The sequence below is a fragment of the Neisseria macacae ATCC 33926 genome (assembly GCF_022749495.1).
Classification (GTDB): domain Bacteria; phylum Pseudomonadota; class Gammaproteobacteria; order Burkholderiales; family Neisseriaceae; genus Neisseria; species Neisseria macacae.
Genome location: NZ_CP094241.1, coordinates 864,019 through 976,458 on the forward strand (window position 1 = coordinate 864,019; position 112,440 = coordinate 976,458).

A 112,440-nucleotide genomic window follows, 5' to 3' on the forward strand; every position below is an offset into this window, starting at 1 on the left:
TTGCATAAATACGCAGAGCGGTTCGTAGCTGATTTGTACCGGTCTGCCCCAAATGTTGAAGCTTTTGGGTTGAGGACAAACGCCGTTTGGCGGTAGGAAGTTGTCGGTATTCCACGTAGTATCATCAGTTATATGGGGTATTGTAATGCTGTCAAACATACCTTCTTCGGGCTTGCCCATTTTGTCGCATGCCAAGATGTTCGGAAATACTTCGCACAACAGCCCGCCATCTTGCTTTGGTTTGTCATCCTCTTTCGGCTTGTCGTCGGGTTTTGGATCGTCTTTGCCGTCTGGGGTATTACTTGGATCAGGTTTGTCTTTACCGCTTGGACTGCCGTCGGGGTCTGGTTTTGTTTTATCGGACGGACTGCCGTCAGGCGTTGGGTCGGGTTGCGAACCTGGCTTTCCGTCGGGATTTGGGTCGGGTTGTGAACCTGGCTTGCCATTTTCGCCCGGTGTCGGGGTTGGGTTGTTTTTTGGCGCGGCAGGACTGCCCGGTGTGAGGTCGGGGCGCGGGGTTGTGGTGACGGTTGCGGTTGTGTTGCCGTCCGCGCCTGTTGTGAAGCTGATGGTTATTTGGAAGGGTCTGCCGTCTTGTCCTGTCGCCGGGCCAAGGGTTACTGATGTTCCGGGGGCAACTTGGACACCTTCGCTATAATCAGGACGCCCGGCGCCTTCCACAAACGGCGTCGGATTGCGGTCGATTGCGGGTGTGGCGATTTCGAGGAATTTTTCAGGGGTGAGGACTTCGGATTGTCGGTTTTGCAAACGTTCGAAAATTATCGGGGTTCTTTCATCGACTTTTTTTTCAACACTGCAACGGGCATTGATTGATCCAATTTTGCATTCTTTGAAAATATAGCCGTCGTACCAATGATCGCGGGATTTGAGTTGCTCGAAATATTTACGCGCTTCGCGTTCTGTTCTGCTTTTCAACAAAAATTCGGCTTCTTTTTGGCTTTGTCCGCCTTTTTCAAAAGCTCGTACTAAGGACGAATCCAGTGGCAGACAGTTTGAGTAAACCTTTTTGTCCCCTTGCCAAGTCACAATACATAGGGCGTCATCATAGGTTTTTAGGAATGTTCCGCTTTCGTCTGCTATGTAGCCTTCTGACTCTAGATCGCCTTTGACGGCTTTATAGGCTTCGTAGGCGAGCAGTGCGCCGCCTATGTAGAGATTGCCTCGACTGGAGGCTGCTATTCTTGCGCCTTGAGTGACTAGACCGTAGGCTCTGGATAGGACTGTTGGGCGGGAGACGGTTGCTACAACGGTTGCGCCGATTCGGGCAGCCGATGAAGCTCCGGTAGAAGAATGAAATATTTCAGCAGATACTGATTGTTTTGATACATATTTTTCAAAGTGTGGAGTATAGCTTCTATTGATTAAATTCCTAAAACCATCATCAACTTTAGCATTTACACCATTTCCCATTTGAAAATTTGTCTGTGCAGCAAAAACACTACTCGAACAAAGAATTAAAGCACTCAATATCAGCGCTGAATACTTTTGATGAAAGAATGTCATTTCCTGAACCAATCTTATATACAGCTATGCTGTAATCAGGAAACCTAATTTCCAAATAAGCCCCTAAAAACCTATGCGAAAAATTCCTGGATAAAGCATAGAAATCAGAACCGGCAACACGCGAATTTTGTGCAATCAAATCACAATAAATATAAGCCATAGACATCCCGTAATATTCGTCTAATTGGTTATATTTACGTTTTGCCAAATACTCTTCATTAATATTCAAATTCAACATAAAAATCCTAACTTTCGTAACGGTTGCAGAAAGTTGGGATTTTGCCATTATCCTAATCAGGTATCAATCCTTGAATAAAATCGCTCCTATTAAAACAGGTACAGCCAGTCCCAAATAGAAATAAAAGTCCATCATCTCAAGACCCTTTTTAGGACGGATACGAAATACACAGCCGCCATCACGCCGAATAAAAGCCAGCCTGTTTCCAAACCGCTTTTGAGGTTTTCGCCTGGATCGCATTTGGGCAAATCTGCTTTAATCGGCTCTCCGTTCAGTTTCCATAATGTGCCGTTGTACTCTGGTTTGATGATTTTGCCATCTTGGGTTATTTGAGGTACTACCAAGCTGAAATAGACGTTTTCAGCTTGGCTTTGCTCAAGACATTTATTCCCGACTTGGTAGTACATCTTAATTACCTGTTATCGCAACAAGCGTTTCACGATGGCAATGACGAACAGGGCGGCAAATACGCCGACTACCAACCAGCCTGCTTCAAGGCCGTCGGCTTTCGCTGAATCAATACCTGTTTTTGCGGCTTCGGGCAAAGCGGCATAGGCAGATGTGGCCAGAGCCAAGGGAGCGGCAGCAACTACTGCCAGTTTTGCGCCGTATTTACGGCAAGTGTTCATCAATTTCATGATGTTTTCCTTTAGTGAGTTAAACAAAATTAAATAGGTGCTTTTGCTATTATTCAGACCGCACCTGTAGCCTGAATTAAAATTCTGATAAAAAGCTGAAGACAATAAAGTTATCCCCGATTTCTTCTAAAGCAGTTTCTACCGCTTCGTTTCGGTCGTAGAAATAACCGGCTTCATTGACAAACGGTGTATGCCCGACATCACCCGTATCAGACGGATAAAGGAAGTCGCCCGTTTCCCGTGACTGAACAATGTAAACGCGGGTAATTGTCATGTTTTAGCCTTTGTTTGGGGTTTTAGGCTGAAAACCTAAAATTTTGAGTTTTTGGCTTTTGCCGTTGGTAACCAATTCAACCGTCAAAGAGGCTTCAAAAGGGAATGACAGACTTTTGAACTGTTCGAAATTCACGGAGCCGCCGTAGTCGTATTCGGTAGCCGAGCTGCCTAATGCGTTGCCTTGGCTGCTGTCCAGCGGTGTAGACACGATGACGCGGCAATAATCAAAAGTTTTGCCGTCAATTTGGCCGTTAAAGCGTTTAACGCCCATGATTTGGCCTTGAATTTGCATTTGCATGATGTGTTTCCTTATCCAATACACTGCACTTGTAGGCGGCAGCGTTTTGCCTTTTAAAATCTATATGCGTATCGGTCGTACATAAGATTCAGATAATCTTCTTCGTGCTTGGCTTCGATGAGCTTCGTCATTTTGTTTTTTTGTTCGATGGCCATTTCAAGTAAAACTTGGGCAGATTCGTTAAGCCATAAACTGCCTTCGGGTTTGTCATGTATGGCCGTTGCATGGTTTTCAGTACATGAATACACTTCGAGGCTTAAGCGTTTTGGCAATAAGTCATGGTCGGCTTCGAACATGGCCAGTATTTCCGAACGGTCTTTATGTGGAAACATGGATTTGGCGGCATTGATGGCGCGCCCGACTTGGTTTTTGGCTACTTCGATGCAGCGTTCAAAAGTCAATTCAAGATTCTTTTTCACTGCTTCGATGCGTTTGGCTTTCTCTTGAAATTGGGCGCATACAGGGTATGCCCCGCCGAAATACTCACCCGGAACTGTCAATACTTCGAACGGAATCACAATATCCTTGGCTTTGAATTCAATTTCAAAACGCACCCACTGGCTTTCTTTGTCGCCAAGTTGCTTGCCTTTTTCGTAAACGCGAACGTATTTGGACGATTCACGGGAGCCTACATAGTAGGTTTTGCCCTTGCCGTTGTTTGATTCCCAATCCGTGCCGACTGATTCGCCATCGGGCATCATGTGATGGTTTGTGAACTTACCGGCGAGACGGTCGGCTTTGGCCTGCTCGGGCGTGTATTCGCCTTGAAAAAAGTCTTTGGCAATGTCGATACGGGTAATTTTGGGACGGACTGCCTGTAGGATGAAGTTATAAAGTCGTGATTCCCAACCGTCAGATGCTGCATTGCAACCTGTGGCCGTGACTTCAATCAGCATGGTATTGTTTTGCCCACCAAAATGGACGCGGCCATATTGGGCATTGTCTGTACCCATCAACCAGCATGAATCATAAAAACGACCACCCGAATGCTTGGCTTTTTCGGTAATACCGAAACCAAAAATATCGGCCAGAACCATAGATGCGCGGACGATGTATTCATCATCGGCAACCAATGGATAACCGGCGAGCAGTGAAAATGTATCTTCGTGGATTGAAAAACTGATTTGGTCGATGAATGCGGAATTGGCTTTACCACGACGCAAAGGAACTTCAATCAAACGGCCTTTTGAATCAGTCAAGAAGGTAGTGTATTTTTCAAAAGTTTCTTGTTCGGTACTCAAAGCCGCCTCGGTTTCTGCTCCCCCCCTGTTAGATAAGGGGGGCGCCATATCGGCGCATGAAGCCGCCTTTGGCGCGTCGCTTACGCTGCCGCCGCTAAACGCGGCTTCATGCGCTTTTTTGGTGCTGATGTTTTTCATTGGGACACCTCTTTGCTGATGATTTCGCGGACAGACAAACGACCGTATTCATTGGCGGCATTTCTAATCTTTGAAATACGGTCAGGTGAAGAGATAGGAAAATTAACGGTTTTAAGGCAACGAGTAACGTCAGAATCGTCTTTGAAAATACGAACGATGAAAGATTTTGGAAATTTAGGCGGTTCGGGATTGACGGTGTAGAAGACGATGCACATAAGAAAAGCCCCTTTTGTTAAAGAGGCTTTACGATTGTTAAAAATGCCCCTGTGATGGGGCGCAATATATAAGGCCGTTTGATTGAAGTTCCTTTGCGTCGTGGTAAAGCCAATTCCGCATTCATCGACCAAATCAGTTTTTCAATCCACGAAGATACATTTTCACTGCTCGCCGGTTATCCATTGGTTGCCGATGATGAATACATCGTCCGCGCATCTATGGTTCTGGCCGATATTTTTGGTTTCGGTATTACCGAAAAAGCCAAGCATTCGGGTGGTCGTTTTTATGATTCATGCTGGTTGATGGGTACAGACAATGCCCAATATGGCCGCGTCCATTTTGGTGGGCAAAACAATACCATGCTGATTGAAGTCACGGCCACAGGTTGCAATGCAGCATCTGACGGTTGGGAATCACGACTTTATAACTTCATCCTACAGGCAGTCCGTCCCAAAATTACCCGTATCGACATTGCCAAAGACTTTTTTCAAGGCGAATACACGCCCGAGCAGGCCAAAGCCGACCGTCTCGCCGGTAAGTTCACAAACCATCACATGATGCCCGATGGCGAATCAGTCGGCACGGATTGGGAATCAAACAACGGCAAGGGCAAAACCTACTATGTAGGCTCCCGTGAATCGTCCAAATACGTTCGCGTTTACGAAAAAGGCAAGCAACTTGGCGACAAAGAAAGCCAGTGGGTGCGTTTTGAAATTGAATTCAAAGCCAAGGATATTGTGATTCCGTTCGAAGTATTGACAGTTCCGGGTGAGTATTTCGGCGGGGCATACCCTGTATGCGCCCAATTTCAAGAGAAAGCCAAACGCATCGAAGCAGTGAAAAAGAATCTTGAATTGACTTTTGAACGCTGCATCGAAGTAGCCAAAAACCAAGTCGGGCGCGCCATCAATGCCGCCAAATCCATGTTTCCACATAAAGACCGTTCGGAAATACTGGCCATGTTCGAAGCCGACCATGACTTATTGCCAAAACGCTTAAGCCTCGAAGTGTATTCATGTACTGAAAACCATGCAACGGCCATACATGACAAACCCGAAGGCAGTTTATGGCTTAACGAATCTGCCCAAGTTTTACTTGAAATGGCCATCGAACAAAAAAACAAAATGACGAAGCTCATCGAAGCCAAGCACGAAGAAGATTATCTGAATCTTATGTACGACCGATACGCATATAGATTTTAAAAGGCAAAACGCTGCCGCCTACAAGTGCAGTGTATTGGATAAGGAAACACATCATGCAAATGCAAATTCAAGGCCAAATCATGGGCGTTAAACGCTTTAACGGCCAAATTGACGGCAAAACTTTTGATTATTGCCGCGTCATCGTGTCTACACCGCTGGACAGCAGCCAAGGCAACGCATTAGGCAGCTCGGCTACCGAATACGACTACGGCGGCTCCGTGAATTTCGAACAGTTCAAAAGTCTGTCATTCCCTTTTGAAGCCTCTTTGACGGTTGAATTGGTTACCAACGGCAAAAGCCAAAAACTCAAAATTTTAGGTTTTCAGCCTAAAACCCCAAACAAAGGCTAAAACATGACAATTACCCGCGTTTACATTGTTCAGTCACGGGAAACGGGCGACTTCCTTTATCCGTCTGATACGGGTGATGTCGGGCATACACCGTTTGTCAATGAAGCCGGTTATTTCTACGACCGAAACGAAGCGGTAGAAACTGCTTTAGAAGAAATCGGGGATAACTTTATTGTCTTCAGCTTTTTATCAGAATTTTAATTCAGGCTACAGGTGCGGTCTGAATAATAGCAAAAGCACCTATTTAATTTTGTTTAACTCACTAAAGGAAAACATCATGAAATTGATGAACACTTGCCGTAAATACGGCGCAAAACTGGCAGTAGTTGCTGCCGCTCCCTTGGCTCTGGCCACATCTGCCTATGCCGCTTTGCCCGAAGCCGCAAAAACAGGTATTGATTCAGCGAAAGCCGACGGCCTTGAAGCAGGCTGGTTGGTAGTCGGCGTATTTGCCGCCCTGTTCGTCATTGCCATCGTGAAACGCTTGTTGCGATAACAGGTAATTAAGATGTACTACCAAGTCGGGAATAAATGTCTTGAGCAAAGCCAAGCTGAAAACGTCTATTTCAGCTTGGTAGTACCTCAAATAACCCAAGATGGCAAAATCATCAAACCAGAGTACAACGGCACATTATGGAAACTGAACGGAGAGCCGATTAAAGCAGATTTGCCCAAATGCGATCCAGGCGAAAACCTCAAAAGCGGTTTGGAAACAGGCTGGCTTTTATTCGGCGTGATGGCGGCTGTGTATTTCGTATCCGTCCTAAAAAGGGTCTTGAGATGATGGACTTTTATTTCTATTTGGGACTGGCTGTACCTGTTTTAATAGGAGCGATTTTATTCAAGGATTGATACCTGATTAGGATAATGGCAAAATCCCAACTTTCTGCAACCGTTACGAAAGTTAGGATTTTTATGTTGAATTTGAATATTAATGAAGAGTATTTGGCAAAACGTAAATATAACCAATTAGACGAATATTACGGGATGTCTATGGCTTATATTTATTGTGATTTGATTGCACAAAATTCGCGTGTTGCCGGTTCTGATTTCTATGCTTTATCCAGGAATTTTTCGCATAGGTTTTTAGGGGCTTATTTGGAAATTAGGTTTCCTGATTACAGCATAGCTGTATATAAGATTGGTTCAGGAAATGACATTCTTTCATCAAAAGTATTCAGCGCTGATATTGAGTGCTTTAATTCTTTGTTCGAGTAGTGTTTTTGCTGCACAGACAAATTTTCAAATGGGAAATGGTGTAAATGCTAAAGTTGATGATGGTTTTAGGAATTTAATCAATAGAAGCTATACTCCACACTTTGAAAAATATGTATCAAAACAATCAGTATCTGCTGAAATATTTCATTCTTCTACCGGAGCTTCATCGGCTGCCCGAATCGGCGCAACCGTTGTAGCAACCGTCTCCCGCCCAACAGTCCTATCCAGAGCCTACGGTCTAGTCACTCAAGGCGCAAGAATAGCAGCCTCCAGTCGAGGCAATCTCTACATAGGCGGCGCACTGCTCGCCTACGAAGCCTATAAAGCCGTCAAAGGCGATCTAGAGTCAGAAGGCTACATAGCAGACGAAAGCGGAACATTCCTAAAAACCTATGATGACGCCCTATGTATTGTGACTTGGCAAGGGGACAAAAAGGTTTACTCAAACTGTCTGCCACTGGATTCGTCCTTAGTACGAGCTTTTGAAAAAGGCGGACAAAGCCAAAAAGAAGCCGAATTTTTGTTGAAAAGCAGAACAGAACGCGAAGCGCGTAAATATTTCGAGCAACTCAAATCCCGCGATCATTGGTACGACGGCTATATTTTCAAAGAATGCAAAATTGGATCAATCAATGCCCGTTGCAGTGTTGAAAAAAAAGTCGATGAAAGAACCCCGATAATTTTCGAACGTTTGCAAAACCGACAATCCGAAGTCCTCACCCCTGAAAAATTCCTCGAAATCGCCACACCCGCAATCGACCGCAATCCGACGCCGTTTGTGGAAGGCGCCGGGCGTCCTGATTATAGCGAAGGTGTCCAAGTTGCCCCCGGAACATCAGTAACCCTTGGCCCGGCGACAGGACAAGACGGCAGACCCTTCCAAATAACCATCAGCTTCACAACAGGCGCGGACGGCAACACAACCGCAACCGTCACCACAACCCCGCGCCCCGACCTCACACCGGGCAGTCCTGCCGCGCCAAAAAACAACCCAACCCCGACACCGGGCGAAAATGGCAAGCCAGGTTCACAACCCGACCCAAATCCCGACGGAAAGCCAGGTTCGCAACCCGACCCAACGCCTGACGGCAGTCCGTCCGATAAAACAAAACCAGACCCCGACGGCAGTCCAAGCGGTAAAGACAAACCTGATCCAAGTAATACCCCAGACGGCAAAGACGATCCAAAACCCGACGACAAGCCGAAAGAGGATGACAAACCAAAGCAAGATGGCGGGCTGTTGTGCGAAGTATTTCCGAACATCTTGGCATGCGACAAAATGGGCAAGCCCGAAGAAGGTATGTTTGACAGCATTACAATACCCCATATAACTGATGATACTACGTGGAATACCGACAACTTCCTACCGCCAAACGGCGTTTGTCCTCAACCCAAAAGCTTCAACATTTGGGGCAGACCGGTACAAATCAGCTACGAACCGCTCTGCGTATTTATGCAAAATATCCGTTTTGCTGTTTTACTCGGATTCATTATCATGTCCGCCTTTATCGTTTTCGGCTCTTTAAGAAAGGGATAATATGCCGCTGCTCGCCGGATTGATTCCTCTTTTGGGAATCCTGTTAAAAATGCTGATTGTCCGCATGATTATTGCCACCGGCTTAACTTTTGTTACCTACGCCGGTTATGTAATCGCATTGGGTAAATTCAAGGAATACACCTTAAATGCTTTTAACTCCATGCCTTCTGATATTCTCAATTTGCTGTTAATTGGCGGTTTTGGTGAAGGTTTGGGTTATTTGTTTGGCGCATTCTCTTTTTATATCGGCATGGCTGCCTTGAATAAACTGACTTTCGTTTCTCCCGCGGGGTAATTTATGATTTATCTTTTCACCGGCAACATGGGTACGGGCAAGACTTCGCGCGTCGTGTCCATGATTCTGAACAACGAAGACGGTTTGTTTAAGATGAAGCTTGAAGATGGCACTGAAGTAGACCGCCCGCTCTATTTCTGCCATATAGACGGCTTGGATAAACGTAAATTTAACGCGCATGAACTTACTGAAGAAGAAATCATGTCTGCACCGTTGCGCGATATTATTCCGCAAGGCGCCGTATTGATTGTTGATGAAGCACACTATACCTATCCTGTGCGCGCATCAGGTCGCCCCGTTCCGCCCTATATCCAAGAATTAACCGAACTCCGTCATCACGGCCATACGGTTATCTTGATGACCCAGCACCCTAGCCAGCTTGACGTATTTGTACGCAATCTCGTGTCAAAACATACCCATCTTGAACGCAAAGCCGTGGGTATGAAGCAGTATTCTTGGTATAAGTGTGTAACGACCCTTGATAATCCCGCCGGTGTAACAGGTGTTGAATCTGCGAGCTGGAAACCGCCTAAAGATGCCTTCAAGTATTACAAATCCTCAAGCCAACATCAGAAGTTTAAAAAGAATATTCCGCTTGCTGTTTGGGCTTTGATAGGTATATTTGCTTTCATGGCTTGGAAAGGCTACAACGTTTATCAAATTTATAAGCAAGGCACTGGCCAACAAGAACAGGTCGAACCACAGGAAGCAGCAGCCAGTCAGCCGCAAATGGAATTACCAACGGAATCAACCGAGCCAACGGCCAAAATTGATAACAGCCTAAACCCGACAGACTTTATCCCCAAGTTGGCAGAAAAACCCGAATCCAAACCGCTTTACGACAGCGTGCGCCAAGTTAAAACCTTTGAACGCTTGGCCGCCTGTATAGATGGCGGTAAAAGTGGTTGTACCTGTTATAGCGACCAAGGCACGGCTCTGAAAGAAGTGACTAAGGCAATGTGTAAAGACTACGTCAAAAACGGAATGCCATTTAATCCTTACAAAGACCCAAGCACGACAGCACAGGCAGCGCTTGCACCGCAAATCCCGCCGACGACGACAGAATCAAACCAAATACTGACAATGGGCGGCAAATCGCCACAGAATTTGATGTATGACGGCTATGTCGAAGCAGGATCGCAATTCCAACAGCGCGGCGGTATTGTTGGCACTAATTAATTGAGCTGCTTTTTACCGTGTTGATGAAGCACAAAAGGCGTAATCAACACGGTAAAAAGCAGCCACGGGGTGCGGGAACTCCCGCTTTTTTGAGTTTAAGCAATTTTATGTCTTCCGGAGACACCTAAAAATTCAAAAACAGACAAAAATCAGCTCAACCGGACGCAATAAAATGCCAAAGCCAAAACCCGCAAACCGTTTTAAAAAAGACGGTTTGCGGGTTTTTGTTTAGCGCAAAACAAAAGCCTGGGCGGTTTAGGCAGTAAAACGGCCAAAGTAAAAAGCTGGACAAAAGAAATGCCGAATCGCCCACTTATCCTAAAGATTGAATACCATCATAGCCGTGCAAACAGGCTGAATCATAAGGAAAATGCAATGAATGTAATAGGATTCGATATTTCCAAAGATACCATAGACGTAACTTTGCTTAGAACTAGCGGCCAATCAGACTATATTAAAATAGCTAACGCTTGCGAAGGCTTCGAAAAACTAAATGACTGGATACGATCAAAACGTATCCGCAAAATAAGTATTAGCATGGAAGCAACTGGCATTTATTACGAAGAAGCTGCTGACTATTTCAGTGCAATTTATCAAGTCTTCGTTATAAATCCTCTGAAAATTAAAGACTACTCAAAAAGCCAGTTTAGCCACACAAAAACCGATAGAGCCGATTCAAGGCTCATAGCAGAATACACAAAACGCCATTTAGATAAACTTACACCGTTCAAGCCGTCTGAAAACCCAACCCTGTATAAACTGATAAGCCTGCTCCAGCAACTCAAACAACAGCAAAACGAAAGTCAAAACAGACTGCACGCCGCAAAAGATACCTTTATTCGTGCCACACACGAAGAAATCATATTGCTCTTGGCCAAACAGATAGACCAAACGGCCAAGCGAATAGACCTGATGATTCAGCAACAAGATAGCCTGAATACGCATTACAAAAATCTGCAAACAATTCCCGGTATAGGCAAAGATACCGCCGCAATCTTGCTCCGTCATCTCACAGACAAACAATTTAAGACGGCTAACCAATTCGTATCATTCGCCGGATTAAGTCCGCTAATTGAACAATCAGGAACCAGCGTCAATAAAAAAGGCAGATTAAGCCGCTATGGTCACCGCCGGCTTAAACGCGCCTTGTTTATGCCCGCGCTTGTCGCCTATCGCATTAAAGCCTTTCCTAAGTTAGTTCAAAACTTATCTCATAAGCCTAAAATGGTTGTCATAGTTGCTTTGATGCGTAAACTTGCCAAAATCGCCTACTACATCCATAAAACACAAAAGCCGTTCGAAAAAATGCGCTATCAAACAGCTTAACGAAAACAAACAAAAGAAAACGGCTGCCGTAAAAGCAGCCGTGGCTTGTTGCATTCGATGGAAAGGCAATAAATAAATATTAAATGAAAACAATCAAATATAAAATAAATCGAAATTTATATTTGACAATGCGATATACCATCTTTTGTATTCCTTAATCTCACATCCCTCAGAATTCGCAAGTAAAGCGGTAGAATTTTTCGGCAGTCGAACCGATTTTTATTTTATGCCATTTTAACTCTTCGACCGGCAAGATTTCGTATGCACTGAGTTTACCCTTGCTGTCAAAAAATGCGCTCTCTTCATATGAGATTTCTTTGTTTTTGCAGTCGATTTGGAATTTAAAACGGGTTTTGACGTAATCCTTGCCAATGATTCGACTCCTGCCGTTTATCGTTTCGTTCGGAATAATCGGCTTAGGTTTTTCGTAACGTATTTCTATTATCGAATTCCCCGGAGAAAGTGAACGGACGAGTGTGTTGCCGTATATGGATTTTCCTTGGGCGGGGTCGGAGTGGATTAGTCGCCAGTATTCAGGTTTGTTGTAGCTTGTTTTTTCCGCATAAACGGGCAGCGTGAACAAGATGAGTGGGATGCAAAGGGCGATTTTGTTCATAATCGAATTTTTTATAAACAGGCTGTCTGAAAATCCGTATCGGTGGTTTTTCAGACAGCCTTTATGTCTTTCGGCCATACTTCATCATTATTGTCCGCGTAAAAACAGTGCGTCCAGTTCTTTTAGCGTCAGTTTCACCCAGGTCGGGCGGCCGTGGTTGCATTGGTTGCTGCGCGGGGTGTTTTCCATGTCGCGCAGGAGGGCGTTCATTTCGGGCAGGGTGAGCTGGCGGCCGGCGCGGACGGAACCGTGGCAGGACATGGTGGCGAGGATGTGGTTTTCGTGTTCTTCGATGGTTTGGCTGCTGCCGACTTGGGCGAGTTCGCCCAATACGTCTTTGGCAAGCGAGACGACATCGGCTTTGCCGAGCATGGCGGGGACGGCGCGGACGGCGAGGGTGTTGCCGCCCATGTCGGACAGTTCCAGACCAAAGCCTGCCAGTGCGTCGGCGTGGTCGGCGAGGGCGGCGCATTCTTCGTGGGACGCGGCGAAGGTAACGGGGATGAGCAGGCGTTGGCTTTGCAGGTTGCCGTTTTCTTGCCGCTGGCGTTTCATTTTTTCGTAGTTGACACGCTCGGCGGCAGCGTGCATGTCGATGAGCAGCAGGCTGTCTTCGGCTTGGGCGAGGATGTAGATGCCTAATAATTGGGCGATGGCGAAGCCGAGCGGCGGCAGTTCGGGTTTGGGGTCGTCTGAAAAGCTGCGTGCGGGGTTTTCAGACGACGTGGCGGATGTGCTGCCGAAGCGGGCTTGTTCGAATTGTGCCAGCTCTATGTCCGCTTCATCGGCTGCGGTGTTTTTGAAGAGTTCGGCGTAGGTGTTGAGGGCGGCGCGGCTTTCGCGCAGGGATAGGCTGCGCTGTTGCGGCGCGCGTGCTGCCTGATAGGGCATGGGGGCGGTTTTGCCGGAGCTGAAGGCGTTGCGCGGTTCGGAAGCGTGTGCGCTGGGTGCGGCGGCGAAGATGTTTTCAGACGACGCGGTCGGGTTTTGGAGAAACTGATGATGCTCGTTTTCAGACGACGTTGCCGTGGGACGGATGCCGGTGATTTCGTGCAACACTTCGCCTGCGTTGCCGACGCTTTCGGTCAAGTCGGCGCGGGTGTCGGCGAGGGCTTTGTTGAGGGTGTGGAACACGAGTTGGTGTACCTGCTGGCTGTCGCGGAAGCGGATTTCGGTTTTGGTGGGGTGGACGTTGACGTCGACGGCTTCGGGCGGCAGGTCGAGGAAGAGGACGAAGGCGGGGGTGAGGGCGTTGTGCAATACGTCGCGGTATGCCTGTTTGACGGCGTGAAGCATGACTTTGTCGCGCACGAAGCGGTGGTTGACGAAGCAATATTGTTTGTCGGTTTTGCCTTTGGCGAAGGTGGGTTTGGCGATGGCGCCGTAGAGCCGCAGCGCGCCGTTGCCGCTGTCGATTTCTAAAGATGCCGCCTGAAAGTCTTCGCCGACGATGGCGGCTATGCGTTCGTGCAGGCTTTGGGCGGGGAGTTTGAACACTTGTTTGCCGTCGCGTTTGAGCGAGAAGGCAATGTGCGGATGTGCCAGCGCGAGGCGTTCGAGCATGGTGGCGCAGTGGGCGTATTCGGTGTTTTCGGATTTGAGGAACTTGCGCCGCGCGGGGGTGTTGAAGAAGAGTTCGGCAGCTTCGATGGTGGTGCCGACAGGATGGGCGGCGGCGGTGGGGTTGCTGAGTTTGCCGTCTTCGGCTTTGACTTGGGTCGCGTGCGCGCTGCCGTCTTGGCGGCTGGTCAGGATCAGGCGGCTGACGGAGGCGATGCTTGCCAAGCCTTCGCCGCGAAAGCCCATGCTGGCGACATGCTCCAAATCGTTTAAGGTTTTGATTTTACTGGTGGCGTGGCGGTGGAGTGCGAGTTCGATGTCGTCGGGGTGGATGCCGCCGCCGTTGTCGCTGACGCGGATGAGGCGGATGCCACCGCCTGCCAGCTCGACTTCAATCGCCGTCGCGCCTGCGTCTATGCTGTTTTCGACGATTTCTTTGAGGGCGTTGGCGGGGCGTTCGACCACTTCGCCGGCGGCGATTTGGTTGACGAGGTGGTCGGGCAGGGCGGCGATTCGGGACATGGGTTTCTTCCGTTTTCAAACTGGCGGGTATTATAGCAAAAGGTCGTCTGAAAACCGGAATCGGGATTTCAGACGACCTTTTGAAATTTAACTGCCGTTTTACAGGATACTTGTAGCCTTGCTTTGTCTTATTTGAGATTCTCCAACAATTTTTCCCCATCAGTAATCTGAGATAATGTTTGAGCAAAAGGAAAAGAACGTCCCAAAATGGATTTAACCTGTCTTGCTTTGATTGGATTTTGACTTAAATCGACAAAATGTTCCAGTTTTTGAAAAAATGTTTTATTATCAACACCATAATGATGGGTTTTCTCTACAATTCCTGTTGCTTGACCATATGCAACAATTCCTTGTCCGGAGGCGTATAGGAATACATAGTCTCCTTTTTTAATCCGACAGATTTTTTCTTTGTAGCCATCTTCAAATGCAGCAGCTACTTGGTTTGTCATCATGAAATTATGGTCTTCCAAGTCGTTGGCACTATTAGTATTTAATAAGAAATATCGTGTTGTAGTTGAATTATCAAATTCTTCGTCTTTTTGTTTGTCAATCATTCGTTTGTTCTCCCAGTCTTGAATAATGAATTCTTGAATTAAATCATTAATGATGTCTTGGCGGGTTGTTTCCCAAGCATCGGCAAGCTCTTGCAAAATCAAATCATCTTTAATGGATAAACGTAAACTCAACGTAATCTTATTTTGATTTCGTTGGTTATATATTTCTGTGCGGCGGTCGATATAGCTGTTGGACATAATTATATCCTTTTGTTTTTAGAGTTAAATAAAATATCAGGAGGAGAATATCCTTTTTGATGATGAGTATTATGCTATATTCGTATTTTGAATGCAATAAAAATTATTCTTAAATTATTTCATAATTATTATATTATTATTTTTATTTGAAATAAATTATAGTAATATAGTGGATTAAATTTAAATCAGGACAAGGCGACGAAGCCGCAGACAGTACAGATAGTACGGAACCGATTCACTTGGTGCTTCAGCACCTTAGAGAATCGTTCTCTTTGAGCTAAGGCGAGGTAACGCCGTCCTGGTTTAAAGTTAATCCACTATAATTTTCATGGGAGGTTGGCTGAATCAGGTAATTTATAGCAAAAGGTCGTCTGAAAACCGGAATCGGGACTGAACTGCACCCCAAAAGTTGGACACATCCCCTCCAACTCACAAGGTGCAGTTTTTTTATGAGCAAATATACATTACACTTCAAATACCAAGCCGTACTCCACTACCTGCATATACGCAGCCAACAACGTACCGCAGACCACTACGGCATTTCCCGAACCCACCTGAGACGATGGATACGCGCCTATCAAGAAGGCGGTATCGGCGCACTCGAACATCCCCAATCCAAAACCATGCCCCAACACCGCAAAAACCCCTTCATCGCAGATAAACCCGACCAAGAAAAAACACAGGCAGAGCTTATTGAAGAACTGTGCTATATGCGCGCAGAGGTCGCCTACCTAAAGGAGTTAAAAGCCCTCAGCCAAAAGCAGACCGCAAAGGACAAAGCCAAACCGTCCAAACACTGAGGGCGCAACACCCGCTCAAATACCTGCTGCACATCGCAAACCTGCCCAAAAGCAGCTTTTACTACCATCACCAAGACCGACCCGATCCCGAAGCAGCCGACAAAGCCCTCCTTGTCGAAACCTACCGGCGGCATAAAGGACGCTACGGACAAAGGCGCATTGCCGCAGCATTGGGTTGGAACCGCAAAAAAGTGGCGCGGTTGATGAAGCAGATGGAACTGAAAGCCCTCATACGGGCGAAAAAAGCCTACCGCCATCCCGCCATGGGCGAAATATCGGAACACCTCCTCAAACGCCGGTTCAAAGCCCGAAAGCCCAACGAAAAATGGCTGACCGACGTTACCGAACTCAAAGGGAAGGACGGCAAACTGTACCTCTCGCCAATCTTGGACTTGTTCAACCGCGAGATCGTCGCCTACGCCATGAGCCGCAGAGCCGACAGCGAAATGGTGAAGGAAATGCTCGAAAAAGCCGCCCCCCGTCTGACTGCTAAAGGAACGATGCTGCATTCGGACCAAGGCGTGCTGTACCGTACGTCGGGATATAGGGAATTGCTTGCGGAGTATTCCATGGTTCAAAGCATGTCGCGAAAGGCGAACTGTTGGGACAATGCGCCGATGGAAAGCTTCTTTGCGGTGTTAAAGACGGAGTGTTTCTATAACGCAGGTGAATTGACGGTAGATGAATTGATGAAGCAGATAGATGACTATATGGATTACTACAACCGGGAGCGTTGCAGTTTGAAATTGAAAAAGCTGAGTCCTGTCGCATACAGAACCCAGCTTGCACAGAGCGCCTGAATAGGCTTTTATGAGTGTCCAAGATTTGGGGGCCAGTTCAAACTTCAGACGACCTTTTGATAAGACGGGCGGTTTATTTGTTTTCTGCTTCTTCAAAGCCGACGACTTCCAAGCCGAAGCCGGTCAGTCCGGTGAAGGCGGAGGGCTGTCCTAACACGCGCAGTTTGCCGACGTTGAGGCCGGCGAGGATTTGTGCGCCGATGCCGTAGCTTTTGCTGTCCCATTTGTAGGCTTGGTTGGCGCCTTTGGGCAGGGTGCGGTCGAGCAGGGTGGCGCCGTCTTCGGTGCGGTGCAGGAGGATGACGACGCCGCTTTCGGCTTGCTGGATGCGTTCAAGGGCTTTGGGCAGCGACCAGGAATGGCGCGGGTTGGCTTGGATGAAGTCCATGACGCTGAAGGGTTCGTGTACGCGGACGAGGGTTTCGGTGTCGGCGGTGGGCTTGCCTTTGACGAGGGCGAGGTGGGTTTCGCCGGAGAGTTTGTCGACGTAAACGTGTTGCTGGAATTCGCCCCACGGGGTTTGTACGGGGGCGTTGCCCATGTCTTCGAGCAGGCTTTCGGTGCGGCTGCGGTATTCGATAAGGTCGGTAATCGTGCCGATTTTGAGGTTGTGTTCTTCGGCGAACTTCATCAGCTCGGGCATACGCGCCATGGTGCCGTCGTCGTTGATGATTTCGCAGATGACGGCGGCGGGGATTAGCCCGTTCATTTGTGCCAAATCGACGCCGGCTTCGGTGTGTCCGGCGCGTACTAGGACGCCGCCTTTTTGCGCACGCAGCGGGAAGATGTGGCCGGGTTGGACGATGTCTTCGGGTTTGGCGGTCGGAGAGACGGCGGTTTGGATGGTCAGGGCGCGGTCGGCGGCGGAAATGCCGGTGGTGATGCCTTGCGCCGCTTCGATGGAAACGGTGAAGTTGGTGCCGTATTGCGCGCCGTTTTTCTGGGTCATCATGGGCAGGCCGAGCCGCTCGACCATGCTGCCTTCCATCGGCAGGCAAACCAGTCCGCGCGCGTGTTTGATCATGAAGTTGATGGCTTCGGGGGTGACGAACTGCGCCGCCATCAGCAAATCGCCTTCGTTTTCGCGGTCTTCCGCGTCGGTGATGATGACCATTTTGCCGGCTTTGATGTCGGCGAGGATTTCGGGGATGGAGGAAATGTGGGGCATGGTGCGTCTTTCTTGATGGTCGGGTTGGGCTGTGGCGTGTTCTTGATCCAGCCACATGGCGGGCATTTGCGCCGCCTGTTCGATTTTGCGGGCTTTTTTCTCGCCAAAGGATTTGTTTTTCAGAAGGGCGGACAATTCGCCTTGGTTGATGGCGATGGCTTCGGCAAAACGGGTTTGCTGGCCGCCGTATTTGTCCGCTATCCATTGCCGCAGGTTGCGGCGGCGCAGGTCGGTGGTGTTCATGATATGTGGTGTGGCTGAAAGGATGTAGGCGATTGTAGTCTTGTCTTTACCAAAAGGCAAACTGTGTTTGACGGCAGATTTTTATTACTTTTTGGTAATGTTTCGATAGAAGGTCGTCTGAAAAACAAAAATGGCGTTTTCAGACGACCTTTGCTTGAAATCTGAACATTTGAAAGAATATGGGCGTTATAGTGGATTAAAATAAAAATGAGACAAGGCGGCAACGCCCGCCGTGTACGGGTAGTACATAAGGGCGTTGGCAACGCCGTATCATTGCAATTTTAATCCACTATAAGTTTAACGCAACCGAAAAGGGTCTAACCTGATGAAAATGGTTTACCGATTGATTTTAATATCTATTTTTTGTGCGCTCGCAGCGGCGGGCGGCTGGTTTTATGCCCAGCACCGCAACGACAACGCCCATGAAGCGATTTCGCGCGAAGGCGTTTTGATGCAGATTAAGCAGATGAACCGCTTGGAAAGCACGGCTTTTTACATCGATACCATCATCCGCACCGAGAAAAAAGGCGACTGGCGCAGATTGTGGCAGGACTCGCAAAGCGGTCTGTTTATCGTGCGCGGCAAAGTGTTGGCGGGCTTGGATTTGGACAAACTTCACGCCGACAACGTCAATATCGTGGACGGAAAAGTCCTCATCAGCCTGCCGCCCGTAGAAATCCTCAGCGTCGATTTGGAAAATATCGAGGTGTACGACATCCAAACCGGCTCGTTCAACCTTTTGCCCGTGGATAAGGCAGTGTTCAAAACCGTGCAGGACGAAGCCAAAAAACAAGTCCTCGCCAGCGCGTGTAAAGCCCAGATTTTGGATCACGCCAACCGCCAGGCGCAAACGCAGCTTGAAAACCTGTTTGCCCTGACGCAGACGCAGGTATCGGTTTATCCGGCGGCAGTGGGGCAGTGTAAATAGCGGCAGTGCAAAACAAGGCTTAGGCGCCGAATACAAACAAGGTCGTCTGAAAACGAAAGCAGCGGGTTCGCCAAATCGTTTTCAGACGACCTTTTGTTCAGCGTCGATACGCTTTACATCAAGCGCGCGGTTACATCATCCAAGCGTTAAAGATAATCATCGATATTCGGGCTTCTGCCGAACACGGCTTCATGCGCCTGACTGATGGTCAGCCGGTTGAATATCAGCCGCTGGGTTTGGTCGCCGTCGATAATCCTTACCCTGCCTTCCAATTTCGGCGCGTCGTGGTGAAAAGTATTTTTAAACGCAAGCCAGCGGTCGGTTTGCAGGTGGACGACGGCAAACATATCGTGCGAAATATTCACGCCGACGCTGATGAGTTTCGGCGAAGCCTGAAGGCAGAAACTGCTGTCGCCGAACAGGCACAGCCCCTCGTTTTCGGCATAGCGGAACAGCTCGATTTTCACCGCATCGGGTTCGGCGAATATGGTGCAAAACAGCCGCTCAAACAGCGACGGCTGCGCCACGCCTTCGCTCAACATGCCGTAAAGCCCCGCCAGCCAATCGACATAGCCGAGAAACGAAAAACGGTAGTTTTGCATGATGGCTTCGATGCGGCTCGGATCGCGCTTGCTGATCAGGCGCACAAACTCAAACCCGACCTCCGGCAGCCGCGCCCGAACGGCCTCATGCAGACGGTGGGCGAACAGGTTTTTATGGTTGTGCGGATTGCGCAGGATGCCGAGGAATTTCAGCCGCAATATCCGCCACAATGCTTCGGGAACTTTGACCGTATCGGGTTCGCCCGTTTTCAGACGGTATTCGGGCAACGTGCGCAAGTGGTTGCAGGCTTCTTCGTAGCCGCTTTCGTGGCGGTTGAACCAGCTTTCCAAATTGTACTGGTTGGCGGTGTTTTCGACGAAAGTCAGCGTGTAGAGGTTTTTCGCCGCCAGATTGCCGATGATGTTGACACTCGCCGCCGCACCGCGATTTTCGTTCCCGCCGCGAACCTTGTCGCCGGAACGGAAGCGTCGGGCGGCAGCCGGTTCGCGGAACATGGACAAAGGCAGCTTGTAAACATTCTGATTCTGCGGACTAACCTGCGGATTATGCGCGTGCTGCCGCTGCTCGGTCTGGGCGATATAGTGGTGTTCCTTGGTCGGATTCGCCGTCAACAGCGCATAAGGCTTTTCGCCGCATTCGGAAAATTCGCAATCACTGAGGATAAAGGCTTGTCGGGTCATGGTGTCGGAGGAGGTCGTCTGAATGTGCCGATTATAGTGGATAGGGAGCTAAGGGGGATTATACGGAATGATGGCGGCGAGTTTGGTCTTTATACGCAAAAGGACGCAAAGAGGTCGTCTGAAAACAAATGAGATTTTTGCAAAAAAGACTTTCCCCCAGTAGCCGAAATCCACACACAGATTTTCGGCTGTTTCCACCCCTAATCGCTCCTGATTCTACCTAAATATCCCCTTAACTCTCCCCGGATACCCGATAATCAGGCATCCTAGTCATCTTTGTAGACAGCAACAGACACACTTAGCCTGTTGGCGGCTTTCAACAAGTTCAGACACATCGCCTTCAGATGGCTTTTAAATATAATGGGTATTGTCTCAATTATTCTTTATTAATTTTAGATATTGTTATAGTTTATCTAGCTTATGTTTTTTAATAAATTTTATATAGGTCAACAAAATTAATATGACTAGAATATCAAAAATAATGAAAATAGATAATATTTGAGTTATATCATAGGTTATGGTTAGTATGTCTTCGATAGCATTCATCATTTCTATCTTGTATTTAATTGTTAAATAAACATTTAAAATATAAGCTATTTGATAAATAAGAACTAATGAAACAGAAAATTTTATTAATATCTTGCCTAAGGTACTCATTTTAATTTCCTATTTATAGTAGATTAACTTTAAATCAGGACAAGGCGACGAAGCCGCAGACAGTACAGATAGTACGGCAAGGCGAGGCAACGCCGTCCTGGTTTGAAGTTAATCCACTATATTTTTATTCATAAATGAAATGTTGTGTGGTAGTCAATGCAGAAAAGAATAGTAAGAAGACATAAAGGTCGTCTGAAAACGAATATAGCAGAATCCGCTAAATCGTTTTCAGACGACCTTTTCTTTAAAGCCGAATCAAATCAGCCTGCCGGTTAACCCAAAGCCTTCCTTGCTCCGGCAAAGAGGCGGTACCAGCCGGACAGTTCCGTCCAGTCTTCCGGTTTCCAGCTCATTTGTGCGGCGCGGTACACGCGTTCGGGGTGGGGCATCATGATGGTAACGCGGCCGTCGGCGTTGGTAACGCCGGCGATGCCTTGCGGCGAGCCGTTGGGGTTGAGCGGGTAGGTTTGGGTGACTTGGTTTTGTCCGTCGACGTATTGCAGCGCGATGCCGAGGCCGTCTGAAATTTTGCCGCCGTGAAGCGCGAAGTCGGCGCGGCCTTCGCCGTGGCTGACGACGACGGGCAGGCTGGAGCCTTGCATTTCGTTCAGGATCAGGGAGGCTGATTTGGGGACGTGAACCATGCTCAGGCGCGCTTCGAACTGTTCGCTCAGGTTGCGTTTGAACTTCGGCCAGCCTGCCGTGCCGGGGATGATTTCGGCGAGGTTGCTGACCATCTGGCAGCCGTTGCACACGCCCAATGTCAGCGTGTTCGGGTCGGCGAAGAAGGCGGCGAACTGGTCGCGCAAGGCGGGGTGGAACAGGATGGATTTCGCCCAGCCTTCGCCCGCGCCGAGTACGTCACCGTAGCTGAAGCCGCCGCACGCCGCCAGCATTTTGAAGTCGGCAAGGTGGACGCGGCCTGCCATCAGGTCGGACATATGCACGTCGTAGGCATCGAATCCTGCGCGTGTGAACGCGGCGGCCATTTCGATTTGCCCGTTCACGCCCTGTTCGCGCAGGATGGCGATTTTGGGTTTCGCGCCGCTGTTGACGAACGGCGCGGCGATGTCTTCGTTTACATCAAACTTCGCGTCGGCAAACAATGCGCTGCGTTCGTTGTCGCCAATCAGGGCGAACTCGCTGTCGGCGCAGGCGGGGTTGTCGCGCAGGCGTTGGATGGCGTGGCTGGTTTCCTGCCATGCGCGTTGCAGGTCGGCGCGGGTTTGGTCGAACAGAGTTTCATCAGCAGCAGTGATTACAAGACGGTCGGATGTCGGATTGATTGTGCCAATATAATGGCTGGCAAATTTTCCTATCTTGCGCGGAGAGAAGCCACCCTTGTTTACAAAAAATTCTTTCTTGTCAAACTGCTTGAGTACATAGTCAGTATCTTCTGCACGAACCTGCAAAACTGCACCAAGCTCTTCGTTAAACAGCGAACGGATTATGTTTTCTTTGGTAGAGATGATAGAACCAGCATTAACAAGGCTTAGGTCGTGGTCAATCTGGGCAGGTGTATAGGTTGCTATCATGGTTGCAAAAAGTATGCTTCCTAATGTGATATCCAACCCGCAACGCCCCGCAAACGCCATTTCCGCCAGCGTTGCAAACAAGCCGCCGTCGCTGCGGTCGTGATACGCCAAGAGTTTGTCTTCGGCGACAAGCTGTTGAATCACGCTGTAAAAGGCTTTCAGACGACCTGTATCGTCCAAATCGGGCGCGTCGCCACTCATATTGTTGTACACCTGACCGAACGCCGAGCCGCCCATGCGTGCTTTGCCGAAGCCCAAATCGATAAACAGCAATACGCTGTCTTCGACGTTTTTCAACTCGGGCGTAACGGTTTTGCGCACGTCTTTGACAGGTGCGAACGCGGAGATAATCAGGCTCAACGGCGAGACGACGGATTTTTTCTCTTCGCCGTCTTGCCAAACGGTTTTCATCGACAGGCTGTCTTTGCCCACGGGGATGCTCAAATCCAATGCCTGACAGGCTTTAGAAACCGCTTCGACGGTGCGGTAGAGTTTTTCGTCTTCGCCTTCGTTGCCGCACGCCGCCATCCAGTTGGCGGAAAGCTTGATATTGCCGATGCCGCCGATGTTGACCGCCGCGATGTTGGTGATGGCTTCGCCGACGCACATTCTGCCCGAGGCAGGCGCGTCAAACAGGGCGACGGTCGGTTTTTCACCCATAGACATCGCTTCGCCGCGATAGGTGTTGAAGCCCATCATGGTAACGGCGCAGTCGGCTACGGGGGTTTGGTATTTGCCGACCATTTGGTCGCGGTGGGTCATGCCGCCGATGCTGCGGTCGCCGATGGTAATCAGGAAGTTTTTGGCGGCAACGGCAGGCAGGCGCAGAACGCGGTAGGCGGCTTCGGTGATGTCGATATTGCCCGCGTTAAACGGTTTTTCAGACGACCTCACGGTTTTGTCGCTGCGTGTGGTTTTGGGCGGTTTGCCGAGTAAGACGTTCAGCGGCAAATCGACGGGGTTGTTGGAGAACAAATCGTCGCGTACTTTCAAATGACCGTCGTCGGTCGCCGTGCCGACCACGGTAAACGGGCAGCGTTCGCGTTCGCAGATGGCGCGGAAGGTATCCAAATCTTTTTCCAAAATCGACAACACATAACGCTCTTGCGATTCGTTGCACCAGATTTGCAGCGGGTTGAGGCCGTGCTCTTCCAGCGGCACTTCGCGCAGCTTGAATACCGCGCCGCGTCCGGCATCGTTAACGAGTTCGGGGAAGGCGTTGGACAGGCCGCCCGCGCCGACGTCGTGGATGGAGATAATCGGGTTTTGGTCGCCGAGCTGCCAGCAGCGGTCGATCACTTCCTGCGCGCGGCGTTCGATTTCAGGGTTGCCGCGTTGTACGGAGTTGAAGTCCAAAGACGCGTCATTTGTACCGGTATTCATCGAAGAAGCCGCGCCGCCGCCCAAGCCGATGAGCATGCCCGGACCGCCCAGTTGGATCAGCAATGCGCCTTCGGGGATTTCGTCTTTATGCGTCTGCTGCGCCTGAATGCTGCCCAAGCCGCCGGCAATCATAATCGGTTTGTGGTAGCCGCGAACCTGACCGTCAAACTTCTCTTCAAAAGTGCGGAAGTAGCCCAAGAGGTTCGGGCGGCCGAATTCGTTGTTGAACGCCGCGCCGCCGATAGGGCCTTCAATCATGATGTCCAACGGCGAGGAAATATGTTCCGGCTTGCCGTAGTCTAGTTCCCACGGCTGTTTGAGGTCGGGAATGTTGAGGTTGGAGACGGTAAAGCCGGTCAAGCCCGCTTTAGGGCGCGAACCTTTGCCCGTCGCGCCTTCGTCGCGGATTTCGCCGCCCGCGCCCGTTGCCGCGCCTGCAAACGGCGCGATGGCGGTCGGGTGGTTGTGCGTTTCCACTTTCATGATGATATGCGTGTCTTCCTCGTGGAAACGGTAACCTTGGTTTTCCGCCGCATTCGGATAGAAACGCTCAATTTTTGCGCCTTCGATCACGGACGAATTGTCTTTATAGGCAACGACCGTGCCTTCGGGATGCGCGTTGTGCGTGTCGCGTATCATGCCGAAGAGCGATTTCTGCTGCTTTTCGCCGTTGAGGATGAAATCGGCGTTGAAAATTTTGTGGCGGCAGTGTTCGCTGTTTGCCTGCGCGAACATCATCAGCTCCACATCGGACGGATTGCGCTGCAAAGCCTGATAGTTTTCAACCAGATAATCGATTTCGTCGGCGGAGAGTGCCAAACCCATTTCGGTATTGGCTTTAACCAAAGCCTCTTTACCGCCGCCTAAAACATCAACGGTAGAGAAAGTTTCGGATTCGAGATGGTGGAATAATTTGGAGGCCATCTGAAAATCGGGCAGCACAGATTCGGTCATGCGGTCGTGCAGCAAAGCCGCCCATTGCTGTTTCTGTTCATCATTCAGACGACCTTCCAGCCATACCGCCATGCCGCGTTCGATGCGCTCTATGCCTTCCAAACCGCAGTTTTCCGCGATATTGGTCGCCTTGGAAGCCCACGGCGAAATCGTGCCCAAACGGGGCGTTACCAAAAATAAATGCAAGCCCTCGCGCGCTTCGGGCGTTTCTTTAACGCTTTGCGCCGCCAACAAGGCTTGCAGTTTTTCAACAGTCGCGGCATCCAGTGCTTTCTCGCTGCCGACGAAATACCAAAATTCGCTTTTCAGTTTCACTTCGGGCAGGCCGAGTGCGGCCGCTTTTTGCAAGAGTTTTTCAACACGGAAATCGGAAAGGGCGGTAACGCCGCGCAAGGGCAAAACAACAGACATGATTCAGCTCTCAAATGCGGTTGGGAAAGGCTGTATTATACGCCGAATGGGTCTGGGTTGCTTGGTAATTTAGGTGAAAATGTTGACAATTTTTCAGACGACCTGCGCTGGGTGGGGCGGAAGGGTCGTCTGAAAAATCTTGATCGAAGCCTATGCAATACTCTGATTTAAATTGATTTTGCAGGGATTTAAATCAAAGGATTATAGGCTGATTTGAAAAAAGCCGATGGCGGTTTACGGAAGGTTTATTCCAAAAATTTATCGTTTATTCTTTTGATAAATCGGCATGAGTTCAGGCAGCATTCTGCGGATGGCGTTGATGCGCGTCTGATTGGCCGGGTGGGTGGACAAAATCGCAATGGACGAGCTGCCTTCAAGTTTGCTCATCTTTTCCCAAACGCTGATGGCAGCCTCCGGATTGTAGCCCGCCTGAGCCATCAAACGTACGCCGCCTGCGTCCGCTTCGCTTTCCTGATGGCGCGAAAAGGGCTTGGAAGCAAGTAAATCCGTACCCAATCCGACGATATTGGCATCGACTCCTGATGCGCCCGCTAAAATAGAACCGCCCAATCCCGTCAGCACTTGGCCGCCAATTGCTTTTTTGCCATGTTCCAGCAGGGCATGGGTCATCTCGTGACCGATAACGGCGGCGATTTCGTCGTCCGTCAATTTCAAACGCTCGACCATGCCGGTGTACATCGCCATTTTGCCTCCGGGCATTGCCCAGGCGTTCAATTCATTGCCGCGGAAAACATTCATCTGCCAATTGAAAGGTGTGCCAGTTTGGTTGGCCTGGTTGGCATAGGGTTTCAGGCGTTCGAATACGGCTTTGATACGGCGCGAAGTGTGGGAAGTGTTGTCCAAAACGCGTTGCGACTGCGCTTGCTGTACCACTTGCGAATAGTTTTTGGCGGCGGCCTCGTTGAGCGATGCCGTATCGTATCCCACCATATCGGCAACGGAAGTACAGCCGGTCAAAGCCATAATGGCTCCCAGCTGCATCAACTGTTTTTTGTATATTTGTTTGTTCGGCATTTGCATCTCCTAATATTGTTAAAATCAAGATTCTTCAATCGGATTGCATGCGGTATTTCTGCACATCATATAAAAAATGCCGCCTGATTTTCAGACGGCATAACAAATATTTTAAGAGCGGCGCTGCAACATCCAAGATTCGATCTTGCGCGCGTCGTTGACTCGGGTTGTCGAAGTCGGCGAGTTCAGCAATACGATGGTAATCGGTTGGTTTTGGACATTCGCCTTAACCACCATCGAACGTCCTGCTTCGCGGATATAACCGGTTTTTTGAAGCTCGATGTTCCAGCTGCCTTCGCGGACGAGGGCGTTGGAGTTTTTATAGTTTTGTCGGCCGTTTGCCGTCCAAACCGAGCCGTAGTTGGAGGTCGTGTTTTTGCGGATAAGCGGATATTTGCTCGCTGCGGCGACCATGCGGTTCAAATCGTTGGCGGTTGATACGTTTTGGAAATTCAGACCGGTAGGTTCGTAGAAACGGCTGCTGTGCATGCCCAGGCTTTGCGCTTTGGCATTCATGGCGGCAACAAACGCTGACATACCGCCTGGATAGGTACGGCCCAGCGCGTGTGTTGCGCGGTTTTCGCTGCTCATCAGGCTCAGGTGCAGCAATTCGCCGCGCGTCAGCGTCGTGCCGACGGCAAGGCGGCTGCCTGTACCTTTCAGACGGTCGATTTCGTCGGAGGTGATGGTAATGCGTTCGTTCATATCCAAACGTGCGTCCAAGACGACCATCGCGCTCATCAGTTTGGAAATGGACGCAATCGGCATCACGCGGTCTGCGTTTTTCTGATACAGGATTTCGCCTGTTTTGTTGTTAAAAATCAGGGCGGACTGCGATGTCAAAAGCGGCCCCGCCATCATCGCCTGAGCCTCGATTTTTTGTGCGTGGCTTAATGCGAAAGCTTCCATCGGGTCATTTTGGGTTGGAAAATTTTGTTCCAAAAATTGACCCAAAACGTCCATATCGTCTGCAGCGGCAGGGGCGGCGGCGACAGTCAACGCCATACCCAAACAGGCGGCACTCAGTGTTTTATAAAATTTCATAACCGACATACTTCAACCAGTAGAATTTAAGACAATTGAATTATTAAAGGAGATATTTTGCTTAAAATACAACAAAATGTAAAGTTTAATATGGCTTTTTTGCGTTTGTTTGCATCTTTTTCCCAAATTGGAAACAATCTTAAGGATGGGAAATTGTGGCGTGTTGCCACGCGTCGGAGGGTCGTCTGAAAACCTTACGCCCAACAGCTTGCCATACGGTATTTGATAAACCTTAAGATACTGATTATACTTACCGACTTTGCCGAAAACCGTTCCCACAACATTCGGATAACGGTTTGCCGATATTGCTTGAAAACAGAAGATAAATTATGACTGAAGAAAAACGCTCCTGCTCGTTTTGCGGAAAATCCGAGCATGAAGTCAAAAACCTGATTGAAGGCGAAAACGCTTTTATCTGTAACGAATGTGTAGAAACTTGCGGCGTGATGCTGCAAAGTTCAGACGACCTCTCCGCAGACAAATCTGCAACGGATGCGTCCCATCCGAACAACAAGCTGCCCACGCCTGCCGAAATCGTCGCCAACCTCAACGATCATGTTATCGGTCAGGAACAGGCCAAGAAAGCCTTGGCGGTGTCGGTGTACAACCATTACAAACGCCTGCGCCATCCTAAAGCCAACGGCAACGTCGAATTGTCGAAATCCAACATCCTGCTTATCGGTCCGACCGGTTCGGGTAAAACCCTGTTGGCGCAGTCTTTGGCGCGCAAACTGGACGTGCCTTTTGTAATGGCGGACGCGACCACGCTGACCGAGGCGGGTTACGTCGGTGAAGACGTTGAGCAAATCATTACCAAGCTTTTAGGTAAATGCGATTTTGATGTTGAAAAAGCCCAGCGCGGCATCGTCTATATCGACGAAATCGACAAAATCTCGCGTAAAAGCGACAACCCGTCAATTACCCGCGACGTATCCGGCGAGGGCGTGCAACAAGCCTTGTTGAAACTGATTGAAGGTACGGTTGCCAGCGTTCCGCCCCAAGGCGGCCGTAAGCATCCGAATCAGGAATTTATCAACGTCGATACGACCAACATCCTGTTTATCTGCGGCGGCGCGTTTGCAGGCTTGGAAAAAGTGATTCGTCAGCGTACTGAAAAAGGCGGTATCGGTTTCGGTGCGTCAGTTCACAGCAAGGACGAAAATGCCGACATTACCGGATTGTTTGAAATCGTCGAGCCTGAAGACTTGATTAAATTCGGTTTAATTCCCGAGTTAATCGGTCGTCTGCCCGTTATCGCCACGCTGGCGGAATTGGACGAAGACGCATTGGTCAACATCCTGACTGAGCCGAAAAATGCCTTGGTAAAACAATATCAAACCCTGTTCGGCATGGAAAATGTCGAGTTGGAATTTGAAGAAGAAGCCTTACGCAGCATCGCCCGTCAGGCAATGGAACGCAAAACCGGCGCGCGCGGCCTGCGCTCCATCGTTGAACGTTGCCTGTTGGATACCATGTATCAACTGCCTGATTTGAAAGGCGTGACCAAAGTTGTCATCGGTAAAAACGTCATTGAGAAAGGCGAACAGCCCAAGCTCCTGCGTGAAGACGGAAGCGAATATCAGGCAAACGCCCGGTAAAAGAACGAACCGGTCATTCCGATAAAACATAAAAGGTCGTCTGAAACCCTGTTTTCAGACGACCTTTTCGTATTTTTCAAGATAATTCGTTTCAATAGCAAACACCTATTACATCCGATAACATAAATATTCCAATTTTTGCCAAACTGGTCTATGATACCTAAAAGGATTGTTTACAATTCTTTGATTGCAAATCATTTGCAACGGATAGAAGAAAAACAGAAAAAAGGAACAAAGAGATGTTAGAAGCCTATCGCAAAGCCGCCGCCGAGCGTGCTGCCCTCAGTATCCCGCCCCTCCCTTTGAACGCGCAGCAAACCGCCGATTTGGTTGAGCTGCTGAAAAACCCGCCCGCAGGCGAAGGTGAATTCTTGGTCGACCTGCTTGCCCACCGTGTTCCGCCCGGTGTGGACGATGCCGCCAAAGTCAAAGCCTCATTCCTGGCTGCCGTTGCCGAAGGCAGCGCATCCAGCCCGCTGATTTCCCCCGAATATGCGACCGAACTTTTAGGTACGATGCTCGGCGGTTACAACATTCATGCACTCATCGAACTCTTAGACAACGACAAACTTGCGCCTATTGCTGCAAATGGTTTGAAACACACTTTGCTGATGTTCGATTCTTTCCACGACGTTCAGGAAAAAGCCGAAAAAGGCAATAAATACGCACAGGAAGTTTTGCAATCTTGGGCGGATGCCGAATGGTTCACCTCACGCGCCAAAGTTCCCGAAAAAATCACCGTTACCGTCTTCAAAGTTGACGGCGAAACCAATACAGACGACCTCTCTCCAGCGCCTGATGCGTGGAGCCGTCCCGACATTCCGCTGCACGCGCTGGCCATGCTGAAAAACCCGCGCGACGGCATCACGCCCGACAAACCGGGCGAAGTCGGTCCGATTAAATTGTTGGAAGAACTCAAAGCCAAAGGTCATCCCGTTGCCTACGTCGGCGACGTGGTTGGTACCGGTTCTTCACGCAAATCCGCGACCAACTCCGTCATTTGGCATACCGGCGAAGACATCCCATTCGTGCCGAACAAACGCTTCGGTGGCGTATGTTTGGGTGGTAAAATCGCACCGATTTTCTTCAATACTCAAGAAGACTCCGGTGCGTTGCCGATTGAAGTCGATGTTTCCGCGCTGAAAATGGGCGATGTCGTCGATATTCTGCCTTATGAAGGCAAAATCGTGAAAAACGGCGAAACCGTTGCCGAGTTCAGCCTGAAATCTCAAGTATTGCTGGACGAAGTGCAAGCCGGCGGCCGTATCAACCTGATTATTGGCCGCGGTCTGACCGCCAAAGCGCGCGAAGCCCTGAAACTGCCTGCTTCCACCGAATTCCGTCTGCCTCAAGCGCCTGCCGAAAGCAAAGCCGGTTTCACGTTGGCACAAAAAATGGTCGGTCGCGCCTGTGGTCTGCCCGAAGGACAAGGCGTACGTCCGGGTACTTATTGCGAACCGCGTATGACGACGGTCGGCTCGCAAGACACTACCGGCCCGATGACCCGCGACGAGTTGAAAGACTTGGCTTGTTTGGGCTTCTCCGCCGACATGGTAATGCAGTCTTTCTGTCACACTGCCGCTTATCCGAAACCTGTCGATGTCAGAACCCATAAAGAACTTCCCGCCTTTATTTCTACCCGTGGCGGCGTATCTCTGCGTCCGGGCGATGGCGTGATCCACTCATGGCTCAACCGCCTGCTGCTGCCTGATACCGTCGGTACCGGCGGCGACAGCCACACCCGTTTCCCTATCGGTATTTCCTTCCCTGCCGGCTCCGGCTTGGTTGCTTTCGCAGCAGCCACCGGCGTCATGCCGCTCGATATGCCTGAGTCCGTATTGGTACGCTTCAGCGGTAAACTGCAACCGGGCGTAACCCTGCGCGATTTGGTGAACGCCATTCCGCTTTACGCGATTAAACAAGGTTTGCTCACCGTTGCCAAAGCCGGTAAGAAAAACATCTTCTCCGGTCGCATCCTCGAAATCGAAGGCCTGCCTGATTTGAAAGTGGAACAAGCCTTTGAATTGACTGACGCATCCGCCGAACGCTCCGCCGCCGGCTGTACCGTGAAGCTCAACAAAGAGCCGATTATCGAGTACATGAAATCCAACGTTGTGTTGATGAAAAACATGATTGCCGACGGCTATCAAGACCCGCGCACTTTGGAACGCCGCATCAAAGCCATGGAAGCATGGTTGGCAAACCCCGAATTGCTCGAAGCGGATAAAGATGCCGAATACGCCGCCGTGATTGAAATCAACATGGACGACATTAAAGAACCGATTATCGCCTGCCCGAACGACCCGGACGACGTATGCTTCATGTCCGAACGTTCCGGCACCAAAATCGACGAAGTGTTCATCGGTTCGTGCATGACCAACATCGGCCACTTCCGCGCAGCCTCCAAACTCTTGGAAGGCAAGTCCGACATCCCCGTCCGCCTGTGGATGGCGCCGCCGACCAAAATGGACGCGAAAGAGTTGTCCGACGAAGGCCACTACGGCGTACTTGGCCGCGCCGGCGCGCGTATGGAAATGCCGGGTTGTTCGCTGTGTATGGGTAACCAAGCCCAAGTACACGAAGGCGCAACCGTCATGTCCACTTCCACCCGCAACTTCCCGAACCGCTTGGGTAAAAACACCTTCGTTTATCTCGGTTCGGCAGAATTGGCGGCGATTTGCTCCAAACTGGGCAAAATCCCGACCGTTGAAGAATACCAAGCCAATATCGGCATCATCAACGAACAGGGCGACCAAATCTACCGCTACATGAACTTCAACGAAATCGACAGCTACAACGAAGTAGCCGAGACCGTGAATGTTTAATAAGTAGGTAAAACCGTTTCAGACGACCTCTTCAATGGCTAACCCTATGAGGTCGTCTGAAAACAAAAAACAGAACAGTTTTGGCTGTTCTGTTTTTTTATAGTGAATTAACTTTAAATCAAGACAAGGCGACGAAGCCACAGACAGTACAGATAGTACGGCAAGGCGAGGCAACGCCGTACTGGTTTAAAGTTAATCCACTATATTTTAAACCGCCGTTTTTTTCTTCCTGTGTTGCTTTGAGTGGAAGAGGGCGCAGAAGCGCAATGGTTTGATTCGGCAATATTCTGAGGCTTAACTGTCGTCAGTTTTGAAAAATCCGCCTAAAAAGCATTATTTTTAGGCGGATTGGTCTGATTGATTCTGGTGTCGAATTGGAAGCCTGAATTTGCAAACCTTCCTTGTATTCTTGAGCTTAACGCCGCTCCTGCCTGCGTATCAGCCAAACGGCGAGCAGCGCGAAAGCTATGGTGGGCAGTGCGCCGGCGAGGAAGGGTGGGACGCCGTAGAGTTGGCTGGTAAACCCGAAGAGCCGTCCGGCGAAGTGGAACAGCAAGCCGAGGCAGATGCCGCCGAAGAGCTTCAAGCCCATATTGCCGTGGCGGGTGGTTTGCGGTGTGAAGGCGAAGGCGACGAGCGCCATGACCCATGCGGCGACGGGGTAAACCAATTTGCGCCACCAGGCGATGGCGTAGATTTGGGTGTTTTGGTTGTTGTTTTCGAGGTGGCTGATGTAGGTGGTCAGTTCGCCGAGCGACATTTGGTCGGGTTTGACAAGCAATACGTCCATCAGGTTGCGCTTGACGGCGATCGGCCAGTTTTCTTCGGCTGCGGTCGAGACTTCGACTTTGTCTTCGCTAAGCGTGCTGCGGTGGATGTTTTTCAACTGCCAACTGCCGTCGTTGTTTAAAACAGCGGATTCGGCTTCCGTCGCCTGCGTCAATTCGTTTTTGTCGTTGCGCACCCAAATTTTAATGCCCAGCAGGGTATGGTCGGGCAGCATTTCGCGCACGTTGATGATGCTGTTTTTTTCTTTGAGCCAAAGCCCGGTATTGCCGGTGCTGATTTTGCCGTTGATGGCGGCGGATTTGATGTTTTCGGCTTTTTGGCTGAGGGTGGGGGCAATCCATTCGCCGAGCGCGGCGGTGGCGATGGCGAAAATCAGTCCGAACTGCGACAGGATCAGCAGCAGTTTTTTGGTGCTCATGCCGCTTGCTTTGATGACGGTCAGTTCGCTGCCGGCGGCAAGTTGGCTGAGGGAGACGAGTCCGCCGATGAGGACGGCGAGGGGCATGAGTTCGTAGGCGCGCGCGGGCATCTGCATGAGGACGTATTGCGCCATGGTTGCGCCGTTATAGCTGCCTTTGCTCAAGTCGCCGACTTCGTTGATGATCTCGAAAAAGCTGTATAGGGCGAGGAAGGCCAGGAGGGCGTAAACCGCCATAACCGCCATTTGGCGGATGATGTAACGTGAAATCAGGTTCATTTTCCGCCTTTCAATGTCAGACTTTTGCCAATCGCCCGCCAGAAGGGCTGGCTGGGCATGCTGCGGACGCGCAGGAGTACGACGGCGATGGCGAACATGATGATGTGCATGGGCAGCAGTCCGAGCCAGAAATGGATTTTGCCGTCTTCCACGGCATTGCGCAGGAAGGTCAGTCCGTTTTGGTAAATCAGGAAAAGCCCGATGGCGACGAGGATGTTGTAGGTGTGGCCGCTGCGCGGGTTGAAATAGGAAAGCGGCACGGCAAGCAGGCAGAGCAGGAGGACGCTGACGGTCAGCGAGATACGCCACATCAATTCCGCCTGATGTTGCGGGTTGCTGCTGCCGATGAGCTGCGATGTCGGGATGGTGCGGCGGTGGGAAACGGGGTCGATGAGTTTGGGCGTGGTGCTGATAATCAGGCTGAGGTTTTGGAAGGAAACGCGGTTGTAGTCGGCTTTGCCGGGCGTACCGCTGTAACGGTAGCCGTTGCGCAGGTCGAGCGTGCGCTTGTTGTCGTTCAGCGAGAAATTACCTTCTTTGGCGAAGATAATGTTGTCGTTGCCGTTTTTGTCTTGTTCGCGCAGGAACAGATTTTTCATGATGCCCGATTCGGTGTCGAAGGTTTCGACGAAGTAAACCCTGCCGTTGCGCTTGCCCAGGCTGTTGAACTCGCCTGCTTCCACCATGGACAATTCTTGTTTCTGCTTGAGGAGTTCGGCGTATTCGCGGCTGCGCAGTTCCGCCCACGGCATGACCCAAAGCTGCATGACGGCAATCAGCAGAGCAAACGGCACGGCAAACTGCATGACGGGGCGTATCCATTGCCTCAACGCCAGCCCGCAGGAAAGCCAAACCGACATTTCGCTGTCGCGCCAGTAGCGGGTCAACACGGTCAGCGTGCTGATGAATGCGGTCAAAACCAGCAAAAGCGGCGTCATGCCGATGACCCAGAAGCCGACCAATGCCAACACGGCATCGATGGCGACGCGCCCGTCGGCGGCACGGCCGAGCAGGTTGATTGCCTGAGTGGAGACCAACACCGCCAAGAGGACGACGAAAATGCCGACGGCGGTAAAAGAGAGTTCTTTGATGAAGTTTCTTTGATAAATCATAGAATCGCGGCTAGGAGCGGTAGCGGTTCGGCGCAGGCGGATTGTCTGCGCAAGGTTTCAGACGACCTCTCAAATGGAGTACAATCTTTCCAACCGTTTTCAGACGACCCCTTAATGCAAAGGGTCGTCTGAAACTACCCGAAACCATCTCAATCAGGAGAATAAACGTGGAATTTAGCACAAAAGCCGGAACCTTGCAGCCGCAACAGGCAGGCGCGCAGTTATTTGTCTGCACTGAAACCGCACAATTAAACCACCCGACCGCCCTTGCCCTTTTGTCTTCGCTTGAAGAAGGTCAAACTTTTGCCGACACCAAAATCCCGACGGACAACGGTTTGCAGGCAGTCGCCGTCGTCCGCCTCGAAAAAACCGACCGCGCCGCGCTGAACAAAGCCGCTGCCGAAGCCGCGAAATGGGCGCAAAATCAGGAAACGGTCAATGCGGACATCCATGCCTTCGATGAAGCGCAAGCCGCCGCCGTTGCCGAAGCCTTCGCCATCGCGTTCGGCAACGCCGCCTACCGTTTCGACCGCTACAAAAAAGAAGCCAAGCCCGCCAAATTCGCACAAGCCGTGTTTTACACCGCACACGAAGCCGCCGTCAAAGAAGCCCTGCGCGTCGCCGAAGCGCAGGTTTACGGACAAAGCCTCTGCCGCGACTTGGGCAACGCCGCACCCAACGAATGCACGCCCGAATTTTTAGCGCGCACCGCCAAAGCAGAAGCCGAAAAACTGGGTGCACACGCCAAAATCATTGAAAAAGACTACATCAAAGAAAACATGGGTTCGTTCTGGTCGGTTGCCAAAGGCAGCGTGGAAGACCCCTATCTGATTGAATTGAGCTACTTCGGCGCAGCCGACAAAGAAGCCGCCCCCGTCGTCTTGGTCGGCAAAGGCATCACCTTCGACACCGGCGGCATCTCCCTCAAACCCGGTTTGAACATGGACGAAATGAAGTTTGACATGTGCGGCGCGGCAACCGTCATCAGCACCTTCTGCGCCGCCGTCAAACTGCAGCTGCCGATCAACCTCATCGCCGTCGTCGCCACCTGCGAAAACATGCCTTCCGGCGCAGCCAACAAACCGGGCGACGTCGTGAAAAGCATGAAAGGTCTGACGATTGAAGTATTGAACACCGATGCCGAAGGCCGCCTGATTTTGTGCGACGCGCTCACTTACGCAGAGCAGTTCAAGCCCAAAGCCGTCATCGACGTCGCCACCCTGACCGGCGCGTGCATCATCGCCTTGGGACATGACGTCAGCGGCGTGATGGGCAACAATCAGGATTTGGTCGACAGCCTGCTCGCCGCCTCCCGCAACGTGGACGACAAAGCATGGCAACTGCCGCTCTTTGAAACCTACAAAGACCAGCTCAAATCCAACTTCGCCGACATTCCCAACATCGGTACGCCCGGCGCAGGCACGATTACCGCCGCCACCTTCCTGTCTTATTTCACCGAAGACTACCCGTGGGCGCACCTCGACATCGCGGGTACGGCATGGAAATCAGGCAGCGAAAAAGGCGCGACCGGCCGCCCCGTTCCCTTGTTGCTGAACTATCTGCGCAACGTGAAATAAGCCTAGACGCCTGCGGGGGAAAAGCCATCGCCTCCGCAGGTCGTCTGAAAACGGAACGCATCATCTTCTGATACAACCAACAAACGGAGAACCATGATGAAACCGCTATTTGCCGCATTGGCCGTCGCCTTTCTGCTCGGCACGACCGTCAGCGTTCACGCCGCGGAACAGGCTAAACCTGCCGACCGCAGCGTCCAAGTGTACAAAAAAGCCGATTTGGCGGAGTGGAACCGCGAAAACGCAGCCGGAGGCAAAGGCCCGCTGCTCGGCCGCTTCGCCTTCAACCGCCACCAGACCGCCGCCCAAGACGCGTTCAGGGAAATCGGCTGGCTGACCCTGCCGCCGGGCGCATCCATCGGCGAACACAAACATACCGACAACGAAGACGTTTACATCATCGTATCGGGCAAAGGCATGTTTACCGACAGCACGGGCAAACAGACTCCAGTCGGCGCCGGCGACATCACCATCGCCCGCCCCGGCCAGTCCCATGCGCTGAAGAACATCGGCAAAGAGCCGCTGGTCTTCCTTGACCTGATTGCCGAGACCGCCACCGCCCAAGCTGCCAAATAGCAGTCATCAAACCGACAAGGTCGTCTGAAAACCATATTGCGTTTTCAGACGACCTTTTTTGTTGTTTAGGCAACATGATTCGTTCCAAGCAAACGGGGGGATGGCGCGCTGCCGCTGTTTCCGTCTTTTTTATCATTTTCAAGATATTGGGTTTCAGATGACCTTTGGTTTTTTGCTGTTTGTATGGGTTTTGGTTTGGCTGTTTTGCCGCACCAAATGCGATTCGCTTCTTGAATTCTTGTCATATTAATGATGTGATGTTATATAATAACAATTTATTTGAAATATGACGGGAAACCTAAAATGACACCAACCACGCTTAAACCTATTGTTTTATCTATTCTTTTAATCAGTTCCCCCATCCTTGCCCAAGCGCATGAAACCGAGCAGACGGTGGACTTGGAAACGGTCAACGTCGTCGGTAAAAGCCATCCGCGCGCTACTTCGGGGCTGCTGCACACTTCGACTGCCTCCGACAAAATCATCAGCGGCGATACTTTGCGGCAAAAAGCCGTCAATCTCGGCGACGCGCTCAACGGCGTGCCGGGCGTCCATGCTTCACAATACGGCGGCGGCGCGTCCGCGCCTGTGATACGCGGGCAGACGGGCAGACGGATTAAAGTGTTGAACCATCACGGCGAAACGGGCGACATGGCGGATTTCTCGCCCGACCATGCCCTGATGGTGGACACCGCCTTGTCGCAACAAGTCGAAATCCTGCGCGGGCCGGTAACGCTGTTGTACAGCTCGGGCAATGTGGCGGGCTTGGTGGATGTTGCCGACGGAAAAATCCCTGAAAAAATGCCTGAAAACGGCGTATCGGGCGAACTGGGGCTGCGTTTGAGCAGCGGCAATCTGGAAAAACTCACGTCCGGCGGCATCAATGTCGGACTGGGCAAAAACTTCGTGTTGCACACGGAAGGGCTGTACCGCAAATCAGGCGACTACGCCGTACCGCGTTACCGTAAGGAAGAAGGTCGTCTGAAACGACTGCCCGACAGCCATGCCGATTCGCAAACGGGCAGCATCGGGCTGTCTTGGGTGGGTGAGAAAGGCTTTATCGGCGCGGCGTACAGCGACCGTCGCGACCGCTACGGCCTGCCTGCCCACAGCCATCTCTACGACGACTGCCACGCCGACATCATCTGGCAGAAGAGTTTGATTAACAAACGCTATTTGCAGCTTTATCCGCACCTGCTGACCGAAGAAGACATCGATTACGACAATCCGGGCTTAAGCTGCGGCTTCCACGACGACGATAATGCACACGCACATACCCACAGCGGCAGACCGTGGATAGACCTGCGCAACAAACGCTACGAAATCCGCGCCGAATGGAAGCAGCCGCTCCCCGGTTTCGAAGCCCTGCGCGTGCACCTGAACCGCAACGACTACCGCCACGACGAAAAAGCGGGCGATGCGGTAGAAAACTTCTTCAAAAACAAAACGCAAAACGCCCGCATCGAATTGCGCCACCTGCCCATAGGTCGTCTGAAAGGCAGTTGGGGCGTGCAATACCTGACCCAACAATCCAGCGCACTTTCCGCCATTCCCGAAACCGTCCAACAGCCGATGCTGATCGACAACGATGTGCATCATTACAGCTTTTTCGGCGTAGAACAGGCAAATTGGGACAACTTCTCGCTTGAAGGCGGCGTGCGCGTGGAAAAACAAAAAGCTGCCATTCAGTACGATAAAGCCCTGATTGATCGGGAAAACTACTACAACCAACCCTTGCCCGACCTCGGCGCGCACCGCCAAACCGCCCGCTCGTTCGCGCTTTCCGGCAACTGGTATTTCACGCCCCGACACAAACTCAGCCTGACCGCCTCCCATCAGGAACGCCTGCCGTCAACGCAAGAGCTGTACGCACACGGTAAACACGTCGCCACCAATACCTTTGAAGTCGGCAACAAACACCTCAACAAAGAGCGTTCCAACAACATCGAACTCGCGCTGGGCTACGAAGGCGACCGCTGGCAATACAATCTGGCACTCTACCGCAACCGCTTCGGCAACTACATCTACGCCCAAACCTTAAACGACGGACGGGGCCCCAAATCCATCGAAGACGACAGCGAAATGAAGCTCGTGCGCTACAACCAATCCGGCGCCGACTTCTACGGCGCGGAAGGCGAAATCTACTTCAAGCCCACGCCGCGCTACCGCATCGGACTTTCCGGCGACTACGTCAGAGGTCGTCTGAAAAACCTCCCGTCGCTGCCCGGCAGGGAAGACGCCTACGGCAACCGTCCCTACATCGCCCAAGCCGACCAAAACGCCCCGCGCGTTCCCGCCGCACGACTCGGCTTCCACCTGAATGCCGCGCTGACCGACCGCATCGATGCCCATCTCGACTACTACCGCGTGTTTGCCCAAAACAAACTCGCCCGCTACGAAACGCGCACGCCCGGACACCATATGCTCAACCTCGGCGCAAACTACCGCCGCCGCACCGGCTACGGCGAGTGGAATTGGTACGTCAAAGCAGACAACCTGTTCAACCAATCCGTTTACGCCCACAGCAGCTTCCTGTCCGACACCCCGCAAATGGGACGCAGCTTCACCGGCGGCGTGAACTTTAAGTTTTAAACGTGACGGATTTCTGGCGAAACCTTAAATGTGTTCAGAGGCAGCCGTTAGGTTTGCTTTTGGGGATATTGGGTTTCGCAGGAATGTGAGAAAGGTCGTCTGAAAACTATATTGCGTTTTCAGACGACCTTTAAGTTTGTAGTGTCGCTCAAACCTTGTCGTTTTAAAGTTCAAGACGGATAGCGCGACAGGCTCAAGTCGTCGCTGCGGATTTCGGTGTCTTTGCCGCACACGATATCGGCGGTCAATTTTGCCGAGCCCAGCGACATGGTCCAGCCCAAAGTACCGTGACCTGTATTCAGGAACAGGTTGTCAAAGCGGGTGCGGCCGATTAACGGCGTGCTGTCGGGCGTCATCGGTCTGAGGCCGCTCCAAAACAATGCCTGATTCAAGTCGCCGCCTTCGGGGAACAAATCGTTGACGACCAAAGCCAGCGTTTCGCGGCGTTTTTCGGACAGTTTGATTTCGTAGCCGGACAATTCCGCCATGCCGCCGACGCGGATTCTGTTGTCGAATCGTGTGATGGCGACTTTGTAACTTTCGTCCAAAACGGTAGAAACCGGCGCGCCGTCTGAGTTTGTGACGGGCAGGGTCAAGGAATAGCCTTTGACGGGGTAAATGGGCAGATTGAGGTCCAACTGCGCCAAAACCGTCCTGCTGAAGCAGCCGAGCGCGCAGACGAAGGCATCTGCTTCAAAGCGTTCTGTTTCGGTTTCGACTGCGCTGATGCGCTGACCGTTGTGTTCGATGCGGCGGATGGTTCGGTTGAAATGGAACTGTACGCCTTTTTCCAGACACAGTTTGTACAGGTTTTGGGTGAAGAGGTGGCAGTCACCGGTCGCATCCGCAGGCAGGTGCAGACCGCCGGCAATTTTGGCGGTAACGCGTGCAAGTGCAGGCTCGAATTCTGCGCATTCTTCGGGTTTCAGACGACGATAGGGCACGCCGTATCGTTCCAAAACGGTAATGTCTTGTTCTGCCGCTTCGACTTCTTTGGCTTGGCGGAAAATCTGCAAAGTTCCTTTTTTGCGTCCTTCGAAATTCATGCCGGTTTGCGCTTCAAAACGACGGAACATTTCACGGCTGTATTCGGAAATCCTGACCATGCGCTCTTTGTTGATTTGATAGCGGGATGCTGTGCAGTTTTGCAGCATTTGCCACAGCCATTCGACTTGATACAGGCTGCCGTCGGGGCGGAACAGCAGGGGAGGATGGCTTTTAAACAGCCATTTCAGTGCTTTGGTCGGAATGCCGGGTGCCGCCCAAGGCGTGGTATAGCCGTAAGAGAGCTGACCCGCATTGGCGAAACTGGTTTCCATTGCCACGCCTTCGGCGCGGTCGATTACCGTTACCTCATGTCCGGCTTCCGCCAGATACCACGCGCAAGATACGCCGGCAACTCCGGCACCTAAAACAAGCACTTTCATTTTGTTCCTCCGCCGACTGGTTTGATATAGTGGATTAAATTTAAATCAGGACAAGGCGACGAAGCCGCAGACAGTACAGATAGTACGGCAAGGCGAGGCAACGCCGTACTGGTTTAAAGTTAATCCACTATAAATACAGATATCGGGTCGTCTGAAACACCTTTCAGACGACCTCAGGCATCAATGCGGCAACGCTCCGTCTTTGACTTTCTGTTTGAAGTCGCGCGTTTCATTGACGATGACTTTAATCATCAAAAGGAGTGCGATCAGGTTGGGCAACGCCATCAGGCCGTTGAACGTATCCGAAGCCAGCCATACCAAATCAAGGCTCAAGACTGTACCCAGCATGACAGAAGAGACATAACCGACGCGGTACAAACCGGCAAACTTCTCGCCGAATACATAAACCGCGCATTTCTCGCCGTAATAGCACCAGCCCAAAATGGTTGAGTAGGCGAAGAAAATCAGACCGATGGTGACAATCCAGCCGCCGATGCCGGGCAGCATTTTTTGGAACGTGACGGTCGTCAGTGCGGCGCCGCTCAATTCAGGTTTGACAAACTCGCCGCCCGCGCCGAGCAGGCCCATGACCAAAATGATGCCGGTAATCGAACAAACGACGATGGTGTCCAAAAACGTACCGGTCATGGAAACCAATGCCTGACGGACGGGGTGGTCGGTTTTCGCGGCTGCGGCGGCAATCGGTGCAGAACCCATGCCCGCTTCGTTGGAGAACACGCCGCGCGCCACGCCGTAGCGGATTACCGTGCCGATAGCGCCGCCCGCCACTGCCTGCGCGCTAAACGCATCGGAGAAAATCAGCTTGACGGCAGGCACCAGCGCATCGGAATTGATGACGATAATGGAAATACCGCCCACCACATAAAACACCGCCATAGCGGGTACGATGAAAGAAGCGGCTTTGGCGATGCCTTTAATACCGCCCAAAACGACGATGGCAGTCAGAACCGTCAACGTAATGCCGGTATAGACAGGTTCGACGCCGAAGCTCGTCTGAACCGCTTGAGCGACCGAGTTGGACTGTACGGAGCTGCCGATGCCGAATGAAGCGAATGTGCCGAATAAAGCGAACGCCAATGCCATCCATTTCCAGTTTTTACCCAAACCGTTTTCGATGTAATACATGGGCCCGCCGGACATTTCGCCTTTGGAGTTGGTCACGCGGTATTTCACCGCCAACACGCCTTCTCCGTATTTGGTCGCCATGCCGAAAACGGCGGTCATCCACATCCAAAATACTGCGCCCGGGCCGCCGGTCACTACGGCAGTCGCCACGCCGGCGATATTGCCCGTGCCGATGGTGGCGGACAGGGCGGTCATCAAAGCGGCGAAATGGGAAATATCGCCTTCATGGTCTTCGCCGTCTTCATGCTTCTTTGACGGCACGAAAGCCTGCTTCAGCGCATAGCCCAACATGGTGAATTGCAAGCCCTTCAACATGACGGTCAGCAAAATACCCGTACCGACCAGCAGCACCAGCATGACAGGCCCCCAGACCCAGCCGCTGATGGTTTCAAAAAAGGCTTTGAGGTTGTCTAAAAACCATTGCATGAGTTTCTCCTTTGTCTGTTTTATATTTTTTACGCACCACTATTTTTGTAGTGTCATGTAATTTCAGCACAGAATATTCAAGAACACAATATCTTTCTTTTTTAAAAGATTTTCGCCGCTATGCCTCAAGCGTGTGCCAAATCAGGCTAAACATATTGTTTACAATCTGAAAAATATAGTGGATTAAGATTGTCAACCTGTAAACGCATACGGTTCAACTGAAAAACCGAGGTCGTCTGAAAAAAAAACGGCGGACGCTTTGGGGATGGAAATACGCCAGAGGCGCATCGGTATGGTTTGGCGATAAAAAACTGCACCTTAATAGTTTGGAGGGGATGTCCAACTTTTGGGGTGCAGTTCGGTTTCAGACGACCTTTGGGAAACGGCCGTTTGTCGGGAAGGATTTGACGCCGTTATGGTTTGACGGCTTTTCCGTTGATGGTGACGGATGTGAGTTTGAGGTCGTAAGTTTTGCCGTCGTCGGTGTAATTGATTTCGGCGGGGATGTGGTTGAAGGCGGGGGCGAACGAATAGGTTACGGTGTCGTCGCCGCGTTTGACGCGGTATTTGTTGACTGTGGTGGTACCGCCGCCGATTTTGTAGTTTTCGCTGCCGACTTTGGTCATGCCGCTGACGGAGTAGAGTTTTTTGCCGTTGGTGATGTTCAGGCCGGACGGCAGGCGGGCATCGTTGGCGGCAAGCTGCCAAGCCAGCGTAAAGAGGTCGAGTGTCGTGCCGCCGGTTTTGGCGGTTTCGCTCGAACCGGCTTTGCCGTAAGTGATGCTGTTGCCGCTGAATTTGGCTTCGGCATAGAGTTTGCCGCCGCGGACGTCTTTATAGTATTTGGGGCGGAGGGTGTTGCCGCTGATGGTGCCGCCGGATTCGAAGCGGATGCTGTACATCGGGACTTTGATTCTGGACACGATGGTGTATTGGTTGCCGCTGCGTGTGAAGGTCATGGTGGCGGGTATGCCGTAGCTGCCGGAGTATTTCAGGGTGGCTGATTGGGGCAGTCCTGCGGCATAGGCGTTTGCGACGCTTAGGGAGAGGGCGGCGGCGATTAGCAGGGTGGGTGTTTTCATGATATTTCCTCCTGTTTTGGGTCGTCTGAAAGGGTTTCAGACGAGCTTGGGTTATTGGAGATTGCCCGAACCGAACATAAATTCTATCTGGCTCTGGTAATAGCTGTTGCCGTTGCGTTTGTCGAAGTCTGCGGCAAACTCGCGGGCATGTTGCGCCGCTTTTTCGTCAAAAGGAGAAAGCGCGATGAGGTAGTCCAAATAGAGCATATTGTCGTTTGGGGCATGTCGAATGATGGTGTCGCCGTGCCGGTTCATCAAATCGAGGGCGCGTTGCGACTGCCCGAGTTTGTACGCCAGTTGGGAAAAGAGGGGGATCAGGCGGACGAACTCTTCGTCTTCTTCGACGTTGATTTTGTCTATGGCTTCGTCCAAAAGGCGTTCCGCCTCCTCGTATTTGCCCAGCCTTATCATGCTGTCGATGACGGGGTAGTAGGTGAGGTGCGGCACTTCGGCGCAGGTCATTTCGCCCGTTAAGATGGGCTGGGCGGTATCGATGGCTTTTTGGTACTGCCCGATAAAATGGTAGAAATTGACCTGCTCGGACTGTTCACACGCGGGACAGTCGGAAAATTCATCTGCGGCGGTTTGCTGCCATTTTTGGAAATTTTCTTTGGCGGCGGCGTGGTCTCCGGTCAGGATGTTTTGCAGCATCAGTGTTTTATAAAATGATGAAAGACTGAACCGCATGTTTTCATAGTGGTAACGCATTGTTTCGTTCGCTTCCTCGATTTCCTTTTTGTCGAGAAAGAGGTCGCGGGCAAGCATGGGAATGATCCATTTGAATTTCCACTGGCAATCGATTAAATCGTCGAAGCCTTCGGGAAAGCCGTCGTCTTCAGGATGCTGCTCGTAGCTTTCGTCACAGCGGTCCAAGTGATGGTCGATCAGCCAGTTTAGGCAGTGCAGCTTGAAACCGGGAGAAAAAGAGCGGTTATTGAGCGGGTCTCCGACAACAAAATCGCATACCGCCCGCGTTGTTTCGGGGTTGTTTTTGAGGCTTTGGTTGAATAAATCGATGGCTTTGCTTTGGCGTTTACGGTAGTCGGATTCGGAAATGATATCCGAAAGGGTCAACCGGTTTTGGCTCATGGTGTTTCCTTGTAGGATGCTGCGCATTGGGCAGGATTACGCGAGTAAGGTTTGTCCTTCGGCGTTGCGTTCTGAATTGAATACGCGGTTGCCTTCGATTTTCAGACGACCTGCAACGAAATCGGCAACGGCTTGCGGGAAAAGGCGGTGTTCGACGGTCAGGACGCGTGCGGCAATGTCGTCGGGCGTGTCGCCGTCGAGGATCGGGACGATGCCTTGAGAGATAATCGGACCGCAGTCCAGCTCGGGGGTTACGAAGTGGATAGTGCAGCCTGCGACGCGGCAGCCGGCTTCAAGGGCGCGTTCGTGGGTGTGCAGGCCGGTGAAGGCGGGGAGGATGGATGGGTGGATGTTGATCAGGCGGTTTGAGTAATGGGCGCAGAATTCGGGCGTGAGGATGCGCATAAAGCCTGCGAGGACGACCAAATCAGGTTGATAGGCATCGATTTTCTCCATCATGGCTTGGTCGAAAGCGAGGCGGCTGGGGAAGTCTTTGTGGTTGAGGCTGTCGGTGGCGATGCCGCGTTCGGCTGCCCAAGCCAGTCCGGCGGCGGTTGCGCTGTTGCTGAGGACGGAGGTGATGCGGGCGTTTGGAATGGCGGCATTGACGATGGCCTGCATATTGCTGCCGCGGCCGGAGATGAGGATAACGATGTTTTTCATGGCGTTGGTTGTAGGAGGTTGGTAGGTTTTATTGTATAGCAAAACAAAATCGCAATGTTATGGCGCAGGTTTATTGGGGGTCTGATGGGATAGGAGGTCGTCTGAAACGGGGTAAACCATGTTTTGCGAATATATAGAACAGAAATGCCCGAAACGGATTCGGTTCGGGCATCGGGTTAAAGCGCAGGCTTATTGGACTTTTTGAATGTCAACTTGACCGGGAGCGGGTTGGAAATCTTCGGGTTTGCCGATTTTAACCAGCTTCACGTCGAATACCAAAGTGGAATTCGGACCGATTTTCCCGCCCGGCATGACTTGGTCGCGGTAGGCGAGTTTGGATGGGATGTAGAAGGTGGCTTCGCTGCCTTCTTTCAAGAGTTGGATGCCTTCGGCCCAGCCGGGGATAACTTGGCTGACGGGGAAGGTAACAGGACCGCCGTTGGCTTTGCTGCTGTCGAAGACGGTACCGTCAATCAGGCGGCCTTCGTATTCGACAACGACGATGTCGTCTTTTTTAGGCTGTTTGCCGTCACCTTCTTTGGTGATTTTGTATTGCAGGCCGGAAGCAGTGGTTTTCACACCTTCTTTAGTGGCGTTTTCTTTGAGGAACGCTTCGCCTTTTTCCAGGTTGGCTTTGGCGTCAGCCTGAAGTTTTTCCGCCGCTTTGACTTGTTGTTCTTTCAGGAATTTCATCATGACTTCTTGTGCTTGGACTTCAGTCATTTTGCTTTCTTTGCCGTCATAAGAGGCTTGTAAGGCTTCGATGAAGACTTTCATGTCGATTTCCGCGCCCTGATCTTTCATTTGTTTCAGGGAGCTGCCGATGTCCATACCCATTGCGTAGCTGGCTTGTTGGACCGGTGTGCCGATAGAGGATGCGTCTTTTGCGGCAGATGCGCCGGAAGCTGCGGATGCCGATGCGGGCGCAGAGGCTGAAGCAGGTGTATTGGCGTCTTTTTTGTCGCAGGCGGTCAGTGCCAATGCGGCGGCGATTGCCAATGCGCTGAATTTGAAAGTTTTGTTCATGATGTTTTCGTCTTTTAAAAGGGGTCAGTAAAAGAAAGTCGGGATTATAGCCCAGTTTGAATCAAAAGGAATCAAGGCTGTTTAAATTTTCGGCTTATCGTGTAAAGCCGTTTTCAGACGACCTTCGATTTTAGGCTTTACCTGTCATATCGTGGTGTTCGATGGTAAAGCCGCTTTTTCTGTATGCGCTGAAACGTTCGCGGGCGTCGGCGAGCTCTTCCAAGCTGCTGCCTACAATTTCAAGCACGCGGGCGGGGATGACGGTGGCTTCGTTCCAAAAGTCGGGCGAGAGATTGAGGACGGTGGCGTTTTCAGGGACGGTGGGTAAAGTATCGCCGAACGCGAGCCATACGGGTGTTTCAGACGACATGGGTTGGCCGGGTTGCCAAATTTCATGCGGAATGAAGCTTTCGGGAATTTGCTGCCAAAGGTCGCGGTCGAGGCGGCGGATGGTTTCATCGGAATCCGACCAGACCAATATCTGCCCGCCATCGCGTATGGCGCGCGCAATCAGGCGGCAGGCGAAGGCGGCGGGGTCGGCGGCGTGGGTGTAGAAAGTGGCTTTGGGCATGATGCACGGGCAGGGGAGGAAATGGGGGATTATAGTAAAAACGTTGTGAAAGGGCTATGGTAGGGCTGCCTTACCGGCTTGGTTATCAAACGTATTGATCAGCCGCCTCCTGCCTGCGTCAGAATATTCAGGCATCCGGACGCTTGTCAGGATGCCTTGTCAAAGAGTATCGGGTTTTCAGACGACCTTTGGGGATGGTTGTTTGTATAGTGGATTAACTTTAAACCAGTACGGCGTTGCCTCGCCTTAGCTCAAAGAGAACGATTCTCTAAGGTGCTGAAGCACCAAGTGAATCGGTTCCGTACTATCTGTACTGTCTGCGGCTTCGTCGCCTTGTCCTGATTTAAATTTAATTCACTATAACACGATGGAAAATTTACTGAACAGGAAGCCTGAAATGTCCGGTAATGGTATAGCGGTAGAGGATGTCGTCTTCGCGGGTTCCCAAACCGATATTGTGGATAATCAAGGGTCTGTCTCCGATTTTGCGGTCGGAGACGATGCCGATGTGGGGGCGGTTGCCTTTAAGCTCCCAAGTCACAATATCGCCTGCCTGATAATTCGTATCCTGTACCGCCCAGCCTTGGCGTGTGAAATAAGTCATGAGGTTGGGTACCCGGCGGTGGTCGATGTTGGCATCGGGTTGTTTCAAGCCCCAACGGTTGGGATAGGCGGAGAAGTTCCGGCTCATGTCTTGATGGACAAGTTCTTGCAAATCCATATTTTGGTCGCGCAGGGCGCGGATGATGACGTCGGTGCACACGCCTTTTTTCATCGGTACGTCACCCATCGGATATTTGAGTTTGGTGTAGGCAGAGTCATAACGCAGGGTCTTGCCGATTTGGTTGCGCGCAGATTGGACGATTTTCGGGGATGGTCGGTCGGGTTGGGTAATGGATTGTGAAGAGCCGGTACGGATAAGTGGGATGGTCGGACCGTAAGGGCTGTGATAAAACCAAAAAGCCGCAGCCGTAATCAAGGCAATGGCAACCGCAATGCTGGCAAGAACGAGATTGAGGGAGGTTTTGCGTTTCATGATTTGCGCACGGATTTAATGTAAATGTTATATTCGTTATTTATCAGATTTCGGGGTGGGGTGGCAATCAAAAGAGGAGTAACGGTCTTTATTAGGTATATTCGGACGGGTAATCAATACGTTTTTGAGGGGAAAATGGCATTTTGTTAACGCTAAATCTCCTGTTTAGTCAAAATGATACTTTGGTTTTGCATACCTTTTCCAAGTACGGCATTTTAGAATCCGCCTCTTTTTGAGAAAATACCGCAGCATTAGCAGTAATGCGGTATAAGTCTTACAGCCTGATTGTGAATTCGCTCGAAAATTTTAGGGCAAACCGATAATTTGAATTCCAACCGGTTTCGATATAAAGCGCAGCATGCAAAGTAAACTTCAATATTCCGATATTGTTTAATTTTGTTGTTCTTTTATATCAATCAAAAACATAAACCCACCATACCCAAAAAAGGAATCTCCCCGGTGAAACGAATCTTCTTGTTTCTCGCAACCAATATTGCCGTTTTGGTCGTCATCCGCGTTGTTTTGGCCGTACTTGGCATACACAGTACGGATCAGGTCGGCAGCCTGCTGGTGTACTCGGCCGTCGTCGGCTTTGCCGGTTCGATCATTTCATTATTGATGTCCAAATCCATCGCGAAAAACTCAGTCGGTGCGGAAGTCATCGTACAGCCGCGCAATCAAGTGGAAGCGTGGTTGTTGGCGACTGTGGAAGCACAGGCGAGGCAGTGGAGCCTGAAAACGCCGGAAGTGGCGATCTACCATTCCCCCGAACCCAATGCTTTCGCAACCGGTGCCACGCGCAACAGTTCGCTGATTGCGGTGAGTACGGGTTTGCTCGAGCGCATGACGCGGGACGAAGTCGAAGCCGTTTTGGCGCACGAAATGGCACACGTCGGCAACGGCGACATGGTTACGCTGACCTTGATACAGGGCGTGGTCAATACGTTTGTGGTTTTCCTTGCCCGCATCGTTTCCGGCATGATTGCACGCAACAACGACGGTAGCACTTCGCAAGGCACATATTTTTTAGTCAGCATGGTATTGCAGGTCGTGTTCGGCTTTTTGGCAAGCATCATCGTGATGTGGTTCAGCCGTCAGCGCGAATACCGTGCGGATGCGGGAGCCGCCAAACTGGTCGGCGCGCCCAAAATGATTGCCGCGCTGCAACGCTTGAAAGGCAACCCGAGCGATTTGCCGCAGCAAATGAATGCGATGGGTATCGCCAGCGATGCCAAAGATTCTTTGCTCAGCACCCACCCCTCTTTGGAAAACCGGATTGCCCGCCTGAAAGCTTTATAATCAGGGCAGGGATTCACATAATGGAAAGATGATTGAAGGTCGTCTGAAAATGTGAATCGCCCAACCAACTTCGGATATTCTTGAAAACCTGTTCATTTGATTTGTATCAGCCGGATTCTGTCATATTGCAGAATCCGGCTGTTTTCATTTCAAGCTGTATTTTGGGACAGTCCCTCAAATGAACCTGAAAGCAATACGGCGTTTCCTTGTTTGCGATTTTGTCTTGCCCTCCTGATTGTTGACGATTTCACTTATAATACCTTCCCTCATTTTCCATCTTCACACTCTATTTAAATTTCTCACCAAAATGACACACCCAAATTCCCCGCAATCCGAATTTTTACGCGGCATCAAAGAATGTTCGCCCATGCTTATCGGGCTTTTGCCGTGGGCGCTGATACTCGGCGTACAAGGCGGGCAGAAAGGGATGAGTTGGCTGGAAATGCTACTGATGACGGGCATGAACTTTGCCGGCGGCTCGGAATTTGCTGCGGTCAACTTGTGGGCAAATCCGTTGCCGATACTGATCATCGCCACCGTTACCTTCATGATTAATTCGCGCCATATTCTGATGGGGGCGGCAATCGCGCCTTATATGCGGGATATGCCGCGGAAAAAAGCCATGCCCGCGCTGTTTTTTATGTGTGACGAAAGTTGGGCGCTGGCGTTTGCGGAAATCCAAAAGCGCAAGGCGATGGGGCTACCGGCGTTCAATATGCCTTATTACGCGGGCGTGTGCTTTATCCTTTATACCACTTGGATCGGCTTTGCGGCGTTTGGCGCGGCGGTCGGGCCGATGTTCGGCGATGTCGCGGCATGGGGTTTCGGCATGGCGTTTCCTGCTGTATTTTTGGTGCTGCTGCGTGGTATGTGGAAAAGCTTTAAGGCGGCACGCCCTTGGTTTGTCAGCCTGATTGTGGCGTGCGGGACTTATTTGTCGGTGGACGGGCATTGGTATGTGCCGCTGGGCGCGATTTCCGGCCTGCTTGCCGCCTATCTTTGGGGAGAGAGGGAATGAAGGATTTGCTGTCTTGGCAGTCGTTCCTGCTGTTTGCCAGTATGCTGGCGGTAACGTATTCCACCCGCCTTATCGGTTTTTTCGCCTTGCGCAACCGTACCTTAAGCCGCCGCGCACAAATCGTGATGGAAGCCGCGCCGGGTTGCGTGTTGATTTCCGTCATCGCGCCTTATTTCGTTTCCAACAAGCCGCACGAGTTGATTGCCATTGCGCTGACCGTGTTTGCCGCAAGCAGGTTTTCCATGTTGGTTACCGTGTTGATTGGCGTGGGCAGTTCGGGGTTGTTGGGGTATTTGATGCGCTAGGCGGCTGCGTTTGAGTGAAACCGGTTACACCTGCTTTCAGACGACCTTATCTTGTTATAATGTCGTCTGAAATTTTTTATAAAGCAAAATCATGGCAAACCAAAGACTCATCTACGGCTTTCACGCCGTCAACGCCCGCCTGTGGCAAAACCCGAAATCGATTACCGAACTCTACGTCCAAGAAGGCAAAAACGATGCCCGCACGCGCGACGTGTTGGAGAAAGCGGCAAACGAAAACGTGCGCGTACACTTCGCCGACGCCGACCGCCTCAACGCCATCAGCAAAGGCGCGCGGCATCAGGGCGTAGTCGGGTTTATCGACGCTTCCAAAAACCACGTCCACCTCGAAGACGTATTGGAAAACCTGAGCGAACCGCCGCTATTGCTGATACTCGACGGCATCACCGACCCGCACAACCTCGGCGCGTGCCTGCGAACAGCCGACGCAATGGGCGTACACGCCATCATCGCGCCGAAAGACAAAAGCGCGGGGCTGAACGCCACCGTCAGCAAAGTCGCCTGCGGCGCGGCAGAAACCGTCCCCTACATCACCGTAACCAACCTTGCCCGCACTCTGCGCGAGTTGAAAGAATACGGCATCTGGATCATCGGCACCGACATGGGCGGCGATTCCGACCTCTATCATTGCGACCTGCCCGACAGCGCGGCATGGGTGATGGGCAACGAAGGCGAAGGCATGCGCCGCCTGACGCGCGAACATTGCGACATGCTGGTGTCGATACCCATGTTCGGCACGGTCGAAAGCATGAACGTCTCCGTCAGCGCAGGCATGGTGTTGAGTGAAACGCGCCGTCAAAGAGTGTTGAAAGCAGAGAAATAGGGCTTAGGTTTGTGAATAAAAAACGTCGTCTGAAAACCAAATTTCCGGTTTTCAGACGACGTTTTACTTAGAGGCTATTCTGTTTATCCGACCATTTCATCGACTTTGCGTTGATAGCTTTTCAACAGCTCCGCCGAGTGGGCAAATCGTTCGGTTTCGTCGTCTGAAAGTTGCAGGTCGATGATGCGGACCGCACCTTGGCGGTTGACGACGGTCGGTACACCGATATACACGCCGTTTTGTCCGAACTCGCCTTCAAGCAAGGTGGAAACAGGCAATACGACGCCTTGATTGTGCAGGATGGCGTTGGAGATACGGCTCAAACCCATGCCGATGCCGTGGCTGGTTGAGCCTTTGGCGGCGATGACTTCGTAGGCGGCATTGCGCACGGTGGTATAAATTTTGTCCATACGCGCCTGCCCGTCTTCTGATTGTTCCAACATCTTCTGAACCGACATACCCGCGATGTTGGCGGTACTCCAAAGCGCGATGATGCTGTCGCCGTGTTCGCCGATCATCATGGCATCGACGCTCCAAGGCGCGACGTCGAATTCGTTGCCCAGACAAACGCGGAAACGGGCGGAGTCAAGGATGGTACCCGAGCCGATAACGCGCTCTTTGGGCAGCCCTGAAAAGCGCAGGACGGCATAAGACAGTACGTCCACGGGATTGGAGGCAACCAAGAAGATGCCGTCAAAGCCCGAAGCCATGACTTTCGAAACGATGTCGCGGAAGATGCGCAGGTTTTTGTCGATTAAGTCCAAACGGGTTTCGCCGGGAGCCTGCGCCGCGCCCGCGCAAATACACACGATGTCCGCATCCGAACAATCATCGTAATCGCCGACGTAAATACGCGCAGGCGAGGCGGCATAAGGCATTCCGTGGCGGAAGTCGCGCGCTTCGCCTTCCGCGCGCGTGCGGTTGATGTCGATTAAAACCATGTCGTCGCACAAGGCTTGGTTGAGCATGGAATAGGCATAGCTGACCCCAACCGCGCCCAAGCCCACAACGACCACTTTATTACCAACTTTTTTCATATTTATTCCTGTTTGTTTGTGAATAGGAATTATTAATAACACTTGGACGGGGTGGCGTCAAATTTCAGACGACCGAGGTTTTGAAATGCTCAAAAATGGGCGGGAAACGGCGTGCAAAACGACACTTGTCAAACCGTGCAAAACGACCTCATCCAAAACGGGCGCAGCATTTGTTGATAAAAAGCAGGCGTGATGTTGGAAATGAACCGGTATATGACACAAAATGGATTTGATTGGTTAAGGCAGACAGCACAATCCCAAATTGTCGGTGTGGAAAGTATTGCTGAAAACTTTGTAGGAGAACGGCAAAGCCGGGTCAAGCACAGACGAGGCTTGATGGGGCAAACGGTTGAATATTGGCAAAAGAGATTGATTAAAACGGTCTTTTAGGACAAGAGGTCGTCTGAAACTCAACTTTCAGACGACCTTTTGATTTTACTTTTTTAGCAAAGCCAAAGAATACTTTATCATTTCCTATTGAGAAATTATGTTGTTCATAAATTGAGATTTATTGCTTAATCATTTATCCGTACAATCCGCCTCATCAAATATTTTAAGGAGGCAATGATGAAAAAAATGCCTGTATTGTTTGTCGGCCATGGCAGTCCGATGAATGCATTGGATAAGGAAAATCCGTTCAACCAAAATCTCAGCCTGATTACGCAAAAGTTTGCCAAACCCAAAGCGATTTTGATGATTTCGGCGCATTGGTACAGCAGCCGTTTGCAGGTTACATCGGGTGAACATCCTGAAATGATTTACGATTTTTACGGATTTCCTGAAGAGCTGAGCCAAGTGCAGTATCCGGCGCCCGGTTCGCCCGAATTAGCGGAGCAAGTTCGGTCGTTATTACAATCGGAAAATGTGGAGCTGAACCCGACGCGCGGTTTTGATCACGGCGCGTGGGCGGTGTTGAAATTTATGTATCCCGATGCCGATATTCCTGTGGTGCAGCTCAGCCTGAACCGTTTGCAGTCGGCGGAATGGCATTTCAATTTGGCGAAAAAATTATCTGCCTTGCGCGAACAGGGTGTGTTGATTATCGGCAGCGGCAATATTATCCATAATTTGAGCGTGATGAGCAGGGCGCATATCAATCAAATCGGCGCGGGTTATGATTGGGCGTTTGCGTTCCGCGAAGCGGTCAATCAGTCGATTGTCGAGCGGGATGTCGATACTTTGATTCATTACGAACGGCTGGGCGAAAAGGCGATGCTCTCCGTGCCGACTCCGGAACATTATCTGCCTTTTCTTTGCATCATGGCATTGCGAGAGCCGGATGATGCCATTACGTTTTTCAACGACAACCTTGTCGCCGGTTCGCTCAGTATGACTTCGCTTTTAGTGGGGTAAAAGAAAAAATATGGCAACGCTATTTCGGTCAGGTTATGATTTAATACAGCATATTTGATTGAAAATGCTAGGTTTATTGACGAGGGCTGTTTTTTTCAGTCAAAGAAACCAGTGCATCAGTTGGTTAAAAGGTCGTCTGAAAACCTGATTGGGCGTTTTCAGACGACCTTTGCTTTGCTGATAAAGATTCGGGCTGCTTACGGACGGTTGGCTGCGATATGGTAGCGCGTTTCAAATGCGGCTTCTTCTCCCGCGTCCAGCTTGATTAACCCTAAGCCGTTGTTAAAACAGTCGGGTGCGCCGCTGAGGTTTTCGATGGCGATGGTGTCGCGGGTCGATGGGGTGAAGATTTGCAGGTAGGGATAGGATGCGTCGGGGTAAATGCTCAGGGTCAGCCCGTTGCCTGAAAGCGTGCAGGCGGCGGGTTTGCTGCGTGCTAAGACAAAGCTGTTGTCCAATTCGATGCCTACCAGGCTTGAGGTCGTCTGAAAACGGGTGTCGTCGATCATGCTGCCGTCGGGAACCAAATCGGCATCGAAGCCCAAGCGTTTGCTGCTGTCGATTTCCAGCGACCAATCGTCGGTTTTGCCGCCGAGTGTGAAATAGGGGTGCCAGCCGTCTGCGAGCGGCATGGCGGTTGCGCCTTGGTTGCGGACGGTGGAGCGGATGCTTAAACCGTCTGCGCTGAGGCGGTAGCGGACGGTCAGGCTGAAGGGGAAGGGATAGCCGCTGTCGTCTTGTGCGTAATCTGCGCGGATTTCGACTTCGGCGGATTGGCCGTCGGCATGGCTGTTGACGAGGGTAAACTCGCGGTCATACATCAAACCGTGTGCCGCGTGTTCGGCGAGTTTGAATTTGCCGCACTGATATGCTTTGCCGTCAAAGCTGTATTTGCCGTGGCGCAGGCGGCAGGCGTACGGGCTGAGCTTGCCGCTGCGGAACCATTCGGTCAGGCTCTCGCGGGCGTGTTGCGGGGTGTCGTAGGCTTTGACGATGTTGAACCATGTGCCGTCGGGGCGGCGGATTTCGTAGCGGTTGAGCAGCCCGCCGTAGAGATAAATTTCCGCGCGCAAATCGGCTGAGGCGAGCAGCAGGCGGTCGTTGTCGGTTGTGAGTGTGAACATGAAGCGGCTCCTGATGGTGGTTGAGACAGGGTGTATAAAAGGTCGTCTGAAAAGTTTTCAGACGACCTTTTGAGATTTTACTCTTTAACTAAAGGACCTGATGTTCCTCCGTGTCCGGCGGCGGTGCGCACCAGTTGGAGAAATTCGGATTTCAGGCCGAACGGGTCATCGTCTTGGACTTTTTGTGCCATGTTTTCGATGTCTCTCCAACTGAGTTTGCCGTTGTATTCGCCGCCGCGCAGGGCTTGGGCATAGGAAGCGGCGGCAAGGGCGAGCAGGGTGTCTTTGTCGGCTTGGTCAAGCGGTTTGCTGCCGACGGGGACGGCTTGCTGCATCAGTTGGCTGTCTTTTTGTCCGGGCAGTTTGTAGCGCACTTTGACAAAGGCGTATTCGTTTTTGCTGCCTTTGGCGGTCGGGGCTTTTTGATAGCGTGATTCTTCTAACCAGCCTTGTTTGCCCTGCGGGATGATTTCATAGAGGGCGGTCACGCTGTGGCCTGCGCCGATGTCGCCCGCATCTACTTTGTCGTTGTTGAAATCTTCATTGCGCAGGGTGCGGTTGGTATAGCCGACCAAGCGGTATTCTTTGACGGTGGCGGGGTTGAATTCGACTTGGATTTTGACATCCTGCGCTACGGTGGCGAGTGTGGAGGTCAGCTGCTGTTGCAGGACTTTTTTCGCTTCTTTTTCGTTGTCGATGTAGCTGTAATTGCCGTCACCCGCATCGGCGATTTGTTCCATCATGTCTTCGTTGTAGTTGCCCATGCCGAAGCCCAGGGTGCTGAGTGAAACGCCGCTTTTGCGTTTTTCGGCAACCATAGATTTGAGGGTTTCGGTGTCGGATACGCCGACGTTAAAGTCGCCGTCGGTCGCCAATAAAATGCGGTTGATACCGTTGGGTACGAAGGCTTTTTGCGCTTGCTCATAAGCCATTTGCAGTGCGGATTCGCCGTCTGTCGCGCCGCCTGCACGCAGTTTGTCGATGGCGCTCAGGATTGTTTCTTTATCTGCACCTGATGTGGGCGGGAGTACCAGATCTTCACCTGACGCATAGGTAATCAGGGTCACTTTGTCTTGCGGACGTAATTGTTGGGTCAGGATGCGAAGGGTTTTTTGAACCAGCGGCAGTTTGTTTTCCTCATCCATACTGCTGGATACGTCCACAAGGAAAACGAGGTTGGCAGGCGGTAGGTCTTTCTTCGCGGTGTCTTGAGCCTGTATGCCGATTTTGATGAGTTTGGCTTCAGGTTGCCACGGTGAATCAATGGTTTCAGTGTGAACGGCAAATGGACGGTTGTCAGTAGGCAGTGGATAGTTGTAGGGGAAATAATTGACGATTTCCTCAATCCGTACAGCATCTTTGGGCGGTTGTTGGCCGCTGGTCAGAAATCGGCGGACGTTGGCGTAGCTGCCGGTATCGACGTCTATGCTGAATGTGGATACAGGCTCTTGGGCAACGGATTTGACCGGTTGGTCGGGTTGGTCTTGGTAGCGTTCGGTGTTTTCTGCAAGAGACAGATTTTCTTCAGTAACGGCGGCAGTAGACAGTGCTGCGTTGTGTGGACTCTGAAGACTGTCAGGTGAAGAACTTGAGTGTTCGTGTGAACCGGAACACGCTGCCAACGTTGCTAACGTGAGTATGGAAACGGTTTTTAGAAAAAAACGCGGCATGATTTAAGCTCCATAGAAATATCACATGCTGATTGTTAAAAGTATTGATAGCAGTGTATTGGCAGATTCAACGATAGCGCAGGGTCAATTTTTATTTGGATTTTAATGTGTGAATAGTGGGTTAAGTTTAAATCAGGACAAGGCGGAGCAATGCGGTACTGGTCTAAACTTAACCCACTATGTTTATGACTTAGGCAAGATTTTGTCGGGCTGAGACGATTTTGTAAAGGCCTCGGCCCCGATTTATCTTACATTAACTTTTCTTCCAACGACGTTCGCCCGGCAGCAGCATGTCCGCCCATTTGATGATGTTGGCGACTTCGGCGGGATTGAGTTCGTAGAACTGTCCGCGTTTGAGGCGGTTGGGCAGGCCGATGGGACCGAAGCCGACGCGCACGAGGCGGCTGACGGTGAGGCCTTGGCTTTCGAATATGCGGCGTACTTCGCGGTTGCGGCCTTCTTTGATCACGACGTTGTACCATTTGTTCGCGCCTTCGCCACCTTGTTCGTAGATGCGTTCGACTTTTGCCAAGCCGTCTTCGAGCATCACGCCTTCTTCGGTGAGGCTGCGCATTTGTTCGGTGGTCAGCCCGCCCAGCACGCGCACGGCGTATTCGCGTTCGACTTCGAAGCTGGGGTGGGCGAAACGTTGGACGAGTTCGCCGGAGGTGGTCAGGATGAGCAGGCCGCTGGTGTTGATGTCTAAGCGTCCGATGGCGACCCAGCGGCTGCTGGCGGCCTGCGGCAGGCGGTCAAAGATGCTGACGCGGCCTTGCGGGTCGTCGCGGGAGACGATTTCGCCTTCTTGTTTGTAATACAGGATGATGCGCGGCAGGCGGTCCGCCCATTTGAGCTTGATGATGCTGCCTTTGACGGTAACGTGGTCGTCGGGGGTGACTTTGTCGCCCAGTTGCGCGGTTTTGCCGTTGACCGTTACCCAGCCGTTGTTAATCCACTCTTCCATTTCGCGGCGCGAGCCGACGCCGGACGCGGCAAGCACTTTTTGCAGGCGTTCGGGTTCCATGCGCGACAGGTCGCTGCGGCGTTCTTTCAAATCGCGCGCGCGTTCCATGATTTTTTGGTTGGGATTGCGGACGACGAGTTTTCTGGCTTTGGCGGCGCGCTGTTTGGGGGCGTTTTGCGGCTTGAGGTCGTCTGAAACTTTTTGTCCGTAAGGTTTGGAAGCGGCTTTGCGCGTTTCGTCTTTGGGACGGGCTTTGCTTTTGAAAGGTTTGGCGGTTTTCTTGGCAGACGGGGCTGCGCCGTCGCGCCATTGGCGTTTGCTGGTGGGTTGCTTGGACATGGGGTTCTCCTAACGCGTTTGATGGCAGCGGGTTGAATTTGAAGCAGGACAAGGCAAGTCAAATTCAACCCGCTGCGGAAAACGGTTCTTCTGCGGCGGTGGCGGCAGGATAAGTTACGGATAAAAGGCCGCCTGAAAACGAATGAAACGAGTTTTGTTAAAACGTTTTTTATATTTCAGACGACCTTTTGCTGGAGTCGGGATTTTACCCTATCGGCTTGAAGCTGTGGAAAGTTTAAGGCGACAGCCGCTCGCGTATCCAGTTGCCGTCAACCAAACGGTATTGGATGCGGTCGTGCAGGCGGCTGGGGCGGCCCTGCCAGAATTCGATGCGGTCGGGAATGACGAGATAGCCGCCCCAATGCGGCGGACGCGGGACGTGCAGCGGGTGTTTCGCGCCCACTGCCGCCGCTTTGGCAACCAACAGCGCCTTGCTCGACAACACTTCGCTTTGCGCGCTTGCCCATGCGCCGATGCGGCTGGTGTAGGGGCGGCTGTCGAAATATTCGTCCGAAGCGGCGGCATCCAGTTTTTCGATGCGTCCTTCAACGCGCACCTGCCGCTCCAGTTCCGGCCAGAAAAACGTCATGGCGGCAAACGGATGCGCGTCAAACGAACGTCCTTTGCGGCTTAAGTAATTGCTGAAAAACACAAATCCCTGCGGATTGACTTCTTTCAGCAGCACCATGCGGCTGTTCGGCCTGCCGTCTTCGCCCACGGCGGCGACGTTGACGGCGGTCGGCTCGTTGACTTGCGAATGAATCGCCTCGTTCAGCCATTGCTCGAACTGGACAATCGGGTCGGCATGGCATTCCGATTCCGACAGTTCGCGCTTGCTGTAATCTTCGCGGATATTGTGCAAATCCATGATGTCCTCCGATACTCACGTTTATTTGAATGAATCATACCCCGTTTTTTCAGACGACTCCAACGATAGGGAAGGGGAATATGTGTATAATCCGCGTCAAATCAAATGAAACGGAAAAAATCATGCAAACCGAAGTCGAACTGAAAATCCTCAATCCGAAAATGGCGGACAAACTGCCCGCCTACGCCACGCCCGGTTCCGCCGGACTCGACCTGCGCGCCTGTCTGGACGAAGCCGTTACCCTGCAACCGGGCGATACCTACCTCGTTCCGACCGGTCTGGCGGTTCACCTTGCCAATCCCGACTACGCCGCCGTTTTGCTGCCGCGTTCCGGTCTGGGACACAAACACGGCATCGTCTTGGGCAACTTGGTCGGACTGATCGATTCGGACTATCAGGGCGAACTTAAAGTCTCCGTGTGGAACAGGGGCAAAGAAGCGTTCACCATCGAGCCGATGGAACGCATCGCGCAAATGGTCATCGTTCCCGTCGTCCAAGCCTCGTTTAAAGTCGTGGACGAATTTGCCGCCAGCGAACGCGGCGAAGGCGGCTTCGGCAGCACGGGCAAAGCGTAAACCGCCTGTTCAAATACAAAGGTCGTCTGAATTTGAGCTGTGTAGAGAATAACCGCGTTGTTTACAGAACCCGGTCTACACGGAGCGCCTGAATAGGCCCTTATTGAATGCCCGAGATTTAGGGGTACTTCAGGATTCAGACGACCTTTTCTTCTTCCTCGTTCCAAAAATCATAAAAATTAAACCATTGCAGCGGATTTTGCGCGCATTCTTGCGCCAAAATATCGGCGAAGCCCTGCATGGCGGCGGTAACGGCGGCTTCGCGGTTGCCGCGTTTCCAGTCGGAGGTGTCGGTGAAGCGGCGCAGTTTCAAATGGTAGCGGCCGTTTTGTTTGACGCAAAACAGCGTGTTCACTTGTGTTTTTAAGAGCGCCGCCAAGAGCCATGCGCCTTGCGGCATGGGGGCGGTATGGCCTAAGAAATGGATGTCGGCGGTTTTTTCGCCGCGCACGGGTACGCGGTCGGCGGCAATGGCTATCCATTCGCCGTCTTCGATGCGGCGGTTCAGCTCCATCATCAGGGTGGGATCCAAATCTGTAACCTGAATCAGGCGGATGTGTTCCGCGCCCGCTTTTTGCAAGGCTTCGTTGAACGCCTGCGCGTGTTTGCTGTGTACCAACACATTGAGCCTGAAGCCTTTATGGTGCGACACCAGCGCGCGGCAGACTTCGGTGTTGCCCAAGTGGGAGCAGGCGAAAATCTGCCCGCGTACCGAATTGCTCACTTGCGTATAAACGCCGTCCGGATCTTCGAGTACCAAATCTTCATAACGGATTTTGCGCTGCCACACGGCAAATCGATCGCATACTGCTTCGCCGAACGCGATAAATTGTTTGAATACGCTGTGTTTCGGCAAAACGGTATCGGGAAAGGCTGTCTGAAGACGGGTTTGATACCGCAGGATATGGCGGCGCGGTTTGGGCGCGGTGGCGTAGAAATACAGCACCACAAACCAGATGCACGGCCTCATCAGGAAGGCAGGCAGATAGCGTACCATCAGCGTGGTCAGGGCGAGAAACAGGCGGCTGCCGCGTTCTGGCTGCGCCGCCCAGTGGTTTTGCGTGTTGTCGGTCATGTTTTCAGACGGCCTTTCCGAATAAAGCGCCCAAACGACGCCGCAACATTCCTAAAAACAGCCGCGTGTGCATTTTGCTGATGCGCACGTTGTCGGCGAAGGCGTTGAAGTGGGACACGCCGTCGGCGGCGTATTGCACGGGCGTTTTAATCCAAACCGGCTTGACGCCGCGCCAGTACAGGCGGATGAGGATTTCCGTGTCGAAATCCATGCGGTCGCCCACGGTTTCTTCGCGGACGACCGAAAGCGCGGGGGCGAGCGGGTACAGGCGGAAGCCGCACATGCCGTCTTTGATGTCGCACGACCAAGTGTGCAGCATGTTCCAGAAATCGGTAATTTTGCGCCCGTACAGCCGCGCTTTGGGTGCGTCGCCGCCGTATTGCGGCCAGCCGCAGACGACGGCTTCGGGGTTTTGTTCCGCCGCCGTCAAGAGTTTGGGCGTGTCGTCCAGATGGTGCTGACCGTCGGCATCGACCTGCAAAACATGGCTGTAACCGTTTTCTTCGGCGTATTTCAAACCGGTTTTGACCGCCGCGCCTTTGCCGCCGTTGATGGGGCGGTAAAGGACGTGGATGCCGTCTGAAACCAATGCCTGCAATACGGGTTTGCATTCTTCGCGCGAACCGTCGTCCACAATCAATACATCCAAACCGAAGCCGTGCATGGTCTGTGCGACGCGGGCGATGGCGGCGGGGTGGTTGTAGTGGGGGATTAACACTAGGGTTTTCATGGGGATACCGTTTTTCAGACGACCTTCTCGCAGCGCAAAATGCTGTGTCCGCGTCCGATGCCGTCTGAAATTTCCGCCACTTTCAATCCGGCGTTTTCAACGCAGCGTATCAGGTCTTCGGAATGGAAGATTTTGCTGTTGCCGTTGGCCATGGCGGTGAAATACAGGCTGGTCATGGTCAGGCAGTAGGCGGCGGTTTCGTATTGCTGCCTGTCCCAGCAGGGCTCCATGATGTAGAGGCTGGTGTGGCTGCCCATGGAAGCGGCGGCGCGGCGCAGGATGCCGGTGACTTGTTCTTCGCTGAAACAGTCTAAAAACTGGCTCATCCAAATCGCGTCAAAACCTGTCGGGAAGGGGACTTCGGGGTCGAGCAGGTTGGCGGGGTGGGCATGGATGCGTTCCGCGCCGGTTTTGCCTTTGGTCGCTTCGCGCATCAGGGCGATTTGTTGCGGCAAATCCATGATGGTGACTTCGACTTCGGCGTTGTAGCCGACACATTGTTCCGCCCAGCGGCCGGTGTTGCCGCCGACGTCGAGCAGCTTTTTAACCGGTTTGGCGAACACGGTTTTCAAGGCTTCGGCAAAGGAATTGTCGGAATAATAGTGGTCGAAGGCGAACCATTTTTCCTGCGCGACGCTCGGCAGCGACGACAGGCCTTCGTAAATCGTCGGCCAGCCGCCGAAAACTTTCAGCCCTTCGGGTTTGCCCGTTTGCAGGGTTTTTTCCAAGTCAAACATACCTTGGTAACAGATTTCCTGCGTGAAATCCATGTTCACGCGCGCCATTTTGTCTTTCAGTAAGAACCAGCCTGCTTTGCTGATGAAATAGCGGTTGTCGCGGGTGTGCACTGTGCCGATGGAGAGCGAGGCTTCAAGCAGCACTTGCGCGGCGTAATTGCTGATTTGCGCTTTCTCGGCGATTTCGGCTTGAGTAAGGCCGTCTGAATGGTTGTTCAGCAAATCCAAAATGCCGAATTTCACCATCAGGCGGGATACTTGAAACACAATCGGCGCAAAGGCGATTTCCTGCGCCAAACGCTGCGCTTCGCCTGCGGACTGGTGTTCTTCGGAATAACGTTGTGCTAGTGCTGGAAAAAGTTGCATATTTTTTATCTTTTCATTTGATTATGGGTTGTTATTAGGTTTGAGCGGGATTATCCCCGATTTGCAGGTTTTCCTCTTCCCGCAGGAGAGGGCGGAACCTAAAAGCATTTTCAGACGACCTCGAACACAATCCGCCCCGATGCGCAGGGATTGTCGCCGTTGCTGACTTTAAAGCTCAATTTGTTTTTGGCTTCATCGTATTTCAGCTCCACCGACACTTCGTCATGCGGACGGACGAACTGCTGGTATTTCAGGTTTTCCACACGGACGACGCGCTGCCTGCCCCACGGATGACGCGCCGCCAGATCGCGCACCCATTGCAGCTCGACTACGCCGGGTACGAGCGGGAAGGTGGCGAAATGGCCACCGAAATAGACCAAATCAAGCGGCACGCGGCCGATGAAGGTTTCGGCGGCGGTTTCTTCTTCAGATGATGTTTTTGACCAAACGGGCGATGTTTGGGCGACGGTAAAGGCCGTCTGAAAATCGGCGGCGGCGATTTTTGCCTGGGCGTTGCGCGGCAGGCTGTCGGCGAAACGCCAGTAACGGGGCAAGGCGATGGTGTCCTGCGTGGCGGCAAGGTGGCGTTTGAGTGCGTCGGCGACGGCGGCACGGCCTTGGTCGCGCAGGGCGGCGATACCGTCCGCGTTCAACGCCGCCCATATGGCGATGCGCTGATGTTGCGGATGGCGGCCGCAATGGGCGTCGGCAATCCACGGATGCCGTAAAAGTTCGTGTTCGATTTGGGTCAGCGATACGCGTTTGTCCTCGAATTTGATGATGCGGTCTTGGCGGCCGAGCAGCAGGAAACCGTCGGGCTGCGGCTCGATTAAATCGGCGGTCTGGCGGCGTTCGGGCGACCACGGCGAAGATGCCCACAATGCGCCTTCTTCGTTCTGTCCGATTTCCACGCCGGCAAACGGCCGCCATTCGCGACTTTCCCGACGCGACGCAATCACGCCGGTTTCGGTGCTGCCGTACACTTCAAACGGGCGGACGGCTGCTTGTTCCAGCAAATCCGCCGTGGCTTCGGGCAGCGCGCCGCCCGCCGACACGATGCCCGCGATTTTATGGCCGATGCTCTGCCAGTTGCGGTTTTCACCTAAGCGGTTGAGTACCGCCGGACTGGCAATCCACACCACTTTTTCATGCGCCGCCGTACTGGCGAGCAGGTTTTCCGGATAAACCGCCTGCCGCCGTTCCATAGGCCAGCCCATCGTCAGCGCAAGCGCGAAACGGAAAGTAAAGCCGTAAAGGTGTTGCGGAATGACGCTGCCGATAACCGTTTCCCCGCCGCGTCCGAACGGCAGCGCATCCGCCAACATCAAGGCTTCCGCCTGCATCTGCGCGGCGGTTTTCACAATCACCTGCGCCTCGCCGCTGGAACCCGACGTTTTCAGCCATGCTTCGGCATGGTCGGGAATCAGATGGTTTTCAGGGGCGGGCGTCGGGTTTTCAGGCGGCGTGTGTGCAAGTAAATCGGGCAGGTGCCACACGGGTGGGTTGGATTGCACATCCAACGTCTGTCCCGATTCATCGCGTTGTTCGGTTTGACAGCCTAACTTGCTTTGCAAATCTTCGGAATCCGTCAAAAACACATCCGCCGTCCGCCCCCAGTCCAAATTGTCCCGCGCCAGATTCGGCAGCAGCAACACCCGCCCGCCCGAATGCCACACCGCCAGCACGGCGCAGGCAAACAGCGCGGCATCGTCAAACCACAACGCGGTCGTTTGCGCGTTTGCCGTTTTCAGACGACCTGACAGCCGGAAAACCGCACGGTTGAAATCCGCACGCGTCCAATTCGGATGGGTGGCGATAAGGTCTTGTTGGGGCAGGTCGGGGGATAGGATTTGGGTTAGGTGCATAATTATAATTTACTAAATTAATAAAGAAATTAATTACATCGGAAATGCTATATTATTTTTGAGATAAAAAGCCATGATTACCAATAAAAAATTGTGAACTACCCTACATTCCAAAGAAACTGTTTATTTATAAGTTCACGATAATAGTGTGATTATCTAATTTTATTTTTTTATATATTTTATTGTTCATCACTAAACATAAGTGCATCTAATTTTTCAGTATCTGCTGCTATATCTTCATAGCTAGAAATAATATTTTCCAATGTTTTTAACGTTATAGTACCTGTGACATCTTGTATAACAACTTCTGTCCCTATGTTATTTAAACTACGAATTATCTCTCTAACTTTCTTTAACTCATCTAGTTTTAAATCATTTACTGCTATTACTGCATCATGGTTTTCTATTCTGGATTTTATTTCGGATAAAGAGAGTGGAGTATATTCTCTTAAAATTTTATAGGTCGAAGTTTTATCATTAATATATTCAATAATTATATCTATGGTTTTCATTTTTCCCTCTCGAGATTAAAAATCTTCAATTGGTTTGATTCGTTCCTTAAGTAAACTTGTCTTCCAGTTTCCACATTGAAGCAGTATTTTCCATTGACATGAAATGATTAATGATCGATGCGTTTTCAGACGACCTACACCTTCAATACGGCTTTCCGATACACCCACTCTCCGGCAAACAAAAGCCCCATTAACACATACGACACGATGCCGGTATAAGCCGCCCACCAGTCGTAATATTGCAAGCCTGTCAAAATGGCGGCGGTTGCGCCGTTGAGGATGAAGAAGCCGCACCAGATTTGCGTGACGCGGCGGGTGTGGCGCACGCCTTCGGGCGGCAGGTCGGGGTGTTGCAGTCGGGCGAGGCGTTCGATGACGGTTTGTTTGGCAAACAGGCTGCCGCCGAAAACGGCAAGCATCAGCGCGTTGACGGCGACGGGATACCAATACATCGAGTCGGGTCGTCTGAAAACCAGTACGGCGGCGAAAAAGGCGGCAAGGATAATCGCCGTAATGCGTTGGGCTGTGGTTTGCGGCATGGCGGCGCGTATCAGCCACAGGACGCACATGGCGGCGGCAAGCCAAAAAAATGCGCCGTTTTCCCTGCCGTAATACCATAGGAGCGGATAGGCGAGGCTGGCGAGGGTCAGTAGGAGTTTTCCCAGTGTTTTCATAATGGTGTTCGGTTTCAGACGACTTTTGGGTTTTAGGGGGAGGAAGGTCGTCTGAAAGTTGTTTGGAAAAATAGTAGGGTCAGTTCAGCATGGCAATGGCGGCGGACAGAAAAAACGGTGCGACAAGGGTCAGGATAAAGCCGCTGACGACGGCGTATTTGATGTATTCGGCGCGGCAGTTTTCTTTGACAAAGGGCAGGGCGGAGTCCATTGCCGCTGCGCCGGAAATGCCGATTGCCGCCATAGGCTGCTTTCGTCCGTAGAAATACAGGAAGACGATGCTGATCATTTCGCGGAAAAAATCGGTCATAAACGCTGCCGCACCCATTTCGGGCGATACCGCTTTTCCAACCATAGGACCCGAAAGGGAGAACCAGCCGAAACCGCCCGACAATACTAGGCTTTGGGCAAACGAATAGGGCGAACATAGCGAAAAAACGAAACACGCGGCGGAGGTTGCAGCAACGGTCAGAAGCGGCAGCAGGAAAATCCTACGTCCGAATCCGCCAAGCTGGAAATCAACCAAGTCCATGCCAACCATGAAAATCAGCAGATAGAGGATATGGGTGCTGTCGATGGGCAGATTGCCAATCTGTCGCCCGAAAAAGGCAAATGCTGCCACACCCAAACCGAAAAAAGCAAAGGCTTTGAAACAGCCGTAAAAGGGTTTGATAAAGCTGCCCGACGGCGTGGAAGCAGTCGAGGCTTCGGGTTTGCGATAAAGCGCAATCAAGGTAAACGCGCTGATAATCAGTGCGAACAGCAGGGCATATTTGACGATGTCCGCGCCCAGATTCGGGTCGGTAAAGACGCTGCCAAACTCATAGCCCATGAAAAAGAGCAGAAGCAGGACAATAAAGGACAAGGGTTTGAGTAGGACTTGTCGAAGGGGTGGTGCAAGAAATTTACCAGATAGGAAACCAGTAGATAACAATGCAAGAATAATAAAGATCGATGATAAAGATGATTCCATATTTATAACTCTCCAGTTGAAAATTATTGATTTGATATTAAATATTTTGTTTCGTAAGAGAGAAGTCAATTAATATCATTGTTCTTTGAGCGGGTTTGCAGGTTGCAGTTTGCGGCAGGTTTCGCGTTTGATGTGGTCAATAAGGTCGATGGTGTCTTGGATTATTCGTTTTCTTCCTCATCTTTGCTTTTTTTAAAGTCGTCATATTCTTTGAACAGTTTAAAATATGTTGGATAAAGCTTGGCAATGCGTTTACGGTTTTTCGGGGTGCAGAATTTTGCCACTTCTTTGGGTTCATGAGATTTCGGATAGCGGGAAAAGAATTGAGTTTGCTCTTGTTCGGTCATTTTTTTGACCGTTGGGCAGATAGGGGACATTTCTGAGTTGCTGTTGACCGTTCCAACCATAAGCCATGCCAGCATCCCGTTACGTTGAGTTTCCTCGTTCGTGTTTTTTTCACAAAATTCCATATCGTTATACATATCCAATGAATCACGAATGACTTGCATACACTCGGCATGTGTCATTTTTTTGATGAGGGAAATTTCAGCGTGCGCAGACAAGACAGGGAGTAAGAGCAGTAGGGAAATAAATTTTTTCATGGTGTTAGTTGTATATTATGGATAAGTGAGAAAGGTTGATGTTGTTATTGATGCTCAGACGACCTTGCCGATTGTCAAGGCCGTCTGAAAATATGCCGGTTTGGATCAGAATCAGGAATCTTGCGCCTGTACTTTCAAAACCGCCTGAACCACGTCTTCTACGGTGCGTACGTTGCGGAAGTCTTCGGCTTGCAGTTTGCGGCCGGTTTCGCGTTTGATGTGGTCGATGAGGTCGATGGCGTCGATGCTGTCGATTTCCAAATCTTCGTAGAGGTTGGTCTCAGGTTTGATGCGCTCGGGTTCGATTTCAAACAGGTTGACCAGTGCATCGGTCAGAAGGGTGCGTACTTCTTGTTCGGTCATATCGCTTCTCCTTTATGCCTGACGGCTTTTGACGAATTCTGCCAGTGTTTTGACGTTGGCGAAGTTTTCGCGCAGGTTGTCGTTTTCGCCGTCGAGCTGGAAGCCGAAGGTTTTTTGCACTGCCAAACCGAGTTCCAGCGCGTCGACGGAATCCAGCCCCAAGCCTTCGTCGCCGAAGAGCGGGTCTTCGCTGCCGATGTCGGCGGCGGTGATGTCTTCCAGCCCCAAGCTGTCGATGATTAATTCTTTGATTTGGTTTTCTAAGTTATTCATGTGGTTTTCCTTGTGAAATAGTCTTGAAGGTATTCGTTTAAACGCCTTGCGGCGATGGGTAGGGGTTTTTCCGCCAGCCATTCTTCGGGCAGGATGTCGTCGCCGACGGTGATTTCATAATGGATTTTGTGCGGCGGTATTTTGTACCAAGGCTGGCCTTTTTTGAAATTGGGCGGCGTCATTTTGATGCACACGGGGGTGATGACCGATGCGCTGCGCAAACCGAGCGATACCGCGCCACGGTGCATTTTAACCTGTCCGTCCCAGCCTGTGCGCGTGCCTTCGGGGAAAATCAGCATACTTTGCCCGCTTTTGAACACGGCGTCGATTTCTTCCAACATTTCCATGCTTTCGTCGTTGGGGATGTAGCCGGAAGCGATAATCTGGCTTTTCATGCTGGGATTGTTCAACAGGTCTTTTTTGACCAGCACGTTCGGGTCGGGAAAGTGGCTGACCATCAAGACGACATCCAGCAACGAGGGATGGTTGGCGAGGACGAGCTGCCCCGGCCGGCCGAGTTTTTCCAAGCCGTTGAAACGGACGCTCAAGACGCCCGACCATTGCAGATAGCCGACGAAAAACCGCCAGACTTTCCCTATCATGCGCCGCGCTTCAAGTTGGCGTTTGATGTCGCCTTTGGTGGATTTGAGCGTGTAGGGCAAAAGCGCGATTTTGAACAATACGCCTGCAACGCCGAAGAGGATGAAGCCGAACAGGGTGGCAAAGAAACGGCGGCAGTAGTCTAGGGTTTTCATGGTTTTTTGCACCATGTCCATCGGCGTTTTTCATGTTGCCATTCTGCTGAAAGGTCGTCTGAAAGTAAGAAACGGATCCAGTCGAGCGCGCCCCAGTAATCGGCTGACAGCAGGTCGGACGGGTTTTCAGACGACGTGTCGTCGACATCGAGACTGAGCGTGTAGCCGTCTCCCTGCGTCAGTACAAGCGACAGGGCGTAGGCAAAAGGGGCGCGTGTGGCGTGGACGGGGTAGTCGTCGGACAAAGGGTCGTCGGCGATTAAGACCAATACGGATGGTGCGCCGTCTTGCAGCAGGGCATAGGCTTCTGCCAAAGTGGTTTCAAAATTGTCGCTGCCGGCGGCGAGGGCGGTGTGTTCGCTCATGTCGCCGCGCAACATGGACCATTGTCCGGCGGGAGCGTTGTGGACGGACAGTCCGAAGGAGGTCGGTGAAACGCTGTCGGTTTGCAACAGTCCCAGCCATAATTCGAAACTGCGGTTGATTTCTCCGTCATGCGAGGCGTAAACCAACGGGCTGCCGGGGTATTGTTCCGCCAATTCCCACGAGGCGTCGCAAATCAGGCGCGCGGCTTTGCCCAAACGGCGGCGCTGCAGGGCGGGCAGGAAGGCAAGCGCGGGTTTGTGGTCGGGCAGCCCGTCGGCGTCTAATGCGCCTGATGCCCATTGCCGCCATTGTTCGGGCGTGGCGATTTTACTGCTTGAGGCGTGCCAAGCGGCGATATTGAAAGAAAAACGGCAAATGTTGGATGACATGATGGTTTTCAAAAGTTTACATTGTGATGTATTTTAACGAAATAGCTTAACACATTCTAGGGTCTGATATAATCGCGCTATTCTAACGTATTCTGTTTTCAGACGACCTTTATGACTGTAAATTTAATTTGCCCCATTCACGATGTTGCTTCTTTATTGCCACACAGCGGCCATATGGTGTTGCTCGATTGTGTGACAGAATACAGCCCAAAACACGTTTGCGCCCAAGCCGCTGTGGGGGAAAAGCACATCTTGTTGGTTGACGGGGCATTGCCGGCGACATCGCTGATGGAAATCATGGCGCAGGGCATAGGCGCGTTTGCGGGTATACAGGCTTTGGAAGCAGGTGAACCGGTGCGGCTTGGCTTTTTGCTGGGAACGCGCAAGCTGGAATTGTTTGCCGACAGCCTGCCCGTCGGAACGCAGATGAAGGTGGTCGCGAATCTGTCGATACAGGACCCGGGCGGCATGGGCGTATTCGATTGCGAACTGCATTGGACGGATGCGCCTGAAGATGCCCGCGCCAAGCTGCCTGCGGACGGGCTGGTGGCAAAAGCCTCGTTGAACGTGTACAGTCCGAAAGACGGAAAGGTCGTCTGAAAACAGTTTTCTCTATCCAGATGATGACCAATAAGCAGACCGCGCCAACCAATAGGAAACATTATGAGCGAAACCATCTTGATTACCGGCTCCAACCGGGGCATAGGCAAAGCCGTCGCACTCGGTTTGGCTGAGGACGGCTTTGATATCGTCGTCCATTGCCGCAGCCGCCGCGATGAAGCCGAAGCCGTAGCGGAAGAAATCCGCGCTTTGGGCAGACAGGCGAGGGTGTTGCAGTTTGACGTGTCCGACCGTGCAGCCTGCCGCGATATTTTGACTGCCGACACCGAAGCAAACGGCGCGTATTATGGCGTGGTATTGAACGCCGGATTGACGCGCGACAATGCCTTTCCTACGTTTTCAGACGACGATTGGGATTTGGTGCTGCGTACTAATTTGGACGGTTTTTATAATGTGTTGCACCCGTTGACCATGCCGATGATACGCCGCCGAAAAGCCGGACGGATTGTGTGCATGGCGTCGGTGTCCGGCTTGACGGGCAACCGCGGGCAGGTCAATTACAGCGCGTCCAAGGCGGGCTTGATTGGCGCGGCGAAAGCCTTGGCGGTCGAGCTGGCGAAACGCAAAATCACCGTCAACTGTGTAGCGCCGGGTTTAATCGATACGGACATCGTCGATGAAAATGTACCCGTCGAAGAAATTTTGAAAGCCGTCCCCGCCGCGCGTATGGGGCTGCCGGAAGAAGTGGCGCATGCGGTGCGCTTCCTGATGGATGAAAAAGCGGCGTACATCACGCGCCAAGTGATTGCGGTGAACGGAGGTTTGTGTTGAATACCAGAAGAGTCGTAGTAACGGGCATAGGCGGCATTACCGCCTTCGGCCGCGATTGGCAAAGCATACAGGCGGCGTTTAAAGCCGAAAAAAATGCCGTCAAATATATGGATTGGCGCGGACGTTTCCCCGAATTGGAAGCGCAACTGGGTGCGCCGATTGAAGGCTACACCCCGCCCGAACATTGGACGCGCAAGCAGCTCAGAAGTATGGGGCGCGTGTCGCACCTGTGTGTCGATGCGGCGGAGCAGGCCCTGACGGACGCAGGTTTGCTTGGAGACGAAAGCATCACCGACGGACGTATGGGCGTGGCGTGTGGCTCGTCTGTCGGCAGTACCAAAGACATCGGCGACATGGGCGAACTGCTGACTACGGGGACATCGCGCAATTTCAACGCCAATACTTATGTGCGCATGATGCCGCATACGACCGCCGCCAATATCGGCATCTTTTTCGGATTGAAAGGGCGCATCATCCCGACATCAAGCGCGTGTTCGTCCGGTAGCCAAGGCATAGGCTATGCCTACGAAGCCATCAAATACGGCATGATAGACATGATGCTGGCGGGCGGCGGCGAAGAATTTTGTCCGTCCGAAGTTTATGTTTTCGATTCGCTCTACGCCGCCAGCCGCCGCAACGGCGAACCCGAACTGACCCCGCGTCCTTACGACAGCGGACGTGACGGCTTGGTCATCGGCGAAGGCGCAGGGATTTTTGTGTTGGAAGAATTGGAACACGCCAAACGGCGCGGTGCGAAAATCTATGCCGAACTCGTCGGCTACGGTGCCAACAGCGACGGCAGCCACGTTACCCAGCCGCAAAAAGAAACCATGCAGAAATGTATGGAACTCGCGCTGCAAGACGCAGGCATTACGCCTGACAAAGTCGGCTACGTCAGCGGCCACGGTACGGCGACCGAAAAAGGCGACATCGCCGAAACGCTGGCGACCGAAGCCGTGTTCGGATTCATTCCCATGAGTTCGCAAAAAAGCTATCTCGGCCATACGCTCGGCGCATGCGGTGCGCTGGAAGCGTGGTTTACCATTGAAATGATGAACAGCGGCTGGTTTGCCCCGACCGTCAATCTGAACGACATCGACCCGCGCTGCGGCAAGGTGGACTATATTTTGAGCGGCGGCCGCGAAATCGAAACGGATTATGTGGTCAGCAACAATTTCGCTTTCGGCGGCGTGAATACTTCGTTGGTGTTCAAACGCTGGCGGGATGAAAACGCTTGATCGCAGCCGCGTCACAACAAAATCAAAAAGGTCGTCTGAAACCGTTTGACCCAACGTTTTCAGACGACCTTTTTAGTTTGTATAGTGGATTAACTATAAATCAGGACAAGGCGACGAAGCCGCAGACAGTACAGATAGTACGGAACCGATTCACTTGGTGCTTCAGCACCTTAGAGAATCGTTCTCTTTGAGCTAAGGCGAGGTAACGCCGTACTGGTTTAAAGTTAATTCACTATATAAAGCTATATCACGAAGTCCAGCAGATAAAAGTCTTCTTTGCCCACGCCGCATTCGGGGCATTTCCAATCGTCGGGGATGTCATCGAATTTGGTGCCGGGGGCGATGCCGTGTTCGGGGTCGCCGAGGTCTTCGTCGTAAATCCAGCCGCAGGGGCCGCACATGTATTGTGCCATGGTGTGTTCCTTCTAATGGTTGAGGTCGTCTGAAAACGGTCGGCAAAAGGTTTTCAGACGACCCCTTGTTGGTCTGTTTCAGCCCTTATGCCGCTTCCAGCGCCGCGATTTCTTTGCGCAAGTGTTTCAACGCGGGGGTAACGATGGCGACAAACATGGCTTCGCGGACGCGGCGTTGGGCGGGGCTGCGCATGAGGTAGCCTTTGGCGCCGGCGTGTAAGGCGGCGGATTGGGCGGCGGCAAGCGTCAGCTCGGCGGCGGCGGCGCGCAGTTTCAGCGTGGCGAGGTTGTCGGGCGTGTTGTTCCAAGCCAAGTCTGCCAGTCGTTCGGTGGTTTGCCATGCCTCGTCCAAGGCGGCTTTGAGGCTGTCGTAGCTGTCGTCGAGATAGCTGTTGACCTCGGCGTTGACGACGTTGGCGATGCGGATGATGCCGAGGCTGCCGTCGATCACACCCGCGCCGATGCCGATTTGCAGCAGGATGAAGCCGGACTTGATGGAGGCGATGTAGTCGGAGAACTGTTCGGGCGCGGCGATCACGTCTTCGTCAGGGATGAATACGTCTTTGAAGTTCAGGCTGAACGTGCGCGTGCCTTCGAGGGCGCAAAATTCGGGGCAGGCTTGCAGGGTCACGCCTTCCCATTGTCCGCCGGTGATGAACATGACGTAGCCGTCGCCGATTTGGGCAGTATTCGCCCAGATGTGGTCTTCGCCGATGTTGGATACCCACGGCAGCGCGCCGTTGACTTTGTAGCCGCCGTCCACGCGCTCGGCTTGAAGGTTGTGTTTTTCAATGCCGGCGAGGTGTTTGACGGTATTGGACATGCCCGTACCCGCCAAGACTTTGCCTTGCAAGATGTCGGCGAGGTATTTGTCTTTGACGGCTTGGTTGGGTGTCTGGTGCAGATACCAAGCGCAAGCCGCCTGACACCATGCGCTGAACGAGGTCGCGCCGCATTCTTTGCCGACTTCGCGCAAGACGGCGATTTGCGTCGCCAAACCCAAGCCGTTGCCGCCTTCCACTTCCGTACCGACTGCGCCGAATCCGCCGATGGCGCCGAGTTCGCGCATAAAATCTTCGGGATACAAGCCATTGCGGTCGATTTCGTCCACTAAGGGTTTGAGTTTGGTTTTGACGAGTTCGGCAACTTGAGACAATAAGGTTTCACGGTTCATGGTCTTATCCTTGAAAATGTGTGCGGACGGCGCGGGAGCGTTCCGTTGGAAAGGGGAAGCGGTCCGTTACAGGGACGGCGTTTTTGAAAAAGGTCGTCTGAAAACGGGCAAATAGTTTTGCCGCCGCTTTTCAGACGACCTTGGATCAGAATCAGGCGAACGCCTGCAATTCAGGGTTGATTTCTGTTTGCGCGACGTTGTTGACGTAGTTGCACAAAGTCGCCAGGGCAACGCCCATCACGACTTCGACAGCCTGCTGCTGGTTGTAACCAGCGTCGAAGAAGGCTTTGAGTTCGGCATCGGATACCGCGCCTTTTTTTGCCATCACAGCTTGGGTGAACGCAGCGAGCGCGCCCAGTTTGGCATCGTCAAACTCGCCTGCCGCCAACGCGCGCGCGGCTTTGATGGATTGTTCGGACAGGAGTTTTTTCAGGGTTGCCAGCTTGGTGTGGCCTGCCACGCAGAAACCGCATTCGTTGGTGCGGGCGGCGATGATTTGGATGACTTCGACTTCACCGGGAGTCAGGCTGTTGGCGGCGTTCAGTTTGCCGACTTCTTGATAAAACGCCAACGCTTCAGGCGCGTTTGCCAATACGCCGATGAGGTTGGGGATGAAGCCGTTGTTTTTCAGCGCTGCTTCGACGCGGGGTTTTGCTGCTTCGGGAGCGGTTTCGACGGTGTGTACGGTTAAGCGTGCCATATTGGTTTCCTTTTTATTTGCGATTTGTCAAAAGATGGAGGGCATAGTAGGGAAACAAATCCCAAAGTTGAAAGACCTGATAATTATTTTGATAAAACCAATAGTTATAAACGGCCAAGAAATTGATTAGATTTATATAATTATTTAATTACATCGATAGTTTTCAAATATAGATGTAAATGGAAAGGAATCAGGAATCAAAAGAAGGTCGTCTGAAAACCAAAATACAGTTTTCAGACGACCTTTTCTTGCGAACCGATTTATTCGGCTTGTTCTTTCAAAACGGCTTCAATCAATTCCTGCGCGCCGTCGTCCGCCAGTTTTTTGGCGACTGCGCGTCCGAGCGCGTCGGCGTAGGCGGTGGGGGCTTGCGCGTCTGCCTGCAAGATTACCGAGCCGTCGGGGTGTCCGACCAGTCCGCGCAGGGTGAGCAGGCCGTTTTCTTCAGTGCAATACGCGGCAAGCGGCACTTGGCAGCTTCCGCCCAAAGCGCGGGCGAGGGCGCGTTCGGCGGTCACGCAGGCGTGTGTGACATCGTGGTTTAAGGGTTTCAATACGTCGAGAAGGTCGGTGCGGTGTGCGGCGATTTCGATGCCCAACGCGCCTTGTCCTGCGGCAGGCAGGCTGTCGGCTTCGGAGAGAATCAGGCGGATGCGTTCGTCCAGTTCCAAACGCTGCAATCCGGCGGCGGCGAGGATGATGGCATCGTATTCGCCGTTGTCGAGTTTGGACAGGCGGGTTTGCACGTTGCCGCGCAGGGGCTTGATGACTAAGTTCGGATAGCGGGCGCGCAACTGGGCTTCGCGGCGCAGGCTGGATGTGCCGACGACGGCGCCTTTGGGCATTTCTTCCAAACGCGCGTATTGATTGGATACGAACGCGTCAAACGGATTGGCGCGCTCGCCGATGGCGGCAAGGGCGAAGCCTTCGGGCAAATCCATCGGCACGTCTTTAATCGAATGCACCGCCAAATCGGCGCGTCCGTCCTGCAAGGCTTGTTCCAACTCTTTGATAAACAGGCCTTTGCCGCCGATTTTCGACAGGGTTTTGTCCAAAATCTGGTCGCCGCGCGTGGTCATGCCCAAGATTTCGACTTCGCAGTCGGGATACAGGGTTTTCAGACGACCTTGGATATGTTTTGCCTGCCACATGGCAAGCAGGCTTTCGCGGCTGGCGATAACGAGTTTTTTCGGGTTCATTTGCAGTTTCTGATTTTCTAATTCATGAGGCGGGAAGGTCGACAGTCTAACACAAACTTTCTACGGTAACTGCCTGACTGTACTTGCCCAAGGGGCCGAATCCGTTGCCTTGGTTTTGTTCTTTGGTCAGCACTTTTCCCTGAATGCAGACATTGTTCAGGGTAACGTTATATGAGCCGGAACTCAGGCGGTTCTTTTCTACTTGGTCCATCAGGCTGTCGCCGCCGTTGATGAAATAGGTTTTTCCGTCGGCGGTAAATTCAGCCTGTTCGAGCGAATAATGGACTGTCCCTGTCATTTTGACCGTATCGCCACCGCTTTTTTCGACCTGAGTTTCCGTCGGTTTGGCAGCCGACGTTTCGATTTTGTTTTGCGGGGAGCAGGCTGTCAGGGCAATCAGTAGGGGGAAAAGAAATTTGTTCATTTGCAATTACCGTGGTTGATAAAGGTATTCCGCTGCGAAGCTGTCGGAGAAGCCGTTGCACTATATCTGTTGCAACGAAATAAACTATAATGTGTACCGGCATGATGGTAGTTCATACTGCCGTAAAATAAAACTTATTCTCTAAAAACATTTTAAACCAATAGCCTTACAGCATGAAGCGCGCCAAAAAATATCCCTTCTTATCGTTGCAGCGGCAACGTTTCTGCCTGAATTTTGAAAACGCCTCAACCGCCGCCGACCTTCCGAGCGAACGCGATTTCTACCGCTGGGCATGGGCGGCGTTGAAAAACGAATACCGCCGCGCCGACATCAGCCTGATTCTGCTGGACGAAGAAGAAGCCCGCGCCTACAACCGCGATTACCGCAGCAAAGACTACGCCACCAATGTGTTGAGTTTTGCCTTGAACGAAGGCGAAATCCTGCCCGATCAGTTTTCAGACGAGCTTTGCGGCGATTTGATCATCTGCCCGCAAGTCGTATTGAAAGAAGCTGCCGAGCAGGGCAAAACCGCCGAGCAGCACTTTGCCCACCTGACCATGCACGGCACATTGCACCTGATGGGCTACGACCACATCGAAGAGACCGAGGCCGAAGAAATGGAGGCGCTCGAAATCCGCCTGATGCAGGCAGCAGGTTATCCCAACCCCTACCAAGAGGACGAATACTGAAATGGACGACACCCGGTCGAAACCGACATTTTTCGAACGTTTGATTTCCCGACTTGCCGGCGAACCCGATTCCGCCGAAGACGTACTCAGCCTGCTGCGGCAGGCGCACGAGCAGGAAGTGTTTGACGCGGATACACTTTTGCGGCTGGAAAAAGTCCTCGACTTTGCCGATTTGGAAGTGCGCGATGCCATGATTACCCGCAGCCACATGAACGTTTTGAAAGAAAACGACAGCATCGAGCGCATCACCGCCTACGTCATCGAGACCGCCCATTCCCGTTTCCCCGTCATCGGCGAAGACAAAGACGAAGTCCTCGGCATCCTGCACGCCAAAGACCTGCTCAAATACATGTTTAATCCCGAGCAGTTCAACCTCAAAGCCATCCTTCGTCCCGCCGTTTTCGTACCCGAAGGCAAATCGCTGAACGCGCTTTTGAAAGAATTCCGCGAGCAGCGCAACCACATGGCAATCGTTATCGACGAATACGGCGGCACGTCGGGTTTGGTAACTTTTGAAGACATTATCGAACAAATCGTCGGCGACATTGAAGACGAGTTTGACGAAGACGAAAGCGCGGACAATATCCACGCTGTTTCCACCGAGCGCTGGCGTATCAATGCCGTAACCGAAATCGAAGACATCAATGCCTTTTTCGGTACGGATTACAGCAGCGAAGAAGCCGACAGCATCGGCGGACTGGTCATTCAGGAATTGGGACACCTGCCCGTGCGCGGTGAGAAAGTTGTTATCGGCGGTTTGCAGTTCACCGTTGCCCGTGCCGACAACCGTCGGTTGCATACGCTGATGGCGACTAAGGTGAAATAACAATTTACTTGAAGAACAAATGAAGCAAGGTCGTCTGAAAACTTGGCAACAGGTTTTCAGACGACCTTTTTGGTCTTGAATTAAGGAGAAATGGAACGGTGGTTATGTAGAAATGTAGATGATGAACAACCGCCGTTTTTTATCGCACCTGTCCGTTAAACGGCTTTTGAAGTTAGCCAAAAGACAAACTATTTAGCCTTGCTTCTGCCTTTGCGCTTGGTTGGCGCGGTATCCGAGGTTTTCACCTTGATTTTCACGCTTTTGCTTGGCTTTTTGTCTTTGCGTTTGGCTTTTTCCATTGCCGTTTTGGCTTTGGCGGTTTTCTTTTTGCCGTTTTCAGACGACGTTGCTGCGCTTTCCGGTTGGACTTTGCTGCGGCGTTTGGCGGCGGGTTTTTCCTGTTTTACAGGCGTTTTCATCGCGTCGTCGATTTCTTTCGCCGTCAGTTTGCGTTTGGTTTTCGAGCCGGTTTGGGCGGTGGTTTTGGCGCGGCGTTTTTTGCCGCTGCTTCCGCCGCTGATCAAGGTCAGGTCGATTTTGCTGGTGTCCAAATCGGCGCGCGCCACTCGGACGCTGACTTTGTCGCCCATGTTGAAACGGATGCCGCTGCGTTCGCCTTCTATCGCCATGATTTCGGGGCGGAAGTTGAAATAGTCTTCGCCCAAATCGCTGATGTGTACCAAGCCGTCGATGTGGATGCCGTCTAAGGTAACGAAGAGGCCGAAGTTGGTCATGCCGGAGATTTTGCCCTCGAATATTTCGCCGACTTTATCGCGCATGTAATAGGTTTTCAGCCAGTTTTCCACGTCGCGGCTGGCATCGTCGGCGCGGCGTTCGCAGAACGAGGTGTGGACGCCCAAAGCCTGCCAGCTTTTGTTTGGTGTGTAGGTTTGCTGGTTCAACACGGCTTTGATGGCGCGGTGTACGGTCAGGTCGGGATAGCGGCGGATGGGGGAGGTGAAGTGGGCGTATGCTTCGTAGGCAAGGCCGAAGTGTCCGTCGCAATGCGGTTCGTAAACTGCCTGCTGCATGGAGCGCAACATCATGACTTGCAGCAATTCGGCATCGGGTCTGCCTTTGAATTGTTCGGCAAGTGCGGCATAGTCTTTCGGCGTCGGGTTGTCGCCGCCACCCAGTTGCAAACCCAATAAGCCGAGCTGCTCGCGCAGGGTGGCGAGTTTTTCGGGTGTCGGGCCTAAGTGGTTGCGGAAGAGGGCGGTGTGCTTGTTTTTTATCAGGAACTCTGCCGCGCAGACGTTTGCCGCCAACATGCACTCTTCAATCAGCTTATGGGCGTCGTTGCGGACAACGGGCACGATTTTTTCGATTTTGCCGTTGTCGTCGAAAAGCATTTGGGTTTCGACGCTTTCAAATTCCACCGCACCGCGTTCGAAGCGTTTTTTCTGAAGGATTTTGAAGAGTTTGTAGAGGGTATCGATTTGGGCTTTGTGCGGATGGTCGAGGTCGTCTGAAATCCAATCCCAGACTTGGTTGTACGTCAGGCGGGCATGGGAACGCATAACCGCAGGGTAGAAGCGGTATTCTTTAATATTGCCCGCGTAAGTGATGACCATGTCGCACACCATGCACAAACGCTCGACATCGGGATTGAGCGAGCAGATGCCGTTGGACAGGTTTTCCGGCAGCATGGGAATCACGCGGCGCGGGAAGTAAACGCTGGTGCTGCGTTCCTGCGCGTCCGTGTCGATAGCGTCATCGGGGCGGACATAATGGCTGACATCGGCAATTGCCACGACCAAACGGTAATTGCGCCCGATTTTTTCGGCAAACACGGCATCGTCGAAATCGCGCGCCGTTTCACCGTCTATGGTTACCAAAGGCAAATCGCGCAAATCGACGCGGCCTTTCAAATCGCTTTTACGAACATGGTCGGGGATTTTTTTCGCGGCTTTGGTACACGCTTCGCTGAATTGGTGCGGCAAATGGTGTTTGCGCACGGCGATTTCGATTTCCATACCGCTGTCGGCATAATCGCCCAATACTTCGATGATTTTCGCCACGGCAGGGCGGTTTTGCTCGGGATAAGTCTCGATTTCGCCGACGATGACCTGACCGGATTCAGGCTTGAAATGCGCGACGCTGTCAGGTTCCAAGACAATGCTTTGGTTCAGGCGTTTGTCTTCCGCTTCCAAAATCGCTACGCCGCGATCCATATAGAAACGTCCGACCACTTTGCTTTGCGCGCGTTCGACAATATCTAAAACCGTTCCTTCGCGGCGGCCTTTGCGGTCGATACCGGCAGGGCGGACGGTCACGATGTCGCCGTGCATGATGCCGCGCATTTGGCGTTCGTATAAAACAAAATCTCCGTCTTTGGTGGGCGTGAGCGGTACGGCGAAGCCGAAGCCGTCTTTGTGCGCCTCGACACGGCATTTGACCAAATCCAATTTGTCTGCCGCGCAAACCGCACCGCGACGGTTGATTAAAACCTGACCGTCCCGCGCCATCGCTTTCAGACGACGTTCAAAAAATTCGTACTCTTCTTCCGTAATCGACAACTCGCGTGCCAAGACTTCGATTTTCGACGGCACGCCTTTTTGCTCCAATAATTCAATGATCCACTCCCTGCTTGGCAGCGGATGTTCGTAACGTTGTTTCTCCCGTTTCAAAAACGGGTCTTTTTCTCGTAAATTTAAAGATTTAATATTTTTGTTCATTTTATTGGTTGACATTCTTTTTCTAAAATATATAATGACCGCTTCTTTGCGAAATAGTCAATCACTGTAACGCAAAACAGGAAATAAAGCAAAGCCCAGGTGGCGGAATTGGTAGACGCGCTAGCTTCAGGTGCTAGTGTCCTCACGGGCGTGGAAGTTCGAGTCTTCTCCTGGGCACCAAACCCTTTGGTCGCCGCTTTGCTTATCTCCATCCTAATTGCCCAGGTGGCGGAATTGGTAGACGCGCTAGCTTCAGGTGCTAGTATCCTCACGGGTGTGGAAGTTCGAGTCTTCTCCTGGGCACCAAATCAATTATCCGGCTTATCCGGATTTTTTATTGAATAGATTTATTTGTCTGATTAAGCTACAATATCAGGCAATAAAATATGTTTGATTCCACAGAGAGGTGGATGAGTGGTTTAAGTCGCACGCCTGGAAAGCGTGTATACGTGTATAGCGTATCGAGGGTTCGAATCCCTTCCTCTCTGCCAGATTTTAAAAAGCCCGTCTTAATCAAGACGGGCTTTTTTCTTGCCTTCAATTCAGGTGACAAGCTGCTTCAGTCTCTCTTCAAAAAAGAAATTACTTTTATTCTCAATTTGTTATACATTTCGGCTCCATCTATACAAATCAGTTTTGCAGGTGTATCCTTCACTCCGTTATATACATTCATAAAAAATCCATCTTTAAAAAGGTCGTCTGAATACGCCGGCCTGACACAAATCCAAGGACACTGCCATGACTGATTTTACCGTATGGGAAACCGCGCCGTTTGGTGCAACCATCGACCATATCCTGCTACGCTACCATGATGTACACCGCGGGCAATTTAAAGAGCTGGTTCCGTTGGCTCAAAAAGTCGCAGAGGTACACGCCGACAGTTTTCCGGCTGAAGTGCCGGAGTTGCTTGCCTATATGCAAAACGAACTGCTGATGCACATGATGAAGGAAGAGCGCATGCTGTTTCCGATGATCAAACAAGGCGTCGGTCGCGGAGCGGCAATGCCGATTAATGTGATGATGCACGAGCATGAGGAACACGACCAAGCCGTAGCCAAGCTGCTTGAGTTGACCAATAACCTGACCGTTCCCGAAAATGCTTGCGGAAGCTGGACGCGCCTGTATACATTGGCACGCGAAATGGTGGACGATTTGACCAACCATATCCATTTGGAAAATGAAATCCTGTTCCCGCGCGTATTGGCTTCTTAAAAATAGAGCTGGTCCAAAGGTCGTCTGAAAATTGTTTTTCAGACGACCTTAATGTTTTGCCAGTACGCAAAGAGGCTGTTTTCTGTTAGAAGAAATTACCATTTCCCTGTCAAACCGATGCGCAGGGTACGTCCCGGGGCGGGCATATAGGAGCGGCTCATGGGGTCGAGGTAATAGCGGTCGGTCAGGTTGCTGCCCGTTAGCTCTGCGCTGAAATGTTTGTTGAATTTGTAACGCACATAGGCATCCACGACAGTAACGGGCTGCCAGTTGGCGTTGCCGTTGTCGCTGTTGAAAGCTTTGCTGTTTGCGCCGTCACGTTGCAGGTAGTATTCGCGCCAGCGGGCGGACGGCTGTTGTTTGTCTTCAACGCGGCTGTGGAAGGTCAGGCGCGAACCGATTTCGAGTTTTTCGTTTAGGAACCTGCCGCCGAGGTTGGCAACGACCGACCAGCGCGGCTGGATGCGGTTGATCAGCCAACCGCTGGCGAAACCGCCGTTTTGACAGTAAGGTACGGGGAAGGTGCGGCCGTGCGAGACGTATTGGTCTACATCATATTGCTGCTCGATGGCGCGGCGGTCGCAGACTTCGTTTTTCATGTTGCGCACCACGCCCAAGTCGCCGAAAACACGGCCGTTGTCGAAGCGGGTTTGCAGCTCTAAACCGCTGATGACTTGTTTGTCGTAATTGCTGATTTGCCAGGTGGCATAGTTGCGGTCGATGACGTTGTGGGTTTTGTTGTGGAAGTAGGTCAGCCGCACGTCCGCGTAACGCATTTGGGGCAGCAGGCGGGTGAAGTCGTGGCTGAGGGAGATTTCCCAGTTTTTGGCATGTTCGGGTTTGAGCGGGTTTAGGAGTCTGCCAAACGGGACGCTGAAACCTTTGGCGATGCTGTGGTTGCCGAAGCCGAATGTGCCTTCATACATGCTGGGGAAGCGTTTGAATTCGGTATAACGGGCGAACAGGCGGGTGTTGTCGCCGAGCTGGACGGTGGCGGAGAACATGGGAGCGAAGGCATGGCCGCGTTTGTTCCACATTTTGCGCAGTTCTTCTTCGGTCAGATGCCGGTATTCGATAGCGGGATTGTTGACATCGGTTGTTACGGCGGCAGCATAACGTTTTTCAACTTTGCCTGTGGCAGGGTTGATGCCGGTTTCATTTAAGAAATTGAGTGCGCCTGTCCGGACGGGGTTTTCTTCGGGATGCGAACGCCGCCAGTAGATACAGTTTCCATTTGCTTCGTTTTCGGTGCAGTTGGGTATTGATTTCCAGCCGCTGCTTAGATCTTCCGCTTCCATAAAACGGTTGCGCAGCTCTGTCAGTTTTTCGGGTTCTTCCGGAAGTTGGGGGTGATTATCTTGCCAGCGTTGTGTTTCTTCGGGTCGGTTATCTAATGCCCAGAGATATTCGGGAACGGGCAGGCTGTTTATCCAATTCCAAAAACGCTTGTCGTAGGCATCATATTCGGCTTTCGCCCGTATGGTCGCAGGGTCTTGGTCGTAAGCTTTTTGCGCGGCGTGATATTGGTCGGACAATTCTCGATAGGCTCGGTATTCTTCAGGTGTGGCAAGCCGGCTCTGCAGATAGACGAAATCCCTGCTGTTGTCCGACAGTACGTCGAATTTGTTTTCTCTTTCCAACCATGTTCGGTTTTTGTCGATATAGTCTCGGAGGAAGTTGTCGGTTTGGTGGTAGTCGGTGTAGCGGCCGCCTGCGTTCAGAGTCAGCCAGGAAGTGGGCTGATATTTGAAGTTGAAGCCAAGGTTCCATTCGTCGCGTTTGCCTTTACGCGGCATGGTCAGAGCGAAGTTGGAATTTAAGGTGGTCTCAGGGTCTTCCCAGAACAATTTTTGGGATTCTTCTTCGGGCAATGCGAGTATCCAACTGGTATCGCTGCTGCCTTTGAGTTTTTCGCGCTGGTAGTCGCCCATCAGGGTCAGTTCCAATTTGTCGGATAATTTCATTTTATTGGACAGGTTGATGCCCAGGCGGTTGTTTTTGGCGCGGTAGGCGGCGGCATTAAAAACGTTGAAACGGTTGTTGGTATTGGGCGGCAGTTTGTCCCATTCGGGTTCTTTGCCTTTGTAATACCAGTCTTCGGCGTATTTTTCGTTGAATATTTTGTCGAGGAACAGGGTGGATGCGGGATAGCCGCCGGTGGAATTGGTTTGCGAATTGTTAAACGTCCCCCAAATCCCCGCCTTCAAATCTATCCAGCGGTTGTTTTCGGGTTTCCATGTGTAGTCGAGGTTGACGGCGGTCTGCTTCACCCATGCCTGCGGCCATTCTGCCATCAGCGTGCCTTTGGTGAGCTTGCTCATGTCGGTTTGGGCGGAACCGTCCGGTTTGAGCATGCTGCCGCCGATGTTGCCGAACAGGATGCTGTACGGCATGATTTCGCCGAAACGGGCGTGGGTGCGGCGTATGCCGAGCTGTATTTTTTGATTGTCGGACAGTTTAAGCGTGCCTTTTGCCAGCCACGAACGCATATTCAGGGAGGTGTTGGCCACTTCGCCGGACGGATGGTAATACGAGCCGATGTTGGCGGTATATTCCTGAATATCCGTAACTTTTTTGGTAAATTCTTCCTCGGTCATAGAGCTGGCATTGGGGAGGTAGCCGTAGCGTTCTGCGCCCTTGCTACCGGTAAAATAATTGCCTTTGTCCCGCCATGCGTAGGCAATCAGGCCGTCAAACACTTCGCCGCGCATACCGGCAGAAATGCGGAACGCGTTGTCTTTAAACAATTTGCCACGCCCGCCGAAACGCTGTTTCTGGCGGTCGCTGTCGTCCAGCATAATCGCCCAGTCCATACGGTCGAAGGAGTAGGGGCTCGGGTAGCGGCGGTAGTCTTTGTTCCATGATGCGGCATGGGCGTATTCGCGCTGTTTGATGCTGTTGTTGCCGGTTTCCATTTTGACTTCCATGCCGAATTTTTGGTCTTTCGGCACAACGTCATCAATTTCCAGCGTTTTCATGCTGACCGAGCCGCCTATGCCGGTGCGGATGTCACGGTTTGTTGATGCGCCTTTTTCCACATAGACGCTGCTGACGAGATTCGGGTCGATGTAGTTGCGGTTGGATATGCCTTCAAATCCTCGCCATACGCTGATTGCCTGTTCCGTGCCGTCTACCGTTACTGGAACTTTGCCTTCGCCCTGAATGCCGCGTATGTTGGGGTCGAGCGCGCCGCTGTTGCGCGCGTCGCCGCTGTAAACTCCCGCCATGCCGCCGATTAAATCGGCCACGCTGCTGCCGCGGTAGGTTTCGATTTCCTGTTTGCCTTTGTACATATTGCTGATGTCACGGCTGTAGACTTGGGTGTAGCCGCTTTTATCCCGGTTGCGATGGGCTTTGACGGTAATGGTATCCATCTGCACGCTTTGGGTGGGGGTAGTATTTTCCGCCCATAACGGCGTATGCCACAGCATACTCAAGAATAAAACCAATATTTTGGGCGTAGAGGGGAATTCGACGGATTTGACAGGTTTCATGATGGATTTTCCTTTGTTCGCAACAGCTTGAAAATAGGCGAAATCTGAAATGCTTCCAGATGGCATCGGAAAATAAAACGCGAACCGAATGTAATGGGGTTGCAGCCAATTGATTAAACGGTTTGTTCGGACCGTTGATATGGATGCGCTTGCTTCACGCAAGGGAAGGGCATTTTGACAAAACAAAAGGAAAATATCCGTAGGTTACCGATTGTGTGGAAAGGAACGCGGACAAAATACTTTGTTCCTTTAGAGCTGCAAAATAACATAAATTGATTATGATTACTATTTATATAATAATTTTAACTAAAACTTGATAATGTGTAAACAGATGCCAAACAATACAACTTTGGCATTTGGGTACCTCAGAAAATCATATTTTTGAGTTTGGACGGGCCGGGGTTGTATTGGATTTCGTAAAAAGTTTGCTGAGTTTGAAGTTGATTGAATGATGGCTTGAAGTTGATTTGCCGATATAAAGAGGTCGTCTGAAAATCCCGATTTCAGGTTTTCAGACGACCTTTGGCATGGGTGCGGTCAAGGCAGTTTGGGTCTGACTTTGACGCTCAAGGGCAAGTGGTCGGAGAGGCGTTGCCAGTTTTTGCCGTTGTGGATTTGGGAATCTAAGACTTCCAAGTTGCGGGTATAGACGCGGTCGAGGCTGAGGACGGGCAGGCGGGCGGGGAAGGTTTTGGGGCGTTTGCCGTTGCTGTCCACGAATACTTCGTTCAGGTTCAAAGCGTTGCCTAAGGATAGGGCGGATTTTTGCCGCCAGTCGTTGAAATCGCCGGCGAGAATCAGCGGACTTTGCGGGTCGATGTGATGCACGACGTATTCGAAGATGGCGCGGTATTGTTTGGCGCGGTCGGGTTCGCGCAGGTTGAGGTGGGCGCACAGGCAGACGAGCGGGGTGTCCCAGCCTTCGGGCAAGACTTCGCAATGGAGTACGCCGCGCTGTTCGAGTTTGTTGACGCTGATGTTGAGGTTGTGGCGGGTTTCCAGCGGCAGGCGGCTGAGGATGGCGTTGCCGTGGTGGCGCTGCGGGTATACGGCGTTTTTGCCGTAGCTGCGGTTGTAGGAAAGGCGGTCGCCGAGGATATCGTAATGCGGTTTTTCGGGAAAATCGGGCAGCCTGCTGCTGCGGGTCAGGTGTTGACCTTGCACTTCCTGCAAAAACAGGACATCCGAGCCTATGCCGCGAAGCTCTTCCGCCATGCTGTCCACTTGGACTTTGCGGTTGAGCGCGGACATGCCTTTGTGCATGTTGTATGAGGTGATGGTAATCGGGCGGGGGGACATGATGTGTAACCGTAGTGTGTGAGTAGTTTGTCGTTGTATTGATAGTATAACACTGCAAGTGTTTGGTTTCCGTAAAGATTTGATGTGCGGACGGTTGCTTGGCGGTAAAACGTCGTCTGAAAGGTTTCAGACGACGTTTGAGGGGGAAACGCGCAGAAAACGATTTATTTTATGAACTCGTCCATGCCGTCTTCGCAGCGGATTTTTTGTTCGGACAGCGTGGCTTTGAGCAGGGCGTCGTTTTGCGGCAGGGCGTCGCGTTCGGCTTCGTGGTGCCAGAGGTGGTAGGCGATGCCGGCGAATTTGAGGTTGTGGCGTTTCATGCCGTTATGGAAGAGGCGGGCGACGAACTCGCTGTCTTCGCGCCCCCAGCCGACAAAGCGGTTGTCGAAGCCGTTGACGGCGAGCGCATCGCTGCGGAAAAAGCCCATATTGCAGGTTTTGATGCCTTTGTGTTTGCGGCTGCTTTGTCTGCCGATCAGGGCGGACAGGCTGCGGCAGCGCAGGGCGGACAGGCGTTTTTCTATGCCTTGGCTGAACACGGACAAATCGGGCAATTCGCCGGAATCTAAAATTTCTTGGGTGCGGCTTTGGGTCAGGATAACGCGCGAACCCTGTATCAGCCTGCCTTTGCATGCGAGCTTGAGGTGGTCGGCGATGAAGGACGGGTCGAGTATCATGTCGCCGTCGATAAGGATGATGTAGTCGCTTTTTGCCTGCGCCAGCGCGCGGTTGCGCGATTCAGCGGCGCGGAAGCCGTCGTCCGGCCGCCAAGAATGTTTGACGGGGATGTCGGTGTGGCTGCGGATGAACTCGACGACTTCAGCGGTGTCTTGGCGCGAACCGTCGTCCGCGACGATGATTTCGTCGGGCAGGCGGGTTTGCGCGAGTGCGGATTTTAAAACCAGCTCCAGCGCGTCGGGACGGTTGTAGGTGGTAATAATCAAGGCGACGCTGATATTGCGGTTGCGCTCGTAAAGTTTGACATATTTGTAATACGAACCTTGGGCATTGGCGATGGAAATGGTCAAGCCGTCCGCGCCGTAGGCGAAACCGCGTTTGAGCAGGTAGTTTTTGACAAACGATACGCTGCCGTGCAACAGGGCTTTGAAGGGCGAGCTGTCTTTTTTGTAGCGGTTTTCTTCGGCGTAGAGTGAGCTGTATTGCTGCATTTTTTGAATCAGCCCTTCGGCGTTTTCGAAGGAATAGTGTTTCAGACGACCTTCGAGCGGACGGACGTTTGCATCGGGCGGCAAAATCAGCGATTCATGCACCTGACGGTCGGAAAAGCGGGTAAACCGGCGGTGGTAAAGGCGCGGGATAATGTCGGGATACCAGCCGCAGGCTTTGATCAGGCGGCCGTTGTAGTGGTTCAGGCGCGAGAGCGAGAAGATGTTTTGTTCTTTGTTTTCCGCCACGGCTTTGCGGATGGCGGCAATCAGTTCGCTATCTGCCACTTCGTCGCTGTCTATGCTGAATATCCAATTGTTTTGCGCGAGGCGGGCGGCGAGGTTTTTCATCGGACCGAAGCCGATGAAGTCGTATTTGTAATAACTGACGTTGGTGAAGCGTTCGGCGATTTCAAAAGTGCGGTCGGTCGAGCCGTTGTCGAGCAGCAATACTTCGTCGAAGTCTTGAAGCGCGGTCAAAACTTCGTGCAGATAGCGTTCCGAATTTTTGACCAACATGGCTGCTGTGGCGGGAATTTTCGGGTTCATGATGAGGTCGTCTGAAAAGGGGTCGTCTGAAAAATCAAAATCGGGAAATCAAGGCAGTTCGGCAATGGCGGCGGTCAGTTCTTCGTGGCAAGCGTGTATTTTAACCGATATACCGCTACAATACGCATTTCCTTTTTTTCAGACGACCTCCTCCGATATGCAGCTTATCCTTGCGCCTATGCAGGGGCTGGTGGACGATGTGATGCGCGATTTGCTGACCCGTATCGGCGGCTACGACGAATGCGTCAGCGAGTTCGTCCGCATTACCCACACCGTCCATTCCCGTTCCACCTGGCTCAAATACGCCCCCGAAATCGCCAACGGCAACAAGACCCCCGCCGGCACGCCCTGTACCGTCCAGCTTTTGGGCAGCGATGCCGACAATATGGCGGTCAACGCCTTGGAAGTCGTCCGCTTCGGCGCGGACAAAATCGACCTCAACTTCGGCTGCCCCGCCCCCACGGTCAACAAACACAAAGGCGGCGCCGTCCTGCTCAAAGAGCCAGACCTTATCCACCATATCGTCAAAACCCTGCGCCAACGCCTGCCCGAACACATCCCGCTCACCGGCAAAATGCGGCTCGGTTACGAAGACAAAAGCCTCGCGCTCGAATGCGCCGCCGCCATTGCCGAAGGCGGAGCCTGCGCCCTGACCGTACACGGGCGTACCAAAGTCGAAGGCTACGAACCGCCCGCACATTGGGAGTGGATACGCAAAATCCGCGAACACGTCGCCATCCCCGTAACCGCCAACGGCGACGTGTTCAGCCTCAAAGACTATATCGGCATTAAAGAGATGACGGGCTGCAACAGTGTCATGCTCGGTCGCGGCGCCGTCATCCGCCCCGATTTGGCGCGCCAAATCAAACAATACGAAAACGGCGAAACCGTCCGCGATACCGATTTCGCCGAAGTTTCGGTGTGGATAAACCAGTTTTTCCATTTGTGTCTCGCCAAAGAAGCGAACAACAAATACCCCGTCGCCCGCCTGAAACAATGGCTGGGCATGATGAAGAAAGAATTTGGGGAAGCGCAGGAATTGTTTGATGCGGTAAGGGCAGTCAAAGACGCGGAAGAAGTCGCGCGGATTTTGGCGGCGTTTGAAGACAAGATGAATGCCTGATAATGATGAGGTCGTCTGAAACCGTATTTCAGACGACCTTTTTATATGAAAAAGCAAACCGGCAGTTAATTTGTTTAATCGCCGGTTTGGTGTTTAAAAACAATCAGAACTTATCGTTTGACCAGCGCGTGCTTTGCAGGATGCTGGCGTCAACGTCTTGAATATTGCGATGGCCGGTAAACGCCATGGAGACGTCCATTTCTTTATACAGGATTTCCAGCGCGCGGGTAACGCCTTCTTCGCCGTATGCGCCCAAGCCGTAGAGGAACGCCCTGCCTATCATCGTGCCTTTTGCGCCCAAAGCCCATGCTTTGAGGATGTCCTGACCGCTGCGGATGCCGCTGTCCATCCACACTTCGATGTCGCTGCCGACTGCGCTGACGATGTCGGGCAAGGCTTTGATCGAGGATACGGTATCGTCGAGCTGGCGGCCGCCGTGGTTAGAAACGACCAATGCGTCCGCGCCGCTTTTCGCTGCTTTTTCCGCATCTTCAGGTTCCATAATGCCTTTGATAATCAACTTGCCGCCCCACAAATCTTTAATGCGGGCGACGTCGTCCCAGCTCAGGCGCGGGTCGAATTGTTCGGACGTCCACGAAGACAGTGAAGACAAATCGCCGACGTTTTTAGCGTGTCCGACGATATTGCGGAACGTTCGGCGTTCCGTGTTCAGCATTTTCATACACCATTCGGGCTTGGTTGCCAGATTGATTAAATTGGCGATGGTCGGTTTCGGCGGTGCGGACAGGCCGTTTTTGATGTCTTTGTGGCGTTGGCCCAAAACCTGCAAATCGGCGGTCAATACCAATGCCGAACATTTGGCATCCTTCGCGCGCTTAATCAGGTTTTCCATAAACTCGCGGTCGCGCATCACATAAAGCTGAAACCAAAACGGCGCGCTGGTGTTCTCGGCAACGTCTTCAATCGAGCAGATGGACATGGTCGAGAGCGTAAACGGAATGCCGAACTTCTCCGCCGCCCGCGCCGCCAAGATTTCGCCGTCAGCGTGCGCCATGCCGGTAAAGCCCGTCGGCGCAATCGCTACCGGCATTTTCACATCCTGACCGATCATTTTGGTCTCTAAACTACGACCTTCCATATTGACCAATACCTTTTGTCGGAAGCGGATGTCTTTGAAATCCGAAGTGTTTTCGCGGTAGGTAGTTTCCGTCCAAGAACCTGAATCGATGTAATCGTAAAACATGCGCGGCATTTTGCGCTTGGCGACAAGGCGCAGGTCTTCGATACAGGTCATTTTGCTCAAATCGCGTTTCATTGTTGATTGCCTCTGTTAAGGGGTTGCTTATGGGTTGGGTCGTCTGAAACGGGTAGGGCGTTTTCAGACGACCTTTTACAATACCATAATGATTTAGTATGAATTAGATAATCTATATCAATCGCAATTATAAAGCAAATGGTTTTAACCCCGCCAAAAGCGGGGTAATAGCACTTTTCAGACGACCTCGGATTCAAGTTTCAGATAAAAAAAGAGAAATCTTTAGGGAGATAAAAATCAATTCGCACAGTCATTTAAACAAACAATCGGGAGATGCCCGAATATACTTGACTGAATCACTCAGATATTAGACAATCGCACCACTATAAAAAAGCCGACACAGGCACCTACCATGAGACTGACCACAAAAGGGCGTTTTGCCGTTACCGCCATGATCGATTTGGCGATGAACGCGCAAACCGGCGCTGTCAAACTCAGCGCCATCAGCGAACGCCAAAGCATTTCGCTTTCCTATCTCGAACAACTATTCAGCAAACTGCGGCGTGCCGGGCTGGTTGAAAGCCTGCGCGGCCCCGGCGGCGGCTACATCCTCGCCGCCCCTCCCGCCCAAATCAATATCGCCCAAATCATTTCCGCCGCCGAAGACAAGCTGGACGCCACCCAATGCAGCAGCAAAGCCAACTGCCACCACGGCGCGCCCTGCCTGACGCACGACCTTTGGGAAAACCTGAACAAAACCATCAACGATTACCTCAGCAGCGTTACGCTGCAAAGCATCATTGAACAGAAAAACTGTAACGACGGCAGCCAAGTCGTTACCTTTACACACATCCATTAAGTAGAAACCAAATAAAAACGAAAGAGCAAACCATGACCGTCAAAACCCCCGTTTATCTCGACTACGCCGCCACAACCCCCGTTGACAAACGCGTTGCCGAAAAAATGATTCCCTATCTGACCGAAACCTTCGGCAACCCCGCTTCCAACAGCCACGCATTCGGTTGGGAAGCAGAAGAGGCCGTCGAAAAAGCCCGCGCCGACATCGCCGCCCTGATTAACGCCGACCCCAAAGAAATCATCTTCACCAGCGGCGCGACCGAGTCCGACAACCTCGCCATCAAAGGCGCGGCAAACTTCTACAAAACCAAAGGCAAACACCTCATCACCGTCAAAACCGAACACAAAGCCGTGCTCGACACCATGCGCGAACTCGAACGCCAAGGTTTTGAAGTAACCTACCTCGGCGTACAGGAAAACGGTTTAATCGACTTGGAAGAACTCAAAGCCGCCATCCGCGACGACACCATCCTGATTTCCGTGATGTGGGTGAACAACGAAATCGGCGTGGTACAAGACATTCCCGCCATCGGCGAAATCTGCCGCGAACGCAAAATCATCTTCCACGTCGATGCCGCCCAAGCCTGCGGCAAAGTGCCTGTCGATGTCGAAGCTGCCAAAATCGACCTGCTGTCCATGTCTGGTCATAAAGTATACGGTCCCAAAGGTATCGGCGCACTGTACGTCCGCCGCAAACCCCGCGTCCGTCTAGAAGCCCAAATGCACGGCGGCGGCCACGAACGCGGCTTCCGCAGCGGCACCCTGCCGACCCACCAAATCGTCGGCATGGGCGAAGCCTTCCGCATCGCCAAAGAAGAACTCGAGCAAGACATGGCGCACTACCGCAAACTGCGCGACATCTTCCTCAAAGGCATCGAAGGCATCGAAGAAGTCTATATCAACGGTGACCTCGAACACCGCGCCCCAAACAACCTGAACGTCAGCTTCAACTTCGTCGAAGGCGAAAGCCTGATTATGGCGGTGAAAGAACTCGCCGTATCCAGCGGCTCCGCCTGTACCTCCGCCTCGCTCGAACCCAGCTACGTCCTGCGCGCGCTCGGCCGCAACGACGAACTGGCACATTCATCACTGCGCATCACCTTCGGCCGTATGACCACCGAAGAAGAAGTGCAATTTGCCGCAGAACTGATTAAATCCAAAATCGGCAAACTGCGCGAACTGTCGCCGCTGTGGGAAATGTTCAAAGACGGAATTGATTTGAACTCGATTGAATGGGCGGCGCATTAAAGTTGTCCACTAAGTAAATGCCGTAATAGAGTTTGGACGTTCAAATTTTGGGTAAACTAAGAAATTATTTTCTAATTTTCTAATTGGAGATGAAGGAAAGTATTATGAGTAGATATGAAAAATGTAATTGCCAAGGTAACGATATTGTTTGCAAGAAATGTGGTGCAACATACCCAAAAAGTGGAAATAGCTTCCCTAAACCAGTACCTAAAGGGAGTGGTGGCTGTAAAAAATACGCAAAATGTCCTTTTTGCCATGAGGAATGTTGCTTGGAATTTGACCGTCCAAGTTTACGACCTTAAAACAAACAGCAAACGTATGTCAGTTGAAAGCCTAAAAAATCCGTTACAACTGATGGAACGTTGGATTTTGCAATCCAGCTCAGCCAGCCAAAGATTACAAACAAAAAAGGTCGTCTGAAAACCATAAAGACCTTTTCAGACGGCCTAAAAGCCACAACCTTCAAATCAAGGATGCAACCTATGAACGAACAAGAACTCGACCTCGATAATCTCGACAACCTGCTTGAAGATTTTGACGGCGTTACCGTAGAAGGCGGCGTCGATTCGGACAACGACGACGGCTGCGAAGGCGGCGCGTGCAAAATCTAAACTTCAGGCCGTCTGAAAACCAGCAAACAAACCACTTAAACTATCAAAAAACATTAAGGAAACCACATCATGGCATACAGCGATAAAGTAATCGACCACTATGAAAATCCCCGCAACGTCGGTACTTTCGACAAGGGCGACGATTCCGTCGGCACCGGCATGGTCGGCGCCCCCGCCTGCGGCGACGTCATGCGCCTGCAAATCAAAGTGAATGACGAAGGCATCATCGAAGACGCCAAATTCAAAACCTACGGCTGCGGCTCGGCCATCGCTTCGTCCAGCCTGATTACCGAGTGGGTCAAAGGTAAAAGTCTGGATGACGCGCTGGCAATCAAAAACAGCGAAATCGCCGAAGAATTGGAATTGCCGCCGGTGAAAATCCACTGCTCCATTCTGGCGGAAGATGCGGTAAAGGCAGCCGTTGCCGACTACCGCAAACGTCAGGAAAACAAATAACCTGATTCAGCGGGCGCTTTGTCGGCAGACGTTCATAGGACCCCTGAAAATCTTAGGGTTTTCAGGAAAAGCAAACCCGACGGTTTGTTTCCTTCTCCCTCAGAGGAGGGAAGACAAGGACACAGAAACTTAATCGTTTGGAAGTTGCCGCCAAATTTGGGACTGCCTGCCAATCTATCCCCTCTCCCCGCGGGAGAGGGTTAGGGAGAGGGCGATAAGCCATAGGCTTATATTTATCGATACGCCTGCAAAATCAAAAGAAACGGCATGCCTTTTCTTGTAAAGAAGAGGGTAAGGATACAGAAACTTAATCCTTTTGAAGTTGCCGCCAAATTTGGGACTGCCTACCAATCTATCCCCTCTCCCCGCGGGAGAGGGTTAGGGAGAGGGCGATAAGCTGTAGGCTTATATTTAGTCGATATGCCTGCAAAATCGAAGGAGACGAAATGCCTTTTACCGATGAAGAAGCCCAATCCCTGCTTGCCGTCAAAGGCATAGGTAAAACCGTATTGCAGCGTTTGCAGCAAATGGGTTTGGATGATGTTGCCACGCTGGCGGCAGCGGATTTGGACGATGTTTTGGAACAGGGCGCAAAATTGACCGGCTCGACCTGTTGGAAAAACAGTCCGCAGGCGCGTGCAGCCATGCAGGCTGCTGTTGCTTGGGCGCAGCAGCGACAGGCAACGGAAAATTGAACAAGGTTAGATAAATGGGTAAATGCGGTATCGCGAAAATACTGTTTTACGCATATAGTTTGATACTGCTGGTCGGATATGCTTTACTTGCGGTGGTGAATTACTATCCTCCTGCACAAAGCATTGTTTTAAAAGAAGGTGCACGGGTAAAATTATCCTATGTTGCGCTCCAAAACAGTCAACCGCCCCTTATCACGATTGAGCGTGAATCCGGGCAGGCGAAACTGCATGCGGCAAGTGTGGAATCCTCGCCTGACGACATTACTTATCAAGTCTATACGCCACAAAGCACAAGCAAAAGCGCAGCACATGCGCGGCGGCGGATAGATATCCGCTGTTTGGACTGCGCGGATACGCCGATTGGGTTAAACCATATCGAAGTGGAAATCTTGTCTTTGCGTCCTGAGATACGGGGCGAAACTGCACGGGTATATTTAGCCTCTCGGACCTGGTTGGATTCTGCATTCCGTACGCCGCTTAACCGTGATTGGACAGGCAGTATTTATGGCTGGCTCAGTCTGTTAGCACTCTTCCCCGTTTGGCTGGGTGTTTGGCTGATTTGGGCTGTGTTGCTGTATCGTCAGCGGCGCCGCAGGTTGCCAAAAAGTTAACTCAAGTTTCAGACGACCTGAAAACAAGTATTTTCAATCTATATAAAAAGGACAAATATTTTGATTACCATCACAGAAAACGCAGCCAAATACATCAACAGCTACCTGACCAAACGCGGCAAAGGCTTGGGCGTGCGCTTGGGTGTGAAAACCAGCGGCTGCTCGGGCATGGCATACAACCTTGAATTTGTCGATGAAGCGAACGAGGACGACCTGATTTTTGAAGAACACGGCGCGCGCGTTTATATCGACCCGAAAAGCTTGGTTTATCTGGACGGCACGCAAGTCGATTACACCAAAGAAGGTTTGCAGGAAGGTTTCAAATTTGAAAACCCGAATGTCAAAGACTCTTGCGGCTGCGGCGAGAGCTTCCACGTTTAAGACATAAAAACGGCGGGACAGTATCAAAACCGTCCCGCCATTTTTTCGCTTCCTGTCTGTTGTAGCTGCCTTTGCCTTTTCTTTTCCGTTCCACCTTGTGTCGGAACAAATCGGATTTCACTAAGGCTTTTAAGGCATTGTCGCGTATTTTGCCTTTATTGTGTTGCACTTTACTGCTCATATTCAGTCCTTTTGGTTAAGAATCAGCGGATTATAAGGCAAAATCAGGTTTCTGCCGAAAATTTCACATTAATTATCCTGCCATGTCTCAATATTTCACACTCTTCCAGCTTGAACCTGCTTTCGATATCGACGCCGAAAACTTGGAGCAAACCTACCGCGCCTTGGCTGCACGTTTCCATCCTGACAAATTCGCTTCAGCCTCCGCCTTCGAGCAAAAGCAGGCAGTGATGATGTCTTCCACCATCAACGATGCCTACCGTACCTTGAGAAATCCCATCGACCGCGCGGCGTATCTGCTGAAAACGTTGGGCATAGACGCCGACGCGCCGGAGCATACCTCTTTCGCTCCTGAATTTCTCATGCAGCAAATGGAATGGCGCGAAGCGCTGATGGATGCGCAAATGGCGCAAAACAACGAAGCCCTGCGCGCGTTAGACCAAGAAATCAGCTGCGAACAAGACAAGCTATATCAAGATTTGCGGACGGCCTTTGCCGGGAAAGACCATGAAACCGCCGCCCAATGGGTGCGCCACGGCAGGTTTTTAAACAAACTGCGCAACGAAATCGCCGCCGCGTTGCAAGATTAAATACCCAGATTTTGAGCATCTGAAAGGTCGTCTGAAAACCGGAATAAGGTTTCAGACGACCTTTTGTCGTATGATTTTGTTGCGGATTTAGAATTTTTCGGTTGATGGCTTATTCGGATTCCGTTTGCGCTAATTCCTCCGCCGCTTTTTGAACCATGTCCGGCGTGAGTTTGTTCAGGCAGTCGGTGTGTCCCAACGGGCATTCGCGTTTGAAGCAGGGCGAGCATTCGAGGTGCAGGCTGACGATTTTGGCTTTTTGGCTCAAGGGCGGGGTGTGGTCGGGGCTGGACGAGCCGTAAGCGGCGACGAGTTTGCGGTCGAGGGCGGCGGCGAGGTGCATCAGGCCGCTGTCGTTGCAGACGACGGTGTCGGCGCAGGAAAGCAGGTCAATCGCTTCGGAAAGGTTGGTTTTGCCGCAAAGGTTGGTACAGAGGTCGTCTGAAAGTCGGTTGATTTCTTCGGCGATGTCGAAATCTTTTTGCGAGCCGAACAGCCAAACCTGCCAGCCTTGCGCCAGATAGCGGCGACCAAGTTCGGCGAAATGGCGTGCGGGCCAGCGTTTGGCGGGGCCGTATTCCGCGCCCGGACAGAAGGCGAGAACGGGTTTGTCCGTGTCCAAGCCGTATTTGGCAAGCGCGGCGGCGCGGCTTTCGGGGGAAATGGTGAAACGCGGGTTATCGGAATGTCCGTTGAAGTCTGCCTGCGTCGGGTGGGCGAGGGCGGTGTAGCGGTCGACCATCAGGGGCAGGGCGGCTTTGTCGAGTTTGCGGATGTCATTGAGTAGCAGATAGCGCGATTCGCCGACGTAGCCGGTGCGCTGCTTGATGCCAGTGGCGAAGGCGATGAGGGCGGATTTGAGCGAACCGGGCAGGACGATGACTTGGTCGTAACCTTGTTTGCCCAGTTCGCGCCCGATGCGCCAGCGTTTTTTCAGTTCCAACGCGCCGTGTCCGAACGGGTTTTCAATAACGCGGCTGATTTCGGGCATACGATCGAACACCGCCATCGACCATTTGGGCGCGAATGCGTCTATGGTGCAGCCGGGATGGAGTTCGTGCAGGCGGCGGTAAAGCGGCTGGGTCATGACGCAGTCGCCAATCCAGCTCGGGGTGATGATAAGGATTTTTTTGGACATGGTGGTAGGGTAGGTTTGTATTGCGCGATATTGTATAGGAAACCAAGGCGCATGGGGTTGGCGAGTGCGATTTGATGGTGTTGTTGTGCAAAAGACCGAGAGGTCGTCTGAAAAGGCGGGTTGAAATCAGTGGCGTCATGTTGACTGAATAAGGGTTTTGAATAAAAATCGAACCCTTATAGTGGATTAACTTTAAACCAGTACGGCGTTGACTCGCCTTAGCTCAAAGAGAACGATTCTCTAAGGTGCTGAAGCACCAAGTGAATTGGTTCCGTACTATCTGTACTGTCTGCGGCTTCGTCGCCTTGTCCTGATTTAAAGTTAATCCACTATGATGTCAATGGGCTTGAAAGTGCCGCTCTGAGGAGGTTTGGACGTATCGTGTTTTTTCAATTTCAAAACAAGCAACAGCGGGTTTTTTCTTTGTTGAGCGCGGCTGTTGTGATTGTCATCGTTATGACCTTATGGTCTTATGCTTGGGCGCAATATTTTGATTTAGGGGCGAATGAACCGAAGGAGGCGCTTGAGATGGCCGGGTTTGGTTTGTTGGTGCAATTTTTCCTATGCCTGCCTTATCTTTATTTCAAGAGATATATTCTTACCACTCTTTTGGCGACATCGATTCTTAATGGCACCTATCTGTTTTTGTATTGGAGCAATTCGACGCCGCTTTGCTGCGGTGATATGGGGCAAGGCTTGATGTCTATGCTGTTTATGTTTGTTTCGGGTATATATTTCATTGTCTCCTGTTTGGTGATTATTGCGTGTTTGCATGCTAAAAAGGTCAGGAAAATCGGACAGCCCTCATAATCCGGCATAGATAAAGATAGAACAAAAGGTCGTCTGAAACCCAAATTTTAGGTTTCAGACGACCTTTTTTATTGCGTTGCGTTCAACTTTAAACACTGCAAAGCGATTCAAACCAAACCCAGCTTTTTCAGCAGCGCGGTGCTGCCTGCGTCCACAAGCCTGAAGGTTTCGTCAAAGTCGCCGGTGTACCACGGGTCGGGGACGTGGCGGTAGCCGCTTTCGGGGATGAGGTCGGTGAGTTTGAAGATTTTGTCAGGGTGTTTGCCGAACATTTTTTCCAGTTCGGCAAGGTTGTTGTCGTCCATGGCGATGATGAAGTCGAATTTATCGAAATCTTCGGAACGCACTTTGCTGCTGGTAAAACCTTGATGGTCGATGCCGTGGGTGGCGAGGGTTTTGCGCGTGCCTTGGTGCATGTTTTCGCCATCGTGCCAGCCGGATGTGCCTGCGCTGTCGGTGCGGACGCGGTGGGCTACGCCTGCTTCGCGGGCGCGGTGGCGCAGGACGTATTCTGCCATGGGTGAGCGGCAGATGTTGCCGAGGCAGACGAAGAGTACGGAATGGTTTTTCATAGGCGGTTTAGGCGTGTTCGGAGAAGAATGGGTTGTGTCCGTCCAGGGACAGGGATTGCGCGTAGGTCGGCAGGTCGGCATTTTCCGGCAAAACGTCGTGCAGGATGCGGATATGCTCGACGCGGCATTCCGCCATCAGGTCGAGGAAGTTGTGTTGGATGACGGCGATGTTGTCGGAAGACGAAAGGTTCCACACGAACACTTGCGGGACGACTTCAAACGCGCTGTCGGTCGCGTTGAAACCGAACAGAATCTGCCCGCCCGCCCTTGCGGCGATGACGACGCCGACGCGCGGACTCTGCATACGGATGGCACGGATGGCGTTGGTGGCGAACACGTCCATCGCCATGCGCTGACGGGTGTGGCTGCCGTCGGTCAGGGCTTGGAGCGGGGTGTTCGGGGACAGCGGATTGGTGAAGAGGGTAACGCCGGCGGCGGTAAGGCTTTCCTGCCAAACTTGCATCAGCGGCAGGCCTGCCTGTTGCAGGTTGACACCCAAGGCGGTTTGCAGGTTTTTATCGCCGTAGCCCAGCGCGTAAACGACGTGGACGGACTGTCCTTCGGGGCAGATCAGCGGTTTGTCTTCAAAGGTTTGCAGGAATACGGCGGCGGATTCGCTGTTTTGTTTCGCGTTCCACCACTGTTCGGGCGTGATGCCGCTTAGGTCGTCTGAATGGGCGAGGAAGGGCAGCCATTGGGTGTTTTGCGTTAAGGCGCGCAAGTGGGGATAGTTGGACAGGCAGGCGGTCAGTGCCTCGGTAGGCAGCGTCAGGGGCAGCGATCGCTCCTGTTTGCAGCCGGCGACGATGACGACGGGCAGGGCAAACCATTGGGCTTCGTCTTCGTTTTCGGCGGATAACACTTGGTTGATGCTCTGCATCAGCGCGTTGTAAGTCTCTACATCGGGCGCCATGGTCATGGCAACGGACAAGTTGACGTAGTAGTTTTGATGAAGCTGGTTGCGGATTTCGGTTTGCAACTGCCCCACAGCAATCTTGCGGGTTGCGGCGGTCGTGCCGTGTGCGAGCAGGGAGGCGTTTATCAGTAAATGGTTTTTAACCGGAGTCTGCGGATAAGGGCGTGTGTCGTGGAGGATGAAGGTGTTCATATGAATATAAATCGGTGGTTGTCCGGACAGCTCGGATTATAACAATATCAGGATACGGATTGGGAAAAGGTCGTCTGAAAACGACGCTTCGGCAGCGTTCAAACAAATATCGTAAGCTGCCTCAAACCATTTTGACGTTTTCAGACGACCCTTTTTCTAATCTTTTTTGTTTTCTTCTTTTGCCCAGTGTTCCCTTACCCGCGCTTTGCCGTCTGCGTCCAAACGGCGGTAAAGGTTGATGACTTCGTCGGCGGAGGCGGTGTTTTCCGGCTGTGCCACGCCGAACAGGGAGCGCACATAATCATCCGCCGGATGGTTTTGAATATCCTGCGGCGTATCGACCTGCACCAGCCTGCCTTGTTGCATCACGCCGATGCGACAGGCGAGTTTGGCGGCTTCGTTCATGTCGTGGGTAACGAAAACGATGGTGGTACCGAGTTTTTTGTGAATCAGGGAAACGGTTTCCTGAAGGGAGGCGCGGGCGAGCGGGTCGAGGGCGGAAAAGGGTTCGTCCATCAACAAGATGTCGGGTTTGGTGGCGATGGCGCGCAGGATGCCGATGCGCTGCTGTTCGCCGCCTGAGAGTTCGTGCGGATAGCGGTTTAGGTAGGTTTCGGGCGGCATACCGACCAGCTCGAGCAGTTCGTTCACGCGCGATGTACGCTTCGGTTTGTCCCAGCCCAAAATGTCGGGCATCAGCTCGATATTCTGCCGCACGGTCATGGTGGGGAACAGGGCGATTTGTTGCAGCACGTAACCGATGCGGTGGCGCAGCCCGCGGATGTCGTAATCTTTGATACGCCTACCGTTGAAATAAACATCGCCGTCGGTCGGCTCGGTCAGAGCGTTAATCATGCGCAGCGTGGTCGATTTGCCGCTGCCCGAACCGCCCACCAACACGAAAAACTCGCCTTGATAAATGGTCAGATTCAGTTCGTTCACAGCGGTGTGGTTGTCGTAGCGTTTGCTGACGTTTTTGAATTCGATTAAGGGAGTATGTTCAGGCTGCATCATAAATATCCTTTGCAACTTCGACAAAACGGCGCGGCTCGCGTTCCAAAAACTTTGGCAGGTCGTCTGAAAACCGATATGAAGATTTTTCAGACGACCTTCGAATCACAGGACTTATTTACCCCGTTTCTGCTGCATCAGCCAATCACGGGCGGGTTCGATCAGGTAGGCGTAATCAAACGAATACATATGCTCCGCGCCTTTGTGGGTGGTGTTTGCGGGAATCACCGTATTCGGCGTGAAGCGGATAAAGTTGATGCGTCTGCCTTGGGCGAGCATTTGTCGGACTTTCGCGTCTTGTTCGGACTGCGGCAGTTTGGCGGAAAACTCGGTTTCGGCGTAGGCGACTTTGTTTTGTTGCAGCATTTCGCCGACTTGCGCCATGCCTGCCGATGCCTTAGGGTCTCCGGCGGAAACGGTATAGATGAATTTCGCCTGCGCCAACGGTTTCAACACGTTGATGTCCCATTGGCTGCCGACGAACATGGAAGCGGCAAAAAGATTCGGCTCGATGCTGTTGAGATAAAAGGAAATCATGCCGCCCATGGATTGGCCTGTGGTGTAAACACGGTCGGGGTCAATCGGTTTTTCAGCCATCAGGCTTCTGACAAGGCGCAGGGTCATGCCGACTTCGTCCGTGGTTTGCCATTGGTCGTTTACCGCCGTTTCGGTGTAGGACGGCACGAGGACGAACGCGGGGTGTTTCGCCTGCGCTTCGTCGGTAGCCCAAATAATGCCGCCGTAGCCCTGCATCAGCGGGGCTTTCACGCCTTTGCCTGCGGTGCTGGCATCAGCGATGAACATCACCAGCGGGTATTTGCGGCCGGGTTCGAGGTTTTTCGGCGTGTAGAGGTTGTACTGCATTTCTTTACCCGTTTGCGGGTCTTTGAAGGTCAGCACTTCAAAACGCGGGGCGATTTGCTCGCGCAGGGCGAGCAGGCGGCTGTCGTAGGCTTTGTCCGCTCCGCCATACTGTTTGTCCCAAGCGGGATTTTGTGTGCTTTGGGCGGCGGGGCTGTTTTCAGCGGTGTTTTGCGTGGCGGTGCAGGCTGCCAGCAGCAGGCCGGCGGCGATGACGGTGGCGGTTTTTTTCATGAGATTACTCCCTAAAAGGTTGAGGGAAACAGTTAATTTGCTTTCACGCCCAAGCGGTTCAGCGCGTCAATAGCAGGCTGGGAAACATGGTCGCCACGTGCGGCGGATTTCTGATACCAGCGCACGGCCTGGGTCATGTCTTTTGCCGTGCCGATACCGTTTTCGTAGCAATAGCCCAGCCAGTATTGCCCCGTGATGTCGCCCGCTGCGGCAGCCTGCGTGAAGTAGGCGAAAGCGGTTTGTGCATTTTTGGCGACGCCTTCGCCGTTCAGATACATCAAGCCCAGATAACGCGGCGCCTTCATATGCCCCGCCTGTTGCGCCTGCTCAAAGTAGGGTTTGGCGTGTTGGTAATCCTGTTTTTGATACAGGGCGATGCCTTCGTCCAGCAGGGCTTTCGCCTGCTCGTTATGATGCGGAACGGCAGAACAGGCGGCCAGAAGGGCGGTAGCGGCAAGCGCGGATAGTTTGGATTTCATGGGTGTTTCCTTAAAGTGAGGGAAATGGGGATTTTAGGAATATCATGCGGTTACAGCAAGCGGCGGGGTGCAACAGGCGTAAATTGCGTCGAGATCCAACAAAACCGTTTAATTTTTCTAAAACGTTGGGTTTATCAACCCAGCCTACTTGTTTGGGAGGCGAAATTGTCTAAGTCACCGTCAGATTGGCTGTAAAGGTCGTCTGAAAAGTAAAAAAGCAGTCCGCAACTTCATTTTGAAGGTGCGGACTGCTTTTGTTTGGACTCAGTTAAGGTTGTGCTTTCAAGCTGCCTTGCATCTACGACCGTTTAGCGGAATTCAAACAACTCCAAATGTTGCGACCGCGTTTTTAGGCTGCCTGAGATGCTGCGAGTGAAATTGCGGTTGCCACAAAGCCATAGGCTGCGGTTTGCACTGTCGCGGACAGTCTGCCCGATATGTTCGGCGGAGAGCCTTTGGGTTTCGGAGGGGATATAGTGGAAATTGACATTGGCTTGCTGCGCTAAATTTTGCCAGTGGGCGAGCGTTTCGGCAGGCAGGTTTCTATCGGCATGAAACCAGTCTATCGGCTGGGTGGCGGGCTGTTTGGCCAGTTCGTTGAGTCGTGCGAGAAAAGGGGTAAAACCGATACCGTTGCTGACCCAGATTTGCGCTTGTCCATCGGAAAAATCGAAACGTCCGTATGCGCCGTCGATTTGCACGGTGTCGCCGATGTTCAGGCGCTGCGGCAGGCGGCGGGTGTAGTCGCCCAAGTCTTTGATAACGAGTGTGAGCTGTTGGTTATCAGGCTGCCAGTCGGAGGCGATGGTAAAGGGGTGGCTTTCTCCATGTGCGCGTAAAAAGAGGAATTGTCCTGCGCGGTGTCCCTGCCATTTCGGGGCGTTCAGGGTCAGGGAGAGCAGATTGCCGTTTTGATTTAGGGCGGATACGGTAGCGTTTTGCGGTTTGCCGATGCGTTTGAATAGGGCAATCAGCGAGCAGGCGATGCCTGCAAGCATGGCGGCGATGAGCAGCCAGCCCAGCGGTTGCGACCAATAGGAAAAATTTGCCAGTACGATGGTGTGCCACACGAGCGCGAGATAAACGGGGACGATAAGTATGTGGAGTTTGGCAAACCAGCGGTAGGGTATGCGCTTGATGAGGGCGGCGACAAGCAGGACGAGGGCAACATAAAAAGCGATTTCGCCAACTTCTTCGGCAAAGTGGCGTTGGGTAGCCAGCCAATCTTTTAATGTCAATATTTCCTGCATCGGCGGGCGTGGCGGCTTTTTGCCGTCAAACAGACCGAGCTTTACCAGCCATTTGGGGAATTGTTTGCAGGTCCAATGCAGGATGCTGCCTGAAAGGGCAATGATGCCGAGCCATTTGTGCAGGCGGTACATTTTGTCCAGCCCGCCGAGCGGGGTCTCCAGTATTTTGGGGCGCACGGCAAGTATCAGGCAGCCACTCATGGCCAGTATGCTGATGGTGCCGGTTGGTTGCAGCAATAGGTTGCGTACGGGAAATACGCCCCACTGATCTGGAAATGATGTAGCAAGCAGCCATAAAGCGAATATGCCGCCGAAAAATATGGCTAAGGTAAATTTAATGTTTTTCATGGTAGTGGTCCTTACGGATGGGAATATGAAGCGGTCTGCGCCGTTTGTGGGGATTGTATGTGGGGAAAATTAGGTGGAAATTATTGGTGTGGGTCAGGGTGGGAAGGGTTTACCTGTTGAGGTCGTCTGAAAAGTTTAAAACAACCTGACCTTTTCAGACGACCTGAAAAGCAGCAACCCGTTTCATCGGCCATGATTCCGTTGTCCAAACGCGTTCAAATTCTTCGGCGAAACCGTGTTGTGCGGCGTAGGTTTGCAATTGTTGCAGCCAGGTTTTCGGGGCGATGTCGGCGGCGGCGTGGGTGGTGTGCAGCAGGTAGGGGCGGGTATCGAAAGCTTGGACGATGTGTTGGCTGACGGCGTTTAAGGCTTGGGGATTGTGGTCGGTTTGTCAGGCGATTTTTTCGTATTGCGACAGGGCGGCGGTTTTTGCGGTTTCGTGTTCGGCGGCGGTGCGCGGGTCGGGTCGGGCGGTGGTGGCTTGGATGACGATTAGGGGTGGCAGTTGCCCTTCGGCGAGTGCGGCGGCGAGGCGCAGGTGTCCGTCTAAAATCAGCCAGTGGTTAGACAGGGTGGTGAGTTCGTACATCAAGACGGGCGGCAGTTGGTTTTGCCGTGCGCGTTTGTGCCAATATTTCAGACGACCGTCTTCGGCGTGGTGGGTTTTCAGGGCGATGAAGCGTTCGGCTTGGGTGTAGAAATCGTTGTCCAGCGCGTCGAAACGGCTGCCTGAAAACAGCCATTGGGCGTAGTTTTTGTCGGTTTCAGGCTGCCCTACGGCGGTGTCGTGCCGGTATTCACCCCATCGCGGCGGCAGGCTTTGGGCGGGTCGGTAGTCGAGATGCCATTCGCCGATGCCGAGCAGCTCTGTGTTGTGGGCGGCGAGTTGTTTGATGAAATATTTGTTCTACAACAGGCCTTGCTTTGCGGCGGGTTGGCGGGCGATGTGTTCGTTTACGCGGCTGCCGATGTGCCCGACGGGCTGGTATGTCTGCCAGCTTTCGGCGTAGCTGCGGATGAGGTAAACGTCGTATAAATCGTGGCTGAAGAATGACCAGAACACGGGTTCATCGTTGTAAGTCAGGCTGAGGCTGATACCGTCGGGTGTGTGGAGTTTCAGACGACCTTGCGTTTGACGGTCGATATGCAGGGCAAGGCTGTTGGGTGAGGTGGGATGGTGGGTCAGGCTGCCGCTGTATTGTTCCAGCGCGGCGGTTAGCGATCGGTAGTGCATGGGGTGTCCTTTGTAAGGCGTTCAGCGATAACTGATGACAATCATCGTACTGCCGTCTTTATTGTGGTAATACGCGCCCGCATTGCCCCAGGCGAATTGACGGCATTTGCCAGATGCCGATGTTTCAATGGCGCAAGGGGCGTCGCCCAGTTGTTTATCCAGCCATCGATCAAACTGTTTTCTACGTTGCAATTCGCGCTCCTCCGACCATGCTGCCCAGCTATTGTCCTCGCCTATCGGGCAGAAGAATATGGATAAGCGCTCCAGCCGCTGCTGCTCGAACTGGGCGGTAAGGGTGTATTGTTCGGACTGTTTGGTAAATGACAAACTGAAAAAGGTTATTCCCGCTTGCAGATGATTCGGGCTGGATTTTGGGAAGGATGCAATCCAGTCATCAAGCGTGGTGCGTGCGCCAATAATGTTGCCGTCTGGCAGGATGATGCTGCCGTTTTCAGGGTTTATCTTCATCGGTTTGAATTTCCAAATATAGTTTTCAGACGACCTGAGACCATGTTCGTTTTATCACGCCTTTAAGCCGCACGATTTTTCATTTCACCAACAAGCGCCCTTGTCTCGCCAAATTCAAAGTCGCCAACAATAGCAACATCACCAAACCGGAGCCTGCGGTAGCGAGGAAATAGCCTAAAAACAGTAAACGCTGTTCGGCGATCAAATGGAAACCGCAGCCTGTCATTGCCGCCAAACCGAACGAGAAACCCCAAAAGCTGGGGCTGAAACCTTGTTCCAGCATCCAAGGCAGAAGGCGCAGCAGTAGCAGGAATTGCAGGCAGCCGTAGCCGATTAAAAGCAGCGCGAAGGTATCGATGTGTCCGCCTGATGCAGCAAAATAGGCGCCGCAGCCGACAAAAGCGGGCGCAAGCTGAATGCCGACAATACCGCGCACAGGGGCGTTGACGGGTGTGCCGGTACGCAAACGGCTCAATATGGCGGCTTCCAAGCTAAGCCATGAGAACAGACCCGCGCCCAAAAACAGCCAGGCGTAATCCGACCAACCCAATACCGCCATTGCGGTCGCGCTGACAAAATTGGTGGCAACGGTGGGCAGGTAAACAATCGGCGTGGTGGCATCAAGGGTATGAACGCCGCGCCACAAGCCGCCTGCGCGGTACATGGCAAATGCCAACTGCCCCGCCGTTCCCAGCAAAATCAACCCTTTTGCCAGTGGCGTTTGATAGGGTAAGGCTGCCAAACCTGCCAGCATCGTGGTAATCGGAATCGCGCTGATGAAGCAGCATTGCACCAAATCCTGCAAATCCTGCAAAAATTCGGGGCGGAAAAAACGGATTTTGATGACGTAGGCAATAACCAGCAGCAGCCAAAGCATAAATGCGGCGGCTAAAAGCGTTTCCGCAGCCCAATGCGGCAAAAGCCCGATATGCGCGCCGTAACGCCAAGACAAACCGAGCGCGAAAAGCCCCAAGGGCATGCTGAAATAGCTTAGAGGGACGGGAAATTTTCGGGTACTCATGACAATGTGTGTGTTAAGGAAAGGCGGTAGTATAGCCGATTCAAATCGGTAAATGCAGCTTGGGTTGAGAACTGGTAAAGACGTTAAATTTGCCTGAGATATTGGGTTTCAGCATGAGCCGTCTTGGGTATGGATATGCTGATATTTGAGTTTGTAAATTCGGTTTTCAGACGACCTTTTCAGATTTCGAGGCCGTCTGAAAAAGCAATCGCAGCGGCTGTTTTAAGCAGGTTTGCGGAAGGTAATGCAGTAAAAGCGGTTGCTCCACAGCAGCCGCGTTTTCTCTTCCTGCACGGTTTCGGGAATGCAGTTTTCGATTTGTGTCAGGTCGAAATCGGTGTCTTGGAAGTAATTCCGCGTGAACAGGCTTTTTTTGTATTGTTGCTGGATGAAGTCGGTGGTTTCGTCTGCAATCATGATTTTGGTGCAGGGCTTGGCAACACGCAGCATTTCGTTGATGGCTTTTGATTTTGTAACTGCTTGATTTCTTCTTCTGCCATTAAAATTTTTTCATCTATGTTTTCCTTTCTTTCAGTTTTTTGGCAAAGAAAAAACAGTAAACCTTTTTTTGATTTACTGTTTCTGTGTTAGTCTTTTTCTAAACTTTAATTGTTTATTTTATTTATAATTGTATGATTTTATTGATTATATTTTCTACAAATCGCTTATCGTGTTCCACAAATATAAGTGTAGGCTTTGCTTCTCTTATGATTTCCTCAATCTGTATTCTGGATATTACATCTATATAATTTAATGGTTCGTCCCAAACAAATAAATGAGCCGGCTTTGACAAACTGACGGCAATTAAGACTTTCTTTTTTTGTCCATCACTATAATTCTTCATATCCATTTCAAATAATTCTCTTGAAAAATCTAATTTTCTAAGAATTGTTTTACACAATGTTTCATCAACATCTTGCTTATGAATATACTCATTTAGGCTACCTGTTAAATCAGATGTATCTTGAGGAATATACGATATTTTCAAATTACTTGCTAATTTTATCTCACCTGTATACTCATGATTTAGACCTAATAAAATTTTAATCAAGGTCGATTTTCCACTTCCATTACTACCATATATAGCTACTATATCGCCTTGTTTTATTTCAAAGCTCACGTTACTTAATATCTGTTTTTCTCCATAGTATGATGATAAATCACTAACCGATATTAGAGGATTTTTGCGATGATGTAACGGATGCAATAATAGATTTTCCTTTGTTTCAATATCTTTTAGTAAATTCTGTTTTTCTTCTATTGCCTTATTTTGTCTATTCTCCAAATTCTTAGATCTTTTCATCATCTTGGCTGACTTATGACCTATATATCCTTTGTCTGGTTTTACACCTGATATTTTCACACCATTTTTAGTATTTTCAATTTTATCAGACCAAATTTGACATTGTCTTGCAGCTTCTTTTAATCGTTTAATATCTTTTCTTAATTTCTCGTTTTTACTGATTTCAAATTGGTCTTTCATCAATTTGTTTTCATACCATGATGTAAAATTTCCTGATTGAACATCAATAGAATTCCTGTTAATAGAAATAACATGATTGATGCAGCCGTCTAAAAAATCTCTATCATGAGATATAAGCAAGAAACCTTTTTTACTTTTCAGATATTCACTTACAATTTTTCTGCCGTGCATATCCAAATGGTTTGTTGGTTCATCAATAAGTAAAAAACCATCTTCTCTTGTAAACAAAATAGCTAAAAGGATTTTTGTTTGTTCTCCTTTAGAAAGCGTTTCAAATTCTCTATAAACAAGGTTCTCATCTACATTGAGCAAACTAAGTTCTCTAAATAATTTCCATTCTTCCCCATCTGGTATGAGTTCTTTATATAACTCAATCCCTGATTTTGAAGTATCAGTTATATTTGGTGGAAATTTAATAAATTCAACATCCTTAATTATTTTACCTTGATAAGTTTCTTCATTTAAAAGTAACTTAAATAGCGTTGATTTGCCAATTCCATTTCTTCCTATCAACCCTATTTTCCAGTTTGTCTCAAAGGAAAACGATACATTTTCAAATATAGGTTTTACATATCCATGATATGAGAAACTGAGGTTTTCAATTTTAATTGTCGACATAAAAATACCTCCTTACATTCTTATTTTATTTAATATTATACAAATTTAAGCCATTTTCTATATCAGCTTTCTGTGGCACTTGACAGTTGCCTATAAAATTAAAATGCGAATTTCGGTTTAACTTCGGCACACCGTCCCAACAGCTTAAAATCCTTTGGGATTAGTGTGGAATTTAGGGCTAATCTACGTCAGCCCCTTTTATTTTTCAGGTAGCCTTTTCAGATTTCGAGGTCGTCTGAAAAAGCAAACGCAGCGGCTGTTTTAGGCAGGTTTGCGGAAGGTAATGCAGTAAAAGCGGTTGCTCCACAGCAGCCGCGTTTTCTTTTCCTGTACGGTTTCGGGAATGCAGTTTTCGATTTGTGTCAGGTCGAAATCGGAGTCTTGGAAGTAGTTACGCGTAAATAGGCTTTTTTTGTATTGTTGTTGGATGAAGTCGGTGGTTTCGTCTGCGATCATGATTTTGGTGCCGGGCTTGGCAACGCGCAGCATTTCGTTGATGGCTTTTTGCTTGTCGCTGAAAAAATTGATGCCGCCCACATGGAATACGACGTCGAACATATTGTCGGCAAAGGGTAAATCTTCGGCGTTGCAGTGTACCAAGTCCAAGCCCGCCGCTTTTTTCCGCCATACGTTGCGGCAGCGTTCCAACATGCCGAGCGACAGGTCGGCGCCGGTCAAGTCCAGCGTGGAGGGGTCGATGTTGGCGGGCAGGTAGTTTAAGTCGGTACCTGTGCCGATGGAGACGTAGAGCGCGGTGCAGTCCTGCCGCCATTCCAGTTCATCCATCAGGCTACGCCGCATTTCGTTGATGCTGTTGCCGTATTTGAGGCGGGCTATCCAGCGTTCGCCGAAATCGTACCAACGGGCGAGGCGGTTGTACATTTTCATGTATTTGGCGTTGTCGCCCGTGACGTTGTCGGAATCGAGGCACAACAAGATACCGTCTTGTTCGGGCGGAAGCGGGTTTTGTAAGGCGGGTTTGAGCTTTTGGATGAGCTTGGCGGAAGGCATGGTGCTTCTCCTGTTGAGGGTTGAGCGATGCGTATCTTGAGTCGGGATTCGACAAGGCCGTTAAAACATTGGATTCATCTATCCAACTTATCCGGCAGGGTCGTCTGAAAGCTTGATTAGATGGGGAGCAGGCGATTTTAGGGTGGCTGCGCTGCCTGAAATAAAGGCCGTCTGAAATCGTGTTTCAAACGGCCTTTGGGCATAGTTTAAGACAATGACGGATTAGAACTTGCTTTTGATGTCGTCAATCAGGTTCTCGGCTTTTTCCTTTGCCTCGTCAACCAGATGTCCTGCTTCTTCTTTGCCTTTTTTCAATACGTCGCTTGCTTTTTCCTCAATGTCGGCGGCAACTTCTTTGACTTTGCCAATGCCTTGTTGGATCACGCCTTCTGCTTGGAGTTTGGAGTCGTTTAACAGTTCTCCGGCTTTTTCTTTTACATTACCGCTGATTTGGTCTAATTTGCCGCTCATGATTCATTTCCTTGATGTTTATATTGATCGAGGACCCACTATAGTCTAATCGATGGCTTGTTGCAACTTGAGGGGTCGTCTGAAAATCTGTTTCAACAAAATGAAAACCGTTTTTCAGACGACCTGAATCATTTGCCCTTATCGTTTATTAAACCGTTTTTTTGTAAATAATCCCGCGCTACGTCCGCCGGTTTTTCTCCACCTACTTTCACGCGGTAGTTCATTTCGGTCATTTCGGCTTCGCTGATTTTGCCTGCCAGTTTGTTCAATGCATTCACGACGTCGGGATGCTGTTCGGCAAACTCGGTTTTCATCAGCGGTGCGCCTTGGTAGGAAGGGAAAAGGGCGATGTCGTCTGAAAGGACGGCAAGGCGGTATTGTTTGAGGTCGCTGTCGGTGGAATAAGCTTCGACGAGGTCGATTTTGCCGTTTAGGAGGGCGGTGTAGCGCAGGGCGGGTTCGAGCGTCGAGAGGTGGCTAAACTGTATGCCGTGTTGTTGCAGACCTTTGTAGCCGTCGGCGCGGTTGGTAAATTCGAGGGTAAAACCGGCGCGGATTTGGTTTTGCACGCGCTTGAGGTCGGATATTTTGTGCAGGTTGTGCGCGGCGGCGTAGTCTTGACTGACGGCGAGGGCGTAGGTGTTTTGGTATGCCATCGGCGGCAGAAAAGTCAGCCGGTGTTGTCGGGCAAGCAGATCTTTGGCGGTTTGGTAGGTCTGTTCGGGAGAAAGGAGGCGGTTTTGCTGTTCGGCGGGGACTTTGACCAGACTTTCAAGGACGGTGCCGGTAAATTCGGGGTAGATGTCGATTTCGCCGCTGTTTAAGGCGTTGAACAGGAATGAGGTTTTGCCGAAATTGGGTTTAAGCATCACTTGCGCGCGCGGATTGTTTTCCTCAATCAACTGTTTGTACATATTGATGAGGATGTCGGGTTCGCTGCCGAGCTTGCCTGCGATGGTGATTTTTTGTGCGGATGGGTTCGTTTGAAAAATCGGTGCCAAACCGATGGCGATAAGGATGGCAAGCAGGGCGGAGGTAATCGGCAGTTTGTGTTTTGACTTTTGCAGTATGCCGATGCCGCCGCTGACCAGTACGGCGAGCAGGGCGGACAGCAGCGCGCCGGTAAACGTCATCGCCATGTTGTTGCGGTCGATGCCGAGCAAAATAAGGTTGCCCAAGCCGCCTGCGCCGATAAGCGCGGCGAGTGTCGCCGTGCCGATAATCAATACGGACGCGGTGCGGATGCCGGAAATCATGGCGGGCAGCGCCATCGGCAATTCAATGCGCCACAACGCCTGCCAACGGGACAAGCCGAACGCGGTGTGCGCTTCTTTGATGGCGGGATCGATTTGGCTCAAACCAAGATAGGTGTTTTGAAAAATCGGCAACAGGGCATAGAGCGTCAGCGCGATCAAAACCGGCGGCGAACCGATGCCGACAAAGGGAATCAGCAAGCCGAGCAGCGCGAGGGACGGAATGGTTTGCAGGATATTGGTCACTTGCAAAACACCTTCCGCCCAACGCCGTTTGTCCGCCAGCCACACGGCGAGCGGTACGGCAAGTGCGACTGCGCAAAGTAGGGCAATCAGGGAGAGGCGGAGGTGTTCAAGCGTCGCCTGCCACAGTTCGGCTGGCGGGACAGGAAGGAAATCGGGCATAAAGAATTGTCGGAATTGAAAATATTTCCGACAGTATAGCGTAAGGGGCAAAGAAGAGAAAAAGGTCGTCTGAAAATCCGTTTTCAGACGACCTTGGCTATGGGGAAATGCCTTACATCACATCCAACACATCAATGCCCAGCAAATCCAAGCCTTGTTTCAGCGTGTCGCCGGTGAGCTTCGCCAGTTGCAGGCGGCTGTTGCGGGTTGCGCCTTCGGCTTTGAGTATCGGGCAGGCTTCGTAAAAGCGGCTGAACAGGGTGGCGGTTTGGTAGAGGTAGGCGGCGAGGTAGTGCGGATACGCCGTGTCCGCCACGCTTTGCAGCACGTCTTCGAATTTCAGAAGCTCGGCGGCAAGCTGTTTTTCCAGCGGTTCGGTCAAAACGGTTGGCGCGGTTGCGTCCCATTCGCCTGCTTTGCGCAACACGCTTTGCACGCGGGTGTAGGCGTATTGCAGGTAGGGGGCGGTGTTGCCTTCAAACGAGAGCATGGCGTCCCAGTCGAACACATAATCGCTGGTGCGGTTTTTGCTCAAATCGGCGTATTTGACCGCGCCGATGCCGACGGTTTTGCCGATTTTAGCGGCTTCGTCCGCGCCCAATTCGGGATTTTTTTCTTTCACCAAAGCAGTGGCGCGTTCGACGGCTTCGGTCAGCAGGTCAACCAGTTTCACGGTATCGCCGCTGCGCGTTTTGAACGGTTTGCCGTCTTTGCCCATCATGGTGCCGAAGCCGATAAACTCAGCTTTTGCATCTTCCGGCAGATAGCCTGCTTTACGGGAAGTGGTGAAAAGTTGTTCGAAGTGCAGGGCTTGGCGGTGGTCGACGACGTAGAGCAGGCGGTCGGCTTTCAGACGACCTATGCGGTAGCGCAGGCACGCCAAATCGGTGGAGGCGTAAAGGAAGCCGCCGCCTTGTTTTTGCACGATAAACGCGGCGGGTTCACCTTCTTTGTTTTTGAACTCGTCCAAGAACACGACTTTCGCGCCGTCGTCTTCGACCGCCAGACCTTTTTGAACCAAATCATCGACCACGGGCTGCAAATCGTCGTTGTATTTCGATTCTCCCGCCACGTCCTCAGGACGCAGTTTCAAGCCCAGCGTGTCGTAAACGGCTTGGGCGTGCGAGAGCGAAATATCGACAAACTGTTTCCACAACGCCAACACGGTTTCATCGCCGCCTTGCAGCTTCACAACGTATTCGCGCGCGGTGTCGGCAAAGGCGGGGTCTTCGTCAAAGCGCACTTTGGCGGCGCGGTAAAACTGCTCCAAATCCGCCAACTCAAACGCGGCATTATCTTTTTGCTGCTCAACCAAATAAGCAACCAACATGCCGAATTGCGTACCCCAGTCGCCGACGTGGTTTTGGCGGATGACGGTGTTGCCCATAAATTCCAACACGCGCGAAATACTGTCGCCGATGATGCTGGAACGCAGGTGGCCGACGTGCATTTCTTTTGCCAGATTGGGCGAGGAATAGTCGATAACGACGGTTTGCGGTTTGTCGGTTTTTGCTATGCCGAAACGCGCATCGTTCAAAGCCGCGTGAATGTTTTGGGCGAGAAATTCGGGGCGCAGGCGCAGGTTGATGAAACCCGGGCCGGCCACTTCCGCG

At 51.7% G+C, this 112,440-nt stretch carries 115 protein-coding genes, 3 tRNA genes and 1 pseudogene (2 of these 119 cut by a window edge); 47 read left to right on the top strand and 72 right to left on the bottom strand.

What is annotated here, in order from left to right; all coding sequences use genetic code 11:
- From MON40_RS04115 to MON40_RS04150, 8 genes are all read right to left on the bottom strand, one after another.
- Positions 1-1,524: the 5' portion of an IgG-binding virulence factor TspB family protein gene (locus MON40_RS04115; RefSeq protein WP_242926004.1), read on the bottom strand. The gene continues 78 nt to the left of window position 1, outside the view; 1,524 of the gene's 1,602 nt are visible here — the first part of the coding sequence; it begins with the start codon at positions 1,522-1,524; its stop codon lies off the left edge, out of view.
- Positions 1,460-1,810 (bottom strand): hypothetical protein, encoded by a 351-nt coding sequence (locus MON40_RS04120; protein ID WP_003780471.1) that lies wholly within the window; start codon positions 1,808-1,810, stop codon positions 1,460-1,462. Before MON40_RS04120 ends, MON40_RS04115 begins: the two co-directional genes overlap by 65 nt.
- A gap of 83 nt (positions 1,811-1,893) precedes the next feature.
- Positions 1,894-2,169 carry a hypothetical protein gene (locus MON40_RS04125; protein WP_003780472.1) on the bottom strand — a complete coding sequence of 92 codons (276 nt, stop codon included), beginning with the start codon at positions 2,167-2,169 and terminating at the stop codon, positions 1,894-1,896.
- Positions 2,170-2,181: 12 nt separating this feature from the next.
- A complete protein-coding gene (locus MON40_RS04130) occupies positions 2,182-2,400 on the bottom strand; it encodes a major capsid protein (RefSeq protein ID WP_003780474.1) in 219 nt (72 codons plus the stop codon).
- A gap of 76 nt (positions 2,401-2,476) precedes the next feature.
- Positions 2,477-2,674, bottom strand: coding sequence for a hypothetical protein (locus MON40_RS04135; protein ID WP_003780477.1), 198 nt, complete (start codon positions 2,672-2,674; stop codon positions 2,477-2,479).
- Positions 2,675-2,677: 3 nt separating this feature from the next.
- Complete coding sequence (locus MON40_RS04140; protein WP_003780479.1) at positions 2,678-2,974, bottom strand: hypothetical protein; 297 nt, start codon at positions 2,972-2,974, stop codon at positions 2,678-2,680.
- A gap of 53 nt (positions 2,975-3,027) precedes the next feature.
- Positions 3,028-4,353, bottom strand: coding sequence for a replication initiation factor domain-containing protein (locus MON40_RS04145; protein WP_242926005.1), 1,326 nt, complete (start codon positions 4,351-4,353; stop codon positions 3,028-3,030).
- Positions 4,350-4,568 carry a hypothetical protein gene (locus MON40_RS04150; RefSeq protein WP_242926002.1) on the bottom strand — a complete coding sequence of 73 codons (219 nt, stop codon included), beginning with the start codon at positions 4,566-4,568 and terminating at the stop codon, positions 4,350-4,352. Before MON40_RS04150 ends, MON40_RS04145 begins: the two co-directional genes overlap by 4 nt.
- A gap of 78 nt (positions 4,569-4,646) precedes the next feature.
- On the opposite strand from MON40_RS04150, the gene MON40_RS04155 reads away from it, so the two are divergent.
- The 10 genes from MON40_RS04155 (at position 4,647) to MON40_RS04200 (ending at position 11,676) form a co-directional block, all read left to right on the top strand.
- Complete coding sequence (locus MON40_RS04155) at positions 4,647-5,771, top strand: replication initiation factor domain-containing protein (protein WP_242926006.1); 1,125 nt, start codon at positions 4,647-4,649, stop codon at positions 5,769-5,771.
- Positions 5,772-5,824: 53 nt separating this feature from the next.
- Complete coding sequence (locus tag MON40_RS04160; protein ID WP_003780479.1) at positions 5,825-6,121, top strand: hypothetical protein; 297 nt, start codon at positions 5,825-5,827, stop codon at positions 6,119-6,121.
- A 3-nt stretch (positions 6,122-6,124) separates the two neighbouring features.
- A complete protein-coding gene (locus tag MON40_RS04165; RefSeq protein WP_003780477.1) occupies positions 6,125-6,322 on the top strand; it encodes a hypothetical protein in 198 nt (65 codons plus the stop codon).
- 76 nt (positions 6,323-6,398) lie between these two features.
- Positions 6,399-6,617: a major capsid protein gene (locus MON40_RS04170; protein ID WP_003780474.1), complete on the top strand. Its 219-nt coding sequence runs from the start codon at positions 6,399-6,401 to the stop codon at positions 6,615-6,617.
- A gap of 12 nt (positions 6,618-6,629) precedes the next feature.
- Positions 6,630-6,905, top strand: a complete 276-nt coding sequence (locus MON40_RS04175) for a hypothetical protein (protein WP_003780472.1) — start codon at positions 6,630-6,632, stop codon at positions 6,903-6,905.
- A gap of 83 nt (positions 6,906-6,988) precedes the next feature.
- Complete coding sequence (locus tag MON40_RS04180; RefSeq protein ID WP_003780471.1) at positions 6,989-7,339, top strand: hypothetical protein; 351 nt, start codon at positions 6,989-6,991, stop codon at positions 7,337-7,339.
- The gene (locus tag MON40_RS04185; RefSeq protein WP_242926004.1) at positions 7,275-8,876 is read left to right on the top strand and encodes an IgG-binding virulence factor TspB family protein; all 1,602 of its coding nucleotides are present in this window, start codon (positions 7,275-7,277) and stop codon (positions 8,874-8,876) included. The genes MON40_RS04180 and MON40_RS04185 overlap by 65 nt, the downstream gene beginning before the upstream one ends.
- A gap of 1 nt (position 8,877) precedes the next feature.
- Positions 8,878-9,171, top strand: a complete 294-nt coding sequence (locus MON40_RS04190) for a DUF2523 domain-containing protein (RefSeq protein ID WP_003780462.1) — start codon at positions 8,878-8,880, stop codon at positions 9,169-9,171.
- Between the two features lie 3 nt (positions 9,172-9,174).
- On the top strand, positions 9,175-10,350 hold the full coding sequence (locus MON40_RS04195; protein WP_003780460.1) for a zonular occludens toxin domain-containing protein: 1,176 nt from the start codon (positions 9,175-9,177) through the stop codon (positions 10,348-10,350).
- A 375-nt stretch (positions 10,351-10,725) separates the two neighbouring features.
- Positions 10,726-11,676: an IS110 family RNA-guided transposase gene (locus tag MON40_RS04200; RefSeq protein ID WP_039863345.1), complete on the top strand. Its 951-nt coding sequence runs from the start codon at positions 10,726-10,728 to the stop codon at positions 11,674-11,676.
- Between the two features lie 169 nt (positions 11,677-11,845).
- Here the strand turns inward: MON40_RS04200 and MON40_RS04205 are convergent, their stop codons facing one another.
- The 3 genes from MON40_RS04205 to MON40_RS04215 form a co-directional block, all read right to left on the bottom strand.
- The gene (locus tag MON40_RS04205) at positions 11,846-12,370 is read right to left on the bottom strand and encodes a hypothetical protein (RefSeq protein WP_003780410.1); all 525 of its coding nucleotides are present in this window, start codon (positions 12,368-12,370) and stop codon (positions 11,846-11,848) included.
- 9 nt (positions 12,371-12,379) lie between these two features.
- Positions 12,380-14,374 (bottom strand): DNA mismatch repair endonuclease MutL, encoded by a 1,995-nt coding sequence (mutL, locus tag MON40_RS04210; protein ID WP_003780412.1) that lies wholly within the window; start codon positions 14,372-14,374, stop codon positions 12,380-12,382.
- Between the two features lie 128 nt (positions 14,375-14,502).
- A complete protein-coding gene (locus MON40_RS04215; protein WP_003766176.1) occupies positions 14,503-15,126 on the bottom strand; it encodes an EVE domain-containing protein in 624 nt (207 codons plus the stop codon).
- 449 nt (positions 15,127-15,575) lie between these two features.
- Here MON40_RS04215 and MON40_RS04220 point away from each other — a divergent pair, with 449 nt between their 5' ends.
- The gene (locus tag MON40_RS04220) at positions 15,576-15,926 is read left to right on the top strand and encodes a helix-turn-helix domain-containing protein (RefSeq protein WP_003756620.1); all 351 of its coding nucleotides are present in this window, start codon (positions 15,576-15,578) and stop codon (positions 15,924-15,926) included.
- On the top strand, positions 15,830-16,726 hold the full coding sequence (locus MON40_RS04225; RefSeq protein ID WP_242925846.1) for an IS3 family transposase: 897 nt from the start codon (positions 15,830-15,832) through the stop codon (positions 16,724-16,726). Before MON40_RS04220 ends, MON40_RS04225 begins: the two co-directional genes overlap by 97 nt.
- A gap of 73 nt (positions 16,727-16,799) precedes the next feature.
- Here the strand turns inward: MON40_RS04225 and ribBA are convergent, their stop codons facing one another.
- A complete protein-coding gene (gene ribBA / locus MON40_RS04230; RefSeq protein WP_003779041.1) occupies positions 16,800-18,137 on the bottom strand; it encodes a bifunctional 3,4-dihydroxy-2-butanone-4-phosphate synthase/GTP cyclohydrolase II in 1,338 nt (445 codons plus the stop codon).
- 325 nt (positions 18,138-18,462) lie between these two features.
- Between ribBA and MON40_RS04235 the strand changes: the two genes are divergently transcribed.
- Positions 18,463-19,065: a DUF4230 domain-containing protein gene (locus MON40_RS04235; RefSeq protein WP_003779043.1), complete on the top strand. Its 603-nt coding sequence runs from the start codon at positions 18,463-18,465 to the stop codon at positions 19,063-19,065.
- A gap of 146 nt (positions 19,066-19,211) precedes the next feature.
- On the opposite strand, the gene MON40_RS04240 is transcribed toward MON40_RS04235, so the two are convergent.
- The 4 genes from MON40_RS04240 to MON40_RS04255 form a co-directional block, all read right to left on the bottom strand.
- The gene (locus MON40_RS04240; RefSeq protein ID WP_039863106.1) at positions 19,212-20,309 is read right to left on the bottom strand and encodes a hypothetical protein; all 1,098 of its coding nucleotides are present in this window, start codon (positions 20,307-20,309) and stop codon (positions 19,212-19,214) included.
- Between the two features lie 929 nt (positions 20,310-21,238).
- Positions 21,239-25,249 carry a phosphoribosylformylglycinamidine synthase gene (purL, locus tag MON40_RS04245; protein WP_003779052.1) on the bottom strand — a complete coding sequence of 1,337 codons (4,011 nt, stop codon included), beginning with the start codon at positions 25,247-25,249 and terminating at the stop codon, positions 21,239-21,241.
- Positions 25,250-25,507: 258 nt separating this feature from the next.
- Positions 25,508-26,284: a M48 family metallopeptidase gene (locus MON40_RS04250; RefSeq protein WP_039863107.1), complete on the bottom strand. Its 777-nt coding sequence runs from the start codon at positions 26,282-26,284 to the stop codon at positions 25,508-25,510.
- Between the two features lie 111 nt (positions 26,285-26,395).
- Positions 26,396-27,289: a serine hydrolase gene (locus MON40_RS04255; protein WP_372338582.1), complete on the bottom strand. Its 894-nt coding sequence runs from the start codon at positions 27,287-27,289 to the stop codon at positions 26,396-26,398.
- 368 nt (positions 27,290-27,657) lie between these two features.
- Between MON40_RS04255 and clpX the strand changes: the two genes are divergently transcribed.
- Both clpX and acnB read left to right on the top strand, forming a co-directional pair.
- Positions 27,658-28,926, top strand: coding sequence for an ATP-dependent Clp protease ATP-binding subunit ClpX (gene clpX / locus MON40_RS04260; protein ID WP_003768201.1), 1,269 nt, complete (start codon positions 27,658-27,660; stop codon positions 28,924-28,926).
- A gap of 239 nt (positions 28,927-29,165) precedes the next feature.
- Positions 29,166-31,751, top strand: coding sequence for a bifunctional aconitate hydratase 2/2-methylisocitrate dehydratase (gene acnB / locus MON40_RS04265; RefSeq protein WP_003779054.1), 2,586 nt, complete (start codon positions 29,166-29,168; stop codon positions 31,749-31,751).
- Positions 31,752-32,166: 415 nt separating this feature from the next.
- On the opposite strand, the gene lptG is transcribed toward acnB, so the two are convergent.
- Genes lptG through MON40_RS04280 form a run of 3 tightly spaced genes read right to left on the bottom strand, consistent with a single transcriptional unit; the run spans position 32,167 to position 34,530 of the window.
- Positions 32,167-33,237 carry an LPS export ABC transporter permease LptG gene (gene lptG, locus MON40_RS04270; RefSeq protein WP_003779058.1) on the bottom strand — a complete coding sequence of 357 codons (1,071 nt, stop codon included), beginning with the start codon at positions 33,235-33,237 and terminating at the stop codon, positions 32,167-32,169.
- Entirely contained in the window at positions 33,234-34,349 is a 1,116-nt protein-coding gene (lptF, locus tag MON40_RS04275; protein ID WP_003779059.1) for an LPS export ABC transporter permease LptF, read from the bottom strand. Before lptF ends, lptG begins: the two co-directional genes overlap by 4 nt.
- 10 nt (positions 34,350-34,359) lie before the next feature.
- Positions 34,360-34,530 (bottom strand): hypothetical protein, encoded by a 171-nt coding sequence (locus MON40_RS04280; protein ID WP_003757459.1) that lies wholly within the window; start codon positions 34,528-34,530, stop codon positions 34,360-34,362.
- On the opposite strand from MON40_RS04280, the gene MON40_RS04285 reads away from it, so the two are divergent.
- From MON40_RS04285 to znuD, 3 genes are all read left to right on the top strand, one after another.
- Positions 34,517-35,926, top strand: coding sequence for a leucyl aminopeptidase (locus MON40_RS04285; protein ID WP_003779062.1), 1,410 nt, complete (start codon positions 34,517-34,519; stop codon positions 35,924-35,926). The two genes, MON40_RS04280 and MON40_RS04285, sit on opposite strands and share 14 nt — an antisense overlap.
- A 96-nt stretch (positions 35,927-36,022) precedes the next feature.
- On the top strand, positions 36,023-36,499 hold the full coding sequence (locus MON40_RS04290; protein WP_039863109.1) for a cupin domain-containing protein: 477 nt from the start codon (positions 36,023-36,025) through the stop codon (positions 36,497-36,499).
- Positions 36,500-36,802: 303 nt separating this feature from the next.
- The gene (gene znuD, locus MON40_RS04295; protein WP_003779068.1) at positions 36,803-39,091 is read left to right on the top strand and encodes a TonB-dependent zinc receptor ZnuD; all 2,289 of its coding nucleotides are present in this window, start codon (positions 36,803-36,805) and stop codon (positions 39,089-39,091) included.
- Positions 39,092-39,261: 170 nt separating this feature from the next.
- Here znuD and MON40_RS04300 read toward each other — a convergent pair whose 3' ends face one another.
- From MON40_RS04300 to MON40_RS04335, 8 genes are all read right to left on the bottom strand, one after another.
- Positions 39,262-40,518, bottom strand: coding sequence for a D-amino acid dehydrogenase (locus tag MON40_RS04300; protein WP_003779071.1), 1,257 nt, complete (start codon positions 40,516-40,518; stop codon positions 39,262-39,264).
- A gap of 180 nt (positions 40,519-40,698) precedes the next feature.
- The gene (locus MON40_RS04305) at positions 40,699-42,090 is read right to left on the bottom strand and encodes an alanine/glycine:cation symporter family protein (protein ID WP_003779074.1); all 1,392 of its coding nucleotides are present in this window, start codon (positions 42,088-42,090) and stop codon (positions 40,699-40,701) included.
- Between the two features lie 413 nt (positions 42,091-42,503).
- Positions 42,504-43,172 carry a DUF3108 domain-containing protein gene (locus MON40_RS04310; RefSeq protein ID WP_003779078.1) on the bottom strand — a complete coding sequence of 223 codons (669 nt, stop codon included), beginning with the start codon at positions 43,170-43,172 and terminating at the stop codon, positions 42,504-42,506.
- Positions 43,173-43,223: 51 nt separating this feature from the next.
- A complete protein-coding gene (locus MON40_RS04315; protein ID WP_039863111.1) occupies positions 43,224-44,261 on the bottom strand; it encodes a tetratricopeptide repeat protein in 1,038 nt (345 codons plus the stop codon).
- A gap of 36 nt (positions 44,262-44,297) precedes the next feature.
- Positions 44,298-44,924, bottom strand: coding sequence for a phosphoribosylglycinamide formyltransferase (purN, locus tag MON40_RS04320; protein ID WP_039863113.1), 627 nt, complete (start codon positions 44,922-44,924; stop codon positions 44,298-44,300).
- A gap of 189 nt (positions 44,925-45,113) precedes the next feature.
- Positions 45,114-45,950, bottom strand: coding sequence for an FKBP-type peptidyl-prolyl cis-trans isomerase (locus tag MON40_RS04325; protein WP_003779084.1), 837 nt, complete (start codon positions 45,948-45,950; stop codon positions 45,114-45,116).
- A gap of 130 nt (positions 45,951-46,080) precedes the next feature.
- Positions 46,081-46,521, bottom strand: coding sequence for a DNA polymerase III subunit chi (locus MON40_RS04330; RefSeq protein WP_003779086.1), 441 nt, complete (start codon positions 46,519-46,521; stop codon positions 46,081-46,083).
- Positions 46,522-46,897: 376 nt separating this feature from the next.
- Positions 46,898-47,557 carry a DUF1287 domain-containing protein gene (locus MON40_RS04335; protein ID WP_003757490.1) on the bottom strand — a complete coding sequence of 220 codons (660 nt, stop codon included), beginning with the start codon at positions 47,555-47,557 and terminating at the stop codon, positions 46,898-46,900.
- 459 nt (positions 47,558-48,016) lie between these two features.
- Between MON40_RS04335 and htpX the strand changes: the two genes are divergently transcribed.
- The 4 genes from htpX to rlmB all read left to right on the top strand — a co-directional run bounded on the left by htpX (position 48,017) and on the right by rlmB (position 51,020).
- On the top strand, positions 48,017-48,856 hold the full coding sequence (htpX, locus tag MON40_RS04340; RefSeq protein ID WP_039863116.1) for a protease HtpX: 840 nt from the start codon (positions 48,017-48,019) through the stop codon (positions 48,854-48,856).
- Positions 48,857-49,163: 307 nt separating this feature from the next.
- The gene (locus tag MON40_RS04345; RefSeq protein WP_003779092.1) at positions 49,164-49,874 is read left to right on the top strand and encodes an AzlC family ABC transporter permease; all 711 of its coding nucleotides are present in this window, start codon (positions 49,164-49,166) and stop codon (positions 49,872-49,874) included.
- Positions 49,871-50,179, top strand: coding sequence for an AzlD family protein (locus MON40_RS04350; RefSeq protein ID WP_003779095.1), 309 nt, complete (start codon positions 49,871-49,873; stop codon positions 50,177-50,179). Before MON40_RS04345 ends, MON40_RS04350 begins: the two co-directional genes overlap by 4 nt.
- Positions 50,180-50,270: 91 nt before the next feature.
- Complete coding sequence (gene rlmB, locus MON40_RS04355; RefSeq protein WP_003779096.1) at positions 50,271-51,020, top strand: 23S rRNA (guanosine(2251)-2'-O)-methyltransferase RlmB; 750 nt, start codon at positions 50,271-50,273, stop codon at positions 51,018-51,020.
- An 83-nt stretch (positions 51,021-51,103) separates the two neighbouring features.
- On the opposite strand, the gene MON40_RS04360 is transcribed toward rlmB, so the two are convergent.
- Entirely contained in the window at positions 51,104-52,057 is a 954-nt protein-coding gene (locus MON40_RS04360; protein WP_003779098.1) for an L-lactate dehydrogenase, read from the bottom strand.
- 192 nt (positions 52,058-52,249) lie between these two features.
- Here MON40_RS04360 and MON40_RS04365 point away from each other — a divergent pair, with 192 nt between their 5' ends.
- Both MON40_RS04365 and ygiD read left to right on the top strand, forming a co-directional pair.
- A complete protein-coding gene (locus MON40_RS04365) occupies positions 52,250-52,447 on the top strand; it encodes a hypothetical protein (RefSeq protein WP_003779102.1) in 198 nt (65 codons plus the stop codon).
- 177 nt (positions 52,448-52,624) lie between these two features.
- The gene (gene ygiD, locus MON40_RS04370; protein WP_039863120.1) at positions 52,625-53,410 is read left to right on the top strand and encodes a 4,5-DOPA-extradiol-dioxygenase; all 786 of its coding nucleotides are present in this window, start codon (positions 52,625-52,627) and stop codon (positions 53,408-53,410) included.
- A 197-nt stretch (positions 53,411-53,607) separates the two neighbouring features.
- Here the strand turns inward: ygiD and MON40_RS04375 are convergent, their stop codons facing one another.
- The 4 genes from MON40_RS04375 to pdxH form a co-directional block, all read right to left on the bottom strand.
- Positions 53,608-54,534, bottom strand: coding sequence for an aldose 1-epimerase (locus MON40_RS04375; RefSeq protein WP_003779106.1), 927 nt, complete (start codon positions 54,532-54,534; stop codon positions 53,608-53,610).
- Between the two features lie 77 nt (positions 54,535-54,611).
- A complete protein-coding gene (locus MON40_RS04380; protein ID WP_003779108.1) occupies positions 54,612-56,204 on the bottom strand; it encodes a vWA domain-containing protein in 1,593 nt (530 codons plus the stop codon).
- 253 nt (positions 56,205-56,457) lie between these two features.
- Entirely contained in the window at positions 56,458-57,507 is a 1,050-nt protein-coding gene (locus MON40_RS04385; RefSeq protein ID WP_003779110.1) for a pseudouridine synthase, read from the bottom strand.
- 235 nt (positions 57,508-57,742) lie between these two features.
- Positions 57,743-58,375, bottom strand: a complete 633-nt coding sequence (pdxH, locus tag MON40_RS04390; protein WP_003779112.1) for a pyridoxamine 5'-phosphate oxidase — start codon at positions 58,373-58,375, stop codon at positions 57,743-57,745.
- Positions 58,376-58,497: 122 nt separating this feature from the next.
- Here pdxH and dut point away from each other — a divergent pair, with 122 nt between their 5' ends.
- On the top strand, positions 58,498-58,950 hold the full coding sequence (gene dut / locus MON40_RS04395) for a dUTP diphosphatase (RefSeq protein WP_036491672.1): 453 nt from the start codon (positions 58,498-58,500) through the stop codon (positions 58,948-58,950).
- Between the two features lie 136 nt (positions 58,951-59,086).
- Here dut and MON40_RS04400 read toward each other — a convergent pair whose 3' ends face one another.
- The 12 genes from MON40_RS04400 to MON40_RS04455 all read right to left on the bottom strand — a co-directional run bounded on the left by MON40_RS04400 (position 59,087) and on the right by MON40_RS04455 (position 68,630).
- Complete coding sequence (locus MON40_RS04400; RefSeq protein WP_003779115.1) at positions 59,087-60,025, bottom strand: LpxL/LpxP family acyltransferase; 939 nt, start codon at positions 60,023-60,025, stop codon at positions 59,087-59,089.
- A gap of 4 nt (positions 60,026-60,029) precedes the next feature.
- The gene (locus tag MON40_RS04405) at positions 60,030-60,755 is read right to left on the bottom strand and encodes a glycosyltransferase family 2 protein (protein WP_003779117.1); all 726 of its coding nucleotides are present in this window, start codon (positions 60,753-60,755) and stop codon (positions 60,030-60,032) included.
- Positions 60,756-60,769: 14 nt separating this feature from the next.
- Positions 60,770-61,858: a FlxJ family methyltransferase gene (locus tag MON40_RS04410; RefSeq protein WP_003779120.1), complete on the bottom strand. Its 1,089-nt coding sequence runs from the start codon at positions 61,856-61,858 to the stop codon at positions 60,770-60,772.
- A 110-nt stretch (positions 61,859-61,968) separates the two neighbouring features.
- Positions 61,969-63,723, bottom strand: a complete 1,755-nt coding sequence (locus tag MON40_RS04415; RefSeq protein WP_003779122.1) for an ApeI family dehydratase — start codon at positions 63,721-63,723, stop codon at positions 61,969-61,971.
- A 179-nt stretch (positions 63,724-63,902) separates the two neighbouring features.
- Entirely contained in the window at positions 63,903-64,235 is a 333-nt protein-coding gene (locus tag MON40_RS04420; RefSeq protein WP_242926007.1) for a 50S ribosomal protein L7/L12, read from the bottom strand.
- Between the two features lie 134 nt (positions 64,236-64,369).
- Positions 64,370-64,909, bottom strand: coding sequence for a COG4648 family protein (locus MON40_RS04425; protein WP_003779125.1), 540 nt, complete (start codon positions 64,907-64,909; stop codon positions 64,370-64,372).
- Between the two features lie 79 nt (positions 64,910-64,988).
- On the bottom strand, positions 64,989-65,741 hold the full coding sequence (locus MON40_RS04430; protein WP_242926008.1) for a LysO family transporter: 753 nt from the start codon (positions 65,739-65,741) through the stop codon (positions 64,989-64,991).
- Between the two features lie 302 nt (positions 65,742-66,043).
- The gene (locus MON40_RS04435; RefSeq protein WP_003779131.1) at positions 66,044-66,484 is read right to left on the bottom strand and encodes a hypothetical protein; all 441 of its coding nucleotides are present in this window, start codon (positions 66,482-66,484) and stop codon (positions 66,044-66,046) included.
- 111 nt (positions 66,485-66,595) lie between these two features.
- Complete coding sequence (locus MON40_RS04440) at positions 66,596-66,847, bottom strand: acyl carrier protein (RefSeq protein ID WP_003685738.1); 252 nt, start codon at positions 66,845-66,847, stop codon at positions 66,596-66,598.
- 12 nt (positions 66,848-66,859) lie between these two features.
- Positions 66,860-67,120: a phosphopantetheine-binding protein gene (locus MON40_RS04445; RefSeq protein WP_003779133.1), complete on the bottom strand. Its 261-nt coding sequence runs from the start codon at positions 67,118-67,120 to the stop codon at positions 66,860-66,862.
- Complete coding sequence (locus MON40_RS04450; RefSeq protein ID WP_039863157.1) at positions 67,117-67,875, bottom strand: lysophospholipid acyltransferase family protein; 759 nt, start codon at positions 67,873-67,875, stop codon at positions 67,117-67,119. The genes MON40_RS04445 and MON40_RS04450 overlap by 4 nt, the downstream gene beginning before the upstream one ends.
- A complete protein-coding gene (locus tag MON40_RS04455; protein ID WP_003764599.1) occupies positions 67,872-68,630 on the bottom strand; it encodes a beta-ketoacyl synthase chain length factor in 759 nt (252 codons plus the stop codon). The genes MON40_RS04450 and MON40_RS04455 overlap by 4 nt, the downstream gene beginning before the upstream one ends.
- Positions 68,631-68,741: 111 nt before the next feature.
- Here MON40_RS04455 and MON40_RS04460 point away from each other — a divergent pair, with 111 nt between their 5' ends.
- The 3 genes from MON40_RS04460 to MON40_RS04470 all read left to right on the top strand — a co-directional run bounded on the left by MON40_RS04460 (position 68,742) and on the right by MON40_RS04470 (position 71,260).
- The gene (locus MON40_RS04460) at positions 68,742-69,230 is read left to right on the top strand and encodes a hotdog family protein (protein WP_435873295.1); all 489 of its coding nucleotides are present in this window, start codon (positions 68,742-68,744) and stop codon (positions 69,228-69,230) included.
- 63 nt (positions 69,231-69,293) lie between these two features.
- Positions 69,294-70,022 (top strand): 3-oxoacyl-ACP reductase FabG, encoded by a 729-nt coding sequence (gene fabG / locus MON40_RS04465; RefSeq protein WP_003779139.1) that lies wholly within the window; start codon positions 69,294-69,296, stop codon positions 70,020-70,022.
- A complete protein-coding gene (locus MON40_RS04470; protein ID WP_039863123.1) occupies positions 70,016-71,260 on the top strand; it encodes a beta-ketoacyl-ACP synthase in 1,245 nt (414 codons plus the stop codon). The genes fabG and MON40_RS04470 overlap by 7 nt, the downstream gene beginning before the upstream one ends.
- 242 nt (positions 71,261-71,502) lie before the next feature.
- Here the strand turns inward: MON40_RS04470 and MON40_RS04475 are convergent, their stop codons facing one another.
- From MON40_RS04475 to MON40_RS04495, 5 genes are all read right to left on the bottom strand, one after another.
- Positions 71,503-71,673 carry a rubredoxin gene (locus MON40_RS04475; RefSeq protein ID WP_003757556.1) on the bottom strand — a complete coding sequence of 57 codons (171 nt, stop codon included), beginning with the start codon at positions 71,671-71,673 and terminating at the stop codon, positions 71,503-71,505.
- Between the two features lie 85 nt (positions 71,674-71,758).
- Positions 71,759-72,847 carry an acyl-CoA dehydrogenase family protein gene (locus MON40_RS04480; RefSeq protein WP_003779144.1) on the bottom strand — a complete coding sequence of 363 codons (1,089 nt, stop codon included), beginning with the start codon at positions 72,845-72,847 and terminating at the stop codon, positions 71,759-71,761.
- Positions 72,848-72,998: 151 nt separating this feature from the next.
- Positions 72,999-73,547, bottom strand: coding sequence for a carboxymuconolactone decarboxylase family protein (locus MON40_RS04485; protein ID WP_003764609.1), 549 nt, complete (start codon positions 73,545-73,547; stop codon positions 72,999-73,001).
- A gap of 260 nt (positions 73,548-73,807) precedes the next feature.
- Positions 73,808-74,746, bottom strand: a complete 939-nt coding sequence (gene hemC, locus MON40_RS04490) for a hydroxymethylbilane synthase (RefSeq protein ID WP_003779146.1) — start codon at positions 74,744-74,746, stop codon at positions 73,808-73,810.
- Positions 74,747-74,792: 46 nt separating this feature from the next.
- Positions 74,793-75,170, bottom strand: a complete 378-nt coding sequence (locus MON40_RS04495) for a hypothetical protein (protein ID WP_003779148.1) — start codon at positions 75,168-75,170, stop codon at positions 74,793-74,795.
- Positions 75,171-75,343: 173 nt separating this feature from the next.
- Here MON40_RS04495 and ybeY point away from each other — a divergent pair, with 173 nt between their 5' ends.
- Both ybeY and MON40_RS04505 read left to right on the top strand, forming a co-directional pair.
- Complete coding sequence (gene ybeY, locus MON40_RS04500) at positions 75,344-75,859, top strand: rRNA maturation RNase YbeY (protein ID WP_003779150.1); 516 nt, start codon at positions 75,344-75,346, stop codon at positions 75,857-75,859.
- 1 nt (position 75,860) lies between these two features.
- Positions 75,861-76,685, top strand: a complete 825-nt coding sequence (locus MON40_RS04505; protein ID WP_003779152.1) for an HlyC/CorC family transporter — start codon at positions 75,861-75,863, stop codon at positions 76,683-76,685.
- Between the two features lie 188 nt (positions 76,686-76,873).
- Here the strand turns inward: MON40_RS04505 and rnr are convergent, their stop codons facing one another.
- Positions 76,874-79,363: a ribonuclease R gene (rnr, locus tag MON40_RS04510; RefSeq protein ID WP_147611982.1), complete on the bottom strand. Its 2,490-nt coding sequence runs from the start codon at positions 79,361-79,363 to the stop codon at positions 76,874-76,876.
- Positions 79,364-79,456: 93 nt separating this feature from the next.
- Here rnr and MON40_RS04515 point away from each other — a divergent pair.
- From MON40_RS04515 to dnrN, 4 genes are all read left to right on the top strand, one after another.
- A tRNA-Leu gene (locus tag MON40_RS04515) sits at positions 79,457-79,543 on the top strand.
- Positions 79,544-79,582: 39 nt separating this feature from the next.
- Positions 79,583-79,669 (top strand) — tRNA-Leu (locus tag MON40_RS04520).
- A gap of 94 nt (positions 79,670-79,763) precedes the next feature.
- Positions 79,764-79,854: transfer RNA gene (locus tag MON40_RS04525), tRNA-Ser, on the top strand.
- 247 nt (positions 79,855-80,101) lie between these two features.
- Positions 80,102-80,575 carry an iron-sulfur cluster repair protein DnrN gene (gene dnrN / locus MON40_RS04530; RefSeq protein WP_003779156.1) on the top strand — a complete coding sequence of 158 codons (474 nt, stop codon included), beginning with the start codon at positions 80,102-80,104 and terminating at the stop codon, positions 80,573-80,575.
- Between the two features lie 95 nt (positions 80,576-80,670).
- Here the strand turns inward: dnrN and MON40_RS04535 are convergent, their stop codons facing one another.
- The 3 genes from MON40_RS04535 to MON40_RS04545 form a co-directional block, all read right to left on the bottom strand.
- Positions 80,671-84,069, bottom strand: a complete 3,399-nt coding sequence (locus MON40_RS04535; protein WP_242926009.1) for a TonB-dependent receptor domain-containing protein — start codon at positions 84,067-84,069, stop codon at positions 80,671-80,673.
- Between the two features lie 537 nt (positions 84,070-84,606).
- Complete coding sequence (locus MON40_RS04540) at positions 84,607-85,368, bottom strand: endonuclease/exonuclease/phosphatase family protein (protein ID WP_039863126.1); 762 nt, start codon at positions 85,366-85,368, stop codon at positions 84,607-84,609.
- A gap of 164 nt (positions 85,369-85,532) precedes the next feature.
- Positions 85,533-87,086 (bottom strand): glycosyltransferase family 2 protein, encoded by a 1,554-nt coding sequence (locus MON40_RS04545; RefSeq protein ID WP_003779163.1) that lies wholly within the window; start codon positions 87,084-87,086, stop codon positions 85,533-85,535.
- A 157-nt stretch (positions 87,087-87,243) separates the two neighbouring features.
- On the opposite strand from MON40_RS04545, the gene MON40_RS04550 reads away from it, so the two are divergent.
- Positions 87,244-88,209 (top strand): tRNA dihydrouridine synthase, encoded by a 966-nt coding sequence (locus tag MON40_RS04550; RefSeq protein ID WP_039863127.1) that lies wholly within the window; start codon positions 87,244-87,246, stop codon positions 88,207-88,209.
- A 103-nt stretch (positions 88,210-88,312) separates the two neighbouring features.
- On the opposite strand, the gene MON40_RS04555 is transcribed toward MON40_RS04550, so the two are convergent.
- The gene (locus tag MON40_RS04555; RefSeq protein ID WP_003779169.1) at positions 88,313-89,485 is read right to left on the bottom strand and encodes an alpha-hydroxy acid oxidase; all 1,173 of its coding nucleotides are present in this window, start codon (positions 89,483-89,485) and stop codon (positions 88,313-88,315) included.
- Between the two features lie 352 nt (positions 89,486-89,837).
- Between MON40_RS04555 and iscR the strand changes: the two genes are divergently transcribed.
- From iscR to iscA, 8 genes are all read left to right on the top strand, one after another.
- Positions 89,838-90,284 (top strand): Fe-S cluster assembly transcriptional regulator IscR, encoded by a 447-nt coding sequence (gene iscR, locus MON40_RS04560; RefSeq protein ID WP_003779173.1) that lies wholly within the window; start codon positions 89,838-89,840, stop codon positions 90,282-90,284.
- A gap of 32 nt (positions 90,285-90,316) precedes the next feature.
- Entirely contained in the window at positions 90,317-91,531 is a 1,215-nt protein-coding gene (locus MON40_RS04565; RefSeq protein WP_003764834.1) for an IscS subfamily cysteine desulfurase, read from the top strand.
- A 114-nt stretch (positions 91,532-91,645) separates the two neighbouring features.
- Positions 91,646-91,951 carry a hypothetical protein gene (locus tag MON40_RS04570; protein ID WP_003779175.1) on the top strand — a complete coding sequence of 102 codons (306 nt, stop codon included), beginning with the start codon at positions 91,646-91,648 and terminating at the stop codon, positions 91,949-91,951.
- 62 nt (positions 91,952-92,013) lie between these two features.
- Complete coding sequence (locus MON40_RS13355; protein WP_278250524.1) at positions 92,014-92,142, top strand: hypothetical protein; 129 nt, start codon at positions 92,014-92,016, stop codon at positions 92,140-92,142.
- 69 nt (positions 92,143-92,211) lie between these two features.
- Positions 92,212-92,598 (top strand): Fe-S cluster assembly scaffold IscU, encoded by a 387-nt coding sequence (gene iscU, locus MON40_RS04575; protein WP_003779182.1) that lies wholly within the window; start codon positions 92,212-92,214, stop codon positions 92,596-92,598.
- A 446-nt stretch (positions 92,599-93,044) separates the two neighbouring features.
- Positions 93,045-93,293 (top strand): recombinase RecA, encoded by a 249-nt coding sequence (locus MON40_RS04580; RefSeq protein ID WP_003779183.1) that lies wholly within the window; start codon positions 93,045-93,047, stop codon positions 93,291-93,293.
- Between the two features lie 14 nt (positions 93,294-93,307).
- Complete coding sequence (locus MON40_RS04585) at positions 93,308-93,904, top strand: hypothetical protein (RefSeq protein WP_003779185.1); 597 nt, start codon at positions 93,308-93,310, stop codon at positions 93,902-93,904.
- Between the two features lie 60 nt (positions 93,905-93,964).
- A complete protein-coding gene (gene iscA / locus MON40_RS04590; protein WP_003779187.1) occupies positions 93,965-94,285 on the top strand; it encodes an iron-sulfur cluster assembly protein IscA in 321 nt (106 codons plus the stop codon).
- Here the strand turns inward: iscA and MON40_RS04595 are convergent.
- A complete protein-coding gene (locus tag MON40_RS04595; protein WP_003746467.1) occupies positions 94,245-94,466 on the bottom strand; it encodes an alternative ribosome-rescue factor A in 222 nt (73 codons plus the stop codon). The genes iscA and MON40_RS04595 overlap by 41 nt on opposite strands.
- Before the next feature lie 82 nt (positions 94,467-94,548).
- On the opposite strand from MON40_RS04595, the gene hscB reads away from it, so the two are divergent.
- Positions 94,549-95,055 carry a Fe-S protein assembly co-chaperone HscB gene (hscB, locus tag MON40_RS04600; protein WP_003779189.1) on the top strand — a complete coding sequence of 169 codons (507 nt, stop codon included), beginning with the start codon at positions 94,549-94,551 and terminating at the stop codon, positions 95,053-95,055.
- 109 nt (positions 95,056-95,164) lie between these two features.
- Here hscB and waaF read toward each other — a convergent pair whose 3' ends face one another.
- The gene (gene waaF, locus MON40_RS04605) at positions 95,165-96,190 is read right to left on the bottom strand and encodes a lipopolysaccharide heptosyltransferase II (protein ID WP_003779190.1); all 1,026 of its coding nucleotides are present in this window, start codon (positions 96,188-96,190) and stop codon (positions 95,165-95,167) included.
- Positions 96,191-96,571: 381 nt separating this feature from the next.
- Here waaF and MON40_RS04610 point away from each other — a divergent pair, with 381 nt between their 5' ends.
- Positions 96,572-97,000, top strand: coding sequence for a hypothetical protein (locus MON40_RS04610; RefSeq protein ID WP_003779193.1), 429 nt, complete (start codon positions 96,572-96,574; stop codon positions 96,998-97,000).
- A gap of 107 nt (positions 97,001-97,107) precedes the next feature.
- Here the strand turns inward: MON40_RS04610 and MON40_RS04615 are convergent, their stop codons facing one another.
- The 7 genes from MON40_RS04615 to MON40_RS04645 form a co-directional block, all read right to left on the bottom strand.
- Positions 97,108-97,572, bottom strand: a complete 465-nt coding sequence (locus tag MON40_RS04615; protein WP_003779194.1) for a low molecular weight protein-tyrosine-phosphatase — start codon at positions 97,570-97,572, stop codon at positions 97,108-97,110.
- A gap of 7 nt (positions 97,573-97,579) precedes the next feature.
- Positions 97,580-98,680 (bottom strand): hypothetical protein, encoded by a 1,101-nt coding sequence (locus tag MON40_RS04620; protein ID WP_003779196.1) that lies wholly within the window; start codon positions 98,678-98,680, stop codon positions 97,580-97,582.
- A gap of 156 nt (positions 98,681-98,836) precedes the next feature.
- Positions 98,837-99,694, bottom strand: coding sequence for an ABC transporter ATP-binding protein (locus MON40_RS04625; protein ID WP_003779197.1), 858 nt, complete (start codon positions 99,692-99,694; stop codon positions 98,837-98,839).
- Positions 99,695-99,805: 111 nt separating this feature from the next.
- The gene (locus MON40_RS04630) at positions 99,806-100,786 is read right to left on the bottom strand and encodes a carboxylesterase family protein (protein ID WP_003779198.1); all 981 of its coding nucleotides are present in this window, start codon (positions 100,784-100,786) and stop codon (positions 99,806-99,808) included.
- Positions 100,787-100,818: 32 nt separating this feature from the next.
- Positions 100,819-101,265, bottom strand: a complete 447-nt coding sequence (locus tag MON40_RS04635; RefSeq protein WP_003779200.1) for a tetratricopeptide repeat protein — start codon at positions 101,263-101,265, stop codon at positions 100,819-100,821.
- A 308-nt stretch (positions 101,266-101,573) separates the two neighbouring features.
- Positions 101,574-102,863: a ferredoxin reductase family protein gene (locus MON40_RS04640; protein WP_003779201.1), complete on the bottom strand. Its 1,290-nt coding sequence runs from the start codon at positions 102,861-102,863 to the stop codon at positions 101,574-101,576.
- Positions 102,864-103,254: 391 nt separating this feature from the next.
- Positions 103,255-103,452 (bottom strand): hypothetical protein, encoded by a 198-nt coding sequence (locus MON40_RS04645; RefSeq protein ID WP_003779202.1) that lies wholly within the window; start codon positions 103,450-103,452, stop codon positions 103,255-103,257.
- Positions 103,453-103,473: 21 nt separating this feature from the next.
- Here MON40_RS04645 and MON40_RS13360 point away from each other — a divergent pair, with 21 nt between their 5' ends.
- Positions 103,474-103,596: a hypothetical protein gene (locus tag MON40_RS13360; protein ID WP_278250525.1), complete on the top strand. Its 123-nt coding sequence runs from the start codon at positions 103,474-103,476 to the stop codon at positions 103,594-103,596.
- Positions 103,597-103,770: 174 nt separating this feature from the next.
- Here MON40_RS13360 and MON40_RS04650 read toward each other — a convergent pair whose 3' ends face one another.
- From MON40_RS04650 to MON40_RS04670, 5 genes are all read right to left on the bottom strand, one after another.
- Positions 103,771-104,097 carry a hypothetical protein gene (locus MON40_RS04650; protein ID WP_003779203.1) on the bottom strand — a complete coding sequence of 109 codons (327 nt, stop codon included), beginning with the start codon at positions 104,095-104,097 and terminating at the stop codon, positions 103,771-103,773.
- 21 nt (positions 104,098-104,118) lie between these two features.
- Positions 104,119-104,565 carry a hypothetical protein gene (locus tag MON40_RS04655; protein ID WP_003779204.1) on the bottom strand — a complete coding sequence of 149 codons (447 nt, stop codon included), beginning with the start codon at positions 104,563-104,565 and terminating at the stop codon, positions 104,119-104,121.
- Positions 104,566-104,644: 79 nt separating this feature from the next.
- Entirely contained in the window at positions 104,645-105,586 is a 942-nt protein-coding gene (tehA, locus tag MON40_RS04660; protein WP_039863133.1) for a dicarboxylate transporter/tellurite-resistance protein TehA, read from the bottom strand.
- A gap of 222 nt (positions 105,587-105,808) precedes the next feature.
- Positions 105,809-106,036 (bottom strand): hypothetical protein, encoded by a 228-nt coding sequence (locus MON40_RS04665; RefSeq protein ID WP_003779206.1) that lies wholly within the window; start codon positions 106,034-106,036, stop codon positions 105,809-105,811.
- 172 nt (positions 106,037-106,208) lie between these two features.
- Positions 106,209-107,687: an Lsa family ABC-F type ribosomal protection protein gene (locus MON40_RS04670; protein ID WP_019271079.1), complete on the bottom strand. Its 1,479-nt coding sequence runs from the start codon at positions 107,685-107,687 to the stop codon at positions 106,209-106,211.
- An 89-nt stretch (positions 107,688-107,776) separates the two neighbouring features.
- On the opposite strand from MON40_RS04670, the pseudogene MON40_RS04675 reads away from it, so the two are divergent.
- Positions 107,777-107,851, top strand: a pseudogene (locus tag MON40_RS04675) (IS1595 family transposase); the annotation flags it as partial.
- A gap of 97 nt (positions 107,852-107,948) precedes the next feature.
- Here MON40_RS04675 and MON40_RS04680 read toward each other — a convergent pair.
- The 4 genes from MON40_RS04680 to argS all read right to left on the bottom strand — a co-directional run.
- On the bottom strand, positions 107,949-108,698 hold the full coding sequence (locus tag MON40_RS04680) for a class I SAM-dependent methyltransferase (RefSeq protein ID WP_003779209.1): 750 nt from the start codon (positions 108,696-108,698) through the stop codon (positions 107,949-107,951).
- 222 nt (positions 108,699-108,920) lie between these two features.
- Positions 108,921-109,169 carry a CsbD family protein gene (locus MON40_RS04685; protein WP_003763541.1) on the bottom strand — a complete coding sequence of 83 codons (249 nt, stop codon included), beginning with the start codon at positions 109,167-109,169 and terminating at the stop codon, positions 108,921-108,923.
- Positions 109,170-109,297: 128 nt separating this feature from the next.
- The gene (locus tag MON40_RS04690; protein WP_003779211.1) at positions 109,298-110,827 is read right to left on the bottom strand and encodes an ABC transporter permease/substrate-binding protein; all 1,530 of its coding nucleotides are present in this window, start codon (positions 110,825-110,827) and stop codon (positions 109,298-109,300) included.
- Positions 110,828-110,939: 112 nt separating this feature from the next.
- Positions 110,940-112,440 carry the 3' portion of an arginine--tRNA ligase gene (gene argS / locus MON40_RS04695; protein WP_003779214.1) on the bottom strand. The gene runs 218 nt beyond the window's last position, so 1,501 of the gene's 1,719 nt are visible here — the last part of the coding sequence; its start codon lies off the right edge, out of view; the stop codon is at positions 110,940-110,942.

Coding starts and splice junctions, on each gene's coding strand:
- MON40_RS04120 (WP_003780471.1), bottom strand. CDS start 1,810: ATGGCAAAATCCCAACTTTCTGCAACCGTTACGAAAGTTAGGATTTTT.
- MON40_RS04125 (WP_003780472.1), bottom strand. CDS start 2,169: ATGTACTACCAAGTCGGGAATAAATGTCTTGAGCAAAGCCAAGCTGAA.
- MON40_RS04130 (WP_003780474.1), bottom strand. CDS start 2,400: ATGAAATTGATGAACACTTGCCGTAAATACGGCGCAAAACTGGCAGTA.
- MON40_RS04135 (WP_003780477.1), bottom strand. CDS start 2,674: ATGACAATTACCCGCGTTTACATTGTTCAGTCACGGGAAACGGGCGAC.
- MON40_RS04140 (WP_003780479.1), bottom strand. CDS start 2,974: ATGCAAATGCAAATTCAAGGCCAAATCATGGGCGTTAAACGCTTTAAC.
- MON40_RS04145 (WP_242926005.1), bottom strand. CDS start 4,353: ATGAAAAACATCAGCACCAAAAAAGCGCATGAAGCCGCGTTTAGCGGC.
- MON40_RS04150 (WP_242926002.1), bottom strand. CDS start 4,568: ATGTGCATCGTCTTCTACACCGTCAATCCCGAACCGCCTAAATTTCCA.
- MON40_RS04160 (WP_003780479.1), top strand. CDS start 5,825: ATGCAAATGCAAATTCAAGGCCAAATCATGGGCGTTAAACGCTTTAAC.
- MON40_RS04165 (WP_003780477.1), top strand. CDS start 6,125: ATGACAATTACCCGCGTTTACATTGTTCAGTCACGGGAAACGGGCGAC.
- MON40_RS04170 (WP_003780474.1), top strand. CDS start 6,399: ATGAAATTGATGAACACTTGCCGTAAATACGGCGCAAAACTGGCAGTA.
- MON40_RS04175 (WP_003780472.1), top strand. CDS start 6,630: ATGTACTACCAAGTCGGGAATAAATGTCTTGAGCAAAGCCAAGCTGAA.
- MON40_RS04180 (WP_003780471.1), top strand. CDS start 6,989: ATGGCAAAATCCCAACTTTCTGCAACCGTTACGAAAGTTAGGATTTTT.
- MON40_RS04185 (WP_242926004.1), top strand. CDS start 7,275: ATGACATTCTTTCATCAAAAGTATTCAGCGCTGATATTGAGTGCTTTA.
- MON40_RS04190 (WP_003780462.1), top strand. CDS start 8,878: ATGCCGCTGCTCGCCGGATTGATTCCTCTTTTGGGAATCCTGTTAAAA.
- MON40_RS04195 (WP_003780460.1), top strand. CDS start 9,175: ATGATTTATCTTTTCACCGGCAACATGGGTACGGGCAAGACTTCGCGC.
- MON40_RS04200 (WP_039863345.1), top strand. CDS start 10,726: ATGAATGTAATAGGATTCGATATTTCCAAAGATACCATAGACGTAACT.
- MON40_RS04205 (WP_003780410.1), bottom strand. CDS start 12,370: ATGGCCGAAAGACATAAAGGCTGTCTGAAAAACCACCGATACGGATTT.
- mutL (WP_003780412.1), bottom strand. CDS start 14,374: ATGTCCCGAATCGCCGCCCTGCCCGACCACCTCGTCAACCAAATCGCC.
- MON40_RS04215 (WP_003766176.1), bottom strand. CDS start 15,126: ATGTCCAACAGCTATATCGACCGCCGCACAGAAATATATAACCAACGA.
- MON40_RS04220 (WP_003756620.1), top strand. CDS start 15,576: ATGAGCAAATATACATTACACTTCAAATACCAAGCCGTACTCCACTAC.
- ribBA (WP_003779041.1), bottom strand. CDS start 18,137: ATGAACACCACCGACCTGCGCCGCCGCAACCTGCGGCAATGGATAGCG.
- MON40_RS04235 (WP_003779043.1), top strand. CDS start 18,463: ATGAAAATGGTTTACCGATTGATTTTAATATCTATTTTTTGTGCGCTC.
- MON40_RS04240 (WP_039863106.1), bottom strand. CDS start 20,309: ATGACCCGACAAGCCTTTATCCTCAGTGATTGCGAATTTTCCGAATGC.
- purL (WP_003779052.1), bottom strand. CDS start 25,249: ATGTCTGTTGTTTTGCCCTTGCGCGGCGTTACCGCCCTTTCCGATTTC.
- MON40_RS04250 (WP_039863107.1), bottom strand. CDS start 26,284: ATGCCGAACAAACAAATATACAAAAAACAGTTGATGCAGCTGGGAGCC.
- MON40_RS04255 (WP_372338582.1), bottom strand. CDS start 27,289: ATGGCGTTGACTGTCGCCGCCGCCCCTGCCGCTGCAGACGATATGGAC.
- clpX (WP_003768201.1), top strand. CDS start 27,658: ATGACTGAAGAAAAACGCTCCTGCTCGTTTTGCGGAAAATCCGAGCAT.
- acnB (WP_003779054.1), top strand. CDS start 29,166: ATGTTAGAAGCCTATCGCAAAGCCGCCGCCGAGCGTGCTGCCCTCAGT.
- lptG (WP_003779058.1), bottom strand. CDS start 33,237: ATGAACCTGATTTCACGTTACATCATCCGCCAAATGGCGGTTATGGCG.
- lptF (WP_003779059.1), bottom strand. CDS start 34,349: ATGATTTATCAAAGAAACTTCATCAAAGAACTCTCTTTTACCGCCGTC.
- MON40_RS04290 (WP_039863109.1), top strand. CDS start 36,023: ATGAAACCGCTATTTGCCGCATTGGCCGTCGCCTTTCTGCTCGGCACG.
- znuD (WP_003779068.1), top strand. CDS start 36,803: ATGACACCAACCACGCTTAAACCTATTGTTTTATCTATTCTTTTAATC.
- MON40_RS04300 (WP_003779071.1), bottom strand. CDS start 40,518: ATGAAAGTGCTTGTTTTAGGTGCCGGAGTTGCCGGCGTATCTTGCGCG.
- MON40_RS04305 (WP_003779074.1), bottom strand. CDS start 42,090: ATGCAATGGTTTTTAGACAACCTCAAAGCCTTTTTTGAAACCATCAGC.
- MON40_RS04310 (WP_003779078.1), bottom strand. CDS start 43,172: ATGAAAACACCCACCCTGCTAATCGCCGCCGCCCTCTCCCTAAGCGTC.
- MON40_RS04315 (WP_039863111.1), bottom strand. CDS start 44,261: ATGAGCCAAAACCGGTTGACCCTTTCGGATATCATTTCCGAATCCGAC.
- purN (WP_039863113.1), bottom strand. CDS start 44,924: ATGAAAAACATCGTTATCCTCATCTCCGGCCGCGGCAGCAATATGCAG.
- MON40_RS04325 (WP_003779084.1), bottom strand. CDS start 45,950: ATGAACAAAACTTTCAAATTCAGCGCATTGGCAATCGCCGCCGCATTG.
- MON40_RS04330 (WP_003779086.1), bottom strand. CDS start 46,521: ATGCCCAAAGCCACTTTCTACACCCACGCCGCCGACCCCGCCGCCTTC.
- MON40_RS04335 (WP_003757490.1), bottom strand. CDS start 47,557: ATGAAACGCAAAACCTCCCTCAATCTCGTTCTTGCCAGCATTGCGGTT.
- MON40_RS04345 (WP_003779092.1), top strand. CDS start 49,164: ATGACACACCCAAATTCCCCGCAATCCGAATTTTTACGCGGCATCAAA.
- MON40_RS04350 (WP_003779095.1), top strand. CDS start 49,871: ATGAAGGATTTGCTGTCTTGGCAGTCGTTCCTGCTGTTTGCCAGTATG.
- rlmB (WP_003779096.1), top strand. CDS start 50,271: ATGGCAAACCAAAGACTCATCTACGGCTTTCACGCCGTCAACGCCCGC.
- MON40_RS04360 (WP_003779098.1), bottom strand. CDS start 52,057: ATGAAAAAAGTTGGTAATAAAGTGGTCGTTGTGGGCTTGGGCGCGGTT.
- MON40_RS04365 (WP_003779102.1), top strand. CDS start 52,250: ATGTTGGAAATGAACCGGTATATGACACAAAATGGATTTGATTGGTTA.
- ygiD (WP_039863120.1), top strand. CDS start 52,625: ATGAAAAAAATGCCTGTATTGTTTGTCGGCCATGGCAGTCCGATGAAT.
- MON40_RS04375 (WP_003779106.1), bottom strand. CDS start 54,534: ATGTTCACACTCACAACCGACAACGACCGCCTGCTGCTCGCCTCAGCC.
- MON40_RS04380 (WP_003779108.1), bottom strand. CDS start 56,204: ATGCCGCGTTTTTTTCTAAAAACCGTTTCCATACTCACGTTAGCAACG.
- MON40_RS04385 (WP_003779110.1), bottom strand. CDS start 57,507: ATGTCCAAGCAACCCACCAGCAAACGCCAATGGCGCGACGGCGCAGCC.
- pdxH (WP_003779112.1), bottom strand. CDS start 58,375: ATGGATTTGCACAATATCCGCGAAGATTACAGCAAGCGCGAACTGTCG.
- dut (WP_036491672.1), top strand. CDS start 58,498: ATGCAAACCGAAGTCGAACTGAAAATCCTCAATCCGAAAATGGCGGAC.
- MON40_RS04400 (WP_003779115.1), bottom strand. CDS start 60,025: ATGACCGACAACACGCAAAACCACTGGGCGGCGCAGCCAGAACGCGGC.
- MON40_RS04405 (WP_003779117.1), bottom strand. CDS start 60,755: ATGAAAACCCTAGTGTTAATCCCCCACTACAACCACCCCGCCGCCATC.
- MON40_RS04410 (WP_003779120.1), bottom strand. CDS start 61,858: ATGCAACTTTTTCCAGCACTAGCACAACGTTATTCCGAAGAACACCAG.
- MON40_RS04415 (WP_003779122.1), bottom strand. CDS start 63,723: ATGCACCTAACCCAAATCCTATCCCCCGACCTGCCCCAACAAGACCTT.
- MON40_RS04420 (WP_242926007.1), bottom strand. CDS start 64,235: ATGAAAACCATAGATATAATTATTGAATATATTAATGATAAAACTTCG.
- MON40_RS04425 (WP_003779125.1), bottom strand. CDS start 64,909: ATGAAAACACTGGGAAAACTCCTACTGACCCTCGCCAGCCTCGCCTAT.
- MON40_RS04430 (WP_242926008.1), bottom strand. CDS start 65,741: ATGGGCTATGAGTTTGGCAGCGTCTTTACCGACCCGAATCTGGGCGCG.
- MON40_RS04435 (WP_003779131.1), bottom strand. CDS start 66,484: ATGAAAAAATTTATTTCCCTACTGCTCTTACTCCCTGTCTTGTCTGCG.
- MON40_RS04440 (WP_003685738.1), bottom strand. CDS start 66,847: ATGACCGAACAAGAAGTACGCACCCTTCTGACCGATGCACTGGTCAAC.
- MON40_RS04445 (WP_003779133.1), bottom strand. CDS start 67,120: ATGAATAACTTAGAAAACCAAATCAAAGAATTAATCATCGACAGCTTG.
- MON40_RS04450 (WP_039863157.1), bottom strand. CDS start 67,875: ATGAAAACCCTAGACTACTGCCGCCGTTTCTTTGCCACCCTGTTCGGC.
- MON40_RS04455 (WP_003764599.1), bottom strand. CDS start 68,630: ATGTCATCCAACATTTGCCGTTTTTCTTTCAATATCGCCGCTTGGCAC.
- MON40_RS04460 (WP_435873295.1), top strand. CDS start 68,742: ATGACTGTAAATTTAATTTGCCCCATTCACGATGTTGCTTCTTTATTG.
- fabG (WP_003779139.1), top strand. CDS start 69,294: ATGAGCGAAACCATCTTGATTACCGGCTCCAACCGGGGCATAGGCAAA.
- MON40_RS04475 (WP_003757556.1), bottom strand. CDS start 71,673: ATGGCACAATACATGTGCGGCCCCTGCGGCTGGATTTACGACGAAGAC.
- MON40_RS04480 (WP_003779144.1), bottom strand. CDS start 72,847: ATGAACCGTGAAACCTTATTGTCTCAAGTTGCCGAACTCGTCAAAACC.
- MON40_RS04485 (WP_003764609.1), bottom strand. CDS start 73,547: ATGGCACGCTTAACCGTACACACCGTCGAAACCGCTCCCGAAGCAGCA.
- hemC (WP_003779146.1), bottom strand. CDS start 74,746: ATGAACCCGAAAAAACTCGTTATCGCCAGCCGCGAAAGCCTGCTTGCC.
- MON40_RS04495 (WP_003779148.1), bottom strand. CDS start 75,170: ATGAACAAATTTCTTTTCCCCCTACTGATTGCCCTGACAGCCTGCTCC.
- ybeY (WP_003779150.1), top strand. CDS start 75,344: ATGAAGCGCGCCAAAAAATATCCCTTCTTATCGTTGCAGCGGCAACGT.
- MON40_RS04505 (WP_003779152.1), top strand. CDS start 75,861: ATGGACGACACCCGGTCGAAACCGACATTTTTCGAACGTTTGATTTCC.
- rnr (WP_147611982.1), bottom strand. CDS start 79,363: ATGAACAAAAATATTAAATCTTTAAATTTACGAGAAAAAGACCCGTTT.
- dnrN (WP_003779156.1), top strand. CDS start 80,102: ATGACTGATTTTACCGTATGGGAAACCGCGCCGTTTGGTGCAACCATC.
- MON40_RS04535 (WP_242926009.1), bottom strand. CDS start 84,069: ATGAAACCTGTCAAATCCGTCGAATTCCCCTCTACGCCCAAAATATTG.
- MON40_RS04540 (WP_039863126.1), bottom strand. CDS start 85,368: ATGTCCCCCCGCCCGATTACCATCACCTCATACAACATGCACAAAGGC.
- MON40_RS04545 (WP_003779163.1), bottom strand. CDS start 87,086: ATGAACCCGAAAATTCCCGCCACAGCAGCCATGTTGGTCAAAAATTCG.
- MON40_RS04550 (WP_039863127.1), top strand. CDS start 87,244: ATGCAGCTTATCCTTGCGCCTATGCAGGGGCTGGTGGACGATGTGATG.
- MON40_RS04555 (WP_003779169.1), bottom strand. CDS start 89,485: ATGAAACGCGATTTGAGCAAAATGACCTGTATCGAAGACCTGCGCCTT.
- iscR (WP_003779173.1), top strand. CDS start 89,838: ATGAGACTGACCACAAAAGGGCGTTTTGCCGTTACCGCCATGATCGAT.
- MON40_RS04565 (WP_003764834.1), top strand. CDS start 90,317: ATGACCGTCAAAACCCCCGTTTATCTCGACTACGCCGCCACAACCCCC.
- MON40_RS04570 (WP_003779175.1), top strand. CDS start 91,646: ATGAAAAATGTAATTGCCAAGGTAACGATATTGTTTGCAAGAAATGTG.
- MON40_RS13355 (WP_278250524.1), top strand. CDS start 92,014: ATGAACGAACAAGAACTCGACCTCGATAATCTCGACAACCTGCTTGAA.
- iscU (WP_003779182.1), top strand. CDS start 92,212: ATGGCATACAGCGATAAAGTAATCGACCACTATGAAAATCCCCGCAAC.
- MON40_RS04580 (WP_003779183.1), top strand. CDS start 93,045: ATGCCTTTTACCGATGAAGAAGCCCAATCCCTGCTTGCCGTCAAAGGC.
- MON40_RS04585 (WP_003779185.1), top strand. CDS start 93,308: ATGGGTAAATGCGGTATCGCGAAAATACTGTTTTACGCATATAGTTTG.
- MON40_RS04595 (WP_003746467.1), bottom strand. CDS start 94,466: ATGAGCAGTAAAGTGCAACACAATAAAGGCAAAATACGCGACAATGCC.
- hscB (WP_003779189.1), top strand. CDS start 94,549: ATGTCTCAATATTTCACACTCTTCCAGCTTGAACCTGCTTTCGATATC.
- waaF (WP_003779190.1), bottom strand. CDS start 96,190: ATGTCCAAAAAAATCCTTATCATCACCCCGAGCTGGATTGGCGACTGC.
- MON40_RS04615 (WP_003779194.1), bottom strand. CDS start 97,572: ATGAAAAACCATTCCGTACTCTTCGTCTGCCTCGGCAACATCTGCCGC.
- MON40_RS04620 (WP_003779196.1), bottom strand. CDS start 98,680: ATGAACACCTTCATCCTCCACGACACACGCCCTTATCCGCAGACTCCG.
- MON40_RS04625 (WP_003779197.1), bottom strand. CDS start 99,694: ATGATGCAGCCTGAACATACTCCCTTAATCGAATTCAAAAACGTCAGC.
- MON40_RS04630 (WP_003779198.1), bottom strand. CDS start 100,786: ATGAAAAAAACCGCCACCGTCATCGCCGCCGGCCTGCTGCTGGCAGCC.
- MON40_RS04635 (WP_003779200.1), bottom strand. CDS start 101,265: ATGAAATCCAAACTATCCGCGCTTGCCGCTACCGCCCTTCTGGCCGCC.
- MON40_RS04640 (WP_003779201.1), bottom strand. CDS start 102,863: ATGAAAAACATTAAATTTACCTTAGCCATATTTTTCGGCGGCATATTC.
- MON40_RS04645 (WP_003779202.1), bottom strand. CDS start 103,452: ATGTACGAACTCACCACCCTGTCTAACCACTGGCTGATTTTAGACGGA.
- MON40_RS04650 (WP_003779203.1), bottom strand. CDS start 104,097: ATGCACTACCGATCGCTAACCGCCGCGCTGGAACAATACAGCGGCAGC.
- MON40_RS04655 (WP_003779204.1), bottom strand. CDS start 104,565: ATGAAGATAAACCCTGAAAACGGCAGCATCATCCTGCCAGACGGCAAC.
- tehA (WP_039863133.1), bottom strand. CDS start 105,586: ATGAGTACCCGAAAATTTCCCGTCCCTCTAAGCTATTTCAGCATGCCC.
- MON40_RS04665 (WP_003779206.1), bottom strand. CDS start 106,036: ATGCTGCGTGTTGCCAAGCCCTGCACCAAAATCATGATTGCAGACGAA.
- MON40_RS04670 (WP_019271079.1), bottom strand. CDS start 107,687: ATGTCGACAATTAAAATTGAAAACCTCAGTTTCTCATATCATGGATAT.
- MON40_RS04680 (WP_003779209.1), bottom strand. CDS start 108,698: ATGCCTTCCGCCAAGCTCATCCAAAAGCTCAAACCCGCCTTACAAAAC.
- MON40_RS04685 (WP_003763541.1), bottom strand. CDS start 109,169: ATGAGCGGCAAATTAGACCAAATCAGCGGTAATGTAAAAGAAAAAGCC.
- MON40_RS04690 (WP_003779211.1), bottom strand. CDS start 110,827: ATGCCCGATTTCCTTCCTGTCCCGCCAGCCGAACTGTGGCAGGCGACG.